Source organism: Scytonema hankhaensis NUACC26, assembly GCF_045865695.1.
In the GTDB taxonomy this organism is placed as follows: domain Bacteria; phylum Cyanobacteriota; class Cyanobacteriia; order Cyanobacteriales; family Nostocaceae; genus Scytonema.
The window spans coordinates 1-92,192 of record NZ_BAACAP010000219.1 but is presented as its reverse complement, the minus strand read 5'-3'; the positions used below and the strand labels follow the sequence as shown (position 1 = coordinate 92,192).

Below are 92,192 nucleotides of genomic sequence, written 5' to 3'. Positions count from 1 at the left end.
GTCTTTAACCTCGTGCTTTAATCGGGGAGATGTTGCAGTCATTAAATAGTCCTCAATTAGAGTAAAAAGTTGCGTAAGTTATTACGCACTCTACTAGATTATGCCAAATTCTTAAAAATGCAAAAGAGATTGGCGATTGGGGACTGGGGATTGGGGACTACAGATATCTCCCAATCGCCAATCGCCAATCGCCATTTCCCAAGCCCCAATTATTAAATATTTGTTACAAATGAGGAAAGACTAGTAAAATTACTCAGATTGGGTTTAGAGCTAACCTCTAAACATGACTCGACAGTCTATTCTGCACGAGGAGGTGTATATAGTGCGCTTTAAATTTTTGGCAGTCGCTCTTTGTTCGGCAATGATAACTATTGGGGCGATCCCTCCAGCGACAGCGCAGACAGCGCAAATACCCTTTTTGCCCTTAGTCCAATCTCCAACCACTCAAACGACTGAATCAGATACGAGGGTTGTTTCGCGTTGGGTTGCTTTGGATGGTCGTTCCTTGTTCCAAGTAGCGGCACCAAGGGCAAATATTTCAGAAAGATTAGAACAAATCAACCAAAATCTGGATACGATTAGCAAAAATTATTTTCAAGCGTCTACAGATGACCTCAAAGTAGAGGTTGCAATAGAAAATCAACTCCCTTTTATTCGGGTTAACGGTAGATACTTGATGACCATTACTCAGCAGGATGCTAACCTGCGGCAAGTAGAACCGAAAGAAGCAGCGACTCGAATCTCTCAGTTGTTAGAAGAACATTTGAGGGAAGGAAAAGAGGAACGAACGTCTAAAAGTTTAATTCGTCAAAGTGGAATTGCTTCTGTTATGGGCGTAGCCATGCTTCTTGTCAGTTTGGGATTGAACCAATGGCAAAAACGCTCCAGCAGATTAACACAACAGCTTGCCTCAACCCCTTCAATTGATAAACCAATCACAACCCAACTCAAGCACCAGCAAAATCGAGATATGCACGAAGTCAGGAGACGCTTGTTTCAACTGGCTCAAGCAGGGTTGTGGGGAGGAGGAACTTATTTCATACTCGGTTTGTTTCCTTATACGCGAGTATTCCAACTCGAAATTCTTACAGCCCTACAAATCCCTTTGAGATTAGGTATTGTAGGACTGGGTGCTTATGTTGCTACCCGTTTTAGCTATGCTCTTATCGATCGCTTTACTTCAGCGATTGTGAATAGCAGGGTCTTGCTGACTCCTGAAACCTCCGAACGCTTGCAGTTAAGGATTTCTACTATCTCTGGCGTTACTAAAGGTGTTGTCACGATTGTTTGGATAGTTGCTGGAATTTTGGCAGCACTCACTTCATTAGGGATAAATATTCTTCCCTTACTGGCTGGTGCTAGTTTGGTGGGTGTGGCGATTTCCCTTGCCTCGCAAAACCTGATTAAAGACGCAATTAACGGGTTTCTCATTATTGTAGAAGACCAATATGCCGTAGGTGATGTTATAGATGTGGGTAATGTGGGAGGTTTGGTGGAAAATCTCAATCTCCGCATGACTCAGTTGCGAGACGCGGAAGGGCGGCTCATTTCAATTCCTAACAGCGAAATCAAAATAGTTGCCAATCGCTCGAGTCGCTGGTCGAGGGCTGATTTAACTATCCCCGTAGCTTATGATGCCAATATTGATAGTGCGTTGGAATTGATTGGTACAGTTGCTTTAGATATGGATGGAGATCCTAAATGGCAGCATCAAATCGTTGAAACTCCTCAAGTCTTGGGAGTTGATAATTTTGGTGAAAGGGGTTTAATTATTCGCGTTTGGATTAAAACACAACCCCTCAAGCAATGGGATGTCGCACGGGAATATCGCCGCCGTCTGAAAGTTGCCTTCGATCGAGCAGGAATAGAAATTCCTGTCCCTCAGCAAGCTATTTGGATCAACGATGGTCATTTGCTGAAATCTTCTGTTGATGGCAGAGAGAATTGATAGGTGGTTAGTGGTTAGTTGTTAGTAGTGTAGGATAGGCGTCTCGCCTGTCACAGTTCTTTAGTAGGTAGGGCATTGCCCACCACTAACACTTTTGGTGGGCAATGCCCACCCTATTTTCCACTTTTTAGTACTCATGTACTATAATAAAGATAGCATTCATACGGGTGCAGGATAGCGATAGGGAGAGGGATTCAACGATTTGACCTATGATTAAGCACTATATTCTCAGCCTCAATCCAACTGCCAAGCACGAATGGGATCGCTGCATCTTGCGCGATCCACTTACAGCAAAACGTCCAGATCTCGCCAAATTAGTTGCCGAAGTTGTTGGTGCGGATACGGGAAGTTATTTGGTAAGTGTCAATATTGAAGTTCAAGTTTTGGAACAAGCTGTAGTTCCTCAAACAGAACAACTTACACTAAACATTTTAGAGGTGAATGACAACCCTCAAATACGAGAAGCCGCATAGAACAATACGTAATTTTTAATTCGCGATTCCCGCCTGCATTGGGAATGGCGAATTACCTACAATTTTAATAGGGAAAAATATATTTTATCTATGATGCAATTGAATCATTATCCAGCCGCGATCGCTCAAGCCGTTCAAAGAGTTAATGAAATTGACTCTCAGCTAATGGCAGTGCAGCATCAGATTAACCGCTTTGAAGGTAATGCAGATCGCAACGCTGCTTTTGATATAGATTTAAAGAACGATACTCAACGCAAAGCACGTCGTTTTGAATTGTTACTTGTTAATCAAGAATATCAAAAAGCAGTGGATACCTTGATGCGTTTGACTTCTGATAAAGCAAATGCCATAGCTCATGTCGAATATCTACGCAATCAGTTTAGTGTAGCAAAACTGGAGACAAGACTAGCGATCGCGCAACAACTTACAGATTTTGAAGCTCGTGAGTTAGTGGGATTGTAGGGGCTAATTGCTAATTGTGGTGTTCAGGAGTTTGGCGATTTGTTGATTGATAACTGTGACATCAAAACGCTGACTAGCAGTAGTTCTAGCATTATTAGCTATAGTCACAGTTTTCTCTCGTTCTTGAAAACAATTTGTAATGACTCTTGCTAGTTCTCCTACATCTCCTGGAATGACTAAAAAACCATTTATACCGTGCTCTACCAACTCAATAGCACCCCCTGCTTTTGCTGCAATAACGGGTTTTCCGCAGAGCATCGCCTCTACAATCACTCTCCCAAAAGGTTCTGCAGCAGTTGAGGTGTGAGCAACGACATCGCAAGCTGTCATTAATAGAGGAATTTCGGAACGAAATCCTAAAAATTTGACTCTATTTTCTAGTCCCAGCTTTGTCACTTGTTGGTGCAAATGTTGAACGTATTCTTGTTCCCCAAACAAAGCATCACCAACTAGAATAACTGTCACTTCTTGGGGACATTGTGACAGTGCTTCTATTAATATATGCTGTCCTTTCCAAGGTGCAAGGCGGCTGAAGTGTCCAACAATAAATTGTCCTTCAAGTTCGAGTTCTTGTTTGATTTGCTTAATTTCTGATTCTTGAACTTTAAAGTTTGCAGGCTCGAATCCATTATAGACAACTTCTACGATTTTTGAATTTCCACCTGCTGCTATAAAAGCGGTTTTACTTGCTTCGGAATTGGCAATGACTAATGAGGCAGAACGATTGGCTAGAGTAACGGCAATGCGACGGTTTGTGGAACTAAAATGCTCTGGAGAAAGAATATCGTGTAAGTGATAGACTAGAGGGCGACGGCTGAAGAAACTAGCTAATGCACCAACTACCAATGCTTTTTGCGTGTTGGCGTAGATGACATCAAATTGCTTTGCTCTTTGCACAACTTTGGTAATCAAAGGTATGAGTTGACTCAAGCTACCTAATCCTTGTGCAAAGCTACTTTCTTTGCGGACTTGTATTTGTTGAGTTGTTAGAACTTCGACGGGTATTTGATTTTTTTCTAGTAAATTTCTAAAAGAACCATCAGCAAATAATCCTACCAAACATTTATCTTTATAGGGTTTGGCAATATCTATCAAGCATAGTTCTGCTCCACCCGGTTTACCACTTTGGTCGAGGAAAAGAATTTTCATAAAAGGTATAAAATATTTGGATAAATCTGATTGTAGGGTCTGGTGGGCTGCAAGATCCCCGACTTCTTAGAGAAGTCGGGGATCTAACGGGATCTAGCTTATCAAGCAAGCAAAATACTCCGCACATCTAAAGCTATTTTACGCCAGTCGAAATTGGCAACGGCGTATTGGCGACACGCTTCTCGTGAAGGAACTTGCTCTTTTCCTAAAAGGACGTGTTCTAATTTTTCGGCAATGGCTGAAGTTTCTGGCGAACTTGTAATTAAGTTGGGTGAGAATGGTTCTAGGATTTCGGGCATTCCTCCAATGGGAGTTACAATAACGGGTGTTCCACAGGCTAAAGATTCTACAACGGCTAGTCCAAAACCTTCAAAGGACTGACTTGGCATTATAGTGAAATCGGCAGCTTGGTATGCTACTGGCAAATCCGCGTCGGGTAAATAACCGAGAAAGCGAACGCGATCGCCAAGCCCTAATTCATCGGCTTGTTGTTCTAGGGTTTCTCGAAGCGGACCGCAACCAGCAATGGCTAACCAAATATCAGGGATTTTGGGCTGAATTTCTGCTAGGGCGAGTAATAATTTATCCAGCCCTACTCGATTTACCAATCTACGCGATGCGAACAGAATAGGACGATCTAGAGGCCATCCTAATTTAGTACGAGCCTCTTGTGGCGATAGGGTTGGTTGAAAACGCGCAACGTCCACGCCACCGGGAATGATGTGAATTTTCTCCCAGGATATTTTATACTGTTGGTGTAAAATATTACCAAATGCTTTACTCAGAACAATGAAGCGATCGCAGCGATTATAAGTTCTTTGTTCTACAAAATACGCTTTAAGAAAAATACTTAGATTTTGCTCACCGACTTCTTCTTTACTTTCGTATGCCCAAGGACCATGAAAGTTAAAGGTAATAGGTACTTGTTTTGGCAGTATATCCATAATGGGAAGGCTGTATAGCGCGAAATGTAAATTAATCGCGTCTGGGATAGCGCATCTTGTTTTCTTAAACGTATTGCGAATTGTCCATAATCGCTTCCAAATGGGTGTTTCTGGAGATGCTAAGTTAGTCAATTTTACTGGCGAATTTGGTTCGTTTTCTGGTAGACCAACTCCGCATAATTCAACCCGGTCTTGATTTGCTGCTAACTCGTGTGTGAGGTCGTAGATATATCTTTCGAGTCCACCTGGTGTTTTGGGAAACCAGCCTACTCCTACACAGAGAATAGACGCAGATTTTGAAGCAGCATTTCTTGTGTTACCTTCCACTTACCTTTCTCCAAGTACTGGTTGTGCGCGTGTCTACTTATCTTTATTTTTTCGCCTTTTTCTATGATGAATCATAGTACGTTGATGCTGACAGTACATTTATTCTTCATTTCCGTACAGAATCTGAAATTTTTATGCTATTTTGTCGAGAGATTTTACGGTTTATCATCTATCTTAAGACAGTATAATTTTACTGAATGCAATATATTGTTCAGTTATGTAGAGAGTTGCTCTGTCTACATTTGTTTTATTTGTTGGGCTGCCCTACCTACGATAATTGCTCGGATATTGTGAAAAACAAATAGGATTTCTATAAAAGTCATTGAATTTCTCAATTGTCTTTATTATATTTTGATTTTTAGTATCTAAAATGATGCGCTCGCTAATACTATATGATAAACTTTGGAACAATGAATTAAAGTCCATTATTCAAAATATATTATTTTGATAAAGTTTTCGTAAATATTAATGATGATAATTCTCCTTTCCGGATTAACTTAGGATAATTTTTATTATAGCTATATAGTAAATTTATGAAACTTATATATAGCAATCCTATCTGATTTGTGAAAAAATCTAAGTACTGTAGGTAGGGAAGACAGCCCACCATAGAAAGCTTTTGGTGGGCATTGCCCAGCGCCACTCCTCTCGACGCGCATAAAGACGCGGACTTCAGGCGGCTCCCCTACGTGTATTTCATAAAACAAATAGGATTGCTATAGTTTCAGGTAATGGATTCAATAGTAAAAGCGAGTGTTGTATAAAATGACATAAAAAAATTAAGTTAAGTATAAAAATATCTTGATACTTAGTCAGTAGAGGAGAGTCACTAATTTAGCTGAAGAAAAACTAGAAGCCTGTCATTGTGTAGCAATATTTACTAAACCGATAAAATAAGAACGTATATGTTTAATCAGTACTTAAAGAAGTTCTTTAAAAGCAAGTACTTTCTTAAGAGGCAATACCATAAGTTTGCACTCACTCTAATTGTCTTCGCTGTCGTCGCAATTTTCATCACACCATACTTTGTTCCCAAAATCGCACCAGCTGCCAATGCTTACACCACATCGTGGATAGCAAACTCATTTGGTGGAGGAAAAAAATGGGTACAAATTCAAATCAGTGGAATGTATGTGACTCCCGATGGTACAGTATACACTAACAGTCCGTGGGATGAAGCAGGTAGAGAAGCTGGAATTTATAAAAATGGTGATGTTATTGGTTTAGCTGACGATTTACACGGATGGGAAAGAAGTGGTGGATTTGCTGTTACGGCTGACAAAAGTTACATTTACGTGGCCATGTCCCAGGGTCAAAGCGGGAGTCCAGGAGAAGATTACCCACCGAAAGGAACAAACTGGCATTGTGTAAGACGCTACAACAGAACAACAGGAAAAACAGCTCCATTTCCAGGTGGTCGTGGTTGGGATAAAAGTATGGCGATCGTCAGCACTAAAAGCCCTGTTACGGGATTGGCAAACGCGGGTTCGGAGTTGTACGTAAGCGATTCGGGAGGAAACAAAGTTCGCGTCTACGATACTAAGACGATGAAGGAAATCCGCAGTTTTTCTGTTCCCAACCCAGGTTCGCTCGCGGTTGATGGCAAAGGTACTCTCTGGGTTCTTCCCAAGGCGGAAAGCACTGGTGGTAAGATTCTCCATTATTCAAAACAAGGAAAGCAATTGCCCGGTACTATCGCGGATGTTGCTAAGCCTAGTGCGATCGCAGTAGATAATCAAGGCAGGCTATTGATAGCAGATAATGGATCTCGCCAACAAGTACTGATTTATAACATAAAGGGAACTAAGCCAGTACAAGTAGGAACATTAGGTGCAAAAGGTGGAATTTACGGAGGTGTTCCTGGTGCTGTAGGGGATTTGAAGTTTGGCGGTATTAAGGGAGTTGGTGCAGATGCCAAAGGTAATATTTATGTTGGAACTGATGGATTCAACCGTTCGGGCGCACAAATCAAACAGTTTTCTCCATCTGGAAAACTTCAGTGGCGATTAATGGGTTTGTCATTTGTAGACAATGCTGATGGAGATCCGGCTACAGATGCTGTGGATGTTTACACAAAAGACGAACACTTCGTCATGGATTACAGCAAACCTCCGGGTAAGCAATGGACATATAAAGGTTTCACCATCAACTCCTTTAAGTATCCTCAAGATCCGCGATTGAATACCTCACCAGACGCTCCCTTCTTCCGCCGCATCAAAGGCAAGCCGTATTTGTTCCTTACGGATATGTACGGTATCTTTCTACAAATTTATCGTTTTCAGAAAAACTCTGACGGGGAAATTGCCATTCCATCAGGGATGTTTATTGGCACTACCGAAGGTAAACCAGCAATGCAAGGAAAGTGGCCGCCCAATCAACCACGAGCGGGCGAATGGATCTGGCGGGATAAAAATGGTAATGGCGCTTTTGATGGTGGTGAATACGATGCCAGCAAAGATTATCCATATATTGGGGGATGGTGGGTAGATAGTAAGGGTGATGTGTGGAAAACTTTACGAACGCAGGATGGCATTCGGCATTATCCTTTACAGGGAATAGATAGCAAAGGCAATCCTATCTATACTTATCAGTCGATGAAAAAGCAGAAGACTCCGAGCTTTATAACTGATATACGAAGAATCGAGTATTTTCCTGAAACGGACACTATGTACTTAACGGGTTTTACCAAAGAACATCCAGCCATTAATGGTGATTATGCAAAATTGGTGGGTTCGGAAATTGTCCGTTTTGATAATTGGAGCAAGGGTAACACCAAACCTCGTTGGCGGATTGTTCTTCCAGTCGATAAAAGTACACCTCCTGAAGTGTTGACTCCTAGCGCCATTGATGTGGCAAGAGATTACGTGTTTGCCGTTACTGTAAAAAAAGCGGAGGTCTACGTTTACAATGCAAAGACGGGGGCGCTTGTGCGAACATTAAAGCCTGGTTCTGAGGTTGCAGGCGAAAGTGGTTGGGTTGATATCCCATACGGAGTTCGCGCTTTCCGTCGTTCTAATGGAGAATACTTAGTGTTTGTTGAAGAAGATTCCAAAGGAAAAGTCATTATGTACGGGATGGGCAGGTAAACGAAATTTTATAGTTTGCTAGTGTAGAAAAATATAGACACCAAAAAAGCAGGTCGCGTCACAGGTGACCTGCTTTTTATAACTATTTTGTTTCCGTAAGAGGATTATTTGAACCTGTAGCTTGGGCATTGCCCACCAATGGTAAAGGAAGCCATTTTTGAGTTCTTGATTCCCAGTCCCCAATACCCAATCCCCAATTTAAGTAAGAGAATTGTTATATAAATAACAGTAATTACAATAATTTCATATTTGTCATCCAAAAGCTGAAACAAAAAATGCAAAAACTAAGGGATAATACTGAAGTGATTATTTTTAAATCTCCGTAGATTACACCAATATATGAGTACAAAAGAGATTCTTAAACGAATACAAAAACAAGTGCCAAGTAGTTGGCTTTATCCGTTACAGAATATCCACTCTAGCTTAATTTTTCGGTGGCTGTTATATCGGGGCAGCAAACCAGCTGCATTTAGCGAAAAATCTGCTTTGGTATTTTCTCCCCATCAAGACGATGAAACCTTTGGTTGTGGTGGAGCGATCGCTTTAAAAAGAGAACGTGGAATACCTGTTGCTGTGGTCTTTCTGACAGATGGGCAGGGTGGTCCCGACTTAGATCCCATCAAACACGACATTGTTCAAATTCGCAAGCAGGAAGCCTTAAAAGCTTTAGACATTTTAGGAGTAGAAGCATCACGGATTCATTTTTTAGATAAACCTGATGGCAATTTACCAGACTTACAGCCCGAACAACGAATTGAGACAGTTGAGCAGATAATTCAACTGATAAAGCTTTACAATCCAGAGGAAGTGTACGTTCCTCATCAAAAAGACTGTCATAAAGATCATGAAGCGACTTATGAATTAGTCAAGGAAGCTATAGCAAAAGCAGGTATAAAAGTAGATCTACTACAATATCCTATTTGGATGTTTTGGAGAGCGCCTATTTTTATTATGCTGAAATTGCAAGACATGGCAGATGCATGGTGCCTTTCAATTACGTCTGTTCAAAATAAAAAAAGCCAAGCAATAGCTTCTTACCGTTCGCAAATAGGAGGTTTACCGAGTGGATTTGTAAAGCGGTTCTTAAGCCCTTATGAAATATTTTTTAAAGTTTCCCAGTAGATAAATATTTTCCGAGCCTCAATTTTTATCGGGGATTGCTTTTGTATCTACTGAGTACACACAGGCAAGCCAATCAAAATAGTCAAGAACTACTGTGGAGATAATGTAAATGCGTATACTACATTTGACAAATCATGTAGAAAAAATTGGGAACGGGATCGTTAATGTGGCAATAGATCTTGCCTGTCAACAAGCAAAATTAGGTCATGATGTGGCGATCGCATCTGCAGGAGGAGAATTTGAAACGCTCCTACAAAATTATGGCATCACCCACTTCCATTTGGATCAATCAAGAACGCCAATTAAACTTTTAAAAGCAGTATGGCGTTATTTGGAGATCGTACAAAAGTTTCAACCGGATATCGTTCACGCCCACATGATGACGGGGGTTATATTAGCATTCGTTTTAAGAAACTCTTCATACCGCTTGGTTTCTACAGTACATAATGAATTTCAGCGTAGTGCAATATTTATGGGGTTAGCTGACCGCGCGATCGCGGTCAGTCATGCAGTTGCTAAATCAATGGAAAGACGGGGCATTCCACAAAGTAAATTGAGTGTTGTTGCTAATGGAACATTGGGCAGTCCCCGCCATCGTAATATCAAAGAATACCAGCCTTTACCCCTACACCGTCCGGCAATTACAACTGTTGCGGGTATGTATCAACGCAAGGGAATTGGAGAGTTGATTGATGCTTTTGTAGAAATCGCCGATAAATTTCCTAATGCCCATCTTTATTTGGTAGGAGATGGTCCCGATCGCAAGATGTTTGAGGAAAAGGCGAACAAGACAGAGTTGACAAATCGCATTCACTTTGAAGGGTTTCAGACAGAGCCTCAAAAGTATATGCTGGCATCCGATATCTTTGTCTTAGCTTCATACCATGAATCCTTTGGCTTGGTTTTAACAGAAGCACGGGAAGCAGGATGTGCGATCGTAGCTAGTGATGTAGATGGCATTCCCGAAACATTGGACAATCGACAAGCAGGTATTTTAGTACCAACGAAAGATAGTCATGCCTTAGCAGAAGCCATAGCAAAATTATTGAACGATCCTACTGAATTGCGTAAGTGGAAATTTGCCGCTCGACAAAATCTAGAACGATTCAGTACTGCACGGGTTAACGAAGAAACTCTAGCTATTTACCGAGAATTATTAAAGGAGTTTTGTAAAGCTTCGCTAGTTTTGTAGCCAATTTACGTAGGAAGGCACAAGTAAGAAGATAGAAGGTAAAAGGTAGGAGTAGGAAAGCAGACGCAATTAAAAAAAATTCATCGAGCGTGATAAAAATCATTCTTCTCTACTTCCTACTCCCTATTTTTAATGATTTCTTATAGTTACTCTCTTTTTACCATAATGTATTAGAAATTTTGTATAATTGATAAAGAAATTTCAAGTTGTGTGGGAGCATCCCGTTTTAGCAAATATGCCTTCAGAATAGAATTCTCGTGATTTCAATCGCTTGGGTGTTTGTTCCTCTACCGCATAAAAAATAAATCGTCTACAGTCTGGATTTCTTCTTATCAAAAATTTTTAGAATTCTTAACAGATTCTTTAAATTTTTTATCCCGAATGTGGAGTTTGACAAATTTATCCGGAAAAACTAATTTTTTTTTTGATTTATGTTATATCTTTTGAAAATGAGCCGAATTCAATGCGTGTTCTACATATTTTAAACCACGTCCAAGAAATCGGTAATGGAATTGTTAATGTAGCGGTAGATTTAGCTTGCTTGCAAGCTAAAGATGGTCATGAAGTAGGTGTTGCCTCTGTAGGTGGAGAGTATGAGGCACTGCTTGCAAATTATGGTGTAAAGCACTTCAAATTGGATCAAAAAAGAACGCTCATTAATCTACTGAATGCAGCTTTTCGTTACCGAGAAATTATTCAGGTGTTTGAGCCACAAATCGTCCATACCCATATGATGACTGGAGTTGTGCTGGCAAGATTGTTGAAGTCTACATCTCGCTACGCTTTAGTCTCTACAGTACACAACGAATTCCAGCGTAGCTCAACACTGATGGGTTTAGCAGATCGCGTTATTGCAGTCAGTCATCCTGTTGCTGAGTCAATGGCACAGCGCGGTATTCCACGACAAAAACTGAGAGTTGTGTCTAATGGGACTTTAGGAAGTGTACGTGGTCGAAGGCTTCAAGAATACTTATCAATAGAACTTCATAAACCAGCAATCGTCACTGTTGCAGGAATGTATCAACGTAAGGGTATTAGTGAATTAATTGATGCTTTTGCTCGAATTGCTGGTGATTTTCCTTCTTGCCATCTCTACTTAGTGGGCAATGGTCCTGACCGTTCCTTATTTGAAGAGCAAGCTAAGAACACTCCTTTTCAAAATAGAATCCATTTTGAAGGCTTTCAAGCAGAACCACAACTCTATACGTTGGGTTGTGATATTTTTGTGTTGGCTTCTCACCGCGATCCCTCTCCACTTGTCATTCCAGAAGCCCGTGAAGCCGGTTGCGCGATCGTCGCTACTCATGTGGATGGAATACCTGAAGCATTGGATGATGGTCAAGCTGGGATACTCGTTCCACCTGCTGATAGTGAAGCTTTGGCTTCTGCTTTAAAGCAATTGCTCGGTTCTCCCGATTTACTGCAAATATGGAAATACAACGCGCAACAAAACTTGGAAAGATTAAGCGTGTTGCGCGTTCATCAAGAGACTATGGCAGTGTACGAAGAATTAACTACAAACTGTAATATTTTTTCGGTTGTTAGTGGTTAGTTGTGTAGGACAGGCGTCTCGCCTGTCTTTGTTAAGCTGTTCTGCTTGCATTTTTCACAACTGGACGGGCGAGGACGCCCGTCCCACAAGAATCTGACTCATGTCCCACAAGAATCTGACTCATGTCCCACAAGAATCTGATTAATTTAGACTACTCCCCTTCTAACCTTGAGGAAAGTTATTGATATTTGGGTTGATATTTGGGTTGATATTTTGGTAGTACTGTAAGTATGCTTGTTGAAAATTATTGACCTGTTGTTGGTGTTGATAATATTTATGCCCTGCCATAACAATGGCTAAAAAGCCCCAAAGCAACATACCAGAAAACGCTAGCATAGCACTACCACCAGGAAGTGCTATAAAACAACCCAGGGCAACAGCACGAGATGCTGCCATGAAAGGATCAAAACGATACTCAATGAATTGAAATACCTTCAGAAAAAGCATTACTATTGCGCCTAAGTACAGAATCGCCCCGAACCAGCCTATAGTAAAAAACGTTTCTAGGATTCCGCTATCAATAACAATTGGTAGTAGTTTTCCGTCACTATTAACAACGAATGTATTGCCAATACCATTACCTAAATAATTTGTTAATGCTCTACTGAGACCATCTTCATAGATCTTTTTTCGGACATTTGCACTATCATCTTTATCGAGTGCAGTTAATGTTTGCAAACGAGAATTGATTGCTTGGGAGAATGGTTCCATAGTGGTTAAGGGAACTACGCAAAGTGTCATTACCAAAATGGTTACCATCAGACGCATTTGCAGTTTCGGCTTGATGGCAGTAATCATACTGAGCAGTCCGACTAACCAACATCCCCATAGAGTCCGTACCAATGCTAGTAGAAAGGAGAGGTAGCCAAAGGCAGCAGTCGGAATAACTAACGGTCCGGAGCAATTGAATAACAATAACAATCCTGCCATCATCATGACAGCAAAGGGGCCAGGAGATGCCATTGTACTCCAAAGCCGGATTTTTAATGGTTCTGGATCTCCAAAACTAGTAATTTTTGTACCGAGCAGCCAAAATTTATCCCACTCTGGTGCGGTTAAATATTGTATAACCCCATAAACTCCTGCGACCAACACGCCCCATAAGAAAGCAGTTTGTATACTTTTGCGATATTCGGGATAATTTCGCCAGTTGGCAACGAAATAGAAGGAAAAGGAAACAGGAACTAGCCAGTCCAAAAGCGAACGGGTTGCGGTAACTGGTGAAGTTTTAATTAATCCTATAAGATAACCATAAACTACGCCCATGAAGGCAAGAATAAATGGTAGTCCCCCCTGTCGAGCATACTTGGGTAAGTCTTTGAAGGAGCACATAGAGATAAAGCTCACCAAATATTGTGATACTAGTATCAATCGAGACTCATCAAAACTACCACTGTAAAAATCAACTAAGCGAGAAACGAAGGGTGTGATAAACCACATCCATAAAGTGAATCCAACATATAGACCAGGGTATCGAAAATATAGGAGAAGACCAACAATAAAAGATATTAATATATATCCTGGGCGCGTAATACTAGCAGCATGTATTGCAATACCTGCAACTGTAAACAGTATTAGCGCTCCAATGGCTATCCAAGCGTACAAGGGTGGTGGTTGTGGAATATTATTTGCCACAGGGTATGGATTGGGATATGGATTTGAGATCGGCTGCCTTTGAAACACTGCGCCACTCCAAAATAAAAGTATTTAAATAGTTTGTCAGTAAGTTGTCACTGGTGAGTCCAGTCCTGCAGGCGGGTCTCCCGCCGTAGGGAACTGGCGAACCCGGAGGGTCACTGATCGCTGGTCACTGGTCACTGACTGCCTTGCCAGGTTAACCAGCCTTGCCAGCGTCCGCGAACTGATGCTAACCACTTTTTCCAAGCGAAGCTTCCTTCACTTGGAAAAAATCGCAACCATTGTATTAGACCTAAAGCTTCTTGAGTTCCTATTAACATAGCCCATATAATAAACACTATGCGTCTAATAAATGGTAAGTGTTCTAGTAATACTACGGTTTCATTATGTACTGAATTGATGACTGCAGTTTCGTTAAGTCTGTCACGGTTGTCTTCATCAAAACGCTGTGCGGGGAAGTGATCGACTGCAATTTCTGGGTCGTAAACAATTTTCCAACCGGCTCTTTTCAGTGCCAAACATAATGACATCTCAAAGTGAACTTGAGCGCCCGTACCTTTCATACGTTCGTCAAAACCAATGGGAGCGATCGCATTGGAGCGAAAACTCATGTTCACACCCTTGAGAAGATCGACTTCGCGGGCTGTACCTACACCAATGTGGTGTTTACCAATCGCACGTCCCCACCATTGAACTATACCTACGACGTTGCTTGTCCCGTCATCTAGCAGTTTGTTTTGCCAGTACACCCAATCTCTTCCACCTACACCCCCAATGCGCTCGTCTGACAGATAGTATTTTTCCATCCGTTCCAACCAATCTTTATGTGGTGCTGCATCGTCATCTGTGACTGTAACAATATCCCCTTTTGCTTCTTTCAAAGCAGCGTTCAGGGCAGCTACGACTCCTGGCACTGTAACTGTTACAGTCCGTAATTTTAAAGGTTCGGAATTATATTCTTTCAGAAATGCCCAACTGTCGCTGTCTGTGTCGCGCACCACCACTAGCACTTCGTCCGCCAGACGGTTTTGTCCTTTGAGCGCTTCCAAACAACGACTGAGATCTTTCGGGCGACGGTAGGTTGGAATAATGGCAGTGATGGTCATCATCTAAAAACCTCGCGGAAAGTGTGGAAACCATGTGGCTTTAGCCCATGAAGGAAACACGACGCGGTGAGGCAGCGCGTTGCCGGGGCAGTTATTAGCGATCGCCAATAACTGCATACAGATAACTTAACTTACTGTGTTGGCTGTTGAACGAGCTTTAAGTTTGCTTAACCAATCTTTTACTATGCCTTTTAACTTAAGCTCTGTATGGTGCTGCCACTCAAAGAAAGGAGCCAGTCCAAAAGAGAGGGCTAAAAGACGCAGGCGCAACAGTGGTGAATCTCCCAATTGTTTGAGAAGGTTGACAAGTTCTGCTCGTTCCTCTTTATTAAAGATAGGAAGAAAACAGTAAGCAGAGTGCAAAAGTGCCATTTTGCGTCTTTGCTTGTCTAATACTTTTGTATCCCAACCCCGATGTTGAAAAGCAGGTAAGAAACTTTCGTTGAAAATCCGAACGTATCCCTTTAATTGCAAATGCTTGCGTTTAGAACGTGTTTTTTTAACGTCAGTCCATACTCGATAGCAAGCTAAGACCTCATCTGCGTAGACATTACCGTAGCCTGCATCTGCAATTCTGACAGATAAATCGTAATCTTCCACAAATTCAGGACGGTTTTCATAATACCTGAGTTCCTGTAATGCCTTGGCTCTAAACATGACGATGTTTGCTGCCACTCTATAGCCAGAAACTGCTGCCATCAGAGCATCGTCTGCATCTTGAAACTCATGATTTCTAGAAACTCGGGACGTGGAACGGTTATTTCCATACTCATCAATTTCCTGAATAGCCGTATGAGCGTAACCAGCTTTTGGATACTTTTGTAGTAGAGCGACTAATTTTTCAACATAATTGGGAAATATAACATCATCTGAGTCCAAACGCACGATAAAGTCGGTTTTTGGCTGACTCATTAACCAAGTATTATTGCCAGCAATTCCCAAATTTTTTGGTTGGCGGTAATAGTGAACTTGGGAAAACTCCTGGCAAAGCTGTTCCATAACTTGAGGTGTTTCGTCAGTGCTGCCGTCGTCAGAAACCCAAACTTCGACATTTGGATATGTTTGAGTGCAAGCACTACGCACAGATTGAATTAAGTACTGAGCTTGATTGTATGTTGGAATACAAATAGCTACAGAGTGGGAATCGAGCATTGAGGTCATCTCAGTCAGGGTTTATAAGATGGAGCATTTAGTAGTTGAGGATAAGAGCGGATTTTGCTCGTAAAGCAAAAACTCTCATCCTTAACTTACAAAACAGTTTTATTATGCTCAATTCCCAAAAGGATCTGCAACTTACTTTTTTCCTTAAGTAAGTTTTATTTTCAGAATAACTTTAGCCTGTTGCGATTATGCCGCTTTTACTTGATTCATAGTCTTGATTTTACTTAACCAACCCTTAACCATACCTTTTAACTTTAATTCTGTATGATGTTTCCACTCAAAGATAGGAGCAAAACCCAAGGAAAATGCAAAAAAACGAATCCGCAAAGCTGGCGAATCGCCTAATTCTTTTAACAAATCGATTAATTCTGCTCGTTCTGGTTTGGAAAAAATTGGAGAAAAACAAGCTGCTGAATGAATGAGAGCCATTTTGCGACGGAATTTATCAATAACCTTTGTATCCCAACCGCGTCTTTCAAAAGCAGACATTAAAGACTGGTTGTATATCCAAATATAAGCCCGCAGTTGATCCCCTTTTCGCTTAGGTCGCACTTTTGCAGTATCAGTCCATACACGATACTCAGCTAATAGGGCATCTGAATAGACGTTTCCATAACCAGCATCGGACATTCTGACTGCTAGATCGTAGTCTTCACTATACTTGAGATGTCCATTACCATAAAATCCTACTTCTCGTAAAGCTTTGGCTTTAAACATGAAAATACTGGAAGCCGTTCGCAACCCGGATACAGAAGCTTTTAACGCTTCTTCCGCATCTTGAAACTCGTGCTTTCTCACAACTCGCCGTTCAAAAAGGTATTTTCCAAATTGGTCAATTTCCCATGTTGCTACATGACTCCAACCCGCTTCTGGGTACTTTTGCATAAGAGCTACTAAAGTTTCCACATAACGCGGTGACATATTATCGTCTGAATCCAGACGAATTACAAATTCTGTATTTGGTTGGCTTAAAACCCAATTACAGTTAGGAGTCATTCCCATGTTTTCTGGATGACGATGATATCGCAGTTGGGGAAACTGTTGGCATAATTGTTCCATCAGTTCAGAAGTTTCATCGGTACTAGCATTGTCTGAAACCCAAACTTCTACATTAGGATATGTTTGGCTGCAAGCACTTGCTACTGAATGGATGAGATATTGAGCTTGATTATAAGTGGGAATACAGACAGCAACGGATGGCAATTCTTGCATATTATGGTGAATCCTCTTGATAAGTAATTATTTGTTATCCAAAATGGTATGAGTGTATTGATTAGAAATTTTGCTACAACCGAGGTGAGGCTTTTTGCTATAATGTCAGAGAGCGATCGCAATCAAAATAGAATTCCTTTGGCTAAAACCAAAGAGCTTTTGAGTAAAAGGATGAGAGCCTCTTGAATTAATCAGATTTACAAAAAGGTTGTATGCGAAAACAGAAAAATGTTGACAATCTTTACATCTTTTCTGTGAAATTATCATTCTTCAAATTGATGATTATGGCTCGGACTCCCGATTGACTAGAGAGGGTTCCTTATCCCCAGTCCCTAATCTCCTATCCCTAACCCCTAGGAGTTAACTCTTCCAACAGATCTACGTATGTTTGTGCCATTTTGCTCCAGCTATGTTGTTCTGCTATGGATCGGGAGACTTGACCCATTTGTGTTCTAAGCTGGGGATTGTTTGTCAGAGTTGACATTGCACTTGCCAAAGCTTCAACGTCATCTGAGTCTGGTAAAACGATCCCTGCTTCTGGTGTTACCAAATCTGCCGCACCTGTGGAAGTAGCAGTAATGACAGGTACGCCTGTCGCCATCGCTTCGATAACTACTAAGCCAAAGGGTTCGTAGCGGGAGGGAAAAACAAAGAAATCAGCGGCTTTCATGACTTCTGGTAAGTCACGCCGCAATCCTATAAAATGGACTCGGTGATTTAGCCCTAGTGTTGCTGCTAACTGGGGATAAGGGCTACCTTCTGTAACGCCTGCAACTGCTAGATGCAAATTGGGTACTTTTACGAGGGCGTACAGTACCGTGTCTAAGTTTTTCCGGGGAATTCTGATGTCACCTGCAAATAAAGCTAGGGGAACTCCTTCCGGAAGACTCCATTTTTTGCGATCGCAAGCCCCAGGAGAAAATTCTTGCAAGTCCACGCCATTGACAACGATTCGTATGGACTCTGGTGGTACGCCAATTTCTAACAAATCTTTAGCGACCTTATCAGAAACTGCCACCACAGTTTGTGTTTGACGAAAAGCCGTTTTTTCCCACCTGGCGTTTAAAGACGTGTATAACCGCTGATAGAAATCGTAAATGACTTGACGTGGATTAAATCCAGTTTTCACTGACTGGGGCTTTACCTGTTTAGCGGAGAATTTTAACCAAGAACTATGGACGAAATGAACGGCATTCAGATCGCTCTTTGCCCAAGTAATCGCTCCATTAGCTTTAACGACATTTAGTTGCGAACGATGCTGCCGCAACCAATTTGTGCTAGCAAAAGCAAAAATTAAGTTGCGAAGCAATTCAGACGGCCATCCCTCAACCGAAATTGGAACCCAATGAACTTGGTGATTTTGTTGTAATTCTGGAGCTATTTGACTTGATAGCAAGGTAACATGATGACCGCGACGAATTGCTTCTCGAGCAACCTCGTAATTCACCCGGCCCTGTCCATCACCTTTAATAACACTGTGGGTAACGATGCAGAGCTTCACGGTTAACTTCCTGTAAAATATATGTATGAATATGAGACTGAACTGTCTACAAAGCAGAAGGACGCCATAATTTCTGAATACCAGATAGACGAACAATTTGAGGCCAAGCTTGAATTGCTCCCCACTTTATCAAATAGAATGTCATATGAACAAAGTATAAGAAATGCTACTAGTTTAATTGGATTGGGAGATAAATCTTAAAACTTGGCTGCTATTCTAGGTGGACCAAAACTTAAGACAAGTGCTATTATGGTTCGGAAAGTAAGATGTTGACGCAAGGAACGCCAAAAGTAAGGACGCGCTTCTCTAATTTGTTTAGAGCGCATTAAACCAATTCCTAAAGTTGTACTTACATGTCCCCATTGTTGGAGAAAATATGGTTTAAATTCCTTAAGCTTTTCATCTTCCATAAACTTCTCATAGCAGAAAAGATCGGCTTGAGCTTTTCTGATTTTTGCTTGAGAATTTCGGCTACCACTCATCATTGTGTCTGTTTGTTCGTGAACTCTATACCGAGTTAATTTTTCAGCGCAATAATATGCTCCTAAACCATTACGGCAACATAGATAATTCACATACAAATCCCAAGAACCACCCACTTCTGGTGGAATGGTTTTCCAGTCCACAACGTCTCGACGAATCACGGCTGCTGTCGCTGTAGAGACTGCCCTATCTATCAAGCTAAGCTTACAAAAAGGTTGAAAGATTCCTTCTCGTAAATGAGAGCGCTTAAACAGTTCCGAACAATGCTCGGTAAGCTCCTTATCTATTTCTCCATTAGCATCCATCATATAATGGTCGCAAAAAGCAAGCGCTAAATCTGGATGAGCTTCCAAAGGTGGTACGAGCTTTTCTAAAAAGTTCTCTTCCCACATATCGTCGTCTAGCAAGCTTGCTACATATTTACCTCTTGCTTTTTTAAAAGCATTCATGGTGTTGGCAAACATTCCCAAGTTTGTTGAGTTGCGGTAGAACCGAATTCTATCATCATTAAAAGATTCAACAATGGATTGTGGGTTTTCCGGGCTGCAATTGTCTGAAACAATAATTTCTATATTGCGGTAAGTTTGTTTAACTGCACTACTTAAAGCCGCCTTTAGATACTCAGGACGGTTATAAGTGGGTGTGATAATGCTGACTAAGGGTTCGGGAGATTTTTTGTTGCCATTCATATTCTCATTACTGTACATTTTTGCTAGAAACAGATATGTTTCAAATAGTTTTGACTCAATACTTAGTGAATAACATATACATATGAAAAGTCTATGTGAATAATATTACAAGAATTTGTCATTTATCATAGGGCTGGTATTTCTTTAATCTGATTTAATGAAAGTACTATAGCAATCCTATTTAATTCATGAAATATATGTAGGGGAGCTACCCTCGCGTGCGGGTTCCCCCGCGACTGCTAGGAGTAGTGTTGATTATCAATTTTTTATGGGCTTTAGAAACCCGTTTGCTATACAGAATCGGGTTTCTTGGCAAACATAATTATAATCTATTAAATCACTCAAAAGGTTATATCAAAGTTTTACCTAGACAATTTTTTTGTAAAGAAATTGTGAATTTTTTACCCAAAACCGAGCTAGGTAGTAAAGTCTATCTATGAAATTATAGAATGGTCAACTCATAATTAGATGAGAAATAGCTAGAGCTTCTCTATAATTGATTGATGAAAAATTTTAAGCACTGTAGGGATTGGGTGGGCATTGCCCAACACCGCTCCTTTCAATGCGTTTAATCCTACTCCTTTGTGCTTACTTCATGTTGCATTTGATGATATTTCCAAAGTTTGCCACGTCTTTGTAGCAAATCTTGATAGTTACCTTGTTCCACAACTCGACCGGCTTCCATAACAACAACTTTGTCTGCTTTCGCAATTGTTGAAAGTCGGTGAGCGATCGCAATCACTGTTCGACCAACTGCTAGCTTTTCTATAGATTCTTGAATGAGTCTTTCCGATACTGAGTCGAGGGCGCTAGTTGCTTCGTCCAAAATCAAAATATCTGGATCTCGTAATAACGCACGAGCTATGGCAATACGCTGCTGTTGTCCGCCCGATAAACGCGCTCCGCGATCGCCCAATATTGTGGCAAAACCTTGGGGCATTTGTTCGATAAACTCAAGTGCATTTGCGAGTCGGGCTGCTTCTCTGATGGCTGCTTCTGTAGCGTTGGGCGTACCGTAAGCAATGTTGTCCCAAACTGAAGTGTTGAAAATAAATGTATGTTGGCTGACGACTGCCATCCTCCGACGCAACGAGTTAATCTCGAACTGTAGTAAATCCACACCATCTATAAAGATATGTCCTTCCGTCGGGTCGTAAAAGCGAGCAATTAAATCGACGAGTGTTGTTTTGCCCGCACCAGATGCTCCCACGAGTGCTGTCATTTTACCCTTTTCAATAGAAAGGGTCACATTGTGGAGTACCAAATTTCTGAGATCGTAGCCAAAGTCCACCGATACTATGTCAATTGAACGATGTAATCCAGGAAACTCTATGTTGCCATTTTGAAAGTAGGTTTTGTTATCTTCTCTCAAAAGTTCTTTGATATTTTCCAGCGACCCACCCAAAGTACTTAGATAAGCTAGAGTTCCATTAACATCCTGAAGACTTGGCACTACTCGCACTAGAACAAAGAAAAAGGTGAGCAGCGAAGCGATGGGCAGTGTAAATTTAACGAAGGAAATAATGATTAAACTGATAAGAGCTGTAGTTGCAATACTTTCTGCTATTGGTTTTACTAGCGTCCAGACAGCAACAACTTTCATGGATGCATCCAATAAGTCTTTACTCGATCTGTAGAAACGCTGTCTCTCAAAATCTTGAGTTCCGTTTGCATGAACGGTACGAATTCCATTGATAAACTCTAGTGCGACTGCATTAAATTTCCCGTTAGCTTTGGAAATGTCGAAACTGCTTTCTCTTACCCTAGCATTGAGTGTTGTCAAGCCCACTGCTAAAAGGGAAAACAACATGACTGACAAAAGAGACAATTGCCACGATATCAGAAACATACAGATAAAGTAGACAACAACTACCAATGCTCTGGTTAGTACAAAAGCCGCACCACTAAATCCCTGCTTGAATCTCTCGATTTCTGTCGTCATCGTGTTCATGATTTCGCCAGAACGCGCTTCTGTAAAGTAACCGAGTTGTAAAGACTGTAGTTGTTCAAAAATCCGCTTTCGCAACCGATCTGCAAGGTTGAGTTGAACAGATTCTGTATAGATTGATGCAAAATAGTTAAAAGCTGAACGAGTCCAAGTACTAAGTAATATCAGTATAGAGATTGCATATAGAGGATTGATGACTTTAGCATTAGCCGCTATGACCGCATCTAACCAACCAATTCCAGTGTGAGGCGAATTATTTGGATTTGTTAAACTCTGTAGAAAGGAAAGTAAGAATCCAACACTAACACCCTCAAAAGTGGCTGCTAGGAAGGTAAACACAATCGCCAAGATAGCTATTTTGCGAAAATGACCAAACTCTCGCAATATTATGTAGTTCTCCTTCCAAAACTTATTAGCTTTGAGGATATTTTTGAGAAAGGTGTTAGCTTGAGAGGAAATTGTGGTCTGCATGTTTATGTACAAAATTAGATGAGCGGGGTAGATACAAATCCATCAATACCATCTTGAGGTTTGTTTTTTTTAGGAGAAAATTGGATGCGCGAACTTATAAATCAAGCTTGGTTCATATTGCTGCGCGGCGCATGAAACGACCAATGGCAGATCCACCTCGAAGGTCTAATTGTTTTAAAAACAATGTTGCTTTAGAGTAGACAGGAATGGGAGTTTGAGTGTGTTGCCAGTATACTCTATCAGTCATGGTTGGAGAATCACCATTGAGAGCGCTCGCTATCAGCTTTTTCCTCCAAGGCTTGACACTTGGAACTGTTGCATGAGACATGGTAGTACCGCCTGGAATAAAATCCATTCCTTCCGGACCGATCGCACTGAGGGGCTCGTTTGTTAGCATGAGTGCTAAGTTTAGGTACGTTTGATCGCCGTAAAGGTAGGGGTAACAGTGGAAATTTTCATCACTGTAAAGGTTTTGGTAGTTAATATAACCTGCCTCATCTCCAAGAGTTATCAGTTTTTGCCAAAGTGATACTATTGACTTGCGATCGCGATGAACTCCAATGAATCCACTATTATAGTGGTAATCTAACTGTTGCTTGCAATCGAACCCTTTGCTTTGAGCAAATTCCAACCATGCTAAACGTCGAGGATGCGATCGCGGGACATAATACCACGAGTCACCGCATAAAGCAATTCCCCTTTTTACCCAATGCTCGTAAAAATCCCAACGGCACTTATTCACGATGTCTGGATCGAAGTAGAATATAGCCTCTGCTTCTGGATGATATTTTTCCCATAGCTCTAACATAAAATCAGGCTTGTAATAAGCAAAGTGCTTGTTTGTATCTAATTTGACAAACCTGATATAGCTTTCTTGACCTAGGGATAATTCTTGGTAGCCTTCTCTGTGAGGAGCGGATTTTGCCCAGGATGGTAAATTTCCACGATATCCTGCCCAAATTACACCCCGAAATCCATATTGATACAAAGAATTTACCAAAATACCTACACCATAGTGATAATCTTTTTCAAAAAGAGTACAGATTGCTGTAAGCATCTTAGTTTACCCATTACTGTGGTGATCTGAAAATTTGGGAGAACTTTACTTTCGTGAGAGTTTAAATGTAGTAGAATGCACGAAGACTACTACAACAATTAAAGCAGTAAATACGAACAGTTAGATTATTTCTCTGCAACTAAGTCAACAGTTTTGAACTTTTCTTCTAGTAATGACAATCTTGCCAACCCTGGTAGGGCATTTAACTCTCGAAGCCTTGTGGAATTTAACCGGGAGCCCTCTTCTAAAGACCAGCATTTGGGTCCGAGCAAACTCATGTCTCCTTTAAGAACATTAAGTAGCTGTGGCAAACGATCTAATCCGTACTTAAGCATCCAACGTCCAAGGACTGTTACCTCAACTCCTTCGCGATCGCGTGCATCATCTTCAAATGCCTTCTGCTGTGTTGTAGTTGTACGAAATTTGAGAACTTTGAAGAGTTTGCCCCGTTCTCCAATATGCCATTGACTAGAAAAAATTGGGCCTTGAGAATGGAGGCGCATCAATGAAACTAAACCCAGAATCAAAGGCGCAAACGTAAGTAAGAATATCAAAGCCATCAGCCAATCACTCAAGCGTTTTAACAATCCAAAGAGTGAGTTAATCATGTTTGGCTGTTTATGAGTTGAAGGTATGCGAAGGAAAATAGGCTTGCCTGCTGCAAAGCTAGCATCTGCCCAAAATTTTAATCGGGCTTCACCTAACTTTGGGTCTATGCGGACTAAAGTTGCTGGAGTTCTCTTTAAACACTCTACAAGTAGTTGCTTTTTATGCAGTGAAGGCATAGGGGGTTGCTTAACTTGCCCCGGAGGCATCACTATTAACTGATTCCGCCGCCATTGAATCGTGCAGTACTGGGGAGGATTATCTTGTGGTTGCTGTTTCACGCTATAGTAATTTTGTATTACTGGTATTATTGATGTTGTCATATGTATTTCATCTCATAAGGTAGTAGACTGCCGACCCGATACTGAAAGCTATGTAATGCTGCAAGCGATCTTCATCTCATTTGCTTTAGGAACGTTCCACAGAGTGGACTTGTGGAACCATTCAACTATCTTTAATAACAACAGCACACCACAAGCCAGACTTTTTTGATGTACTAAATTCATTACTTACGATAGTATTTTCCTAGTAATTTTAAAGGTTCCACTCATTCACATGACGTGGCTTATCCGTGCGGATATTCGATCTCTAGGATATAAGACGCAGTAGAAATAACAGTTGCCCGTTCAAATTCTTTATTTACTCTTTATAGAGTTCCTGCGTTTTTCCTAGAATTATTAAGCTACTGTGAACGATTTTATGTAAATACTCATTTTCAGTCGTAATTTTAGCATAATGTTAGATTCACAATTCAAAAACACTTAATGATTACTACTAATTAAATAACACAAATTCCGTAAACATTCTTATATGCCAAAATTTTATATACTTGTCTAATTTTTATATATGTATAATTCAATCTTTAAATATGTGACGATGGATAGTTGACATTTCTCCCCTCTCCGTACTTGTTGAAGTATAAAAAATCTTTCAGGAAAGTAGGGAGTAGGGGAAAGAGTGTTGCTTTCATGCATGATGTATGGCAACAGCTATCCGTAGGATGCTCTTAAGTAACTTCAACATCACAAGACCTGATTTCTGAAAAACCAATCTTTTGAGTCCATATTTTTATTGAGCGGAAAATACTTAGGCTTAATTATCAAATTACAAAGAACTAATATGTGAAGAAAGCTACTTGTTTATTACTTTTATAAAAGATTATGTGTATTAACTAGCTGACTAATTTATGAAGAATACATTATCGATTTAGATAAGAGTAACTTTCTTCACATCTGGTGATGAAAAAACAAAGAATTTACAGGACGTTTGAGGAGATAAATTACTTTTTAAACGGTATTTTAAGTACAATCTTGTGTTTATGTTTAATCGTGGAAGGTATTTAAAGCATCTATCTATCGGCTTAAGTATTATGTAAGAGAATGTTTGAAAAAATTCTCTTATCAAAGGGAAAATGTTCCAAATACCCCCAAAACTCCCCTTATAAAGGCTACGGAAGTAGCGCTCTTCGATCGCTATAGATAGAGAATAATTGAGGCGACTGGAAGTCACGACTATACAAACAAAGTCCGCCTGCGCGGACTAACCTAAAAATAGGGTTTCAAATTTTATGAGCGCGAAAGTGATGGAAGAGCGGTAGGGTGGGCAGTGTCCACCACCCACTTATTGTTTCGTAGGGTGGGCACTGCTCACCATCCACTCCCACAAGGGAGGTGCAAGATGTTAGTAGGGCTATACCACACATTCTAATATTGGTGGGCTTTAGCCCTACCTACAAGTTGAGTGGAATTTTAGAGCGATCTGGGAGTATTTACCTTGGACAAGACAAACAAAAGCGGATGCGTTCGCACCCGCTCTTGAAATATTTTTTTATAGGAGCGCAACACCGAAGCGCCTAAACATCTTGAAAGGTTATTTCTCCATAGCTTGTTGGAGGGCAAACCGATGCTGTTGTGTTGTGTAAGGTATGTAAGCACTGCCAGAGTTAGACACGCCACTAGCAACAACTCCAAGGAGATTCAAGCGGCTGAGCATGGCTGTAGCTTGCGCCATTTGGGTACGTGTCACTTTACCAATGCTGGCTACCATAATTGCTCCACGGCAAGATGATGCTGTTAGTAGGGCATCTACTAAGCCAAGAACTGGGGTTGAGTCTACAAGTACCAAATCGTAGTTTTCCTCAAATGTTGCCATTAACTGCTGCATACGAGGAGAACTCAACAAATTAGCGGGATCGACTGGGGTGGGACCAGCAGTCAAGATATCAATGTAGGATGACCCAGAAGATTGAATGCTAATTTGATTGGGTAGGGAAACATCACTGGCGAGGAGAGTGGAAAGCCCCTGTTCGTTTGGAAGATTCAACTGTTTGTGCAGGGTTGGTTCGCGTAAGTTAGCGTCAATGAGCAAGACTCGCTTGTGTAGGCGGGCTGCACTCATGGCTAGACCTAATGCTAAAGCTGATTTACCGTCATCTGGTAAGGCTGCAGTTATCATTAGGGATTTGAACGAAGAAACTGAGTTCAACAGCTCGATGTTCTTGTAAATCAGGTCTAATGATTCCCAACGGGGTGAAGACTGCAATACTTGAATTGTCCAAGGTGCGGGTTCCTGTGGCTTGCCAAAGGGCAATTTGATAACAGAGTCTCTGGCTGCTTTTGCTGGTGGTAGTTTCGGTGTTGTTCCCAACAGTGGGAGGGCTACTTGCTTCTCCAATTCAGCAGTGGTGTGAACGGAATCATCAGCCGCTTCTCTTAAGAAAGCTGCAACACCACCTAACATCAATCCTACGACACCACCTAAGAGAAGATTTTGCTGGAGGTTGGGACCTAACTTTACACCCATTTTGGGTTTTTCGATGACTTCCCAGTTATATCCACCTTTATCAAGTTCTTGCTCTAGGACTTGTTCTGCTTTGTAGAGCTGCTGTAACTTATCCCGGTTAAGTTGTACTTGAGGCTCTAGGCGATTGTACTCAGCTAACACCCGTGGAAAGCGTTTGAGTTCGTTACGTAATTGATCTTCTTTCTTTGCTAAAACGCGATCGCGAGCCACATAAGCTAGCAAATCTGTTCTTGTTTTGAGCAACTCTGATGAAAGGTTGATATCAATTGCACCTTTTTGTCCTTGCTCCAAAAGACCTTGAGTTTCAGGTTTTGCATCTACACCTAAAGTCCGCTTTTGCTCTTGTTGTAACAACGTCTTCTGGCTTTGAAGTTGTTCTACAAGTTTTTGTACGCTAGGTGCTTGATCTGTAAAACGAAGGCGTTCTTGTGCTAGAAGCAATTCTGTTTTCTGGATTTCGTTGAGCAATCCTTGATAACGAGTCGATTGACTCAGACGCGCTTCAGCAATGGCAGTTTCTGGAGTTGTTTGTAGTTGTTGAAGTAAGTTTTTGTAACGAGCTTCTGCTTCTTGATACTCAGCACGAGTTTTACCTCGTTCTTGCTGAATTCTGGTTAGTTCATCTTCTGTGGATTTTGCCTGTGTCTCTGGGTTAATTATATTTTCACTTCTACGAAAGCGTTGTAGATTCGTCTCTGCTGTTGCAACATCGCCACTAACTTTTCTAATTTGCTCTCTGATGACTTTCAGACCTCTTCTGATACGTTCGTCTTGCTGTCTGATATTGTAATCCAGATAAACTTGCCGCATCGTCTCCAAGACTTTGTATGATTTATCGGGAGCGGTACTGGTGTAGTCTACTTGGAATATTTTAGTTGCGACGTTATCTTCTTTTCCTTTGACTTGTTCCAAAGCCAAGGAGCTTTTTAATTCGGCAACAGTTATCTCAGGATACTCTGGCTTTAGCTTGTTCGCTGCTTTTTCTATCAGTTCAGAACTTTTCATTAAGTTCAACTGAGTTGCAGTGTCTATTACAATGTTGGGATCTGTGTACTGATTATCAACTGAATCACCTGCTTCTTGTTTGCCCTGGTAATTAGGTTCTATCAGAAGCTGCATTGAGCTTCCGTAAGTATCTGGTGTTCTTTTTGTTACCAAGCCCGCAATGGCAAGAGATGCCACAAATACTGCTAAAAACCAGGGGAATCTGCGTACTAAAACTGCTAACAGTTGTCCGTAACCCGGTTCTGACTCAGTAACTGGATTTACATATGGACCTAGACTGCTTTGAACCACGTTTATTATCCCTCAGCTAATTAAATTAAATGAATAGTTACTTTACTGCACAAGTTTGGTCTATAACTTGCTCGACTTTACTAAAGAAAGCCTCTTCTGAGAAATGAGCGATCGCATGATTACGAATGTTCCCGTAATCCCAATAGATATCCCTGGCTTCTAGTAGTGCAGTTTGTAGCGAATCCGGTGTTTGCCTCTTGAAAAAGACCCCTGTTTTACCAGGAATCTGGGTGTCCAATACGCCACCAGCGCCAAACGCGATGACTGGCGTTCCACTGGCATTTGCCTCTACTGGCACTAATCCATAATCTTCTAGGGCTGCCACTATAACAGACCTAGCTTTAGAAAACAACTGGGTGCGTTCGGCATCGGAAACGTGTCCTACAAATTCCACATTGCCTAATGCTTTAGACTCTAACCTTTCTCTTTCCGGACCATTTCCCGATATAAGCAACCGCCACCCCAACCAGTTAAAGGCTTCGACTATTATATCAAGTCGTTTGTAACCAATCATGCGAGCCGAGGCAAGATAAAAGTCTTCTTTTGTATCTGAAAAAACAAATCTTTTTGTATCAATAGGATAATTGATAACGATTGCTTTTTTACCGTAGATATTTTTTATGCGACGCGCAACAACGCTGGAGTTAGCGATGTAAAGGTCTGGCTCCTGTGCGTAGCTTAAGTCTACTTTTCTCATCATCTCAAAAACTTGTTCGATGAGAGGAGCGAAATACCGATAGTCTCCGTACTCCCGCAGATAAGTTTCTGTATCCCATAAAAAACGGGTGACGTTGTGACAGAAGCAAATGTGGCGAGCTGTTGGCTTCTTCCGCACCGCTTTTGCAAAACTGGTACTGCTACTGATAATTAGATCGTACTCTTGTAAGTCTAATGCACGGAAAGCAGAAAAATAAAATGGTGCCATCAATCGAAAATACTTTGTAGCACCTGGTATATTTTGCAAGAAGGTGGTACTAACAGCACGATCGCCCAGATCGATAGTCTCCTTGGGATCGTACAAAGAAGTATAAACATCTGCTTCAGGGTAGCGCTTGCACAGCAATTCAAAAACGCGCTCTGCCCCGCCTTTTTGAGTTAGATAATCATGAACTAGGGCAATTTTCATACTAAACCTGGTGGATTTACTCTATCACAAATTTATATAGAAAATAGGGATTGGGGTTAGAGATCGGAAATCACCGATGGAAAGTTTATGACGACTGTAATTGAACGCCGCACCCTCGTTTTAACAGTTTGTAGACTGTTTGGCAATCTACTTTATTCTCCTACTGATTTTTAAGATACTAAAAATTTATTTTCCTATGATTAACTTTTAATAAATATTTTGTAAGGGGATTAGGGATTGGGGGTTAGGGATTGGGGATTAGTTATCACCCCTGCACCTTTGCACCTCTGCTCCCCTCTTCCTTGTCGCCAGTCCCCAGCCCCCAGTCCCTAGACAGTTGCTAGGGTTTTGAAGAAATAAGCATTTTGTTCGGCACGTAGCTTATCGCACAGTCTGCCTGAAGGTAGTTCAACATCGTCATATGTCAGAACTTGGTCTTTGGCAATATCTCGCTTGAGACGACACCCTTCTGCTAAACCTATTGGCAAGAAGTTTTGTTCTTGAACGATGTTGGAATTCTCACATTGACCATAGGTCATGTAATAACCAATACCATCCAAAGTTTCTCCTGCTTTCAGGTCAATTTTGGCAGTTGTCACAACGTCTACTAATGGAGCACCTAGAGGGCTTAACACGTAGTCTTGGAAAAGAACAACGCGAGCTACTGACAGTGGTACTTCAAAGTGACAGAGGTGATATGGAGTGTAGAAGCTGTAAAGGGGACCTTCGCCTAACTTATAGAGATTGAGGTAGTGACACTGCTTTGGATCGTCATGAGTTCCGAAGACAAAGACTCCCGGACCTGGTTTTGCACCCACAACGTAATCTACAATGCCGCCCAGTTCTTTCAGTTGTTCGACATCGTACATCCCGGTCATTTCATCTACATGACCCTTAAAGTCATATCCCAACATACCTCGCTTGGCAACTTTCATCCCTGTAGCGTTGGCTACGATCGCTTGTTCAAAGGAGATTTTTGTCCCATCTGCAAAGCTGGTTACCATATGGGCTTTTTGACCCCAACGTTCGGCAAATGCTTTTTGAGTCGTAGGGTTGCGATATGGGTCTTGTAAGCCTTTAATATTACCACACAATAATGGAGTTAAACCAATACTTTTTACAAAACGATAGAGATTCATTTGTACCCCAGGTTGGTCGCCGTCACAAGCTGTGAGGATGACGCCTGCTTTGTCTGCATAAACTTTAAGGATAGAACCAATAGTGCCATCTAATTCAGCGTTCATCATAATGACGTGCTTGTGATGAGCTATTGCCTCCATCACAACATGAGCGCCAAATTCCACTGCGCCTGTCACCTCAATCAATGCGTCAATCCCTTCAGCACGGCACAGCAACATCGCATCTTCAGTGACTGCATATCCATCATTTGCGATCGCGTTTTCTAATTCGCCAACAGAGGAAACAACTCGATAATTCTCAATTCCGGCTTCCGAATATGCACGTTTAGCAGCATCAACATTGCGATTGGCAATAGCAACCAGTTTCATTCCGGGTACAGAATTTGCGATTTGATTGGCAATTCCCCGACCCATAAAGCCTGCTCCAATCATACCGACTTTGATAGGATTACCAGCTTCTGCACGGGCTTGTAAGGCGCGATCTACAATAATCATTTGTTCCTCTGGTGTTAGTTGTGTAGGATAGGCGTCTCGCCTGTCATCGTTAGTTGATAGTTGTTAGTTGATAGTTGTTAGTTGCGAATAACCACTAACGACTAACCACTAACCCTTAGCCATTAATTAAACACTTCCGCCAACAGTCATCATTGACATTAACGGCCAGTTTTTATCTTTGTCAGAAATGACGGTGACTTCCATAGGCCATTGAATATTGAAAAATGGATCGTCGTAGCGCAAACCACGCTCGTAGCCCGGAGTGTAAAACTCACCGACTTGATAAACAACCTCAGCCCCATCTGTCAGTGCTTGATAACCATGGGCAAACATTTCTGGCACGTACAAGGCGCGGCGGTTTTCGGCAGTGAGTTCTACTCCAATATGTTGGAGGTAGGTTGGCGATTCAGGACGCATATCTATAATTACGTCATATATAGCCCCACTTATGCAGCGAATTAATTTTGTTTCTGCTGCAGGTAGAAGTTGATAGTGCATTCCCCGCAATGTGCCTTTTTTGTGGTTGAAAGACAGGTTGCATTGGGCGACTGTTGGCTTTAAACCATGTGCTTCAAATTCTTGAGCGCAGAAAGTCCGAGCAAAAAAACCTCTTTGGTCGGGCTTTTGGTCTAAATCGATGATGTATGCATCTTGAAGTTCTGTTTTCGTAAAAATCATGGGTATCCTCACTTTGTACTGTAACTACACAAGCTAGTCAAACAATTTCTGAAACCGAGCAGATACTTAAAAACTTGTGCTATATCCTTTATGTTGATACTGCTCGATTTGTGGATGAAATTACGTGATGATTTTTATTTTTTGAGTCAAGCTAGAAACCATCAAATAAACTTCTTCTTAGTTTTACACTATTAGGGCGACAAAACGAATTGCCACGCTGACTTCCCTACTAAAGCAAGATAAGGGATAATTATTTTCATTGCCAGTACGGGCCATCTTCTCAAAGCACCAAAGAAAACTTTCCAATTGTTTTTAAAGAAATGCTTTAAAACTAACTTTCGGCAAAACTTTCTTGAGTAACCAATCTCAATCAGTTTCACATAAAGTTTAGGCAAGTCAGTGTATTGCATTTTCAGCAATGTTTTTGGCTCGCGCATCCAATAACTTGAACCAAAAGCACTTTCTACATAGGTTTCTTTGGAAACCTTAGCACTACCACAAGCAGCACAAAAAGCAGTCCAGTAAACTTGTGCTTCCATATTACCTAACCCAGATGACCAATTGCGGATAGCAACCTGAGCGTCTTTTGTTCGGTATATCTGAGCAGTCATAAATCCCACGCCAGAGTGGTTTTCCTGCAAACAACGTTCAAAGACTGCTTTACCGTCTTCAGAAATTTCTTCATCCTTAACATCAAAGCAGCGTTGATAGATGAGATCGCCTGTTGATTCGTAACGGCAGGAGAAATTAAGAATAAATAATGATAAATCAGAGTGTTTTTGGAGATTGGTTACGACATAACTCAAAGTTCTTTCTTGGATGGGGTCGTCATCGCCAATTGTCCATATGTATTTGCTTGTTGCTGCATTGATACAATAAGCAATATTCTTCATGACACCAATATTTTCACTATTTCTATTCGCTTGAAATGTTACATTTTGAAAATATTGTTGCCATTTCTTAATGACTTCTTGGGTATGGTCTGTTGAGCAGTTATCAGATATAATAATTTCGCATTCTTGCTCGTAACCTTTAATGGATTTAGATAACCAAGTGAGTTGTTTATCTAGTAAATTGGCGCGGTTATAGGTGGGAATAGCAATGGTAAGTAATTTGTTCATCTCAATTTCAAAGCTGAATGAAATCAGCTGTTATAGGGTAGTGAAAAATCAATATTAAGGTAAGCTTCTCGTTTAATAGACGAGATGTTGTGCGATTAATAGTGGTATTGCACTCCCTGTTCGCCGTCAATTTTCTTCTCTCGTGTAATTTTGTATTGAAGAATTCCAAATCAATATATTTGATTTGGAACTCCTTGTAGCTTACACTTGCTACTGTATCGCTGACTACTTTCTAACCCAGAAGAAATCTTTATCAATTTGCTGGGTACGAATGAGATATTCCAGCTGTTTCAAGCGAGTAAAGCCTCGAGAAGTGAAAGTTTCTTCACTCAGATCAATTTGAGAGAAGACTTCATACAACTGTTGTGCGCCCCGCTTGGCATCCCAATCACATTTAAAGCCAGGTAGAACGGTGTTAATTTTTTCAAAAGAAACTCGGTAGCTGCGGTTATCTGCACCTTGAGTCCCAAAACTAAGTTGACACCCAGGGAAAACTCCAGCAACAATTTCAGCAATTTCTTTAACGCGGTAGTTGTTGGCTGTATCGCCTACGTTAAAGATTTGATTGTGTACGATGTCACGAGGTGCTTCTAGGGCGCAAACAATAGCTTTGCAAATATCTAAAGCATGAACGAGTGGACGCCAAGGCGTACCGTCACTCGTCATCTTGATTTCTTTAGTAGTCCAAGCTAAACCTGACAGGTTGTTCAACACGATATCGAAGCGCATTCTGGGAGATGCACCAAAAGCGGTAGCATTTCTCATAAAAGTAGGCGAGAAATCATCGTCAGCTAAAGGCTGCACATCTCTTTCTACTAAAGTCTTACACTCCGCGTAAGCTGTTTGAGGATTGACGGGTGATTCTTCTGTAACATCGCCCTCAGTGGCTACGCCGTAGACGCTGCAGGAAGACATATAAACGAAGCGACGCACGCCTGCTTCTTTTGCCAACTTGGCAAGACGAACGGAACCTTTATGGTTAATTTCATAGGTGATATGCGGTGCCAATTGTCCGGTAGGATCGTTGGACAGTTCTGCCATATGAACAATTGCATCTACACCTTGGAGATCTTCAATAGAGATATCGCGAATATCTTTGTTGAGAGTCTTGGCTGTTACTTGAGTCCCGTTATACAACCAACCTGCTTTATAATAGCCTGTGTCTACACCAAGAACTTCGTGTCCTTTTTCTAGAAGGAGGGGTGGTAATAAGCAACCAAGATAACCTTCAGTACCAGTAACTAAAACTTTCATTGTTTGAAATTCCTATGAGTTGATGTGTTCCTAATAATTTTTGGAGTATTGACTACTGCGTACTTTTGCACCGTATGTACGCACAGTAACATATTATTTTTAAAGTTTTGCAGTAGTCAGTGATGATGCTTTCATAAACTTTTTTGAGGACTCTCCGTACATAGACCTCAATTTGCCCATGCTTGTTTGTATTCGTACTTCTGAAAAAAGCACGGGCAAAATTTAACTAATTGACTGAACTAACTACTGGTTGCAAATGAGATTGTTCGGGAATTTGTGCGACAATGTATTTGCCAATTTCAATGGAAGATGTTGCCGCTGGAGAAGGCGCATTGCAAACATGAACGGAGTTTTCGCCTCGAACAACTAAGAAGTCGTCTACGAGTTTGCCGTCGTTCATAAGTGCTTGAGCGCGAACTCCTGCATGAGTTGGTACTAAATCTTCCGATTTGACTTCGGGAATTAGTTTTTGCAAACTTTTTGTAAATACTGCTTTGCTAAAGGAACGGATGATTTCCTTCATTCCTTCATCTGCATACTTGGCAGCTAGTTTCCAGAAAGCGGGATAAGTCATGACTTCGGCAAAATCTCTCAAATCGAAGTCAGTTTTGTGATATCCTTCGCGTTTGAGGCTGAGAACTGCATTGGGACCTGCATGGACGGTGCCATCAATCATGCGGGTAAAATGGACTCCTAGGAAGGGAAAATCTGGATTGGGAACCGGATAGATTAGACCTTTGACTAGGGAACGCTTTTCTGGTGTCAGTTCGTAATACTCTCCCCGGAAAGGTACGATTTTTGCTTGTGGATCGACTTTGCCCATCTTCGCAACGCGATCGCTCTGTAATCCAGCACAGTTAATAACAAAGCGAGTTACAAAGCTGCCTGTGTTCGTTTCTAATACTTGATGGTTGCCACTCTTAACGATGCGTTCCACCTTTGTATTGAGGCGCAGATCTCCTCCTTGCTGTCTAATAATTTCAGCATATTTGAAACAAACCTGCTTATAACTCACGATTCCAGTGGAAGAAACAAAGATTCCTCCAACACTCTTCACGTGAGGTTCGTATTCTTTGACTTCTTCAGCAGTAATTCTTCTAACATCTATCCCGTTTTCCAAACCTCTTTGGTAGAGATTTTCCAAACGAGGCAATTCCTCTTTATCTGTCGCTACAATGACCTTACCGCAAACTTCGTAATCAATGCCATGCTCTTGGCAAAATTCCACCATCGTGCGGCAACCGTCATGGCAAAATTTTGCTTTAAAGCTACCTGGTTTGTAATAAATACCAGAGTGAATCACACCGCTATTGTTACCAGTTTGATGAAACGCCCATTGGCTTTCTTTTTCTAAAACAAGAATGCGTGCGTTAGGGTAGCGCTTGCCTAAAGCCATTCCGGTGGAAAGACCAACGATTCCCCCACCTATAATTGCAAAATCATACATATACAATTGCCACAGGAAACTAGATGAATTATGAATTATGAATTATGAATTATGAAGACTTGCAAAAATTCATAATTCACTAAGCGTGTAGGTGAGAAAACCCAAACTATATAACCGCATTAAAATCTTGGCTTTTGACAAATGACTTTTGACAAATGACAAATGACGATCCTAACTAGTTAGCTTTATTTGCAACGACCTACTTCTTTTCCTACCAAACCTTCCAAGGAGCTTTGTTTTTTTGCCACAAATCCTCAAGATAATTTTTATCTCTTAAGGTATCCATTGGTTGCCAGAAACCATGATGTTTATAAGCAGAAAGTTGTTCCATATCTGCTAATTTTTCTAGTGGCACTTGTTCCCAAACAGTAGAATCATCGGCAATTAAATTAATGACTTCGGGTTCGAGTACAAAAAATCCACCGTTAATCCAGGCTCCATCACCTTCTGGCTTTTCCCGGAAACTGGTAATTTTAGTTTGTTCGTGTGCCAAAACAATAGCACCGAAACGTCCTGGTGGTTGGACGGCTGTCATTGTGGCTAATGTCTTTTGCTCTCTATGAAAATTCAACGCTTCTGTAATGTTGACATCACTTACACCGTCGCCATAGGTAAAGCAAAAAGTTTCGCTGCCAATATGTTCTCTCACCCGTCTTAAGCGTCCGCCTGTCATTGTGGAGTCACCCGTGTCTACTAGGGTAACTCGCCAGGGTTCTGCATTACCAGCATGCACGTTCATCTGGTTAAATCGCATATCAAAGGTTACGTCTGACATATGTAAGAAGTAGTTGGCAAAATACTCCTTAATGACATAACCTTTGTAACCACAGCAAATGATAAACTCGTTAATGCCATGAGCGGAGTAAGTCTTCATGATGTGCCATAAAATGGGCTTACCACCAATCTCCACCATTGGCTTTGGTCTGACACTTGTTTCTTCACTCAGACGGGTACCAAGTCCTCCAGCCAAAATTACTGCTTTCATAAAACCTCGTGAAAAGTGTGGAAACCACGTGGCTTTAGCCCGTGGAGGAAACACGACGAAAGCCCTTTCAAGGGCAGTCTTACTCCATTACCGCCTTGGGGGTACTTAATGCCGGGTAGTTTTGCTTTTCTACTTTCACTTGGGCAATTACAAGTTAACATCTTTCACCCTGTACGCATAATGGTTTGCTCAAATGAGCCTTCCCTTTCGGGAGTAATGTTAGCCTCGCCAAGGTTATTGGTCGGTACTTTCCAAGCAACACTGGCTTACCCCTTGTAAGCCTGTTTAATCACTCGGTTCCAGGGCTACAGACTGGCTACGCATCTGTAGGTGAGACTTTAACTCTTGCCAATAACGTAGTCAGTTAAGACTTAGGCTGGTCAGCTAACTAAAATTCCGAGGCATGAAGCCCCGTTACTTTAGTACGGGGTGCTGACGGAGTTATCTCTTAAGTTTCAGGTAGATGATTTCTTTAACTTATTGAACGTAATAGAGAAAAGGTTTTCCAAATTCTCAGTATATAATCTAACTGTAATTTTACTCAAAAGTGTAAAGGCAATATAAATAAACTTCTTGTTCGTGTAAAAAAACGAAAAAGTTTTTTCACCACCTGAAATGTATGTCGAGGATATAAAATTTACTTTATCTTCTGTCTGTTCTCAAAACTACATAACTTCCTCGGAGATGAAGGATAAAGGATAAGAAATTTACTCTGCATTCTTTATTTCACAACGGATACAAACCTTGAAAGAAATTTATAACCATTACTCGCTCCTTTACCCTTTATCTTTATTTCTTATTCCGATCGCTTGAGGATTGCAAGAAAGTGTCACATTTGTTTTCTACAACAACACAAATGCTGCTAAGGGCTTGTTGATAATTATCCATATCTTCTTGTTCGAGAGCCATTTTTGCAGCTGTTTGCAAATCCTCAACAGCTTGCTTGTGGTATTGGCTGGAGACTCCGCCACCATATTGTGCAAGTTCATAGCGAACAATACCCCGCTTTAAATACACTTTTGAAAGCTTGGGATTGATACGCAAGGCTTGGTTAAAATCTTCGATCGCTTGTTTGTACTCTTTCTCAAAATCACTGCTATACTGAGCGATTTGATAGCGAACGACACCCCGTTGGAAAAGAGGTTCCGATCTATCTGAACTTAACTCAAGTGCTTTATTAAAGTCCCCAATTGCTCTGTTGTAATCTTGTTGAGAATCTCCACTATACTTAGCTATTTGAGCGCGAACTATACCCCTTCTTACGTATGCTTCGACTTCGCCCGGATTGAGACGTAAAGCTGAGTTGTAATCTAAGATTGCCAAGTTATATTCGCGGTCGGGATCGCTGCTATACTCTGCAAGTAGAAAGCGGGAATTTCCCCGATTTACGTAAGCTTTGACTTCTTGAGGATTGATACTCAAAGCTTGATTGTAGTCTGCCAGAGCCGATTCATACTCTTTAATATTGTAGTGAGCGTTACCGCGATTCACGTAAGCTTTGGCGTATTTTGGATTCTTTTCAAGAGCTTGAGAGAACTTTTCAATAGCTTTCTCGTAATCGCGTACTTTGTAAGAGGCATGCCCTTGCTTGTAAAATTCCGCAAAATTTTGCGAGTCGATACCCTTTCTCTGGTTAACAGAAACTAGATTTGGCTGCGTGTAGGAGGCGGTTTGGGCTGCAAAGGGGCGATTTGTAAATTTAATCACTAAATCTAAATATCCCAGTAACCCAAAACCTAATAAGCAAAAAATAACCGGGTAGTATCTCCGTTTTTTGGGAGGGGTGTAGTAAGGTATATTTTGACCAAAGACGGGTGAGGGATTGCGAGGATTAACGCGATTAAATGCAGCGACTGGTTGGGGTACGCGAGGGGGTTGAGTGTGACGTTTTTTCGCTTTTGGTTGCGGTTTGAGGTGTTCTTTATTGGCTATTGCTCTATGAGATGGGAAAGGATCGCGTCCTCCCAAACGCAAAGCACGTTCGCACCAAGGGCATTTTTCGAGATGATTGCTGTAGCGGTGTTGGGGGTTTATAGTACAAGTCAAGAGGGAATTTTCTGCTTCAGCCAGTGCGAGCAACCAATTTTGAGCGCTGGGGCGAAGCAGTGGGTTAGAATGTCCATCTTCAAAACAGCGTAGGAAGAGTTCTTGCAAGCGAGGATGGAGAATTTCCCAGGGTGGGGCGATAGGAGTTGTAACGTAAGGAACCCGTCGCTTTTGACTGTAGGTAAAATGTCCGGCGGCAATTCGGGCTTCATATGGTGGCGGTTCCCCCATTCCTTGGAAAATTCCTGAGAATGGGTGAGTTCCTTCCATTAATAGTTGGAATATGAGTACTGACAACCCAAACAAATCGTGAGCAAAAACGCGATCGCATTCTGCAAAAGTTTTGTTTTGTAGTTCTGGTGGGGTAAATTCCGGTTTTCCTACAGGACAACGGTAGACAATTTCTTTTTGTATGTCTCTTACCTGGAACGAATCTGTGTCTACTATCGTCACTAAGGCTGTATCGCCAACCAGAATATTTGATTCGTTAACATCCCCAACACAGTACCCTGAAGCGTGTAAGGATGCAAAAGCTGCTGCTAAGTTACGAGCAGTACGGATGAGGTATTGGTAATTAAATAAAGGGCAATGTTGGCGGCGAGTTCTAGGATTGTAGAAATCAATAATAGGACGCATACCCCGAATGCGAGGCATGAGAAACCCAATGACGTTATTTTTTCCATCTGACGAACGGAGTAACTCTACAGGCCAAGCAATAGAGATATGCCCCAAACTAGCAGTCGGGTTTTCTGGCGGATGGGCAATCATCACCTCTAGTTTGCGACTTTGTGTGGGAGATGGCTTGTGATAGACTTTCGCTACCAATTCGCTATCTGTTGGTATTGTATAAATACAAGCTTCTCCACCTTGCCCTAGAGCAACGCTGAGGTTAATGTTACTAGGTTTTTGATTGGGAAGATAACGTAGTACCTGCATGATATATTTATTCTTATGCCTAATGTATACGATTTGCGACCGTCGTAATAACTGACCAATTAGTGGCCTAGGGCAGCTATTACCAGCGTCAAGTCATCATCAGTACGTTGCGTAATCCTATCCGATCGCAAAAACCTCACAAGTTGTTCTTTTGCCACTGTTTTGTCGTCTGCATTCGCTGCAAATTCAAACAGAGGAGAGAAAAACGGTTTATGAGGAGCACCTACTGCCATATTCATGGCTAGCATTTGTAGTCCATCAGTCAGGACTCCCACATTTACTATTGCTTGACGCCATACTCTCAATTGTGCTGCATCCAACGCTCCTGGTGATGTTAAAAAAACAGTTTCGTTAATATACTCGCCACTATCAGGTAAAGTCAGAGCTACTAGGTTTTCTTGTGTATCTTTTGCTACAGCAGCCCCGTCTCCTATCTGTGCTACCGCCACAATTTCGGGGGCTGCCACTGTAATAATTAGGGTACTTGCCAAGTCGGATGGCTGTTGCTCGCAAGCGACTGCCTCCTCCTCCACAGCTTTTCGTGCTGCTATAATGGCGTCCAACAAAATAGAACGCACGGCTTCGTCGTCAGTTAGGGTTTGCCGAGTGACCTCTTTGAGAGAGATATTCTCAACTGCTGTTTCTGTTGCTACCATCGCTCCAACTTTCCCCAAACTAGCTGAACCCGCACCATCTGCTACTGCTGTAACGAGTACGCTATCCGGCAATATTTGCCAGTGGTGTGCATCCTGACAGAGTTGTTTGTTTTTGACGTGGCTAGTACCACACACAGAAGCGGCTACTACCCGCCAGTGGGGTACTTGTTTTGAGGTATTCATGAATTGTTTGCGATCGCCTGGAGTAAGCCACATTTCCATCAAACAGAACCCCATCCTATTGGTGGTAGTGCCACTTGTTCGTCTACTTTAGAATGAGACACAGCTGACATACTCGCTGATAGCCAAACAAACATTTCAATAAAATTTAACCCCGTCAACCTTAACGGACTGCGTACAGCTATTTGACCCAAACGATTCATGTTGGCATTTTCTACACCTACAGTGAAAAAAGCCACTCGCTTACTTGCTTCATCTGCTTGCACGCGACGTGTCGCTTGGTCAATAACATCTTCAAATTCACCTTGTGGTTCTCCGTCCGTAATCATGAAAACCCAAGGACGATAGTAAGCAACGCCATTGGCACGGTACTGTGCTTTGCGATCTTGAATCATGTCCAAAGCTTTATGAATACCAGAACCCATGGTGGTTAGCCCTTGTGCTGTCAGTATCGGTGGATTGAACTGATCGGCAGTCACAAAGTCTTGGATAACATTGACTTGGCTGTCAAATGTAACTATTGCTACTTCTACCCTTCTTGCCGCCAAGGAATTTTTGATTAGTTCTTCCTTGAAAATTTGCAAGCCTTGATTCAAAGCATCAATAGGGATTCCTTGCATGGAACCGGATGTGTCTAATAGCAGCACGCAAGGACAACGTGGCTCTGGGTTCTCCGCGAACTCAACAACTTCATCGAGTTTTAATGTATCCTGCATAACTTCTTGTGTTATGTTATAGTCCAAAGCTCAAATTTCCTTTTCCTCAAAGTATATAGTTTAATACGGCGATCGCACTATCTAATGTATTGCTTTTGCTTACCTTGGATAGTTTACTATTAATTAAAGAAATTTCTTCTGCCAAGTATCTTACAAAAATCTGAAATCTTACCTGAGATAGAAGTTATTTCGCTGTAAATCTATCAAAAACAGGCATTGCCTGCTGTTAATTGTTTAGCAAAATTTATACATTACAGGTATAGAATACAATGATTTAGCAGCTATTCGGACATCGAATTTTAAAGATTCAATGTAGAAAGGTCAGATTTTAGGTAAATTCAATTAAGCCTTCATGTTATTGACCCTCCATTAACTCTGGAACATTTCCTTTGATAACTAAATTAATAAATTTACACTTTTTGAAAAACCCCAATTGTTACTGTATGAATAAAAATCTAAAAAATAGCTATAATGTATCCTTTACATCTTGTAATATATTGACCCGCTGTCAGAAGATAAAAAGACTACTAAAGACAACCACCACAATAGTTAAACACCATGTTCAACAATAAAGTATAGCTACAGACGACAAAGCATATTTTCCGGAAATTCTGTGAGAAATGAATAATTTTGGCACTTTCACAAAACTGCGTCCTTCAAGTTTGCTGAGGCATCTATATAGTGCCTCGGAGAGTACGTGTTTGCAAGTACAGAGCAATTCAGTCACTTGGTCAATTTACTTAGAACAAGGAAGAATAACTTACGCCACTCATTCTGTCGAACCCTTCGATCGCTTAGAACGTCATCTACGTCGCCTCAGCCACCAAATCAACAGTATTACAGGTGAAGTTCGCGTTCAATTGCGTTTGATGTTTGAACCAGACGCACAAGCCCAATCAACAGAACATAGCGATCGCCAAGAACAAACCATAGCTCCTCCTTTGCCCCCCGAATATCAAGCTATATGCTGGTTAGTGAGCGAACGTTACTTGCATTCTACACAAGCAGCAATGCTGATTCAAGAGTTAGTCAAGGAAGTTCTCGAAGCATATTTATTAATTCAACAAGGAACTTATCAATTAACAAATGCTCTTTATCGAGTGCCTGTCATTTGCAAGCTTGATGCAGAAAAAATAGTAGAACGCTGCCAACAAAGATTAAACATATGGCGCTCGTTAGCTCCGCATATTTCTTCACCATACCAGCGTCCATATCTAGTTATCAAAACAACAGACCGGAATCCTAATATATCAGGACTAGACCCTAGTTTAATTGACTGGATGAAAGGTTTTAGTTTGCGCCATCTAGCAGTAATTGTAAATCAAGATGAATTAGTACTGACTAGAAATTTATATCCTTATATTGCAAACGGAACGGTTTTATTACACGAACCAGATCCACCATTTGATAAATTACCAACAACTTATACTGAAATCTCACAAACTCCTATATATTTACCAGAACCTAGCAAGAAAGCGTCTCAAACAGCCATACTACCTAGCAGTATCTCTGGGGAAAAAGCAGGAATCCCCGCCAAAACGGAAAACTTAGCCAATCGTCAGGAACGAGTTCCCACTTCTTATAATAAAGAAACCGTTCCAGAATTAACAACGTCGGATAAAACAGAAGCTGAAGAAAAAGTTCCTTCTACTCCTACAACGTCCACAGTTTCTCGAAAAATATATAAAGTGGTTTCTGTAGATGATAGCCCTACAATTCTTAGAGAAATTAGTCGTTTTTTAGAGGATGAAAGTTTTTCTGTGGTTACAATTAGCGATCCGCTTAAAGCAGTGATGACAATTATTCGACACAAACCAGACTTGATTTTACTGGACTTGAATATGGACGGTATGGATGGTTACGAATTATGTCGCCTCGTCCGCAATAACTCCATGTTCAAGAAAACTCCTATAATTATGGTGACAGGAAGTAAGGGAATTGTAGATAAAGTTAGAGCAAGATTAGTAGGAGCTTCTGGATATTTAACTAAGCCTTTTACTCGTGCGGATTTATTAAAAATGGTGTTTATGCACTTAGCTTAAGAGGGAGTAGGGAGTAGAAAAGAGGGATTTTTGTTGTAAATGCCTATTTTATTTATAAAAATATTTAAACTATATCTTCAAACTTATAACCTACGCCAATAACAGTTTTAACAAAAGTGGGATTGGCAGGATCGGGTTCTACCTTCTTGCGCAGTCTGGCAACATGAGTATCAACAACCCGCTCATCACCATAAAAATCACTACCCCAAAGTTTGTCAATCAATTGCGCCCGGTTCCAAGCCCGACCGGGATAACTCATAAATGTTGCCAGCAATTCAAACTCCAAGGTTGTCAGATCTAAAGGAGAATATTGATTGTCACTGAGAATTCGATTTGCCGAGCGTTGCTCAATATTAATGATGAAGTGTTGAGTCCGGTAGATTTGGCTTTGTTTGCCATGACGGAGAGTCCTTCTCAGTAGCGCACGTACACGAGCAACCAATTCCTTGGGGCTAAAGGGTTTGACTACGTAGTCATCAGCTCCAGTTGACAACCCGATAATGCGATCGAGCTCCTCTCCCCTTGCTGTTAACATTAGGATATAAGGATCTTTAGGGCTAGCTTGCTGTCGAATCCGAGCGCATACCTCTAGCCCATCCAAATCGGGAATCATCAAATCTAAGACGATCAAGTCAGGCAATTGCTCTTGAAATAATTGAATTGCACTTAATCCATCACGGCAATGGCGACATGAAAATCCCTCCCTTTCCAAGTACAACTGAATCAATTGAGCAATCTCGATTTCGTCTTCAACAATTAAAATCTCCATTGGTTTTAACAAAGATTTTTATTTCCAGTATTATATAGTAAACTACTTTTTGCCTCTCATCATCAACTAAACTTAGCAGATATGTCACAAAATCGCCACACACTGTACACATCAATGATAGAAGAAAAGTATAGATTTACTAATAATTAGAAAAAACGTAGGAAAAGCCGAAACAAGTTATTTACCAGGAAGTTAACTAAGGCTTACAACGATTAAGTTACATTTTCTCATCATAGGCATTTGTAACACTTCAGCCCGAAGGTCAGTATATTTACATCCAAGAAATTTGTTTGGTTAAACTTGTCAGCAGCTCATCCTGCAGAAATAATCGCTTGCTATATAAGGATGAAAATCTATTCTCTGTGTTTCCTAACCCATAACTTCTATCTTTAGGTGTATTAAAAAAAAAAAAAAATATGCGTAAATAAGGATAATTACGTAGCAAATATACAGTAATCCTAAATCATTTAGAAAAAATTTTAAGTACTGTAGGGGAACTACCCTCGTGCGCGGGTTCCCGGCATTCAGAGGAGTGGCGTTGGGCAATAGCCGCCGAAAGTATCACGCGGTGGGCATTGCCCACCCTACGGGTACTGCATAAATTAAATAGGACTACTCTATATCAAATTAGTTGACTCAAACTTATTATATCTAGGTCATTTACTCATGTTAGTTGATACACGTAGCTTACCAACTGGTGAAACGATTGAAACTAAAATTTGTATTGAGCGATCGCTCTTACAGACCATGTAAGAAAAGTTATGGCATCAGCAGCGGTTTAAGAGAAGTCATTTTGTCAAGAATATTACAGTATTTCTGAAATTTTAGGAAGTTATTATGGCACAAAATATAACATCCCCGAGCGACGAAGCATCACGTGTATTGATGGTATCAATGCGGAATTTAAAGTTTCATGTTTCTCGCTCTGCTATTTATGAATTCGAAGATATTATCTGTAATACTGATACAGTAGACTTAGTTTCTCCATCATTCAATCCTACTCTTTTCAAAGTCACCAATTTCTTAGCTAACAAGGCTGCAAAATTTTTCAAAAATGCCAAATTATTCCGGTCTTTAGTTAATTATAAATTTAAAGTCAAAAAAGAATACGATCTATTTTTCATATTCTGCCAATCCCCACAAGATCTTCTGATTTTAAATTCTATTAAAGGCTGGCGGAAAAAATGCCGCCATGCTGTTTGTTGGCTAGATGAAATTTGGGCAAAAGATATCGATCGCTGGAGAGCCCAGTTAGAGCTTCTCAAGGACTTTGACAGTATTTTTATGAACTTTAGTTCTAGTATCGAGCGAGTCCAGAATATTATTCGACGTCCTTGTTATGCCATACCTTATGGCGTTGACACTGTAAAATTCTGTCCTTATCCAGCAGGACTTTACCGTTGTATTGACGTTTTAAATATCGGACGGCGTTCAACAGTCACTCATAACGCTTTACTAGAACTTGTAGAACAGGAAAAATTGTTCTATATCTACGACACCATCAAAGATTTATACATGATTGATTACCGCTATCATCGAAGCCTTTATACAAATTTTGTAAAAAGAAGTCGTTATATGATAGCTAATAAAGCAAAATTTGATTTAACTGGTAAAACCAATCCTCAAGAAGAAGTGGGACCGCGCTTTTTTGAAGGAGCAGCCGGAGGAACAATTATGTTAGGCGTTCCTCCAAAATGCAAGGATTTTACAAAATATTTTGATTGGCAAGAGCCAGCGTTCGAGATTCCATTTGATTGCTCTAATATAGCAGGAATACTAGCTGAGTTAGATGCACAGCCGCAGTATCAGGAGAGAATGCGTAAAAATAACGTTATCAATTCCCTACTCAAGCATGATTGGGTATACCGTTGGGAAAAAATTTTAGCAACCCTAGGGCTTGAGAACACTCCACAAATCAGAAAAAGGAAAGCTCATCTCCAAAACCTAGTTGATATAGTTGAGGATTCGTCAAATAGCTATCAAGAAGCAAGACTAGTTTTGGCGCGATCGCAATAAATGCGTATTATAAAACTTTACTAAAAGTCTAGAAAAATATAGGCTTTTATGCACAATTGATGGTAAATTAAAATTGAGAGTTCTCATGAAGAACCACCATCATAAAGATTAAGTAGACCTTAATCTAAAAGTAAAAGTAATCCTGACGGACAATAGTTCAGAGGGATAGGGGATGTCTGGTAGTACATCCAAGGCGACTAACACTTTTATTCAGGCATGACTATGCCAAAAAAAGTGTTGCTTAAACCCGTGTGTAGTAGTCTGCCTATATTTGACTATGTAAAGCGGAACTATAATGGCATAAAGCTAGCTTGCAATTTACTAATAATGTTGCAAGATACAGAGAAGAGTACGTGAACTGGAGTAATCCAGAGTGAATCGGAGCAATTCGACTTACTGACTCCACCATGACTCAGCACAGAATACGCATTCTGTGTTACCCCTTCGGGTTCGCCAGTTGCTGAAGGAGGGTCTCCCTCCTTCAGCACTGGTCTCACCGTTCCGGGTTTGGGTCCGCTTGAGAGTCAAGACTTAATGAGCGTACCCTCGGCTCAAGCGTCGGAGAAGGAACATGGCTACGTCATGTTCTTCGCAACACCGTAATCCATTAACAAGCTCTTAAGCAGTGTCGAGGCAAACAATACCCCTAATGGGAGCGCTCAAATCGAGCAAATGTGTGGTTTGGGGGGTGGTTAAGTCCAATTAACCCCAAATTACTCCAAATAATTCCGAAATAATGAAACCTAGTAGCACGACCGCCGTTGAATTTCGCAATGTCACCTTCAGTTTAAACAAGCGCCCTTTAGTATCAAACCTCAACTTTAATATTTGTAAAGGAGAAGCGCTACTCTTACTAGGGCGCAGCGGGAGTGGCAAAACAACAATTATAAAATTAATCAATCACCTTTTGACACCAACAGAAGGTGAAGTTGTCTTTAATGGTATCCCTACAACTCAATGGGATGAAATAAAACTCCGAAGAAAAATTGGTTACGTTATTCAAGAAACAGGGTTATTTCCCCATTTTACTGTGGAACGCAATATTGGTTTAGTTCCTCATTTAGAAGGTTGGAAGCCCAAACAAATAAAAACAAGAGTCTATGAATTATTGCATTTAGTTGGCTTAGAACCTGAGAAATTTGCTCAAAGATTTCCCCATCAACTTTCAGGAGGGCAAAGGCAGCGTGTAGGAGTTGCAAGGGCATTGGCAGCAGATCCACCTATGTTGTTGATGGATGAACCTTTTGGGGCATTAGATCCCATCACGCGGTTAGAACTCCAAGAAGAATTCAAGCGCTTGCAGACAGAATTGGGCAAAACTGTTTTGTTCGTAACTCACGATATTCACGAAGCATTTGTTTTGGCATCTAGAATTGGGTTAATGTGTGGAGGAGAATTGGTAGTGTTGGATACACCAGAAGAATTTTTGCAATCCCAGCATCCTGAAGCTTTGGCATTTCTACAGTCTTTAAAGTTAGCTATATGAACTTCAGCGACTTCTTCTTTGTAAAATATGCTCAAGAGATTCTAGAACGCACTCTCGAACATTTGTTTCTAGTTGCAATTTCTATTGGGATTGCTACTATCGTAGGTATTCCGTTAGGTATATTAATTAGCCGTCAAAAAAATCTGCGACAACCTATTCTTGGCATCGCCAATATTCTGCAAACTATTCCTAGCTTGGCACTATTTGGCTTGTTGATTCCCGTACCTATTATTGGTGGAATAGGACAAAATCCTGCTATTGTAGCTTTGAGTTTATATTCTTTATTACCCATTATCCGCAATACATACACTGGAATTGTTAGTGTCGATCCTGCTATTACACAAGCAGGTCGTGGTATGGGAATGACAGATAAAGAATTATTATTACAGGTCGAAATTCCCTTGGCAGTTAGTGTCATTCTAGCAGGAGTCCGTGTTGCAACAGTCATTGCCATTGGAATTGCAACTATTGCTGCAGCAATTGGTGCAGGTGGATTGGGCGAGTTAATTTTTCGAGGAATTGCAGTTGTCAACAATCAATTAATTTTAGCAGGTGCGATTCCTGCTGCAATTATTGCTTTACTTGCTGACTTTGCTCTTGGTTGGTTAGAGAAAAGATTAACAGTGACCAGTGACCAGTAAACAGTGACCAGTGACCAGTGACCAGTAAATAGTGACCAGTGACTGGAGGGGGAAGTGAAAAGATTTTTGTTCTTTTTCTTTTTAACTTTTGCTTTGGTTTTAGGAGTGGCTAGTTGTAACTCTCAAAATATTGGGGGAAATGAAGGAGATATTGTTGTTGCTTCTAAAGGTTTTACGGAACAGGATATTTTAAGCGAACTGTTGGCACAGCAAATTGAAGCAAAAACCAATTTAAAGGTTGCTCGTCGTCGCTTCACAAGCTCTTTTGTAACTCATCAAGCTATTACTTCTGGTAAAATTGATGCTTATGTTGAATATACAGGTACGGCTTTTACTGGTATTCTAAAACAAAAAACAATTAGCAACCCAAAAATCGTTTTTCAACGATTGAAACAAGCTTATGCCCAACAGTTTAATTTAGAAGTTATGGGTTCTTTGGGTTTTGAAAATACTTTTGCCATGACTATACGCGGTGAAGATGCCAAACGTTTCAATATTCAAACCCTGTCTGATGCTGCTCGATTTACACCTCAATGGCGTGGTGGTTTTAGCTATGAGTTTATGGAACGAGAAGACGGTTTTCCTGGATTGGCAAAAGCCTACGGTCTGCGCTTTGCTAAATCTCCTCGTATTATGGACTTGGGATTGATATATCGATCGCTACTGCAAAAGCAAGTGGATATAGTGAATGGCAATTCTACAGACGGACAAATTGCTCGCTTGGGTTTTGTGGTGCTGAAAGATGACAAGCAATATTTTCCTCCTTATGAAGCAACTCCTATAGTCAGGAAGGAAACATTGCAAAAATATCCTGAAATTGAGAAAGCGATCGCCGGACTTGTTGGTAAAATTTCTGCAGATGAAATGCGACAGATGAATGACTTAGTTGAAGGTGAGTTACGGGATATAAAAGAGGTTGTGCAACAATTTCGCAAGTCAATCTAGTTCAGCTAGAGCACTCTAACTCTGTCCTTGCAGTTGAAATGGCAGACTGTGAACGGGTAACAACTGTTCTTTATCGAGGTTTTATCATAGCATTTGTAGGGGCGCGGCGACCTTGCGCCCTTACGACGTTGGCAGTTTTTGAAAAGTTAGGTTCTAAACTGTTTTTGATATAGCTAAACAACTCAACCTACAATACACTACATTTGTTACATGGCTTCATCAATATATTGCTATGTTTCTTTAATTTTAAATTTATTTTCTTAATACAGCACACTAAATGACTTCAATCGCATTAAAATACGAGTTAGTGCACAAATATCAGCTAACCTCATCTACAGATGGGGTTTTTTATATGGAATAATGCCTTACTTGTTTATATTAGCGCTTGTCATTTTTTCATGTCAATCTTTCATTTAAAAAATCCTTCACAGCAACCAGTAACCGACCACTGATTACTGGTCACTGGTCAGGTGGTCACTGATTTAAGCAGGAGCAAAAGCCCCAATAGGAATGGGTACAATCTGAGGGCTAGTCAAGCAAGTTCCTTGTCTGTACCAAATCCCTTCTACTTCAAAAGCCTCAAACTCAGTTGTCAGAATTGCCCACGTTCGTTCATTAAGTCCACCAGAATAAGTCCAAGTAAATCGGCTTGCACTCCGCAATCGGATCTCTAGTTCTGCCAAGTCTTCAGGCAGCCAAAATCGAGTCATCACCCTTTGAGTGGCAATCTCTGGCGGAGTTTGTAGCAAATTAGACATTGCTTGATTCACAATGATTTGCTTTTGGTTATCCTGTCTGACGATACTAACGGGACGTTCGTTTTCAGCTGCTGTAATAATTCGATAGAGTAATTCAATTGGCAAATGCAACTGACTGCAAAAAACAGAACCTGTTGGCAAGAGACTCTCAGCAGTCTCAGCCAGTGGAGGAGGCGTTTGATCGACCATCCATCCAAAAAACTCAATTGGGTGTTTGCAACGTTTCCATCCTATTTTGACTTTCCCCCTAATTTTTGCTGCCGTTTCCGACAAAGCATCTCCAAAGTTTTGAGCAAGATAGATAGCATCTTGTTTTGTAGGGGCATGGATAGAAACCCCTTGGTGAGACAATTTATAGCTCCACCCAGCTTGATTTAGAACTCTAAGAACACACGCGCTCATTTCTCACACCTTCTGATTTATCATGTAAAGTGATGAAAAGTTTGTTGCTAAGTCACAGCAACGTTGGATTGTGAGTTTTGGTTTTTGGATTAAATGACTCAATAGCAAGAGAGTAAAAACTAGTTAGACAAACAAAAACCTTGCCATTAATAAGTTTGCGATTTACAACACTATTAATGGCAAATCAGCCTAACAGCCTTGTTAAGCAGTTTTGTTTTGAATGATATCTGTTATTTAATAATAATCAACGAATGTAAGTAAATTATGTGTTTTTTCTTATAGAACTCATAGGATTCCTGTTAAGAATTGTGTACTGTGATGCTTTTCTGTACGTAATAACAAATCTTTAAAATAGTATATAAAACTAAAAATATAAAAGAAAAAAGTGACCCTTTGGGTCACTGGTCACTGGTCACTGGTCACTGGTCACTGGTCACTGGTCACTGACCACTGCAAGCCCCCACTGGGATCGGTATAGGTTGGGGAGTGGTCAAACAGGTTCCCTGTCTGTACCAAATTCCCTCAACTTCAAAAGCCTCAAACTCAGTTGTCAGAATTGCCCAAGTCTGTTCGTTAAGTCCGCCGCAGTAAGTCCAAATAAATCGACTCTCATGACGTAAGCGCCGTTGCAGTTCTGCTAAATCTTCCGGTAGCCAAAATCGGGTCATGACCCTTTGAGTGGCAATCTTAGGAAAAGACTGTAACATCTCAGACATTGCTTGGTTAACAATGATTTGCTGGTTGTTATCTTGTCTGACAATACTAACCGGACGCTGATTTTCAGATGCAGCAATCATGCGGTACAACAATCCTGTCGGTAGATACAACTGGCTGCAAAAGACTTTTTCTCTGGAGAAAATGCGATCGCCCTTGGCGCAAGCCGTACCCGGCTTATCGCCTACCCCTGTAGGTGCAGGTAATTTTTGTAACACCATCCAATCATAAAACTCGATAGGATGCTTACAGCGTTTCCATCCTATTCGCACTTTCCCCTTAATTTTTGCTGCGGTTTCAGTCAAAACATCGCCATAGTTTTGAGCAAGGCGGGTTGCATCTTGCTTTGTAGGAGCAAGGATAGAAACTCCTTCAGAAGACAGCTTATAGTTCCAACCTGGTTGATTGAGAACTTTCAAAACGCTCATACTCATCGACTACACCTTCAGAATTGTCATGTAAGCACTTAAAAGTTTGTTGCCAAATTATCTTTCGTTGTTGCTCAGGAATGCCCAAGGTAGACGTGATAATGGCGAAGTCCCCTGGTGTGGGTAGTACTTCTCCTCTGGCAAGCGCTTGTAAGTTTTTGATTCCAAGGTGTCTTAGTTTTGTCATGTTGACTCGAACCAACTCAGCGATCGTAATTGGAAGGTAAGTTTGTTCGGGTCTTGAGAAGTTGGAAGTAGTTCTCTTGGACAGCCACTCACAAAGCATCTCTTCTATTGCATCGCTTTGAGATATTCCCTCACGAGCACAGATACTTTTGAATTCCCGCGCTATTTCCACGAGAACATAGCCACTGACTTGTTTGTAATCAGCAGAACGCCTTTTGTCAGTCATGTCTCTTGGTCATTCCATAGACTGTTGATATCATGCTTGTCTTTATTTTCCCGCATTTGAAGCCAAATTGTAAGAATAGAAATACAATTGCTGTGTCTTAATCTTACGCCAATTTTGAATGAATTCTTGACATAAAAAAATGACAAATGCTACTCTTATTCTAAGATGGGTACATAGTATTAATTATCAAAGAAAAATTGAGAAAAAGTAGATGCCCCTGAAGAGTTGTTCTCGAGTGAAAGGAAAAGCAATCCTGTAGCTAGCCGTTATGGTTTGTAGCTAGCCTCAAAACTGAATTAACAGAATTTGCAGGATGATACTTTAGCCTTCAGGCATTCATTATAAGGCAAAACTACTGAGTTGGATACTCGGTAGTTAAAAATAAGTGAGTTCTTACTTAATTGATGTATTAAGAATTGTAAATGGGCGAGCAGGGATGCCCACCGCTAGAAGACTACCATTACAGGTAGGGTGGGCAGTGCCCACCATTCGCCGTTGGTGGGCAGTGCCCACCCTACAAAGTTGGATACTCGGTAGTTAAAAATAAGTGAGTTCTTACTGAATTGATGTATTAAGAATTGTAAATAGGTGAGCAGGGATGCCCACCGTACAAGATTTGGGTAATTATTTTTTCCGATCTCGCCCTAGTGGGCGTTTTACTTTTCCGGCGACAAATCCACGCTGTAAAGAGTTTTGCCCTCTAAGTTAAGCAATGCTACTGTCATCACTTCCGTATTACTGTTAATTTTCACAGTTCCAAAAAATTGCAAGCCATCACTTGGAGGTCGATTTGCTTGTAAATCTGTGGGAATGCTCAGGAATTTTAACTGCGGACCAAAAGTATTATCAAGTCGATTGGGTCCGAAAGTCCCAGAGTTAATAGGACCTGCAACAAACTCCCAGAAAGGTTTAAAGTCGGTAAACTGTGCTTGAGCGGGGTCGTAGTAATGGGCTGCTGCATAATGGACATCAGCTGTTAACCATACTACATTCTTAATGTCATTGCGATGGATAAAGCGTAGTAAATCCGCAATTTCGAGTTCCCGCCCTAAAGCAGGACCATCTCCGTTTGCTAGATTTTCAAAGTCAGTAGGACCATCTGGAACTACCAAACCAACTGGCATATCGCTAGCAATAATTTTCCAAGTTGCGGTCGATTTCCGCAATTGATTTTTCAACCAACGCACTTGGACGTTGCCTAAAAATGCTGTTTCTGCACTTTGTTCTGTTTGGCGATTTGGTGTATTGGGTCCCCGATAGCTACGTTCATCAAGGGTGAAGATTTCTAATGAGGAACCATAATTAAACGAGCGATAAATTCTGCTTGGGTCGTTACCATTAATGTCAATGGGGAAGTATTCCAAGAAAGCTTGATTTGCGCGTCTTGCTAACAAAGACACATCTTTGACCGTGTAGCGATTATCATCAAGAATTTCCCCTTGATACCAGTTGTTGGTGGTCTCGTGGTCATCCCACTGAGCTAGTATAGGAACCTCGGCGTTAAAACGTCTGACGTTCTCATCCAATAAATTGTAAATGTAGTTGCCTCGAAACTCATCGAGAGTTTCCGCAACTTTTGATTTTGCTTCTGTCGTAATATTTTTCCAGATGCTACCATCGTCCAATTTAACTTCTGATTGGATTGGACCATCAGCATAAATAGTGTCTCCAGAATGGATAAAAAAGTCTGGATTTAGTTTCCGCATAGTTTCGTAAATCTTCATACCACCAAAGTCAGGATTAATACCCCATCCTTGACCGGCAGTATCCCCCGACCATGCAAAAAAGATATCTCGTTGACCTTTATAAGTTGGAGAAGTTCGGAAAGAACCAATGGTTGGTTCGCTTTCTTTGGAGGAATCATCCAAATCTTGGAAGATGACTCGGTAGTAGATTTTTTGGTTTGACGGCAAGTTTTTCAAATAAACTCGCGCTGTATAATCGCTGACTTCTAAAGCATTAGGTCCAACAACACGTTGTGCGTTACGGAGAGATTCATCGAGACTGTATTCCACAATCAGCTTTGCTGCTTTATTGGTGCGACTCCAGATAACAGCCTTGTTGCCACTAATATCACCACTAGATACACCATAAGGGATAGTAGGACGGTCTGTTTTGATAATAGCTGGCGCTTGGGCAAAAACTGGCGATTTTGATAGAAGATTTGTGGCAATGATTCCACCACTTGTTACAGCAGAAGTTATCAAAAACTGGCGACGATTGAACTTTGATGGAAAATTAAAGTTCATAAGAATATAAAGGTAGTTAGTGGTTAGTGGTTAATGGTTAGTGGTTAGTGGTTAGTGGGTTAGTGATGCACTAACCTTTACACACTTTGCACCCTAAAATATCAACTTAGAAATGAAAGCGATCGCGTCCTTTAACACTTTGAAAGTTATCTAATGAAGTATTGAGTTGTCAACAATCTCTTTTACTTCTCTTATTTTTTTATTTTAAAATTCACAAAAAATAAGTAATTCTTTTTTTACTAAGTTATTTATAATACTATTTACTGTGGTGCGGAGAGCAGTGCGTTGCGGGGGTTTCCCCCGTTGAAGCAACTGCGGGGCGTCCTCGCCCGCCACCAACATAGGACGGGCGAGGACGCCCATCCCACAACATGATAGTCTAGGCGAGGATGCTTTCCCACAACGTGACAGGATAGGCGAAGATGCCCATCCCACAACATGAATAATTTATTTCTTGAAAATCCCTAAAATTGTTGCAATACTCGAATTCAATTAGTATATTTTTTTACTAACAACTTTAAAAATTAAGAATTATAAAGTTATTATATTATTGTCGTATATTTACTGAAAAAACCTTTAATTAAACTATTTTTTCTGCTATCTTAACTTTAGTATAATCATTGCGTGTATAACGCAAGTGAACTTAATTAAACCTTCACATTGTTGGTAACAAATTCTTTATTTTTGATACCCCTTATCCTAATAGTTGTCACAAATGTTGTTAGCATTTACGATCGCGATCGCAATAATCAGTCTCTGCCCACTTCTAGTTTTATTTTTTATGGCTAGAGTCTGGGCAAAAACAGAAAAACGCAAGTTCCAAGAACTTGGAGAGTAATCTTACTGGTTAGGTGGTCACTGGTTAGGTGGTCACTGGTTAGGTGGTCACTGACCAAGGCTACCAAGGCAATTGACTACCATCCCAAGAAAAAAACTTTCCGCTATCGTTGTCTTGAAGATGTTCAATAACACCTAGTAATTGAGTCACTGTTCGCTCAACTGAAAACAATTTTTCAGGTGGTACGTTTGCTTGAAACGGTTTGGAAAGTCGAGTATCAGTTGTACCGGGATGTAAAGTAACGACTATCGTTTTAGGGCTAGTTCTTCCATATTCAATCGCTACTGTTCGTAAGAACATATTAAGAGCGGCTTTCGAGGCTCGATAACCATACCATCCTCCAAGTTGGTTATCTCCGATACTACCTAGTTTGGCAGAAATACTAGCAAACACGCTACGGTCTTTGTGACGCAACAAGGGTAACAGGTGTTTGGCGAGTAAAACCGAGCCAATACTATTAACCTGGAAGTAGCGCATTAAGTTTTCAGAATTAATTTGTCTTAAACTTTTTTCTGGTTCTAGAGAAGAATCATGCAATATACCCACACAATTAATGACCAGATGAAGTTGCGTTACGTCCCCTCGGATCTTTTGGACAACTTCAGCAATCTGTGATTCATCAGTAATATCCATAGACAGACAAGTTAAGTGGCGAGCGCCCTTAGCGCAAGCCGTACCCAGCTTATCGCAATACTTGTCTGCTAAAGTTAACAATTCAGAAGCAGAATCTGGTTGACGATAGGTTGCATAAATTTTGGTAATTTTATTATTTTCTAGTAGGTTTTTTACAAAACCAAAACCAATCCCTTGGCTTGCTCCTACAATCAATGCATTAGCATTTTTGATTTCTTGAAGAAACGACATTGTGTTTAGTGCCAATACTTTTTCGTTAACAATTCCTAATATATATTAATAAATACATAATCTAAGAGGATGTTTGAAAAGTCACGATCGATGTATCAAATATTTTTTACCGCACCCTAACCCTCCCCCTTATAAAGCTATGCATTGCGCCCCTACCAAGATTTTTGGGTAATGCATAATTAATTTATAAAGATTTTTAATAAAACTCTTGCCTAAAATCAATAAAAATTTATTATTGTGTCCCCATATGGGGATGAAAACAAGATAAAATACAAAAAACTCAAACATTATCATGCCTCGACCTTCTCAAACAAAGCCAAGCAAACCTCAGTCTCACCTGAAATGGTCGCCAAACACAGAATTAGTGGGCTTGATGTTTGAGTTAGTTCCTCAAAAAGATTCTTATCTTTACGCCCAATATACAATCGGACTTCATGCCTGGTTTCTCGATCGCGTGCGTTCTACAGACCCAAAACTATCAGCATACCTACACGATGAAGAATCCGAAAAGCCCTTTACTATCTCAGCATTAGATGGAGACATAACAAGTAGCGGCAGACAAATACAACTACTGGCAAACACTTCTTATCATTGGTACGTCACAGCTTTATCGAGTAGAGTGCAAAAGTGGATGGCACAGTGGGTAAAAAAGTTACCTGCTTCAGTTGATTTGCGGGACGCCCCCTTGACGATCGCTTCGTGTCAAATTTCACATCCTCCTACAACCTATGCCGAATTGTTAGATTCTGAGTACTGTGGAACAGTCTCTTTAACGTTTGTTAGTCCTACTAGTTTCCGTCGCAAAGGTCATCATCTCCCTTTACCCGTTCCAGTTAATATTTTTCATAGCTACCTCAGACGTTGGAATGACTTTTCCGGAATACCTGTTGACCAAGATGCTTTTTTAGCTTGGGTAGATGAGAGTGTCATAATTAATCGTTGTCAGGTAACAACTGTAAAGGTATTAGCAGGGAAAAAAGGTGCAGTGACGGGATTTACTGGGGCAATTGAGTTAAGTTTGACTAAAGACGCAGCACGACAACCAGAGTTTAAGCAGTTATTTTATGCTTTGGGAAAACTCGCATCTTATTGTGGAACTGGTCATAAAACTACTTTTGGTTTGGGACAAACACGCTTGGGTTGGTCATCTCAAGTTATCCAAGATACCCCTGATGTGGAAAGTGTATTGGCAAAACGAATTGAGGACTTAATAGAAATTTTTAAAGCGCAACGCAAGCGAACTGGAGGAGAACGTGCGGATGAAATAGCCTTGAAATGGGCAACTATTTTGGCAAGGCGGGAAATGGGAGAGTCTTTGCAGGTAGTGGCACAAGATTTGGATATGCCTTATGAAACTGTCAAGACTTATGCGAAATTAGCACGTCGGGCTTTAAAAGAGCAAGAATAAGACTATAGGAGTGCTTGCTGTTTTAAAATGGACTGATGGTAAAAAAAAATCATAGAAAACGTTAGGAATAAACACAACTAAACTTGAAAACAACACAATGAATCAACTGGATCTAGCTTTTACCCCAGCCCTAGAACAAGCACAGTTAGTTCGTCGTCGGGAAGTGTCGCCCTTAGACTTGGTGCAAGTCTACTTAGAACGCATTCAGCAGTTGAATCCTCAGTTGGGAAGTTATTTTACAGTGCTAGCAGAGCAGGCGATCGCAGATGCTAGAGCGAAAACAGAAATTCTTGCAAGTGCTTCTGAATTGCCACTATTTTTTGGAGTGCCAATTTCTATCAAAGACTTGAATTCTCTTGCAGGTGTCCCTTGTACTTTTGGAAATCCAGCATTATTGAATAATATTCCTAATTATGATGATGGTGTGGTAACGCGCATTAAGCACGCTGGATTTATTATTCTGGGTAAAACAGCAACTTCAGAACTAGGTGCGTATCCTTATACGGAACCGAGGGGCTTTCCTCCTGCTAGAAATCCGTGGAATTTGGAATATACTCCTGGTGGTTCGAGTGGAGGTGCAGCCGCCGCCGTAGCAGCAGGGTTGTGTGCGATCGCTCACGGTTCTGATGGTGGCGGTTCGGTGCGGGGACCAGCTGCTTGTTGTGGTTTGGTGGGAATCAAGCCATCGCGGGGACGAGTCACTCACGCACCAGTGGGCGATCGCTTGAATGGTATTGCAACGAACGGTTCGTTGGGACGCACTGTTGCAGATGCGGCTGCACTTTTGGATGTCATGTCTGGTTATGTTACGGGCGATCCATATTGGCTTCCCGATCCAGAACCATCATTTCTTGCTGCTACTGAAGTCAAACCAGAGCGATTGCGAATCGCTTATTCTACAAAAATCCTTCCCATGGGAGAAGCAGATACCAATTGCGAGCAAGGAGTCTTACAAACAGTCAAATTATTAGAACAACTCGGTCATATCGTAGAAGAGAAATGCCCGGATTTTAGTGGGATAGTAGAACCATTTCCAACTGTTTGGCAAACTGCACCAGCTTCATCAGGTCTTCCTCCAGAAATATTACAACCATTTACTCGCTGGTTGTTTGAAAGAAGCGGTTCGGCTGGGGAATACCTGCAAGCAGTTTATCAAATGCAAGTAGCATCTCGACAGATTGTGGCATTTTTTGAATCAGTGGATGTACTCGTATTGCCAGTTTATCTTCATTCTCCCATTCGTATTGGAGAATGGGCAGATTTAAGCCCAGAAGAGACATTCCAAAAAATTATTGGTTGGGTTGCACCTTGTCCGCCCGCTAATGCTACCGGACAACCAGCACTCTCAATTCCTGTAGGTTTTGACAGCAATGGTTTACCTATAGGGGTGCAATTGATAGGACGCCCTGCTGCAGAAGCTACTCTAATCAGCGTAGCAGCACAACTGGAGGCGGCAAATCCATGGATTCAGCATCGTCCATTATCAGTGACCACCTGACCAGTGGCAAGTGTTGAGAAAAAATAACCTTGGAAATAGTTGAGTTCCGGATAGTCAAATATAGGCAGACGTAGCTTTCTATAACAGATAACTGCTACTTCGTTCGCGGAACTTTTAAGGCATTTAGAATGGGGTCAAGCTTGGAGCTTTAAAACCACCTAAATTTACCCGAATTGGGTCAACTAAGACCTCCCTATCCCCTGTCCCGAAGGCATTGGGGAATTGACTTATCCAATAATTTAAGTACTTGTTGTGCGACTTTAGCTGGCAACGATTTATATTGTTCTGTAGGCTACATCAGTTTATCCATTTGGTTATAGGACGGCACTCCATATCCGTAAATAAATGATTGCCGAATCGCGTATTGTGCTGCATTCCATAAATTTTTAGCAGCAAATGACATTGCATCTATTTGTTCCCATGCTGGATGCCCAATCTTAATAATTCGTTGCTCCACTAATTGCACAAGTTTCACCTCCTTTGCTATCTTATGTGTACATACACATGAGAGATAAAAGGCTAGTCATTAGAGTAACGGAGTATGAATTAAGACAGCTACACCAAGAAGCGGCAAAAAGGGGTGTATCTGCTTCAGATATTGTTCGAGCTTGGATAGCACGACTTGATGCACCGAAAAAGTAAATAATTAGAAATGACTATATTTGATGACATTATGAACGAAGTTTTATCATACCTTCTTATCTGCAAGTTAGGGTGGGTAATGACTACAAACAGCGAATGGTGGGCATTGCCCACCCTACGCCTATAGGTAAGATTAAAGAAAACTTTTAATCAATGGCAACTATGACATCTGATGATTTAATAATTGCGTATGCTTGTTTTCCTTCCGTAAGTTGAAGCTTTTCGGCTGAAGATTTAGTGATAATTGAAATGACTTCAACACCTGGTGCGATTTCCAAGGTAACCTCGGTGTTAACAGATCCTTCCACCACTTTTTTCACTGTCGCTTTCAGTGAATTGCGAGCACTGACTTGCATTTTGCTTGATGTTCCCTGTATCAATTTAACTCGCTTATCCTAACAAATTCTACCTTTCATACTTAAGTTTTTATACTTTTTTAATATTTTAGATAACGTGAAACTCCTTAAGGGCTGGTATAAAGTTTTTATTTTCATGACTAGAACGACTGAGTTTAATAAGAGCAAATCGCTGTAGGGGGAGTAAATTTCTCCATTGATGTGGAGTCATTGCAATCCCAAACTCCTGTGCTTTGCTTCTAACACTATCAGGTATATTTTGGTCATCAACCCAGGGCGGATTTTCCTCAACAGGCAAATCAGTCGCCGACTCGCCAGTATGGTTTTGGACGAGTTGATGTAAAAATTCTCGGTATTCTTGGATAGTTTCTTCTGTATTGCAGGGTCGTTCTACAAGGTCTTGACGTTCTTCTTGAGTAAATTGATTCCACTGATTGAGTTTCAGTTTAACACCACAAGTATCCAACTTCAAACGCACCAGCATAGGAATACACCGCAGTGAGTCAACAAAATCAGCTTCAAATTCAAAGAAATGAGTCATGGGGATTGGGGATTGGATATTAGGGATTGGGTATTGGCAGTCAGTATACTCATAAAAAAAAGTATGTATAGATAGTATAGATCGTAGGTAAGTTACCTACACCCAATCGCCAATCGGCAATCGCCAGTTAAAATGCTGCTGAATAATCGCTATCGAATTCTTCGCACATTGGGAAGTGGAGGATTTGGAGAAACTTCCTTAGCGGAAGATACTCAAATACCTTCACAGCGACTTTGCGCGATCAAACAACTAAAACCCATTCACAACAATCCTCAAGTTTACCAACTCGTACAAGAGCGATTTCAGAGAGAAGCCGCGATTTTGGAAGATTTAGGTGGAAGCAGTGACCAGATTCCAACTCTGTATGCTTACTTTCAGTTAGACGATCGCTTTTACTTAGTCCAAGAATATATTGAAGGTGATACCCTAACAGCTAAACTCAGACAACATGGAGTATTAAGTGAAAGTACTGTCGCGGATATTCTAGCAAATTTATTGCCCGTTCTGGAGTACATACACTCAAAACACATTGTTCATCGCGATATCAAACCAGATAACATTATTTTACGTTACCAGGATGGCAAGCCCGTGCTGATTGATTTTGGAGCAGTGCGAGAAACAATGGGAACGGCTCTGAATTCTCAAGGTAGCCCGACAAGCTCAATTATCATTGGGACGCCGGGGTATATGCCTAGCGAACAAGCAATGGGTAGACCAATTTATGCTAGCGATCTTTATAGCTTGGGACTGACTGCTATTTATCTTTTAACAGGGAAATCTCCACAAGAGTTACAAACACATCCCACCACAGGAGAAATTGTTTGGCACACTCATGCTACGAATATTAGCGTCACAATGGCAGCAGTCCTCAATCGAGCGATCGCATACCATCCACGAGATCGATTTTCCAATGCTAGGGAAATGCTGCAAGCTTTGCAGACTGGCAATTTATTCATTCCTGACACTGCTCCTTTGACACAACCACCATCTTTTCCCCCTGCATTGCCAACAAAATCTCAAGAAACTCATCTTTTCAACCTAGGAGCATCTTCCCGTGAAACTGCTCTTCAAAATAACGGACAAAGGGGAATACTGGCTCTCAGCATCATTGCGGCTGCTGGTTTGATAGGAGCTTCTGTTATTATTGGTCTTGCGTTAACAAGAACTCCTCAAGCTGTAGAACAGCCAAGCACTTCATTAGGGACGCCTTCTTCAGCACAAAATACACCAAAACCTACTCGACAAAATGTAAACAAAGCAAATTTTCCTCATGCTTTTTATTTTCTTGCCGATTCTGCCTATCCAACTTCACAAACTGCTTTGATGCAAGTTAAAGCTTTACAGGCAGTTGGTTACCCTCAAGCGGGAATGTTTTGGATACTAGAGTATCCAAATTTGTCAGATAAGGAGTTATTCTCAGTTTATGTGGCTAGATTTAGCGATCGCAACAAATGTATTGAGTTGTTAAAAACTTACGGACAAGTTAACTCTAATGCTTATTGTGCGTTTGCCAGTAAAGATCCAAATGCACCACCCGAACGACTATTTTTTAAAGAAATTTCAACATCATCTTCAGGAATATTTCGAGATGCCATCGCAACACAAAATAATTATTCTTGGCTTTCTCAAAGAGAAGTCACGGATGCAGATTTAGATGGAAAAGATGGTTTTGAGTTAGATATTATGAGGAATGCGATTTATGCACGTCACGGTCGCCGTTTTAAAGCTTTTGGTTTACAAAAGTACTTTGATGGACAGCCGTGGTATCGTCCGAAATACTCGCCAGATAATTTTCCTAATGAATTATTATCAAATTTAGAAAGGTGGAATGCGGAGTATATTAATAAGTATCAAGATCGTTACAATCGGAGGTATTTTCGCTAACAAAATTTAGCTTTTCATACTTCAAGATGAAATGATGCACTTTCAATTTCCCAAGTAACAAGGAATCCTATTTGATTTACAAAATACAAGTAGGGTGGGCAATGCCCACCATTCGCTCTTGGTGGGCATTGCCCACCCTACAGCACCTAAAATTGTTTATAAATGATTTAGGATTGCTATATGAGTTTGAGCTACTAACCACTATTGTCTATTTTGTCGGTCCTGTTGACGGCGAGCACGCCTTTCTTCTCTATATTTTTTGAGCTGTGCTTTCTGCTCTTCTGTTAGAATTGCTTCCATTTGAGCCCACTGCGAGCGCTTAACTTCGCGCATTTGAGTTTTTTGCTCGTCAGAGAGATTTAAAGAATCCATCATACGCTTCCGACCACCACGCCTAGCACTTTGGTTTTGCATGGCGTTCCTGAGTTGTGTTCGTTGTTCTTCAGTTAAAATCTTGTTTATTTCTTCACGAGTATTGCGCCGAATCTCCTGAAGTTGGGTTTTTTGTGCATCTGTTAGCCCTAATTGTTGCCACGGTCCCTTCGTCTGTTCGGTTTGTGCTTGAGCAACAAAGAAGGGTGAGGATGAAGTTGTTTCGGCGTTGACTGCCCAAGAAGTGGCAGTTAAAGTCAGAGCAATGGTTCCTGCTATGAGTGATAAGTGCTTAATTTTCATTTCCTTAGTTATCTCCTGGGCTTCTCCTACTTGCTGTGACCAGCATAAAATCTTACTTATATAAGTTACATGAGGAGAAAGTCATGAGTCTAGCCATGACTTTAGTCATAGTCCCTCTATTTTAGTTGAATTCATACATCTTTCTTAACTTTGACTTTTCTAAAAAGGGCGTTCTATATAGCAATCCTAAATCATTTATAAACAATTTTAAGTACTGTAGGTAGGGAAGACAGCCCACCACCAAGTCTTTTGTGCGGCATAGCCCTACCTACATATATTTCACAAATCAAATAGGATTGCTATAGTAGCTATGGAAATTTAAATTATTTAGGTCTTAAGTCATATTTTATTATTTTGTCAATCCGTAATTCTTCATAAATTCTGTTAATACAGAAAAAAAAATCAGTATTTACCACGTTTGAAGCAAAATAATAGCATATTTTTTAAACAAGATTTAAAATATGGGAGCATCCCTATTTGGAAAAAATACCAAGCGATTGAAATCGCGGCTATACAAGCGCTCGTCCGCCTGCGCGGACTAAATAAGAAGTCCACGGAAGTGGACTTTGTTTGTATAGCAAGAGAATTCTATTCTGAGGGCAATAAGCACTCATTGGGATGCTCTCTAAAATATAACTGTATTGTATGGATAATAAATCCAAGTTAAATTTTTATAACTTTCTAGCAATTTTTTATGAATAACATCACTGAAAGTCGCTTAATTTCAAATCATATAGAATATTTAATAGTTTCTAAAAACTTAATTATTTTAGAAACTTCTCCAGGTGCTCAAAAATTTGCAGAATCTCCCTGTTATGCAGTTCCGGGAAAAGATATTCGAGATAGTTTTCCCGAGTTAATAGGATATGAAAATTGCCTTGATGAGATTTTTAAAAAGAACCAAGAGAGCTTGGAATTACGGGGAATTGCTCGTAATGTAGACATTGTTTCACCTCTTTATATCGATCTATTTGTGAATTTTTCTGAAAAAGAATATGTTATTCTTTTAGAAGATGCAACTGAAAGAATGGTTTTTGAGCAAAAAATTCTTCAACAAACTCATGAAGATGCTTTTTTAATTAATTATCTTTTAAATGCTTTATCGGCTGCTTTCACTTATATTGACAATTTAATTACGTCAATAAGCGATGTCCTTTTAGTAACAAATGCTTTAGGACAAATTGTCACAGTAAATCAAGCTGCTCTCCAAATTTTGGAATATAGTAAAGAAGATTTAATCTTACAATCTATTTCGAGAGTTATTGGCGAGCCTCATTTTTCGGCTCGACCTCAGAAAAAGCCCTGCATTTCAATAAACTCATTTAAAGATTGCGAGCTCGTTTGTTATAGCAAAACAGGTAAAAATTTAACGATCTCTTTTTCCAAGCTTCCAACAAAAATAGAAGGCTTAGAACATTTTGTTTATATTGGTCGAGATACCACGGAACGTAACCGTCTGGAAAAAGCACTCTATGAAGAAAAAGAACTCGCTCAAGTCACGCTTCAATCGATTGGAGATGGTGTTATTACAACTGATGCCATCGGTCAAATAAAATACATGAACCCCACCGCCGAGCAAATGACACGTTGGTCGCTTGCAGATGCTCGAGGAAAAGCTTTGACTGAAATTATCAAGATTATTAATGAAACTACCAGAGAACCTGTAGAAAATCCAGTCGAAAAAGTTTTGACTTTGGGTTCCATTGTGAATCTTACTAAGGATACTATCTTAATTACCCGTGATGGAAGTGAGGTTCCTATTGATAACTCAGCAGCACCAATTCGCGATCGCGACGGTCAAATTATCGGTGCAGTGATGGTGTTTCAGGACGTTTCTCAAACCCGTAGTATGGCACACCAACTTTCTTGGCAAGCCACTCACGATCCTTTAACCGGGCTATTTAACCGACGGGAATTTGAGCGTCGTTTGGATCTTGCCCTAACTATCAGCAAAACACAAAATCAGCAACACGCTTTGTGTTATTTAGATTTAGATAGATTTAAAATTGTCAACGACACTTGCGGACACCTTGCAGGTGATGAACTGCTGCGCCAAGTGACAACACTCTTTCAGAATCAAGTCCGCGCCTCAGATACTCTAGCGCGTTTAGGGGGAGATGAATTTGTTATCCTGCTTGAGTGCTGTCCTCTAGAACCAGCATTGCGAATTGCTAATACAATATTGCAGCGCGTTCAAGAATTCCGTTTTTTATGGCAAAACAAAGCATTTAATATTGGTGTCAGTATTGGATTAGTTCCGATTGATGCAGAAACTCAAAATATGGGTACTGTCATGAGTACAGCTGATGCAGCTTGTTACCTTGCAAAAAACAATGGGCGCAATCGCGTACATGTTTATCAAGCCAACGATAGCGAAGTAGAAAAAGCACAAGGCGAAATGCAATGGGGAGTTCGGATTGCTCAAGCCCTTGAAGAGAATCGTTTTTGCCTTTACTACCAAAAAATTGTTCCCACCACTCCCCATGAGTCTAGAAAAGAACATTGTGAAGTTTTATTGCGTTTGATTGACGAGCAAGGGAGTCTAGTATCGCCAATGACTTTTATTCCAGCTGCTGAGCGCTATAATCTCATGCCACCAATCGATCGCTGGGTCATTCGCAATCTTTTTACTTACCTAGAACAGCACAAAAGACAACAATTAGACGAATATGCCAAATCGAGGAGCGATCGTAGCAGTTTGTATGCTATTAACCTCTCCGGTGCAAGTATTAACGATGACCAATTTATGGACTTCGTGCGCGAACAATTAGCATTACACCAGATTCCCCCACAAATTCTGTGCTTTGAAATTACTGAAACTGTCGCCATTGCGAACTTAACAAAAGCAGCTACTTTCATCCGAGCCTTAAGAGAACTTGGTTGTCGTTTTGCCTTAGACGATTTCGGCAGTGGAATGTCCTCATTTGGCTATCTCAAAAATTTGCCAATAGATTATCTTAAAATAGATGGAAGTTTTGTCCGGCATATTGTTGAAGAACCAATCGACATGGCAATGGTAGAAGCTATTAATCAAATAGGACATGTTATGGGCATTCAAACCATCGCTGAATTTGTGGAAAATGAAGACATTCTTGAAAAACTTCAAGCCATTGGCGTGGATTATGCCCAGGGCTATGGAATAGCAAAACCGCGTCCTTTTTAATGGGGATTGGCGATTGGCGATTGGCGATTGGGGAACTCGGGACTCCCTTCTTCTTGAGGGGCAATGGGGATTGAAAGACTTTTGACAACTAACAACTAACAATTAACTACTAACTACTAACTACTAACTACTAACTTATGGACCGTTCAATTCAGTTCAAAAATCATCCTTTTCGATTTTTGCTTTACCTAGAGTGGGTCTTACTGGTAGTCGCTATTTTTACGGCAATTATGCCCTTTTCTGCACATCGTTACTCTCAACAATTTCCAGAATTGACGATTTGCAGTTTAATTATCTTTGGCTTAATGGGATTATATCTACCCACAGGTCATAAAATTACAAAAATATTTTATACCGCTATAGAAATATTCTTAATTTTAATTATTGTGTTTTTTAGTGGGAGAACTGCTCGACTTTTCCCCTTTCCTTACCTCATTTTCGTAACTCGTAGTTGTTTTATTTTTCAATTACCCGGTCGGTTGATAAGTGCAATTATATCATTTATCTTATTTTTACTAACATTTAGACGCCGGTTAGAGCGCATGGTAGTGTCACCAATCGAGCAGGAGCGCTTATGGTTTTTTATTTTAAGTTTTGTACTTGTCTTCGGGTTAATTCTTGTTTTTATTCTGCTGTTGATGAATGCAGTTTTATCGGAACGGCAAAGTCGAGAAAAACTGGCGGTCGCTAATGAAAAACTCCGTCAGTATGCTCTCCAGATTGAAAACCAAGCAACTTTAGAAGAACGCAACCGCATTGCTCGTGAAATACACGATTCATTGGGACACTCTCTTACAGCTTTGAATTTGCAATTGGAAACAGCTTTAAAACTATGGCAATCTAATCCAGAAAAAGCAAAGACTTTTTTAGTAACGGCAAAAGAATTGGGAAGTAGTGCTTTACAAGATGTGCGTCAATCAGTTTCAACGATGCGTTCGCATCCTTTGCAAGAAAAATCTTTGGAAAAAGCAATTTTGGAGCTAATAGAAAATTTTCAGCGTTCTACGAGTATTACACCCATTTGTCACATCCAATTGCCTTATTCTGTTCCTGTTGAAATTGCTACACCAATATATCGAATTATTCAAGAATCGTTGACAAATATTTACAAATACGCAAAAGCAACAGAAGTTAAACTGGAACTAATAGGCATTGATAAGAGTCTACAGCTTAAGATTCAAGACAATGGAGTGGGGTTTGATTTGACGCAAAATACTACAGGATTTGGATTAAAAAGTATGCGCGATCGCACTTCAGCATTAGGAGGTCATTTTCATATTCAATCTGCTCCTAGTCGCGGTTGCACTATTACAGTAACAGTTATGAATTATGAATGATGAATCTTATTTTGCGTCTTCATATTCATAATTCATAATTCATAATTCGTAATTTTATGATTAAAGTCTTACTAGCTGACGATCAAAATTTAATTCGCCAAGGATTAAAGGCATTATTGGAATTAGAAGAAGATTTAGAAATTGTGGGAGAGGCAGAAAATGGCGAAATGGCGCTTCGCATAATTGAAGAATTACATCCAGATGTAGTCTTGATGGATATAAGAATGCCAATTATGGATGGAGTTGCAGCTACACGAGAAATACAAAACCGGTTTCCTGAAGTTAAAGTTTTAGTGCTGACAACGTTTGATGATGATGAATATGTGAAAGCGGCATTGCAAAATGGTGCAACAGGTTATTTATTGAAAGATACTCCTTCTGAGGAACTTGCTTTTGCCATTCGTGCTGTTCGCAAAGGTTACACTCAATTAGGACCAGGAATTGTTAAAAAACTCCTCTCTCAAATTTATCCCGTGAATGCACCCCAACCTTTACCATCTGGCTTGGTGGAACTGACGCCCAGAGAAAAGGAAGTTTTGCGATTAATTGCCACTGGTGCTAGTAACCGAGAGATTGCTCAACAACTTTTTATCTCAGAAGGAACTGTCAAAAACCACGTTACCAATATTTTAAACCGATTGAACTTACGCGATCGCACTCAAGCAGCCATTTTTGCCAATTCATTTTTACCCTATCTCAATCGGGAATGCCCTAACTAAACAATTTGATACACTCCTCCTTTAAAATACCTTTCGTGACCTGAATTTGTCTAAAGCTCTTAGCAATCACCTCTTCACAAGATATATTAATTTGAGATTGATTAACCGAGATTAAATCTTCAATAGAAGCACCATAAACAATTTCTGAGACACCAGCCCAAACACAAGCAGTTGCACACATCGGACAAGGTTCGCCTGTTGTATAGATAGTGTAGCCTTCTAAAGAAGGATTTTGAAGACTAGCAGTTAATTTACGCATAACATTGATTTCCGCATGTGCAGAGGGATCGCTGTCTTGCTTCACGGTATTGTAAGCCTTTGCGAGGATGCGATCGTCTTTTACAAGAATAGCGCCATAAGGTGCATCCCCTTTCTTAGCTTCTTCCAATGCTAATCGCATAAAATCTTCTTTGTTCATAAAACCTCATTAACAAATCAAGCGTTTGGAGCCAGGAGTATCGATCGAAGCCAATTTCCAATCATAATAATAGGATATAGCGCTGTAACACTTCGTTTCTACTGGAAAAATGATGGCTGGTATGTTGCAGCAACGACAGATATCAACCTAAGAGAAATCACCTCAGAATACCTTTCTGGTTATGTTGGCATTGATTTGAATGCTGATTCTGTTGGGTGGGCTGTATGCGATGCTCAAGGAAATTTACTAGAATTTGGTGATTATAAAATCGACCTTCATTCCCAGAATTCTCATCAACGAGAGGCAATTCTTAGCGATGCTGCCAGATTCATTGCTCTGAAGGCGGCTCTCTACAATTTTCCTATAGCTTCCGAAAAATTAGACTTTTCTGACAAGAAAGTACAGTTACGAGAAAAAGGTAAGAAGTCCGCAAGAATGTTATCTTCTTTCGCTTATTCTCAATGGAACGATGCACTGGATAATGCCTGTCAAAAACACGGTATTTATCACAAGAAAGTCGCTCCTGCTTATAGCAGTGTGATTGGCTTAACGAAATTCATGTCCATGTATGGAATGAATTCATCATCTGCGGCTGCGTTTGTCATAGCGTGTCGTGGTCGAAGATTTTCCGAAAGACTTCCCTTACGGGTTCGCCAGTCGCTTCAAGTCGGGGAACCCGCCCAACGCACTGGCTCACCAAATAAACATCATTTACTCCCTTACTCGTCCGCCTACGCCGAGGATAATAAGGTGAAGCACGTTTGGTCGCATTGGAGTCAATTTGCTAGGAGTGTCAAAGGCACTCCAAGGCATCAATATTACACTGCCCGTCTTAACAGGACGCGAAAGGTTACGCTTAATGGTCAACTTGGTTATCCTGTAACTGAGCCTAGACTGTTAAGCAATCCAATTCAGTTGGAGCTTTTCGAGGTGAGTGCGATTCTCACGGGAAAAGATGCGGTATCCGTTGCCGCGTCTAGGTCTAGAAGAAAATCGGGTCAACGTAGATATTCTACGTTGACCCAGATTTGCCTAGATTTCAATTAACGGTGCCCAGAAAACTGGATTATCATATTGGTCGTGACTGATATCATAGTAAGGGATTTCCAAGAAATAAATTATCCATCTTGTGGGACGGAGAGCAGCGCCGTGCGGTGAATCCAGAGAAAGCAGGCGGGTTTCCCGCCGTAGGGGACTGGTGAACCCGAAGGGGGGTCTCCCCCCTGCCCCTTATCCCCACGGGGTGGGGACCCCGAGTTCCCCAGAGGGGGCCCCAAAGCCCCCCGTAGAGGCGACTGCGGAGCGTCCTCGCCCGTTCTATTGCTTATCCAGTAGACCTCCGAATTTTTGAATTTGATTCAAACAATCAACCTTCAAAACCAATAGGAGAACCAGTACAGTCGTCAAATTCGGCAGGAATTAACAAATACTCTTTACCAGAGAATCAGCCCGGTTTAACTGTAGGACAAAAATACTTATGGCAAGCTGCCATCAAGTGTCCGCAAGGATATTTAGTAGAAAGGGCAGAATTTAGAGTAGTAGAAATGCCATCATCCCTGACAAAACAGCTTTCTGTGACAAAAGACGGAACCAAAAAAGCCGACTTATACGCTGAAGCTGGTTTATGGTACAACGCCTTAGATGAAGCTCTTAAACTTTCTGGCGAGAAAAAACCAGCAACAATAGTTTCAACTCTCCTGCAAGACCTAACAGCTTTAGAAGCACCAAATGCAACAGATACATTAACCAATGCTGAACGTCAGGAGATGCAAAAACGTGGCGATCGCTTAAAGCAAATTGCTAATAGTAGTCCAGCACATTAATTTTGAAATAAGTTGGCTTAGCTCACTAACAAACTAGGAGAAAAACCATGAAAAACATTTCACTCGACAACATTACTCAAGCCGTTATTAATCACGGCAATGGAGGTAAAACAAATCCTCGATTGTACGAAATTTACACGAGTCTTGTGACACATTTACACGCCTTTATCAAAGAAGTCAATTTGACTGAAGAAGAATTACAAATCGGACGTGATTTTCTTAGCCGAGTCAGTCGTCCTTCAGTACAAATGCCAGATGGTGAGATTGCTATGCTCACAGACTTATTAGGACTTTCAGAGTTAGTAGATTTGTTGCATCATACTAATTCAGAAAGCACTCAGAGTACTCTCGAAGGACCTGTTTATGTACCAAATGCACCCGAACGTCAGATGGGCGATTGCTTGGGTGTAGACAAAGAAGGAGATCCTTTATTTTTCTCTGGCTCTGTTGTCAACACAGATGGTATGCCAATTACCAATACACTCATTGAAGTTTGGCAATCAAATTCCAAAGGTCTGTATGATATTCAAGATCCAAATCAGCCCAAAGGTAACTTCCGAGGTTGTTTCCGAACAGGTGCAGATGGCAAGTATACATTTGAAACTGTAGTACCGATAGGATACGCTATTCCCGCAGATGGAGCGTGCGGTCAGGTATTGCGGTTGTTAGGACGACATACACAACGACCTGCTCATATCCATTTCAAGTTGAGTGCTGGAGGTTACACAACTCTCACAACACAGACATACTTTGATGATGACCCTTACATCCATTCAGATACAGTTTTTGCAGTAACTTCTTCCACACTACTGATAAGCTTAGAGAAGCATGATGCGCCTAATGAAATTTGGGAACGCAACGTAAATAAGCCCTTCTATACAACCAAGTTCGACTTTGTTCTCAGTCCAGCGGCTGAAGAAACAAGAGCGAGCGAAAAACTTACTAACTTTTCTGAGAAGAAAATATTTGGTGGAATGGATGTAGCTACGCTACAGAAACCGTAAAAGAAGCAGCTATGCTACAAAACTAAAACTGTCACCCGGACAAATTGTCGTCCGGGTGAAAGGGGTTTGCCATAGAACCGCTAAGACACGAAGTACACGAAGAAAGAGGAGAAGATCGGTAATCTTATGGCGGAAAGGGAGTAGTCTGCAAGTCAAAGCCAATTTCCAATCATAATGAATGGTGCCCAGTAAGCAGGATTATCATACTGATCGTTGATATCTTCTATTTTCTTAGCCTGAATTAATTTTCGTTGAGCTGCACTCAAAGCTTGTGCTTTACTCATTCCCGATTTTATACCACTGTAAAACTCAGTCATTAACTGTGACGTTGATGCATCTGAAACCGACCACAAAGTTGCTAAAGCACTTCTCACTCCGGCTTGCACCGCAACACCAGCTAAACCAAGAGCAGCACGCTCATCTCCCAAAGCTGTTTGACAAGCAGTCAATGCCAGCAATTCCACCGCACGAGAGCCACCATTTATTTGACGGAGTGAAGTTTCTAACTCATTAATAGTCAGTTTGTTACCATTTCCAGTCACTATAAAAGTGTCTTCTGGAATTGTACCAAACTGAGCATGAGTCGCAATGTGAACGATTGGATAGACCGTTTTATTAAGTTCTCGAGCTAATTTTTCTTGATTAAATTCTTCATTAATCAACGGTTTATTCTCTGGAAATTGCTTCTTCAGCGTATCAATTTCATATTGGACATTGGGTAATGCAGAGTATTTTGTTCCATCCACTTCTACTTGTTTGGTCAGACCCAAAATCAAGGCACGCTTTTCTTGCTGACTCAGAGCTTTAGGCGCGGTTAATTTCAAACTAGGAGTGTAGGCAAGATCGTAATTTTCTACCAAAAATTTCTTTTGTTCCTTGTCATAGAGAGCTGCCATTGGAACAATACGCAAAATTCCATCTTGAACGAAAACTAGTGTTTTTATCTGTTCTTTGTCCAAACTCTCTTTAAAAGGACGAACAAACCAGTCATAAAGCTTTTGTGCGTGGGTGGTGTCGTAGGAACCTGGATTTAAAGTTCCGTCTTCAAGACTTTGACGAAATTTTTGAATTTCTTCTATTACATTTTCACGACTTGCTTCAATCCACTCAAGCTTCCTTTCTCCACTTGGTAAACTGAGTAGGATAGCAATGTTTTTGTTTAGAAAAATAGAACTAAAGACAGCAGTACTCTTTCCTAAGAGTTCATCTACATTCTTTGGATTAGTGACCGTTAATATACAGTCATTACCAAAGAAATTTTGTAATTCTGCAAGTTTTAAAGAATCTATGGTTTCAAGTGCATTCTTTAATTGTTCTTTGCGATTTTCAGTCTTAACAGATGCTAATGAAGCTTCTTCTAGCCTTAATTGCGCTAACTCAAGATAAAGAGGCTTAATAACATCTTGAAAATCAAATTGTAAATCTCGTTCTGCTGAGAGAATATCGCTGCGAATTTGTTCTAAAATAGTGTATGCTCGTTGGTAAGATGGTAATGCTTCTGGCTCTTTATCCAGTGCTTTCAAAATACGTCCGGTTTGCCACTCCCACAAATATACGCTATCTCTAGCTTGCATCTTTTGGTCTGCTGACCACAATGCCTTTTGAGTAAAGTCTAAAGCTTGCTTATATTCTTGACGACATTCGTAGAAATGACCTAGCGCTCCAAAAGCAAAAGACTGAGAACGAGTATCTTGTAAACTTTGAGCAGTTTTTACTGCATTTAGGAGTAGTGAAGTGGCTTGTGAATCTGATAGTTTTCTATTTGAAGAGCATGGCATTAATGATGATGATGCATCTTTTGAACTGGTAGGTAAATTAGCTAAGTCTATTGCAGCATAAATTTTAGTTTGTGAATTCGGTAATTTGTCAAGCAGATTTAAAGCTTCTTGTATGTGAATTTCGGATGGAGAGTTTTCTCGTGTCGAGTTCGATTTTAGGGATATGGAAGTCAAATTATTCCAATTTTGAAGACGGTAATCGAGTTGGATTAAATTCAATAGAACTTGCATTTGACTAACTTTGTCACCTTGCTGACGAGTCAGGTTCAAGCTAGATTGAAAGGAATCTCCTGCTTTTTTGTAATATGCGATCGCATTTTTCTGAAACTCATCAGCCTTGGCGATCCCCAATTTTTGTGCAGAATCAGCACGAATTTTCTCCTGTTGTGCTTTATTTAAGTAAGCGTTACCCAGACTATTGAGGACTTTTGCTTTATGAGTTGGTTCGGTAATCTTATCTGCTTGCTCTAAATACTTAATTGCGTTATCGTACTTACCCCTCAGACGGTAAGCTTCTCCCAAACTTCCAAGCGCAGCCACTTCTCCAAGCTTATCTTTGTGCTGACGAGCAATTTGTAAAGCACTTCCTAGCAAACAATTCGATTCTTCTTGCAGTTTTGTGTCAGACTTTGGTTGTGAGTCAAATGTACCACATAGTAATGCGATCGCTTTCCCTGGTTGTCCCAAATTACTATAAGTTTGTGCCTGTTCGGTTAGCATTCGCCCGTATTGTTGCTCTTTTCCAGAGTCGCGGTAGTACTTTGTAACCCGTTCCCAATTGCGGAGAGCTTTTTCATTGTCCCCCAACTGCTGATAAGCTCTTGCCAAGTTTTCACTGACAATAGCTTCGTTGTTCCCGTTCTTGCTTTGTTGGTAAAACTTTAAAGCTGTTTGCCAGGGTGCGATCGCACCTCGAAAATCTCCTGCTTTGTATAGCTCAATGCCTTTCTGTACGAGTTGGCTGGCGTCGGGAGTTTGAGCAATTATTCTTTCAATTTGAGCAAAAGATAAGCAAAAGACGAGACTAACAAGAAAGAGTGTCCCTAGGACTTGACGTTGAGTAGACTTGCGATACGGGTTTAGCACAGGCTTACTCCAGCAGTAGATGACATATAAATTACCAGCTTTTTCTGTGTTTACAACTAATTAGCAAAATTTTTTGACAAAATACTGGTGGCTGTAAGATCCCCGACTTCTCTGGGGATCTGAACCAACACACAACTAAAGCTTAATAAAGTCTCAAAAGTTCTTACAAGAATAAGTCCCGCAGAAATAGTTGCAGTTTTCTGCAACTGCGATCGCATAATTCTGCAATTTACCCTTCTAAAGTCAGCAAAATTTATATATAGAAATTACATTTGTTAATAGTTCCATCGCAACTAGTACCGTACTGAGCGATCGCTTGTTCAATCGTCCCAGTCAACTTTCAGGAGGACAACAGCAACGGGTTGCGAGCCTCCAGAGGAGGAGCTTCGCTAACGCTCGTGCGTTGGTTAACGAGCTTGATAACACGGTGCCAGAAATTAAGGTAAGTTGTACGGTCGATACTGTAAAATAATAATAGTGAGATTCGACCCTGCTCTTAGAGGATGTTTGAAAAGTCATGATTAATGTATCAAATATTTTTTACCCCACCCTAACCCTCCCCTTGGAAAGGGGAGGGAACTGAATTTCTCTTATTTCCCCCCTTTATAAGGGGGGATAATGGGGGGTAATAATGTGATTCAAATGACACTCAACCACTTTTCAAACATCCTCTTAAAGCTACCCTTCACCGAAGGGAGTAATGACAAATTATATTTACGCTTTTATTTGGTTGCTCCCATCTTTTTGCCTTATTTTGCTCCCGTAGGAACTTTACTAACAGCCTCAATTTTTTGTACTAAAGAAGCCACGATTGTTGTTTTTATTTTTTCAACATTATCTGAAAGTCGATCGTTTTTCTTTTCGTCTAGGCTTCGGTAGACAGCCTCACGTAAAGCTTGAAGTTCCGGAATATCTATGTCATGATTTTCTCTTAAAATAGATTCTGCAATGTTCAGTGAGTCTGGAGTTACCAGTTCTAGCAAATCTATTAAACAGTTTATATCGTACATGGTTTGGCTTTCCATACTATCGTATAGTAGATTCTTTATTTTTAAATTATATTTCTACGCTATTTCATTTCATCAAAAAGATAGCAGAACAGATGACAACCAAGGATAATGCTTCGATTGGTGAGACGAGTATTGCTTGAGTTGCGGGTTCATTGGAGTTTATTTAAAACAGTTCCTAAACAACTACTTAATGAACCGCAGAGGACGCAGAGGACGCAGAGTAGTAAATGAACGGAGAATACAGGTAGTATGAGAACAGTGTATGTACGCTTAGCAATAGAGAGGTTATTTTTGTGACTATTAGAGACAGGTTGACTCACAGTTGGGGGTGGAGTTTGGCAGGGTACTTGACTATTTTAGAAACAATCTTGGTCAGTAACACGAGTGCTTTTGCCCAAATTTTACCAGATTCAACTTTGGGAGAGGAAAGTTCCACTGTCTCCCCTAATGTGCTAATTCGAGGGATTGTGAGCGATCGCATCAACGGAGGTGCTATCCGAGGTGCTAACCTATTCCACAGCTTTGAACAACTTAGTATTAATGAAGGAAGGGGAGCCTATTTTTCCAATCCCACGGGGATCGACAACATCTTTAGTCGCGTCACTGGCGATCGCCCCTCTAATATTCTCGGTAGACTTGGCGTTTTAGGCAATGCCAACTTATTCTTTATCAACCCCAACGGTATTTTATTTGGTACGAATGCTAGCTTAGACGTACAAGGTTCATTTGCGGGTACAACAGCCAATGCGATTCAGTTTGGTGAGCTAGGTTCTTTCAGTGCGACAAATGCAGAAGCCCCTTCACAGCTGTTGACTATAAATCCCTCAGCATTTCTGTTTAACCAAGTTCGTCCGGGTAACATTGTCAATCGCTCAACTGCGCCTAGCCGACCGGGAAGTAGTATTTTAGGGTTGCGAGTTGGCAATGGAGAAAATCTCTTACTTTTAGGAGGGAATATCAGTGTTGATGGCGGACAACTGAATGCATTTGGCGGACGAGTGGAAATTGGTGCAGTTGCAGGGACAGGAAAAGTAGAGTTGAATGCTGATGGTAGTTTGAATTTCCCAAGTGATGTACAACGAGCTAATGTGTCATTTACAAATAGAGCTATAGCGATCGTTAGTCTCGACGATCGTGGAGACATTGCTATTACGTCTCGAAATATCGATATTTCAGGAAGAAGCATACTACAATCTGGGATATTCTCAAAACTTGGTTCTCCAAATAGCCAAGCTGGAGACATTACACTCAATGCAACAGAGACAATTCAGATTGATAACCAATCCAGCATCAGCAATATAGTATTACCTGATACTACAGGTAACGCTGGTAATATTCGCATTAATACAAGATCTCTCTCAGTTACCAATGGAGCACAGCTGGGTGCAGATACTTTTGGGCAAGGGAATGCTGGGAATATTATTGTCAATGCTAGCGATACAGTCTCATTTGAGGGTGTCAGTCCGGATGGTCTATTACGTAGCGGTGCTTTTGGTATTATACAACCAGGTGCAACTGGTCGTGGTGGCAACATTGAGATTACAACAGGTTCACTGTTGGTAAAGAATAGGGCATTGCTCAATGCTAGTACTGGTGGACGAGGCAATGCAGGCTATATAAATATTAACGCTCGCGATACAGTCTCGTTTTTAGACGATAGTTCTGCCCTCAGTGTGATAGATGAACAAGCTGTGGGTAATGGCGGCAATATCTATGTCAATACAGGTTCTCTTTACCTCACCAACGGATCTCAATTGGACACCAGCGTATTTAAATTAGGACGAGGTAATGCAGGCAATATCATTGTTAATGCTCGCGATACAATCTCATTAGATGGCACAAATACTAATGGAGTCCGTGCTAGTACTCTGTTTAGTGAAGTGGTCAAAGGTGCTGTGGGAAATGGCGGTAATATTGAAGTCACCACAGGTTCTCTGTTTGCAACTAACGGAGGGCGATTGGAAGCTAGCACTGAGGGACAAGGCAATGCCGGAAATCTGATTGTCAAAGCCCGCGACATTGTTCGATTTGATGGTACTAGTCGAGATGGACGACTCTCGAGCGGCGCACTCAGCAATGTGGTTGGGAATGCAGTGGGTACAGGGGGTAATGTTGAAATTACTGCGGGATCTCTTTTTGTTGCTAATGGAGCACAGGTGGATGCGAGTACTGAAGGACAGGGAAGCGCAGGCAATATCATCATCAATGCCCGTAATGATATCTCTTTTAAAGGATTTAGCCCTGATGGACAATATAGCAGTGCTGCTTTTACCCGTTTAGAAGAGAGAGCAGTTGGTAATGGTGGTAACATTGAAATTAATACTGGAACGCTATCAATAACTGACGGCGCACAACTGCAATCTCAAACTTTGGGGCAAGGGAATGCAGGAAGTGTCATCATTAATGCTCGTGAAAGCATAGTTTTAGACGGTTTTCGCACTCGCATTGCAGGCAGAGACAAATCTGGAAGATTCATTATTAACATCTTTTCCAGTGGGATCTTTAGTGATGTTGGAAAGGATGCTAACGGTAATGGAGGTGACATTCGCATGACTACAGGGTCTTTGTCGCTGACTAATGGTGCTCGATTAGACACTAGTACATCTGGAAAGGGGAATGCTGGTAGTGCGATCGTTAACGTCCGCGATCTCGTTAACATAGGAGGTAGTGGTTTCCGAGGACTATTTTCTACTGGGATTTCCAGCAATGTGGAAAAAGGAGCCACAGGTAGTGGTGGTAATATTGAAATTTCAGCAGGTTCCTTTTCTCTCACTAGTGGAGGATTGATGATTACCAGTACTAGTGGAGAGGGCAATGCTGGAGATATAATTATTAATGCTCGAGATAACGTTTCCTTTGCAGAAAATGCTTCTAGTTCTGTCAGACAAGGAGCAAAAGGACAAGGTGGAGACATTCGCATTACCACAGGTTCCCTGTCAGTCATTGATGGAGCACAATTACTTACCTACACCAGGGGACAGGGTGATGCAGGCGATATTATTATCAATGCCCGCGATAATGTTTCATTTAAAGGTACTGATAGTGACAGTGTATCTTCTGGTGGTGCTCTTAGCCGTGTGGACGAGGGAGGTATAGGACTAGGTGGTGATATTCGTATTACTACAGGTTCTCTCTCTCTTACCAATGGCGCTCAACTTGATGCCAGCAGTCTTGGTGGACAAGGCGATGCTGGAAACATCTTCATCAATGCTCGCGATGCTGTTCTTGTTGATGGATTTGGTCGCAACAATGGATTCCCTAGCGCAATCTTAACTGATACTGGAGTCACTGCGAAAGGACGAGGAGGAACTATCAACATTGATACATCTTCGTTCCGTGTTGCTAATGGAGCTTTTGTTAATGCTAGTACGACTAACTCCGAGCGTGGAGGAGATATTATTATTAATGCGAATACATTAGAATCCATAAATGGCGGGCAAATTCTTACTACTACACTAGATAGCGGACAGGCTGGGAACATTACTTTAAGCGTTACAAACAACATTACGATATCTGGCTCAGACCCAAATATTCAGGAACGACGCAATCGATTTCCAAATCGAATTGCTAACGAAGAAAATGGAGAAAGTGGGTTGTTTGCCAATACTCGCTTGAACTCTACAGGTAATGGTGGCAAAATTAATCTGCAAACACGTCTGCTCTCTCTAAGCGATCGCGCCCAAATCTCCGCTCGCAGTCTTGGTTCGGGAACAGCAGGCGATGTCACAATTACAGCAGATGAGTCTGTAACTTTGACCAATAGTGACATCACAACATCAGCACAACAGGCTTCAGGAGGGGCTATCTCTCTCACCGCAAAAACAATGCGTTTATATGGCGATAGTGACATTCGGACAAATGTGGAGAACGGTATTAATAATGGTGGTAATATCACACTCAAAGCAAATTCGATTATCGCATTTGATGATAGCGATATTCTCGCTTTTGCTCGGAATGGGCGGGGAGGTAATGTGTTCCTTGATACTCCTGTCTTTTTTGGGGAAAACTATCGACCTGCTCCTGTTGGAACGAATCCAAATACTCTAGATGGAAATAATCGCGTTGATATCAATGCCAGTGGTGGTATTTCCTCTGGTATCATCAGCACACCCGATACCAGTTCTATTCAAAACAACCTGAGTGAGTTGTCACAAACCCCTATTGATACAAACGCATTGATTGCTAATAGTTGTATTGCTCGCACTCGCAAGCCTGAAGGTAGCTTTACAATCACGGGTGCTGGTGGTTTGCCTTACCGTCCTGGTGATGTTTCAATTTCAACTTATTACACAGGTGATGTGCGTAATGTACAGGGTGAGAGTGTATCGCGTCCATGGCACAAAGGCGATCCAATTGTAGAACCACAAGGCGTATATAAGTTGCCTTCAGGGCAATTAGTTTTGAGTCGTGAATGCCGTTAGAGAGTCACACAAATGGATTTAAAATCTGTACTTTGTTATTTATCAACTGATTGTGTTGCATATCTTCAGAATAAATGATGGAACAGCCACTTTGTAAAGCTGTTGCTAAGATGAGACTGTCCCAATATGAGTATCCATACTTGGCGTTAATTTCTAGAGCTTGTGAAACCTGCGGTGTATCAATTGACTGAATCGGAAAACAACTAATAATATCTAATACAATTTCTACTGCATCTGTTTTTGATGTGAAGTTCTTTCTTGTTAAAACATGAAAAAGTTCACCTAAAACCTGAGTGCTAACTTGGATAAATTGCGATTTATTATTAATGATTTCCTCAAGTTTCTGGTATTTTTCTGGTGGGTCTTTAGCATAAAGATAAAGCCAGAGATTAGTATCCAGAAAAATTTTATCTGTCATATATTTCTTCACGATTAAATTTATAATCCGGAGGTAGTTGGAAAGAGTAGTTCTTCACTCGTTCCAAAAATCGTTTAATTTTGAATTCGCTGGAATCTATTGTTTCATCAAACTCACTTGACTCAAAAATCATAATTTGCAAAATTTTACCCTCCAATTCAGAATCTAGTTTTTCACGAAGAATCAATTCTCCATTGGTATAGGTTGCTTGTACCAATTTGACCATAAGGGTTCCTTCCTATTACAACTTATTCATATGATATCGCTTAATTCCCCAATCAGTTCCTGCACGCTTACAATAAGAGTGATAGAGAGGAATGTAACCATGAGCATCATTATCCCTGATGAGATTTTAACTACAACCCGCATGACTGAGGCGGAAATGAGGCAGGAAATTGCAGTCATGCTATTTCAGAAGGAAAAGCTTACCCTCGCTCAAGCGAGTCGGTTTGCTCTGATGAACCGGATTGCATTTCAACACTTACTGGCAAGTCGTCAAATTTCAGTGCATTATGATGTAGAGGATTTCCAAGAGGACATTAAGAATTTGCAAGAGATGGGCAGACTGTAATCGTTGTTATCAATTTCAATTTATTCCACAGGTGATATACGTAGTGTACAAGGCGATGAATATAGTGTTAATAATCATATATTTTATACCGTATATACACAGTAGACTATTCCAACAATCGCCTTAAAGCAAATTGTTTTAAGTCAGGAGTGTTGCTACACCAATACGTGTTAGCATTTTGGGAAACTTTAGCCTAGCTATTAGTCATAAGTGTATGTTTAAATTTTTATATAGCATTTTTTGTAAACAGGACTTACGCAACCTCAACGGTATTTTCAGAATTTCACGCTTTGCAGATCCCCCCATCTCCCCCCAACCCCAGAGGGGACCCCTATCACCCCTTCAAAAGGGGGGCTTTGCGTAAGTCCTGAGTCATAATGAACATATCTGCTCTGCATCGCGAGCAGCATCTTGTTTGATTTTCTTGACTAGTAGCGATCTCATTACATTATGACATCTCCAACTCGCTTTATTCCTCAATCTCAACTGCCGGTTCCTGTAGACGAAACACTACCGACAATGTACGATCTACCAAGTGACAATCCAGAGGAACCCGGTTTGCCAGACGAATTTCACTTCTTTCAGCCATTGCTACTACGGTTAACTTTTCTGCCACTGAATTGGAACCCGGAATTTGTTTTTAGCGCGGCTGACTTGAATCTCTATTATGATGTGCAGCATACTCAGTGGTATAAACGCCCCGATTGGTTTGGTGTGTTAGGCGTTTCAAGGTTATATCAAGGGCAAGATTTACGTTTAAGTTATGTGACTTGGCAAGAAAAAGTCAATCCCACTGTTGTAGTTGAGTTGTTATCTCCCGGTACGGAAGACGAAGATTTGGGAGAAACTGAAAGTGAGCCAGATGAACCGCCTACCAAGTGGTTCGTGTATGAGAAGATTTTACAGGTTCCTTATTATGTTATCTTTAGTCGTTATACGAATAAACTTCAAGGATTTCGCTTGGTAGATGGTGAGTATCAAGCGATGAATTTGACGGATGGACGCTTGCTGATGCCAGAGCTGGGTTTAAGTTTGGGATTGTGGGAGGGGTCATTTCGCAAAATTCCACGATTGTGGTTGCGATGGTTGACTTTGAATGGTGAATTAATCCCTGAACCTTCCGAAGAAGCAATTGCTGCCAAACAAGAAGCACAACAAGCCAAACAAGAAGCACAACAAGCCAAACAAGAAGCACAACAAGCCAAACAAGAAACAAATGAAGCAAAAAGAAGAGCAGAAAAATTAGCAGAACGCTTGCGCCAATTGGGCATAGATTTAGATGAAGTGGAGTAATCATTTGATAGCGATTCGGCTTTAGCCGTAATCACTCACTTATCGCTTTTGTTAAAAATTACCCATATTTTATCAAAAGCCAAATTAGTGACATTCACGACTCATCACGAGTTGCCCATTATCAAGGCGGTAGACACCAGTAGCTTCGATTATTGGATCGCCTTTTTGCCATAACGGAGATTTTGAATTGCCTAATTTACTATTCTCAACACCACGCACTTCACCAGTAGGATATACAGACATATTTGCATCGCCTGGGCGATTTGGTAATCCACCAGAACCAACGATAGTAAATGAACCTCCCTTAAGCTTACTGCGAACGATGCAACTATTTGCAATGAGTGCGTTAGTATCGATGAGATTTTGTGGTAACTCTGTGAAGCTGTTTTGGCTCGACGTTGTATCGGGGAGTCGGATAATTCCAGAAACCCTACCAGTAGCATTGACATCCACACGTTGATTTCCATCTAAAGTACGGGGTTCTGTACCACGGGGAGCAGGACGATAGTTTTCGCCGAAGAAGGCAGGGGTATCAAGAGTAATATTACCGCCTTTTCCATCTCGAGCAAAAGCAAGAATGTCGCTATCATCAAAGGCGATGATAGAGTTGGCGGTGACGCGAATATCGCCCCCATTGCCTACACCACTAAATACAGAGGTAAAAATGTCACTGTCACCGAACAGACGGATGTCTTGGGCTGTGATATTCACAGAGCCACCTGAAGACAGAAGAGAAGAGGTAAAAATACTACCATTTCTGGCACTTAGACTTTCATCTACACGAATAGTAATATTGCCAGCTTGACCCTGATTGGAAGAGACGGTTGATAAATATGCGCGATCGCGGATGTTTAAGATTCGAGTTGTAAGTGTTACATCCCCTGCTTTTGCACTTGAATCGATACCTCTAGTTTCGCTTCCTAAAGCGCTGGGTCGTCCGCTAGCAGAGACTCCTTCTATATCTACTCTATCTGCAGTTACCTCAATGTTTCCACCACGACCCCGCCCAAGGGTAGAAGCTGATACTTCTGCACCATTCTGAATTAGTAACACAGGCGTGGCGATCGTTAAAGAACCTGCATCTCCCGTTGCTGTTTGATTAGATTGAGTCCGTAAGCTACTGGAAAAGTCACCAATACCTGATGTCCCTATCAGTTGCACTTGTTTAGAAGCACGGACAGTTAAATTTCCGCCATTACCCGAGTTACGAGTACCAGCATCAATGCGTGCTCCATCTCTTATCAGTAATACAGGAGTTGCGATCGTTATATCTCCTGCATTTCCTGTTCCTTGTGTTTCTGAAAACAAACCACTAGAAATCTGACTATTAGTTGTTGTACCAATAAGTTGCACTTCTTTGAAAGCATTAACAGTCAAATTTCCTCCTTTTCCTGCACCCAAGGTACCAGCTGAAACCTGCGCTCCATCCTTTACCAATAAAACGGGAGTGTTAATTCTCACGTTTCCTGCCTCTCCTCTTCCCCGAGTTTTAGTAGATAAGTCGCTAACAGATTGCCCATCAACAGAAATACCAATGATTTGTACGGATTCAGAAGCGTTGACAGTCAAATTTCCACCTTTACCTGAACCACTGGTATCAGCTAAAACTTGCGCTCCATCTTTCACTAATAATACGGGAGTATTAATTTTCAAATCTCCTGCATTTCCCGTACTTGTTGTAGAAGATTGCAAAATACTAAAACGACCATCACCAAAAGTATCCAATAGTTGGACTGATTCAGAGGCATTGACAGTCAAATTTCCACCTTTACCTGAACCAGTGGTACCTGTTGTAACTCCTGCCCCATCTCTAACCAGTAAGACTGGAGTATTAATTATTATAGAACCTGCGTCTCCTGTTCCCTGGGTTTCAGCAAATAAACCAGTGTCAACAAATAAACCATTGGAAAGCCCATTTTCTAATCCGATAAGTTCTACAGATTTAGAAGCGTTGACAGTTAAATTCCCGCCTTTGCCTGCGCCAAAAGTACTACCATCAATCCCTGCTCCATCCCTTACTAACCGCCTCCTGTACCCGCTCCTGTAATATTTGCGCTAATAACTGAACCATCGCTAAGCGTTACATTTCTCCCCTGCAATTGAATACTGCCACCACTATCGCCCTCAGTGAAGACAATACTTTCTTGGCTCAGACGAATATCTTGGAATTTATTAACACCCTCATAACCTAGAACAAAACCAGCGTTAGTTGGTGTCAGACTTACAAAACTACCACTCCCAACACTTCCTAGCTCAATTCGCCCATCTGGTGCTACGAGAGTTCCTTCTTTGAGGATAATGTCTCCACCTACAAGCCCCAGAGTTTTCCCTGGCTGAACTTCCAAGCCAGGTAAATTGACATCGCCTGATTCATTGACGATCGCTTTAGGACTTTCTCCAAATTGCAAACCAAGAGGAACACCTATAGACAGCAAGGGGGCATTTTGTGGTGCAGTTGCATTAAATTCCTTTCCATCTACAAATTTTAGGCTACTGGCTGTACTTGCCAGAAATGAACCACCAATATTTAAACTAGCATTGTTACCAAAGATGATGCCGTTGGGATTGATTAGAAACAGGTTGGCGTTACCGTTTGCTTCAATTAAACCATCAATATTGGAGACAGACCCACCCGTGACTCGACTGAAGATATTTTGAATTTCTAAACCATTGAAGAAATGAGCCGTGTTTCCTATGGGAACAGAAAACTCACTAAAGCTGTGGAATAAGTTACTTCCTGCTTGAGTTCCGCCCCCAATAAGTCTGATATTGTCAATGCGAGTGACTTGAGAGTTATTAGGTAGGGTGTCATCCGCAATGATTTGAGCACTCGTGGGCATTTGTTGAAATGCGATCGCTCCTATACCCATTGTAACGCCAATTATTTCTCTTACCCAGTAATGACAATCATTTTTTCTTCCTAATAACTGACGTAGCAACATTGTACCTCACGTAGCTTTTCTATTTTTTCAGTGTCATCACCTAATCAATCATCAAAATACCACGATCCAGCTTTCTAGAGAATGCATAAAAGTGTATGTTTGAATTTTTATATAGCATTTTTTGTAAACAGGACTTACGCAACCTCAACGGTATTTTAAGGATTTCACGCTTTGCAGATCCCCCCATCTCCCCCCAACCCCAGAGGGGACCCCTAGCCCCCCTTAAAAAGGGGGCTTTGCGTAAGCCGTGGTAAAATCATTTTTTTTCTAAAGATTAAAAAATCTACAACAACTTCACAGAATAGTACTTCTCCCTGAATTCTACTCTTTTCTGTAAGATATCTTGCAGTTTTCTGCATATACAATTAGAATATTTTGCATTTCAGCATACACAAAAAGTGAATGAATTGTTTAAGCGTTTTTTTTTAGCTATGAATAACAAGAACAGTTCATAGTTTGACCAATATAGCAGTTCTATCTAATTTATGAAACTGCAAGAGACAAGAGACAAGACAGAAATGAGGTAATTTATCCATAAATTAGGATTGCTATAAAAATCTATTAACTGTTTTTCCGATTTTTATCCACCAATTTACGCAAGGAATTCTTCGTGAAAGTAGTTAAAAGTGAAAAATATTCATTTCCCAATCGTTCTCATGTTTTTCTTAAAGAACTTGTTTTTACAGTATCTATTGTTAGCATTTTATCTTCAATATTTTGTGTCAAACATAATATTCATCTAGGAATAAACCCTACAGCAGTCTCTGCTGAAAAACTTTGTATAATTTATGTGAAAATGAACGAGAATATCAAATCAGCTTTTATCGGAGAAAGTCAACCGAGCGATTATTTATATAACTCGCAATTCCAACCCAAAAGAGGGAAATTTCAAGATTTTTTTCAAAAATAAAAATTGCAAATGGTGTAACTTACCACGTAAAAGAGAGCAATAAGACAACTAAATAATTACAGGACTTACGCATAGCCCCCCTTTTAAAAAGGGGTTAGTAGGTAATCTTCTGACGGGAAGGGAGTAAAGTTAAACTCTATGCAACTTCATCAGCCCTTATCTTTCGATTTTTTGAGATAAGCTTTTGCCCAAACATACCGTTCGCTATCTTTTTTGAGTAGGTATGCGGCTGCAGTGTGTCTTTTTTCTTCATCTTTTGTATTTCTAACTACTCGCTTGATTTCATCATCGATATCTTCAGTTTTAGCACCACGTTGGATTGCTTCTCTAAACCAATAATCTCCATTCGGATAGTCACCTTTGTCATAAGCAATAGCTCCCATTAATGTGTAAGGCTGATAACTGAGCGCATGATATTGCATAGCTTTTTTTGCACAACTTTCAGCATCAAATAATTTATTAATATCTCTGAATGCCGCACCTCTAGTGACTAAAATTGCTGATTTGAGAGTATTGTCTTTTATTTGGTTTAAGTCTAAGTTAGTTAACTGTAAAGCTTGTTCAGATTCGTTTGCCTTACGCCAATAACTACTAGCAGTTGGAATATGCCATTTGTTTCCTGTCCGTTGAAATTCTTGGACATAAAACTCTGCTTCAAGGCTGTAATATTTAAGAGCAACCTTTCCATCACGAGATAATAAATCTTGTTCTAGAAGTTGAAAAAATAGTATGGGATCTAATCTTTCGTTTCTCTCCATTTTTAGTAAAATCTGATAAAATGGCTCTAGTGTCAATTTATTCGTGAAATCTATTAAACTATACTTTTTCTTAAGCATGATAAAGTGCCGTTTTTGAAAAAGAGTAATAATATCTTCATAGCTATTATTTTTCAGCCATTGAATTTCTGATTCATTGAGAGTCTCTCCTGATTCTATTTTAGACTTCAAAGCGTCAGCGTATTTTTGATTCGCGATCGCTATCGTTTCAGTAAGTTTGCGATTTTTCATAAAGTTAAGATCTTGTTCGCTTAACTTACTGTCTGACTCAAGTCTTTTGAGAACTTTGTACAAGTGGCTCTTAGGAGAGCAATCTTCATATCGTGTGGCTTTATACTTAACTTTTAAGGCAGCAAATTCTTGTGTTTTTTCCAATTCTTGAGCAATAGCAATTGTTTCGCTCAGCCCTTGCTGTTCCAGCCAGTAAGTTTCCGATTCACTTAAATTATTTCTTGCATCGATTTTTTGTAAGATTGGATACAAGGGACTCAACAATGATAGATCGGAATGTTTTTTTGCTTGATATTTCTCTATTAATTGAGCAAATATATTCTTTTTTTCTGACTCTTGTAGTTTAAAGATATTTGCGGTTTCCAAGAGTTTGTTGTCTAAGAGAAAGTTATATTCAAAATCATTCAAAAGTTCTGCTAACTCTAACTTTTTCAAGATTTGATATAGGGGACTATCAGGATAAGAGTCTTGATATTGAGTAGCTTTGTACTTAGATTTAAGTTGAGTGAACTGCTGAATATCTTGAGCGATCGCATTCGTCTGTGATAGACCGTTGGAACTTAGCCAATCAACTTCCTTAGAAGTGAGGAATTGTCCTGAGTCAATCTTCCAAAGTATGAAATACAGAGGACTATATTGCCAAGAAACACTGTGGTGTGTAGCTTTGTACTTGGACTTTAATTGCGAGAACTCTACACCTAATTTGACAAAATCCTTTAATTTATCTTCTTGTTCTTGACATATAAATTCCAGTTTCTGCGCTCTCAACCATTCTATCTCTAATGTATTAAGTTTAATGCCTAAGTCAACTTTTCTAAGTACAAGATATAGAAGACTAGTAGGTAATAAATCTTGATATTGAGTGGCTTGGTATTTAGACTTGAGAGTAGTAAAGTGTTTAATCCGGTGTCGATCGTCTTTATGCATATTGATAGCACCTGCTATAGTACTGACTTAAATGTGTTATAGACTACTATAGCAACACTTATAAAAAAGGTCGAGTTCAACACCCCTCGCTTTTATCTCCCTTGTCTCCCTTGTCTTATTAAGCGTCCATGTGAATTGGTATCACACAAACGGATTCAAAATATGTAGGACTTACGCATTGACAGAAACGGTCAGATCTGTTGAAAATTTGCTTAGATTTTGGATACACATTGCCAATCAACTGTACACCTTATGAACTTATGGGAGAGTGAATTATGTGGGAAGACGAAATTGTAGAAGAACTTCATCGAATTCGTGAAGAACACGCAAAGGCATTCAATTACGATATAAGAGCAATCTGTGCAGATTGGCGAAAAAGATAGGAACAAAGTGGTAGGCAGTTTATGACCCTAACTCCTACAAAGCCAGTTAACAATCTGTGCAACGGACAGAGCAAAAATAGTTGTGGAAATGCAATTGTTTTAGTCGCTGCCAGGGTACACTTGTTGTCAGCGACGAAATCATCGACCCCTTTGGAATTACTAATGGTGTAAATATATTAGAAGTCAGTCTTAGATCTGATGATATTCCGCTTTCTATCATGCCAGACGGGATAGGAGGTATTACGTTTGTCAGTAATAATGCTCTTTTTCCTAGATATTCCAATGACAATGTGTTTGAATCTTTCGATTCTCAAACTAATACGCTCTATATTCGACCAGACCAGAATCAATCCACAGCTACTGTCAATGCGTTCTCAAGTGGTGGCATTTTAAGTAAAGCACCTACCATTTTAGATGGGTTAATGGCACTACAATTTCAAAATAACGCAATCAGTGGAAGCCTCAATTTTTTAGGAACGAATAACGAAAATTACAGTGCGAATCTAAGCGGAGTTCTTATCTAACGCTAATATTATATAACTGAAGTGTCGTCAGAAATTTTGTTTATGAAACGAATGGGATAATTCATATTTGGTTACAAAAAGAACTTTGTAAATTTAACTAACTTTTGCTTTATCAAAACAAACACTAGTGGTATATTTGGAGAAAATTTGCAGATACTCATAATAACCTGCAAAACGAGTCACTTGTACTCATAGAGGTTTATCCTGTGATAATTAAAGGCTGGCTTAGTGTATATTGGCGATTGGGAGTAGCAAGTTTTTTCGCTTTGATTGGGGTGGTAAGTGGAGGAGCCAATAACAGGGCTTTTGCTCAGCAAGAGGTGAGTGCCGACCCTTCTTTAGGAACTACAGTTACAGTTAATGGCACTACTTTTCAAATCACAGGTGGCACGACGGTAGGTGACAAAAATCTTTTCCACAGTTTCAGCAATTTTAGCGTCCCCATTGAAGGGGCAGCCGATTTCCGCAATGCTCCCACCATTAGCAATATATTTGCACGAGTTACCGGAGGAAGCGTTTCGGATATTCAGGGGCTGATTTGCACACACGGTACTGCTAATCTATTTTTAATGAATCCCAATGGCATTGTATTTGGACCGAGTGCTCAACTAAATATTGGTGGTTCATTTGCCGCAACAACAGCAAATGCGATCGCTTTTCCTAACGGTGGGGAGTTTTCGCTCTTATCAAAAGTTGATTCTGGTAATTCCCTGCTGTCAGTTAATCCTTCAGCTTTCTTATTCAATCAAATTGCAAGTCAGCCTATTACAAATCAATCTAAATCTCCATTTCCGGGAGAGCCATCTTTTATAGATGGGTTACGAGCTCCTGATGGTAAGAGTTTATTGCTGGTAGGCGGTAATGTCAGATTGGATGGCGGATATGTGCAAGCTGTGGATGGTCGCGTTGAATTGGGAGGAGTCGCAGGAGCGGGAACAGTAGGACTGAATGTTGATGGCAATAATCTGCGTTTGAGTTTCCCTAATAACGTAATGCGAGCAGATGTATCCCTTAACAATAAAGCTGTAGTTAATGCCAGTGGCGAGAGCGGCGGTAGTATCCAGGTAGATGGCAAGCGCGTTACGCTCGCAAATGGCTCATTAATTTTTGCAGATACCTTAGGAAGTCAAAATGGTCAAGGAATTTTTATTCGGGCTTCACAGTTAGACATCAGCGGTAGTTCTAGCGTTAGCGCTAGCACAACTAGCTCGGGTAATGCGGGGACTATACAGATTCAAGCCAGCGATTCAGTAGAAGTAACTGGTAAGGACAGTTTTATCGGTTCGGTTGTAACGCAATCTGCTACTGGGAGAACTGGAGACGTGTCCATCGATACTACTAGGTTGATTGCTCGTAATGGAGCGCAGGTGTTCATGAATACTTCTGGCAAAGGTCAAGCAGGTAATCTAACTGTAAACGCCTCTGATTCTGTAAAACTGCTCGGGACTTCAGCAGATGGGAGGAATTCTAGTGGCTTGTTTACCCGAGCCGAACTCGGATCTCAAGGGGATGCGGGAAACATAACCATCAACACCAGACAGTTGTTTGTTCAGGATGGAGCACAGGTATCGACTCGTTCTCGAGGCAAGGGACGAGCAGGGAATTTGACTGTGAATGCTCCTGATTCTGTCGAACTGATTGGAACATTACCAGGCACCGAGATGCGTAGCCGCTTAATTGCTGTGGGATTTTCAAGCTCCAGAGGTGCCGGGGACTTAACGATTAACACGAGGCGGCTAATTGTTCGGAGTGGGGCGATCGCAGTAGCTTCTACTTTTGGTAAGGGACAGGCAGGGAATTTGACTGTCAATGCCTCTGATGTGGACATGAGTGGTGTTTCGGCAGATGGGCGCTATAGGAGTTCTTTACTCGCCGAGACGAGCGGCGAGGGAAATGCAACAAACTTGACGATTAACACAAGGCAGCTGATTGTTCGAGACGGAGCTTTAGCATCCGCTTCCACTGTCAGTGTAGGTCAAGGAGGTAATTTGACTGTAAACGCCTCTAACCTTGTGGAACTAAGTGGTACCTCAATTATTGGACAATACAGAAGCGCTTTAGGTGCTGAGACTACTGGACAGGGAAATGCCACAAATTTGACGATTAACACAAGGCAGCTAATTGTTCGGGATGGGGCTTTAGTCTCAGCTGCTACTTTTGGTGAAGGTCAAGGAGGAAATTTGACTGTGAACGCCTCTGAGCTTGTGGATCTGAGTGGAACAACACTGAACGGGCAGTATTCCAGTGGTTTATTTACTCAGACTCAAGGTTCTGGAAACGCCGGAAAGTTAGAAGTAGAAACGGGGGTGTTAACTGTCGGGGACGGGGCAATAGTATTAGCTTCTACTTTTGGGCAGGGCAATGCAGGGAAAATATCCGTGCAAGCTCATGACTCTATCTATCTCTCACGTGGCTATATTTTCAGTCAGGTAGAAGGAGGAGCAACGGGAAATGGTGGAGATATCAACATCCAAACACGAGCGATCGCTCTCACAAACGGTGGTGAAATAGCTGCTTCCGTTTTCCGCCAACAGGGAAACATTCCAGGTGGACAAGGTAAAGGAGGAAGTATTCAAATTAATGCTACTGACTCGGTTAATATTTCTGGCGTCGATCCAAATGCTTTCTCTAGCGGACTGTTTACGAACACCCAAAGAGGGGCAAGTGGTCAGGGAGGAGATATTACAGTTAAAACTGGCACATTTCGGATAACGAATGGTGCAGTTGTGACTGCCCAAACTCTTAATCCTAGCAATGGTGGCAACATCACTATCAACGGAGATACATTTGAAGCTATTAGTGGTGGACAAGTTCTTACTGGTACTGTCGGCAGTGGCAATGCTGGTAAAATTACTATCAACGCTAAGGATAGAGTCACGATTTCTGGTAGCGATCCTACCTTTTCAGAGCGTTTTGTCCGATTCGGTAGGGATGTCGTTGCAAATTCAGGTTCTGCCAGTGGAGTATTTGCCAACACAGAGGTTAATTCTAAAGGGGAGGGTGGCACGATATTTTTGACTGCAACCAACTTAAACTTAATCAATACTGGTCAGATATCTGCTCAAAGTTTGGGAACAGGTAAAGCTGGTAACATTAATATTAATCTCCGCAATACTTTGCAAGCGGATATGGGTCAGATTTTTACCAATGCCACCTCTGCTGGAGGAGGTGACATCAGTATCAAAGCTAGAGATATCCGTCTTCGCAATGACAGTGACATCAGAACCAACAGTGGTGGCGGTGATGGTGGTAATATCTTCCTAACTGCTAACAATATTATTGCTCTTGAAGACAGCGATATCCTTGCTTTTGCACCTCAAGGCAGAGGGGGCGAAATCAAATTCACAACTGCCGCTTTTCTCAGTAATCCCCCCTATCGCCCTACTCGCTCAACGACAAACCTTGCGACTCTAGATATGCTAAACAATAACGGTCGTGCGGATGTAAATGCTAGTGGTACAGTCACGGGAAGCATTAGCGGTATACCTGACACGACCTTTCTCCAAAACAGCTTGACAGAGTTATCGCAAAATCCAATTGACACCAACGCTCTCATTGCCAATAGCTGTATTACCCGTGGTAACAAGCAAGAAGGCACTTTCATCATCACGGGTACTGGTGGCTTGCCGAACCGTCCCGGAGATGTTTCAATTTCAACTTATCCCACTGGGAATGTGCGTGGTGTACAGAGTGAGGGTGCATCTCGTTGGAAGCAAGGCGATCCAATTGTAGAACCACTTGGTGTGTATAAACTTGATTCAGGGCAACTTGTCCTGAGTCGTGAATGTGCTCGCTAATCAACTACGATTTAATACCAATTCTCTATATTAAAGCAACAGATTGAGATCCCCCCTAGCCCCCCTTAAAAAGGGGGGAAAGTACTTAA

70 protein-coding genes are annotated in these 92,192 nt (G+C 40.8%); 29 read left to right on the top strand and 41 right to left on the bottom strand.

The genetic code is table 11. The features are described from left to right. Positions 1–322 precede the first annotated feature (322 nt). From ACKTT2_RS30155 to ACKTT2_RS30145, 3 genes are all read left to right on the top strand, one after another. The gene (locus ACKTT2_RS30155; RefSeq protein WP_407893641.1) at positions 323–1,948 is read left to right on the top strand and encodes a mechanosensitive ion channel family protein; all 1,626 of its coding nucleotides are present in this window, start codon (positions 323–325) and stop codon (positions 1,946–1,948) included. Between the two features lie 209 nt (positions 1,949–2,157). Then, positions 2,158–2,421 carry a hypothetical protein gene (locus ACKTT2_RS30150; RefSeq protein ID WP_407893632.1) on the top strand — a complete coding sequence of 88 codons (264 nt, stop codon included), beginning with the start codon at positions 2,158–2,160 and terminating at the stop codon, positions 2,419–2,421. A 90-nt stretch (positions 2,422–2,511) separates the two neighbouring features. Further along, on the top strand, positions 2,512–2,883 hold the full coding sequence (locus ACKTT2_RS30145) for a hypothetical protein (RefSeq protein ID WP_407893630.1): 372 nt from the start codon (positions 2,512–2,514) through the stop codon (positions 2,881–2,883). A 3-nt stretch (positions 2,884–2,886) separates the two neighbouring features. On the opposite strand, the gene ACKTT2_RS30140 is transcribed toward ACKTT2_RS30145, so the two are convergent. Together ACKTT2_RS30140 and ACKTT2_RS30135 are read right to left on the bottom strand one after the other, a co-directional pair. Then, a complete protein-coding gene (locus tag ACKTT2_RS30140; protein ID WP_407893628.1) occupies positions 2,887–4,032 on the bottom strand; it encodes a glycosyltransferase family 4 protein in 1,146 nt (381 codons plus the stop codon). A 101-nt stretch (positions 4,033–4,133) separates the two neighbouring features. Next, positions 4,134–5,303, bottom strand: coding sequence for a glycosyltransferase family 4 protein (locus ACKTT2_RS30135; protein WP_407893626.1), 1,170 nt, complete (start codon positions 5,301–5,303; stop codon positions 4,134–4,136). A gap of 905 nt (positions 5,304–6,208) precedes the next feature. On the opposite strand from ACKTT2_RS30135, the gene ACKTT2_RS30130 reads away from it, so the two are divergent. The 4 genes from ACKTT2_RS30130 (at position 6,209) to ACKTT2_RS30115 (ending at position 12,255) form a co-directional block, all read left to right on the top strand. Then, positions 6,209–8,389: a hypothetical protein gene (locus ACKTT2_RS30130; RefSeq protein WP_407893624.1), complete on the top strand. Its 2,181-nt coding sequence runs from the start codon at positions 6,209–6,211 to the stop codon at positions 8,387–8,389. A 339-nt stretch (positions 8,390–8,728) separates the two neighbouring features. Continuing rightward, positions 8,729–9,511 carry a PIG-L deacetylase family protein gene (locus ACKTT2_RS30125; protein WP_407893622.1) on the top strand — a complete coding sequence of 261 codons (783 nt, stop codon included), beginning with the start codon at positions 8,729–8,731 and terminating at the stop codon, positions 9,509–9,511. A gap of 109 nt (positions 9,512–9,620) precedes the next feature. After that, complete coding sequence (locus ACKTT2_RS30120) at positions 9,621–10,703, top strand: glycosyltransferase family 4 protein (protein ID WP_407893620.1); 1,083 nt, start codon at positions 9,621–9,623, stop codon at positions 10,701–10,703. Between the two features lie 463 nt (positions 10,704–11,166). Continuing rightward, on the top strand, positions 11,167–12,255 hold the full coding sequence (locus tag ACKTT2_RS30115; protein ID WP_407893618.1) for a glycosyltransferase family 4 protein: 1,089 nt from the start codon (positions 11,167–11,169) through the stop codon (positions 12,253–12,255). A gap of 162 nt (positions 12,256–12,417) precedes the next feature. Here ACKTT2_RS30115 and ACKTT2_RS30110 read toward each other — a convergent pair whose 3' ends face one another. From ACKTT2_RS30110 to ACKTT2_RS30015, 20 genes are all read right to left on the bottom strand, one after another. Beyond that, positions 12,418–13,938 (bottom strand): O-antigen ligase domain-containing protein, encoded by a 1,521-nt coding sequence (locus ACKTT2_RS30110; protein ID WP_407893617.1) that lies wholly within the window; start codon positions 13,936–13,938, stop codon positions 12,418–12,420. A gap of 131 nt (positions 13,939–14,069) precedes the next feature. Further along, entirely contained in the window at positions 14,070–15,002 is a 933-nt protein-coding gene (locus ACKTT2_RS30105) for a glycosyltransferase family 2 protein (RefSeq protein ID WP_407893615.1), read from the bottom strand. A gap of 123 nt (positions 15,003–15,125) precedes the next feature. Further along, positions 15,126–16,160: a glycosyltransferase family 2 protein gene (locus tag ACKTT2_RS30100; RefSeq protein WP_407893613.1), complete on the bottom strand. Its 1,035-nt coding sequence runs from the start codon at positions 16,158–16,160 to the stop codon at positions 15,126–15,128. Positions 16,161–16,346: 186 nt separating this feature from the next. Continuing rightward, positions 16,347–17,372, bottom strand: a complete 1,026-nt coding sequence (locus ACKTT2_RS30095; RefSeq protein WP_407893610.1) for a glycosyltransferase family 2 protein — start codon at positions 17,370–17,372, stop codon at positions 16,347–16,349. A 346-nt stretch (positions 17,373–17,718) separates the two neighbouring features. Then, a complete protein-coding gene (locus ACKTT2_RS30090) occupies positions 17,719–18,873 on the bottom strand; it encodes a glycosyltransferase family 4 protein (protein ID WP_407893608.1) in 1,155 nt (384 codons plus the stop codon). Between the two features lie 197 nt (positions 18,874–19,070). After that, a complete protein-coding gene (locus ACKTT2_RS30085) occupies positions 19,071–20,045 on the bottom strand; it encodes a glycosyltransferase family 2 protein (protein WP_407893606.1) in 975 nt (324 codons plus the stop codon). 574 nt (positions 20,046–20,619) lie between these two features. Beyond that, a complete protein-coding gene (gene hepA, locus ACKTT2_RS30080; RefSeq protein ID WP_407893604.1) occupies positions 20,620–22,464 on the bottom strand; it encodes a heterocyst formation ABC transporter subunit HepA in 1,845 nt (614 codons plus the stop codon). 112 nt (positions 22,465–22,576) lie between these two features. After that, the gene (locus tag ACKTT2_RS30075; protein ID WP_407893602.1) at positions 22,577–23,521 is read right to left on the bottom strand and encodes a hypothetical protein; all 945 of its coding nucleotides are present in this window, start codon (positions 23,519–23,521) and stop codon (positions 22,577–22,579) included. Positions 23,522–23,646: 125 nt separating this feature from the next. Further along, the gene (gene hepC / locus ACKTT2_RS30070; protein WP_407893600.1) at positions 23,647–24,450 is read right to left on the bottom strand and encodes a heterocyst development glycosyltransferase HepC; all 804 of its coding nucleotides are present in this window, start codon (positions 24,448–24,450) and stop codon (positions 23,647–23,649) included. 1,546 nt (positions 24,451–25,996) lie between these two features. Beyond that, a complete protein-coding gene (locus ACKTT2_RS30065; protein ID WP_407893598.1) occupies positions 25,997–28,225 on the bottom strand; it encodes a GumC family protein in 2,229 nt (742 codons plus the stop codon). Positions 28,226–28,262: 37 nt separating this feature from the next. After that, positions 28,263–29,351, bottom strand: a complete 1,089-nt coding sequence (locus tag ACKTT2_RS30060; protein WP_407893596.1) for a glycosyltransferase — start codon at positions 29,349–29,351, stop codon at positions 28,263–28,265. A 329-nt stretch (positions 29,352–29,680) separates the two neighbouring features. Further along, positions 29,681–30,985, bottom strand: coding sequence for an NAD(P)H-dependent oxidoreductase (locus ACKTT2_RS30055; protein WP_407893594.1), 1,305 nt, complete (start codon positions 30,983–30,985; stop codon positions 29,681–29,683). 126 nt (positions 30,986–31,111) lie between these two features. After that, a complete protein-coding gene (rfbC, locus tag ACKTT2_RS30050; protein ID WP_407893592.1) occupies positions 31,112–31,663 on the bottom strand; it encodes a dTDP-4-dehydrorhamnose 3,5-epimerase in 552 nt (183 codons plus the stop codon). A gap of 191 nt (positions 31,664–31,854) precedes the next feature. Next, a complete protein-coding gene (locus tag ACKTT2_RS30045) occupies positions 31,855–32,784 on the bottom strand; it encodes a glycosyltransferase family 2 protein (RefSeq protein ID WP_407893590.1) in 930 nt (309 codons plus the stop codon). Between the two features lie 225 nt (positions 32,785–33,009). Then, on the bottom strand, positions 33,010–34,038 hold the full coding sequence (locus ACKTT2_RS30040; protein WP_407893588.1) for an NAD-dependent epimerase/dehydratase family protein: 1,029 nt from the start codon (positions 34,036–34,038) through the stop codon (positions 33,010–33,012). A 226-nt stretch (positions 34,039–34,264) separates the two neighbouring features. Then, a complete protein-coding gene (lhgD, locus tag ACKTT2_RS30035; protein ID WP_407893586.1) occupies positions 34,265–35,485 on the bottom strand; it encodes an L-2-hydroxyglutarate dehydrogenase in 1,221 nt (406 codons plus the stop codon). A 211-nt stretch (positions 35,486–35,696) separates the two neighbouring features. After that, entirely contained in the window at positions 35,697–36,470 is a 774-nt protein-coding gene (gene rfbF / locus ACKTT2_RS30030; protein ID WP_407893584.1) for a glucose-1-phosphate cytidylyltransferase, read from the bottom strand. Positions 36,471–37,259: 789 nt separating this feature from the next. Beyond that, a complete protein-coding gene (locus tag ACKTT2_RS30025) occupies positions 37,260–39,452 on the bottom strand; it encodes a tetratricopeptide repeat protein (RefSeq protein WP_407893581.1) in 2,193 nt (730 codons plus the stop codon). 59 nt (positions 39,453–39,511) lie between these two features. Beyond that, the gene (locus ACKTT2_RS30020) at positions 39,512–40,291 is read right to left on the bottom strand and encodes a PP2C family serine/threonine-protein phosphatase (protein WP_407893639.1); all 780 of its coding nucleotides are present in this window, start codon (positions 40,289–40,291) and stop codon (positions 39,512–39,514) included. A 38-nt stretch (positions 40,292–40,329) separates the two neighbouring features. Then, on the bottom strand, positions 40,330–41,004 hold the full coding sequence (locus ACKTT2_RS30015; protein ID WP_407893636.1) for a vWA domain-containing protein: 675 nt from the start codon (positions 41,002–41,004) through the stop codon (positions 40,330–40,332). A gap of 620 nt (positions 41,005–41,624) precedes the next feature. On the opposite strand from ACKTT2_RS30015, the gene ACKTT2_RS30010 reads away from it, so the two are divergent. Continuing rightward, positions 41,625–43,046 (top strand): response regulator, encoded by a 1,422-nt coding sequence (locus ACKTT2_RS30010; RefSeq protein WP_407893579.1) that lies wholly within the window; start codon positions 41,625–41,627, stop codon positions 43,044–43,046. A gap of 64 nt (positions 43,047–43,110) precedes the next feature. Here the strand turns inward: ACKTT2_RS30010 and ACKTT2_RS30005 are convergent, their stop codons facing one another. Next, positions 43,111–43,815 carry a response regulator gene (locus ACKTT2_RS30005; RefSeq protein ID WP_407893577.1) on the bottom strand — a complete coding sequence of 235 codons (705 nt, stop codon included), beginning with the start codon at positions 43,813–43,815 and terminating at the stop codon, positions 43,111–43,113. Between the two features lie 837 nt (positions 43,816–44,652). Between ACKTT2_RS30005 and ACKTT2_RS30000 the strand changes: the two genes are divergently transcribed. Beyond that, the gene (locus ACKTT2_RS30000) at positions 44,653–45,831 is read left to right on the top strand and encodes a glycosyltransferase (RefSeq protein WP_407893575.1); all 1,179 of its coding nucleotides are present in this window, start codon (positions 44,653–44,655) and stop codon (positions 45,829–45,831) included. A gap of 290 nt (positions 45,832–46,121) precedes the next feature. Here ACKTT2_RS30000 and ACKTT2_RS29995 read toward each other — a convergent pair whose 3' ends face one another. Then, the gene (locus tag ACKTT2_RS29995) at positions 46,122–46,319 is read right to left on the bottom strand and encodes a hypothetical protein (protein ID WP_407893573.1); all 198 of its coding nucleotides are present in this window, start codon (positions 46,317–46,319) and stop codon (positions 46,122–46,124) included. A gap of 248 nt (positions 46,320–46,567) precedes the next feature. Here ACKTT2_RS29995 and ACKTT2_RS29990 point away from each other — a divergent pair, with 248 nt between their 5' ends. From ACKTT2_RS29990 to ACKTT2_RS29980, 3 genes are read left to right on the top strand one after another with little or no spacing between them, the layout of a single operon-like run. Beyond that, the gene (locus tag ACKTT2_RS29990; protein WP_407893571.1) at positions 46,568–47,317 is read left to right on the top strand and encodes an ATP-binding cassette domain-containing protein; all 750 of its coding nucleotides are present in this window, start codon (positions 46,568–46,570) and stop codon (positions 47,315–47,317) included. Beyond that, on the top strand, positions 47,314–47,958 hold the full coding sequence (locus ACKTT2_RS29985) for an ABC transporter permease (RefSeq protein WP_407893569.1): 645 nt from the start codon (positions 47,314–47,316) through the stop codon (positions 47,956–47,958). Before ACKTT2_RS29990 ends, ACKTT2_RS29985 begins: the two co-directional genes overlap by 4 nt. A gap of 54 nt (positions 47,959–48,012) precedes the next feature. Further along, positions 48,013–48,903, top strand: coding sequence for a glycine betaine ABC transporter substrate-binding protein (locus tag ACKTT2_RS29980; RefSeq protein ID WP_407893567.1), 891 nt, complete (start codon positions 48,013–48,015; stop codon positions 48,901–48,903). A 482-nt stretch (positions 48,904–49,385) separates the two neighbouring features. Here ACKTT2_RS29980 and ACKTT2_RS29975 read toward each other — a convergent pair whose 3' ends face one another. From ACKTT2_RS29975 to ACKTT2_RS29960, 4 genes are all read right to left on the bottom strand, one after another. Further along, positions 49,386–50,063: a PAS domain-containing protein gene (locus ACKTT2_RS29975; RefSeq protein WP_407893565.1), complete on the bottom strand. Its 678-nt coding sequence runs from the start codon at positions 50,061–50,063 to the stop codon at positions 49,386–49,388. Positions 50,064–50,503: 440 nt separating this feature from the next. Then, positions 50,504–51,211, bottom strand: coding sequence for a hypothetical protein (locus tag ACKTT2_RS29970; RefSeq protein WP_407893563.1), 708 nt, complete (start codon positions 51,209–51,211; stop codon positions 50,504–50,506). Continuing rightward, a complete protein-coding gene (locus ACKTT2_RS29965; protein WP_407893561.1) occupies positions 51,162–51,617 on the bottom strand; it encodes a RepB family protein in 456 nt (151 codons plus the stop codon). Before ACKTT2_RS29965 ends, ACKTT2_RS29970 begins: the two co-directional genes overlap by 50 nt. Positions 51,618–52,273: 656 nt before the next feature. Further along, a complete protein-coding gene (locus ACKTT2_RS29960; protein ID WP_407893559.1) occupies positions 52,274–53,866 on the bottom strand; it encodes an alkaline phosphatase D family protein in 1,593 nt (530 codons plus the stop codon). Between the two features lie 715 nt (positions 53,867–54,581). On the opposite strand from ACKTT2_RS29960, the gene ACKTT2_RS29955 reads away from it, so the two are divergent. Then, on the top strand, positions 54,582–54,704 hold the full coding sequence (locus tag ACKTT2_RS29955) for a hypothetical protein (RefSeq protein ID WP_407893557.1): 123 nt from the start codon (positions 54,582–54,584) through the stop codon (positions 54,702–54,704). 60 nt (positions 54,705–54,764) lie between these two features. On the opposite strand, the gene ACKTT2_RS29950 is transcribed toward ACKTT2_RS29955, so the two are convergent. Continuing rightward, complete coding sequence (locus tag ACKTT2_RS29950; RefSeq protein ID WP_407893555.1) at positions 54,765–55,568, bottom strand: SDR family NAD(P)-dependent oxidoreductase; 804 nt, start codon at positions 55,566–55,568, stop codon at positions 54,765–54,767. 292 nt (positions 55,569–55,860) lie between these two features. Here ACKTT2_RS29950 and cas6 point away from each other — a divergent pair, with 292 nt between their 5' ends. Then, a complete protein-coding gene (cas6, locus tag ACKTT2_RS29945) occupies positions 55,861–56,976 on the top strand; it encodes a CRISPR-associated endoribonuclease Cas6 (RefSeq protein WP_407893553.1) in 1,116 nt (371 codons plus the stop codon). Between the two features lie 97 nt (positions 56,977–57,073). Continuing rightward, the gene (locus tag ACKTT2_RS29940) at positions 57,074–58,474 is read left to right on the top strand and encodes an amidase (protein WP_407893551.1); all 1,401 of its coding nucleotides are present in this window, start codon (positions 57,074–57,076) and stop codon (positions 58,472–58,474) included. 292 nt (positions 58,475–58,766) lie between these two features. Here ACKTT2_RS29940 and ACKTT2_RS29935 read toward each other — a convergent pair whose 3' ends face one another. Further along, positions 58,767–58,940 carry a hypothetical protein gene (locus tag ACKTT2_RS29935; RefSeq protein WP_407893549.1) on the bottom strand — a complete coding sequence of 58 codons (174 nt, stop codon included), beginning with the start codon at positions 58,938–58,940 and terminating at the stop codon, positions 58,767–58,769. 38 nt (positions 58,941–58,978) lie between these two features. Between ACKTT2_RS29935 and ACKTT2_RS29930 the strand changes: the two genes are divergently transcribed. Continuing rightward, complete coding sequence (locus ACKTT2_RS29930; RefSeq protein WP_407893547.1) at positions 58,979–59,116, top strand: hypothetical protein; 138 nt, start codon at positions 58,979–58,981, stop codon at positions 59,114–59,116. Positions 59,117–59,262: 146 nt separating this feature from the next. Here ACKTT2_RS29930 and ACKTT2_RS29925 read toward each other — a convergent pair whose 3' ends face one another. Next, on the bottom strand, positions 59,263–59,472 hold the full coding sequence (locus tag ACKTT2_RS29925) for a TOBE domain-containing protein (protein WP_407893544.1): 210 nt from the start codon (positions 59,470–59,472) through the stop codon (positions 59,263–59,265). A gap of 88 nt (positions 59,473–59,560) precedes the next feature. Further along, positions 59,561–60,013, bottom strand: coding sequence for a nitrate reductase associated protein (locus ACKTT2_RS29920; RefSeq protein WP_407893540.1), 453 nt, complete (start codon positions 60,011–60,013; stop codon positions 59,561–59,563). Positions 60,014–60,145: 132 nt separating this feature from the next. On the opposite strand from ACKTT2_RS29920, the gene ACKTT2_RS29915 reads away from it, so the two are divergent. Further along, entirely contained in the window at positions 60,146–61,897 is a 1,752-nt protein-coding gene (locus ACKTT2_RS29915; RefSeq protein WP_407893538.1) for a protein kinase domain-containing protein, read from the top strand. 201 nt (positions 61,898–62,098) lie between these two features. Here ACKTT2_RS29915 and ACKTT2_RS29910 read toward each other — a convergent pair whose 3' ends face one another. Then, a complete protein-coding gene (locus ACKTT2_RS29910) occupies positions 62,099–62,572 on the bottom strand; it encodes a Spy/CpxP family protein refolding chaperone (protein WP_407893535.1) in 474 nt (157 codons plus the stop codon). A 694-nt stretch (positions 62,573–63,266) separates the two neighbouring features. On the opposite strand from ACKTT2_RS29910, the gene ACKTT2_RS29905 reads away from it, so the two are divergent. The 3 genes from ACKTT2_RS29905 to ACKTT2_RS29895 all read left to right on the top strand — a co-directional run bounded on the left by ACKTT2_RS29905 (position 63,267) and on the right by ACKTT2_RS29895 (position 67,791). Beyond that, a complete protein-coding gene (locus ACKTT2_RS29905; RefSeq protein WP_407893533.1) occupies positions 63,267–65,735 on the top strand; it encodes an EAL domain-containing protein in 2,469 nt (822 codons plus the stop codon). Positions 65,736–65,872: 137 nt separating this feature from the next. Beyond that, complete coding sequence (locus tag ACKTT2_RS29900) at positions 65,873–67,072, top strand: sensor histidine kinase (RefSeq protein WP_407893531.1); 1,200 nt, start codon at positions 65,873–65,875, stop codon at positions 67,070–67,072. A gap of 56 nt (positions 67,073–67,128) precedes the next feature. Then, positions 67,129–67,791 carry a response regulator gene (locus tag ACKTT2_RS29895; protein WP_407893529.1) on the top strand — a complete coding sequence of 221 codons (663 nt, stop codon included), beginning with the start codon at positions 67,129–67,131 and terminating at the stop codon, positions 67,789–67,791. Here ACKTT2_RS29895 and ACKTT2_RS29890 read toward each other — a convergent pair. Continuing rightward, positions 67,784–68,209 carry a nucleoside deaminase gene (locus tag ACKTT2_RS29890; protein ID WP_407893527.1) on the bottom strand — a complete coding sequence of 142 codons (426 nt, stop codon included), beginning with the start codon at positions 68,207–68,209 and terminating at the stop codon, positions 67,784–67,786. The genes ACKTT2_RS29895 and ACKTT2_RS29890 overlap by 8 nt on opposite strands. A 195-nt stretch (positions 68,210–68,404) precedes the next feature. Between ACKTT2_RS29890 and ACKTT2_RS29885 the strand changes: the two genes are divergently transcribed. From ACKTT2_RS29885 to ACKTT2_RS29875, 3 genes are all read left to right on the top strand, one after another. Further along, entirely contained in the window at positions 68,405–69,256 is an 852-nt protein-coding gene (locus tag ACKTT2_RS29885) for a hypothetical protein (RefSeq protein WP_407893525.1), read from the top strand. A gap of 248 nt (positions 69,257–69,504) precedes the next feature. Further along, positions 69,505–70,032 carry a DUF928 domain-containing protein gene (locus tag ACKTT2_RS29880; protein ID WP_407893634.1) on the top strand — a complete coding sequence of 176 codons (528 nt, stop codon included), beginning with the start codon at positions 69,505–69,507 and terminating at the stop codon, positions 70,030–70,032. Between the two features lie 47 nt (positions 70,033–70,079). Beyond that, complete coding sequence (locus tag ACKTT2_RS29875) at positions 70,080–71,036, top strand: dioxygenase family protein (protein ID WP_407893522.1); 957 nt, start codon at positions 70,080–70,082, stop codon at positions 71,034–71,036. 152 nt (positions 71,037–71,188) lie between these two features. On the opposite strand, the gene ACKTT2_RS29870 is transcribed toward ACKTT2_RS29875, so the two are convergent. Together ACKTT2_RS29870 and ACKTT2_RS29865 are read right to left on the bottom strand one after the other, a co-directional pair. After that, a complete protein-coding gene (locus ACKTT2_RS29870) occupies positions 71,189–73,900 on the bottom strand; it encodes a CHAT domain-containing protein (RefSeq protein WP_407893520.1) in 2,712 nt (903 codons plus the stop codon). A 749-nt stretch (positions 73,901–74,649) separates the two neighbouring features. Further along, positions 74,650–74,910 (bottom strand): hypothetical protein, encoded by a 261-nt coding sequence (locus ACKTT2_RS29865; protein ID WP_407893518.1) that lies wholly within the window; start codon positions 74,908–74,910, stop codon positions 74,650–74,652. 293 nt (positions 74,911–75,203) lie between these two features. Here ACKTT2_RS29865 and ACKTT2_RS29860 point away from each other — a divergent pair, with 293 nt between their 5' ends. Next, positions 75,204–79,331, top strand: coding sequence for a two-partner secretion domain-containing protein (locus ACKTT2_RS29860; protein WP_407893516.1), 4,128 nt, complete (start codon positions 75,204–75,206; stop codon positions 79,329–79,331). 4 nt (positions 79,332–79,335) lie between these two features. On the opposite strand, the gene ACKTT2_RS29855 is transcribed toward ACKTT2_RS29860, so the two are convergent. Then, on the bottom strand, positions 79,336–79,749 hold the full coding sequence (locus ACKTT2_RS29855) for a PIN domain-containing protein (protein ID WP_407893514.1): 414 nt from the start codon (positions 79,747–79,749) through the stop codon (positions 79,336–79,338). Beyond that, complete coding sequence (locus ACKTT2_RS29850; protein WP_407893512.1) at positions 79,739–79,975, bottom strand: hypothetical protein; 237 nt, start codon at positions 79,973–79,975, stop codon at positions 79,739–79,741. The genes ACKTT2_RS29855 and ACKTT2_RS29850 overlap by 11 nt, the downstream gene beginning before the upstream one ends. 99 nt (positions 79,976–80,074) lie before the next feature. On the opposite strand from ACKTT2_RS29850, the gene ACKTT2_RS29845 reads away from it, so the two are divergent. Next, entirely contained in the window at positions 80,075–80,320 is a 246-nt protein-coding gene (locus ACKTT2_RS29845; protein ID WP_407893509.1) for a UPF0175 family protein, read from the top strand. A gap of 450 nt (positions 80,321–80,770) precedes the next feature. Next, the gene (locus ACKTT2_RS29840) at positions 80,771–81,613 is read left to right on the top strand and encodes a Uma2 family endonuclease (protein ID WP_407893505.1); all 843 of its coding nucleotides are present in this window, start codon (positions 80,771–80,773) and stop codon (positions 81,611–81,613) included. An 84-nt stretch (positions 81,614–81,697) separates the two neighbouring features. On the opposite strand, the gene ACKTT2_RS29835 is transcribed toward ACKTT2_RS29840, so the two are convergent. Together ACKTT2_RS29835 and ACKTT2_RS29830 are read right to left on the bottom strand one after the other, a co-directional pair. Continuing rightward, on the bottom strand, positions 81,698–83,371 hold the full coding sequence (locus ACKTT2_RS29835; RefSeq protein WP_407893503.1) for a hypothetical protein: 1,674 nt from the start codon (positions 83,369–83,371) through the stop codon (positions 81,698–81,700). 260 nt (positions 83,372–83,631) lie between these two features. Further along, positions 83,632–84,555 (bottom strand): filamentous hemagglutinin N-terminal domain-containing protein, encoded by a 924-nt coding sequence (locus ACKTT2_RS29830; protein ID WP_407893501.1) that lies wholly within the window; start codon positions 84,553–84,555, stop codon positions 83,632–83,634. A gap of 610 nt (positions 84,556–85,165) precedes the next feature. Between ACKTT2_RS29830 and ACKTT2_RS29825 the strand changes: the two genes are divergently transcribed. Continuing rightward, positions 85,166–85,465 carry a hypothetical protein gene (locus ACKTT2_RS29825; protein WP_407893498.1) on the top strand — a complete coding sequence of 100 codons (300 nt, stop codon included), beginning with the start codon at positions 85,166–85,168 and terminating at the stop codon, positions 85,463–85,465. A gap of 149 nt (positions 85,466–85,614) precedes the next feature. Here the strand turns inward: ACKTT2_RS29825 and ACKTT2_RS29820 are convergent, their stop codons facing one another. Beyond that, positions 85,615–87,399: a hypothetical protein gene (locus ACKTT2_RS29820; protein WP_407893496.1), complete on the bottom strand. Its 1,785-nt coding sequence runs from the start codon at positions 87,397–87,399 to the stop codon at positions 85,615–85,617. 463 nt (positions 87,400–87,862) lie between these two features. Here ACKTT2_RS29820 and ACKTT2_RS29815 point away from each other — a divergent pair, with 463 nt between their 5' ends. Both ACKTT2_RS29815 and ACKTT2_RS29810 read left to right on the top strand, forming a co-directional pair. Continuing rightward, the gene (locus tag ACKTT2_RS29815) at positions 87,863–88,306 is read left to right on the top strand and encodes a hypothetical protein (RefSeq protein ID WP_407893494.1); all 444 of its coding nucleotides are present in this window, start codon (positions 87,863–87,865) and stop codon (positions 88,304–88,306) included. A gap of 206 nt (positions 88,307–88,512) precedes the next feature. After that, a complete protein-coding gene (locus ACKTT2_RS29810) occupies positions 88,513–92,103 on the top strand; it encodes a two-partner secretion domain-containing protein (protein ID WP_407893492.1) in 3,591 nt (1,196 codons plus the stop codon). Positions 92,104–92,192 lie beyond the last annotated feature (89 nt).

Excerpts from the sequence above, each read along its gene's own strand:
- ACKTT2_RS30060 (WP_407893596.1), bottom strand. The coding sequence starts at position 29,351 with ATGAAAATTGCCCTAGTTCATGATTATCTAACTCAAAAAGGCGGGGCA.
- ACKTT2_RS30000 (WP_407893575.1), top strand. The coding sequence starts at position 44,653 with ATGGCACAAAATATAACATCCCCGAGCGACGAAGCATCACGTGTATTG.
- cas6 (WP_407893553.1), top strand. The coding sequence starts at position 55,861 with ATGCCTCGACCTTCTCAAACAAAGCCAAGCAAACCTCAGTCTCACCTG.
- ACKTT2_RS29970 (WP_407893563.1), bottom strand. The coding sequence starts at position 51,211 with ATGAGTATGAGCGTTTTGAAAGTTCTCAATCAACCAGGTTGGAACTAT.
- ACKTT2_RS29950 (WP_407893555.1), bottom strand. The coding sequence starts at position 55,568 with ATGTCGTTTCTTCAAGAAATCAAAAATGCTAATGCATTGATTGTAGGA.
- ACKTT2_RS29975 (WP_407893565.1), bottom strand. The coding sequence starts at position 50,063 with ATGAGCGCGTGTGTTCTTAGAGTTCTAAATCAAGCTGGGTGGAGCTAT.
- ACKTT2_RS29955 (WP_407893557.1), top strand. The coding sequence starts at position 54,582 with ATGTTGTTAGCATTTACGATCGCGATCGCAATAATCAGTCTCTGCCCA.
- hepA (WP_407893604.1), bottom strand. The coding sequence starts at position 22,464 with ATGCAGACCACAATTTCCTCTCAAGCTAACACCTTTCTCAAAAATATC.
- ACKTT2_RS30130 (WP_407893624.1), top strand. The coding sequence starts at position 6,209 with ATGTTTAATCAGTACTTAAAGAAGTTCTTTAAAAGCAAGTACTTTCTT.
- ACKTT2_RS30005 (WP_407893577.1), bottom strand. The coding sequence starts at position 43,815 with ATGGAGATTTTAATTGTTGAAGACGAAATCGAGATTGCTCAATTGATT.
- ACKTT2_RS29965 (WP_407893561.1), bottom strand. The coding sequence starts at position 51,617 with ATGACTGACAAAAGGCGTTCTGCTGATTACAAACAAGTCAGTGGCTAT.
- ACKTT2_RS30010 (WP_407893579.1), top strand. The coding sequence starts at position 41,625 with ATGAATAATTTTGGCACTTTCACAAAACTGCGTCCTTCAAGTTTGCTG.
- ACKTT2_RS29985 (WP_407893569.1), top strand. The coding sequence starts at position 47,314 with ATGAACTTCAGCGACTTCTTCTTTGTAAAATATGCTCAAGAGATTCTA.
- ACKTT2_RS29960 (WP_407893559.1), bottom strand. The coding sequence starts at position 53,866 with ATGAACTTTAATTTTCCATCAAAGTTCAATCGTCGCCAGTTTTTGATA.
- rfbF (WP_407893584.1), bottom strand. The coding sequence starts at position 36,470 with ATGAAAGCAGTAATTTTGGCTGGAGGACTTGGTACCCGTCTGAGTGAA.
- ACKTT2_RS30020 (WP_407893639.1), bottom strand. The coding sequence starts at position 40,291 with ATGAATACCTCAAAACAAGTACCCCACTGGCGGGTAGTAGCCGCTTCT.
- ACKTT2_RS29925 (WP_407893544.1), bottom strand. The coding sequence starts at position 59,472 with ATGCAAGTCAGTGCTCGCAATTCACTGAAAGCGACAGTGAAAAAAGTG.
- ACKTT2_RS29840 (WP_407893505.1), top strand. The coding sequence starts at position 80,771 with ATGACATCTCCAACTCGCTTTATTCCTCAATCTCAACTGCCGGTTCCT.
- ACKTT2_RS30125 (WP_407893622.1), top strand. The coding sequence starts at position 8,729 with ATGAGTACAAAAGAGATTCTTAAACGAATACAAAAACAAGTGCCAAGT.
- ACKTT2_RS29915 (WP_407893538.1), top strand. The coding sequence starts at position 60,146 with ATGCTGCTGAATAATCGCTATCGAATTCTTCGCACATTGGGAAGTGGA.
- ACKTT2_RS29890 (WP_407893527.1), bottom strand. The coding sequence starts at position 68,209 with ATGAACAAAGAAGATTTTATGCGATTAGCATTGGAAGAAGCTAAGAAA.
- ACKTT2_RS29920 (WP_407893540.1), bottom strand. The coding sequence starts at position 60,013 with ATGACTCATTTCTTTGAATTTGAAGCTGATTTTGTTGACTCACTGCGG.
- ACKTT2_RS30025 (WP_407893581.1), bottom strand. The coding sequence starts at position 39,452 with ATGCAGGTACTACGTTATCTTCCCAATCAAAAACCTAGTAACATTAAC.
- ACKTT2_RS30100 (WP_407893613.1), bottom strand. The coding sequence starts at position 16,160 with ATGACCTCAATGCTCGATTCCCACTCTGTAGCTATTTGTATTCCAACA.
- ACKTT2_RS29830 (WP_407893501.1), bottom strand. The coding sequence starts at position 84,555 with ATGTTGCTACGTCAGTTATTAGGAAGAAAAAATGATTGTCATTACTGG.
- ACKTT2_RS29855 (WP_407893514.1), bottom strand. The coding sequence starts at position 79,749 with ATGACAGATAAAATTTTTCTGGATACTAATCTCTGGCTTTATCTTTAT.
- ACKTT2_RS29910 (WP_407893535.1), bottom strand. The coding sequence starts at position 62,572 with ATGAAAATTAAGCACTTATCACTCATAGCAGGAACCATTGCTCTGACT.
- rfbC (WP_407893592.1), bottom strand. The coding sequence starts at position 31,663 with ATGATTTTTACGAAAACAGAACTTCAAGATGCATACATCATCGATTTA.
- ACKTT2_RS30040 (WP_407893588.1), bottom strand. The coding sequence starts at position 34,038 with ATGAAAGTTTTAGTTACTGGTACTGAAGGTTATCTTGGTTGCTTATTA.
- hepC (WP_407893600.1), bottom strand. The coding sequence starts at position 24,450 with ATGACAACATCAATAATACCAGTAATACAAAATTACTATAGCGTGAAA.
- ACKTT2_RS29875 (WP_407893522.1), top strand. The coding sequence starts at position 70,080 with ATGAAAAACATTTCACTCGACAACATTACTCAAGCCGTTATTAATCAC.
- ACKTT2_RS30055 (WP_407893594.1), bottom strand. The coding sequence starts at position 30,985 with ATGATTATTGTAGATCGCGCCTTACAAGCCCGTGCAGAAGCTGGTAAT.
- ACKTT2_RS30085 (WP_407893606.1), bottom strand. The coding sequence starts at position 20,045 with ATGAATGGCAACAAAAAATCTCCCGAACCCTTAGTCAGCATTATCACA.
- ACKTT2_RS29940 (WP_407893551.1), top strand. The coding sequence starts at position 57,074 with ATGAATCAACTGGATCTAGCTTTTACCCCAGCCCTAGAACAAGCACAG.
- ACKTT2_RS29865 (WP_407893518.1), bottom strand. The coding sequence starts at position 74,910 with ATGTACGATATAAACTGTTTAATAGATTTGCTAGAACTGGTAACTCCA.
- ACKTT2_RS30095 (WP_407893610.1), bottom strand. The coding sequence starts at position 17,372 with ATGCAAGAATTGCCATCCGTTGCTGTCTGTATTCCCACTTATAATCAA.
- ACKTT2_RS30015 (WP_407893636.1), bottom strand. The coding sequence starts at position 41,004 with ATGCAGGATACATTAAAACTCGATGAAGTTGTTGAGTTCGCGGAGAAC.
- ACKTT2_RS30115 (WP_407893618.1), top strand. The coding sequence starts at position 11,167 with ATGCGTGTTCTACATATTTTAAACCACGTCCAAGAAATCGGTAATGGA.
- ACKTT2_RS29850 (WP_407893512.1), bottom strand. The coding sequence starts at position 79,975 with ATGGTCAAATTGGTACAAGCAACCTATACCAATGGAGAATTGATTCTT.
- ACKTT2_RS30045 (WP_407893590.1), bottom strand. The coding sequence starts at position 32,784 with ATGAACAAATTACTTACCATTGCTATTCCCACCTATAACCGCGCCAAT.
- ACKTT2_RS29905 (WP_407893533.1), top strand. The coding sequence starts at position 63,267 with ATGAATAACATCACTGAAAGTCGCTTAATTTCAAATCATATAGAATAT.
- ACKTT2_RS30150 (WP_407893632.1), top strand. The coding sequence starts at position 2,158 with ATGATTAAGCACTATATTCTCAGCCTCAATCCAACTGCCAAGCACGAA.
- ACKTT2_RS30120 (WP_407893620.1), top strand. The coding sequence starts at position 9,621 with ATGCGTATACTACATTTGACAAATCATGTAGAAAAAATTGGGAACGGG.
- ACKTT2_RS29820 (WP_407893496.1), bottom strand. The coding sequence starts at position 87,399 with ATGCATAAAGACGATCGACACCGGATTAAACACTTTACTACTCTCAAG.
- ACKTT2_RS29990 (WP_407893571.1), top strand. The coding sequence starts at position 46,568 with ATGAAACCTAGTAGCACGACCGCCGTTGAATTTCGCAATGTCACCTTC.
- ACKTT2_RS29930 (WP_407893547.1), top strand. The coding sequence starts at position 58,979 with ATGAGAGATAAAAGGCTAGTCATTAGAGTAACGGAGTATGAATTAAGA.
- ACKTT2_RS29900 (WP_407893531.1), top strand. The coding sequence starts at position 65,873 with ATGGACCGTTCAATTCAGTTCAAAAATCATCCTTTTCGATTTTTGCTT.
- lhgD (WP_407893586.1), bottom strand. The coding sequence starts at position 35,485 with ATGTATGATTTTGCAATTATAGGTGGGGGAATCGTTGGTCTTTCCACC.
- ACKTT2_RS30140 (WP_407893628.1), bottom strand. The coding sequence starts at position 4,032 with ATGAAAATTCTTTTCCTCGACCAAAGTGGTAAACCGGGTGGAGCAGAA.
- ACKTT2_RS29845 (WP_407893509.1), top strand. The coding sequence starts at position 80,075 with ATGAGCATCATTATCCCTGATGAGATTTTAACTACAACCCGCATGACT.
- ACKTT2_RS30145 (WP_407893630.1), top strand. The coding sequence starts at position 2,512 with ATGATGCAATTGAATCATTATCCAGCCGCGATCGCTCAAGCCGTTCAA.
- ACKTT2_RS29895 (WP_407893529.1), top strand. The coding sequence starts at position 67,129 with ATGATTAAAGTCTTACTAGCTGACGATCAAAATTTAATTCGCCAAGGA.
- ACKTT2_RS30075 (WP_407893602.1), bottom strand. The coding sequence starts at position 23,521 with ATGCTTACAGCAATCTGTACTCTTTTTGAAAAAGATTATCACTATGGT.
- ACKTT2_RS30105 (WP_407893615.1), bottom strand. The coding sequence starts at position 15,002 with ATGATGACCATCACTGCCATTATTCCAACCTACCGTCGCCCGAAAGAT.